The 115,343-nt window shown below is 59.9% G+C and carries 103 protein-coding genes and 2 pseudogenes (1 of these 105 running past the window's edge); 46 read left to right on the top strand and 59 right to left on the bottom strand.

Annotated features, from left to right (window positions below):
• The 7 genes from AAEZ05_RS15050 to puuE form a co-directional block, all read right to left on the bottom strand.
• Positions 1-674, bottom strand: partial view of an outer membrane protein OmpK gene (locus tag AAEZ05_RS15050; RefSeq protein WP_045060226.1) — the 5' portion only. 112 nt of this gene lie to the left of the window's left edge; the window shows 674 of its 786 coding nt (coding positions 1-674); its start codon is at positions 672-674; its stop codon lies off the left edge, out of view.
• Positions 675-834: 160 nt separating this feature from the next.
• A complete protein-coding gene (locus AAEZ05_RS15045; RefSeq protein ID WP_045060227.1) occupies positions 835-2,187 on the bottom strand; it encodes a nucleobase:cation symporter-2 family protein in 1,353 nt (450 codons plus the stop codon).
• 141 nt (positions 2,188-2,328) lie between these two features.
• Positions 2,329-3,627, bottom strand: coding sequence for a urate hydroxylase PuuD (locus AAEZ05_RS15040; protein ID WP_350599739.1), 1,299 nt, complete (start codon positions 3,625-3,627; stop codon positions 2,329-2,331).
• A 50-nt stretch (positions 3,628-3,677) separates the two neighbouring features.
• Positions 3,678-4,181 carry an ureidoglycolate lyase gene (locus AAEZ05_RS15035; RefSeq protein ID WP_016773758.1) on the bottom strand — a complete coding sequence of 168 codons (504 nt, stop codon included), beginning with the start codon at positions 4,179-4,181 and terminating at the stop codon, positions 3,678-3,680.
• A gap of 117 nt (positions 4,182-4,298) precedes the next feature.
• Positions 4,299-5,294, bottom strand: a complete 996-nt coding sequence (alc, locus tag AAEZ05_RS15030) for an allantoicase (protein WP_350599738.1) — start codon at positions 5,292-5,294, stop codon at positions 4,299-4,301.
• 89 nt (positions 5,295-5,383) lie between these two features.
• Positions 5,384-5,899 (bottom strand): 2-oxo-4-hydroxy-4-carboxy-5-ureidoimidazoline decarboxylase, encoded by a 516-nt coding sequence (uraD, locus tag AAEZ05_RS15025; protein ID WP_045060230.1) that lies wholly within the window; start codon positions 5,897-5,899, stop codon positions 5,384-5,386.
• The gene (puuE, locus tag AAEZ05_RS15020) at positions 5,896-6,822 is read right to left on the bottom strand and encodes an allantoinase PuuE (RefSeq protein WP_350647884.1); all 927 of its coding nucleotides are present in this window, start codon (positions 6,820-6,822) and stop codon (positions 5,896-5,898) included. Before puuE ends, uraD begins: the two co-directional genes overlap by 4 nt.
• Positions 6,823-7,240: 418 nt before the next feature.
• Between puuE and uraH the strand changes: the two genes are divergently transcribed.
• Positions 7,241-7,594, top strand: a complete 354-nt coding sequence (gene uraH, locus AAEZ05_RS15015) for a hydroxyisourate hydrolase (protein ID WP_008031462.1) — start codon at positions 7,241-7,243, stop codon at positions 7,592-7,594.
• A 224-nt stretch (positions 7,595-7,818) separates the two neighbouring features.
• Here the strand turns inward: uraH and AAEZ05_RS15010 are convergent, their stop codons facing one another.
• The 3 genes from AAEZ05_RS15010 to AAEZ05_RS15000 all read right to left on the bottom strand — a co-directional run bounded on the left by AAEZ05_RS15010 (position 7,819) and on the right by AAEZ05_RS15000 (position 10,783).
• Positions 7,819-8,445 carry a LysE family translocator gene (locus AAEZ05_RS15010; protein WP_045060232.1) on the bottom strand — a complete coding sequence of 209 codons (627 nt, stop codon included), beginning with the start codon at positions 8,443-8,445 and terminating at the stop codon, positions 7,819-7,821.
• A 72-nt stretch (positions 8,446-8,517) separates the two neighbouring features.
• Positions 8,518-9,867, bottom strand: coding sequence for an NCS2 family permease (locus AAEZ05_RS15005; RefSeq protein ID WP_045060233.1), 1,350 nt, complete (start codon positions 9,865-9,867; stop codon positions 8,518-8,520).
• Between the two features lie 472 nt (positions 9,868-10,339).
• Positions 10,340-10,783 (bottom strand): MarR family winged helix-turn-helix transcriptional regulator, encoded by a 444-nt coding sequence (locus AAEZ05_RS15000; protein ID WP_350647882.1) that lies wholly within the window; start codon positions 10,781-10,783, stop codon positions 10,340-10,342.
• Positions 10,784-10,864: 81 nt separating this feature from the next.
• On the opposite strand from AAEZ05_RS15000, the gene AAEZ05_RS14995 reads away from it, so the two are divergent.
• A complete protein-coding gene (locus AAEZ05_RS14995) occupies positions 10,865-12,031 on the top strand; it encodes an aminotransferase-like domain-containing protein (protein WP_350647880.1) in 1,167 nt (388 codons plus the stop codon).
• A gap of 77 nt (positions 12,032-12,108) precedes the next feature.
• On the opposite strand, the gene AAEZ05_RS14990 is transcribed toward AAEZ05_RS14995, so the two are convergent.
• The 5 genes from AAEZ05_RS14990 to AAEZ05_RS14970 form a co-directional block, all read right to left on the bottom strand.
• Complete coding sequence (locus AAEZ05_RS14990) at positions 12,109-12,480, bottom strand: glutathione S-transferase N-terminal domain-containing protein (RefSeq protein WP_350599735.1); 372 nt, start codon at positions 12,478-12,480, stop codon at positions 12,109-12,111.
• A 104-nt stretch (positions 12,481-12,584) separates the two neighbouring features.
• Positions 12,585-13,130, bottom strand: coding sequence for a GTP cyclohydrolase I FolE (gene folE, locus AAEZ05_RS14985; protein ID WP_045059149.1), 546 nt, complete (start codon positions 13,128-13,130; stop codon positions 12,585-12,587).
• Positions 13,131-13,207: 77 nt separating this feature from the next.
• Entirely contained in the window at positions 13,208-13,765 is a 558-nt protein-coding gene (locus AAEZ05_RS14980) for a Smr/MutS family protein (RefSeq protein WP_045059150.1), read from the bottom strand.
• Positions 13,766-13,851: 86 nt separating this feature from the next.
• Positions 13,852-14,172: a hypothetical protein gene (locus AAEZ05_RS14975; RefSeq protein WP_045059151.1), complete on the bottom strand. Its 321-nt coding sequence runs from the start codon at positions 14,170-14,172 to the stop codon at positions 13,852-13,854.
• Between the two features lie 131 nt (positions 14,173-14,303).
• The gene (locus AAEZ05_RS14970) at positions 14,304-14,894 is read right to left on the bottom strand and encodes a cysteine hydrolase family protein (RefSeq protein ID WP_045059152.1); all 591 of its coding nucleotides are present in this window, start codon (positions 14,892-14,894) and stop codon (positions 14,304-14,306) included.
• Positions 14,895-15,134: 240 nt separating this feature from the next.
• Here AAEZ05_RS14970 and prmB point away from each other — a divergent pair, with 240 nt between their 5' ends.
• The gene (prmB, locus tag AAEZ05_RS14965; protein WP_045059153.1) at positions 15,135-16,043 is read left to right on the top strand and encodes a 50S ribosomal protein L3 N(5)-glutamine methyltransferase; all 909 of its coding nucleotides are present in this window, start codon (positions 15,135-15,137) and stop codon (positions 16,041-16,043) included.
• Between the two features lie 127 nt (positions 16,044-16,170).
• Here the strand turns inward: prmB and AAEZ05_RS14960 are convergent, their stop codons facing one another.
• Positions 16,171-16,962, bottom strand: a complete 792-nt coding sequence (locus tag AAEZ05_RS14960) for a hypothetical protein (RefSeq protein WP_045059154.1) — start codon at positions 16,960-16,962, stop codon at positions 16,171-16,173.
• A 99-nt stretch (positions 16,963-17,061) separates the two neighbouring features.
• Complete coding sequence (locus AAEZ05_RS14955; RefSeq protein WP_122839281.1) at positions 17,062-18,015, bottom strand: alpha/beta hydrolase; 954 nt, start codon at positions 18,013-18,015, stop codon at positions 17,062-17,064.
• A 129-nt stretch (positions 18,016-18,144) separates the two neighbouring features.
• Between AAEZ05_RS14955 and aroC the strand changes: the two genes are divergently transcribed.
• The 5 genes from aroC to mtnC are packed head-to-tail and all read left to right on the top strand — an operon-like array spanning position 18,145 to position 22,293.
• The gene (gene aroC / locus AAEZ05_RS14950) at positions 18,145-19,236 is read left to right on the top strand and encodes a chorismate synthase (RefSeq protein ID WP_045059156.1); all 1,092 of its coding nucleotides are present in this window, start codon (positions 18,145-18,147) and stop codon (positions 19,234-19,236) included.
• A gap of 28 nt (positions 19,237-19,264) precedes the next feature.
• A complete protein-coding gene (locus AAEZ05_RS14945; protein ID WP_045059157.1) occupies positions 19,265-20,416 on the top strand; it encodes an MFS transporter in 1,152 nt (383 codons plus the stop codon).
• The gene (locus AAEZ05_RS14940) at positions 20,413-21,039 is read left to right on the top strand and encodes a methylthioribulose 1-phosphate dehydratase (RefSeq protein ID WP_205892387.1); all 627 of its coding nucleotides are present in this window, start codon (positions 20,413-20,415) and stop codon (positions 21,037-21,039) included. Before AAEZ05_RS14945 ends, AAEZ05_RS14940 begins: the two co-directional genes overlap by 4 nt.
• A gap of 20 nt (positions 21,040-21,059) precedes the next feature.
• On the top strand, positions 21,060-21,605 hold the full coding sequence (locus tag AAEZ05_RS14935; RefSeq protein WP_045059159.1) for a 1,2-dihydroxy-3-keto-5-methylthiopentene dioxygenase: 546 nt from the start codon (positions 21,060-21,062) through the stop codon (positions 21,603-21,605).
• 4 nt (positions 21,606-21,609) lie between these two features.
• Positions 21,610-22,293, top strand: coding sequence for an acireductone synthase (mtnC, locus tag AAEZ05_RS14930; RefSeq protein WP_045059160.1), 684 nt, complete (start codon positions 21,610-21,612; stop codon positions 22,291-22,293).
• Positions 22,294-22,531: 238 nt separating this feature from the next.
• On the opposite strand, the gene AAEZ05_RS14925 is transcribed toward mtnC, so the two are convergent.
• Positions 22,532-22,810 carry a DUF3509 domain-containing protein gene (locus AAEZ05_RS14925; RefSeq protein WP_350647877.1) on the bottom strand — a complete coding sequence of 93 codons (279 nt, stop codon included), beginning with the start codon at positions 22,808-22,810 and terminating at the stop codon, positions 22,532-22,534.
• A 335-nt stretch (positions 22,811-23,145) separates the two neighbouring features.
• On the opposite strand from AAEZ05_RS14925, the gene AAEZ05_RS14920 reads away from it, so the two are divergent.
• Both AAEZ05_RS14920 and AAEZ05_RS14915 read left to right on the top strand, forming a co-directional pair.
• The gene (locus tag AAEZ05_RS14920) at positions 23,146-24,984 is read left to right on the top strand and encodes a long-chain-acyl-CoA synthetase (protein WP_045059162.1); all 1,839 of its coding nucleotides are present in this window, start codon (positions 23,146-23,148) and stop codon (positions 24,982-24,984) included.
• Between the two features lie 97 nt (positions 24,985-25,081).
• Positions 25,082-25,600 (top strand): ankyrin repeat domain-containing protein, encoded by a 519-nt coding sequence (locus AAEZ05_RS14915; RefSeq protein ID WP_045059163.1) that lies wholly within the window; start codon positions 25,082-25,084, stop codon positions 25,598-25,600.
• 73 nt (positions 25,601-25,673) lie between these two features.
• Here AAEZ05_RS14915 and AAEZ05_RS14910 read toward each other — a convergent pair whose 3' ends face one another.
• Positions 25,674-27,014: a substrate-binding domain-containing protein gene (locus tag AAEZ05_RS14910; RefSeq protein ID WP_045059164.1), complete on the bottom strand. Its 1,341-nt coding sequence runs from the start codon at positions 27,012-27,014 to the stop codon at positions 25,674-25,676.
• Positions 27,015-27,155: 141 nt separating this feature from the next.
• On the bottom strand, positions 27,156-27,968 hold the full coding sequence (xthA, locus tag AAEZ05_RS14905; protein ID WP_045059165.1) for an exodeoxyribonuclease III: 813 nt from the start codon (positions 27,966-27,968) through the stop codon (positions 27,156-27,158).
• Between the two features lie 265 nt (positions 27,969-28,233).
• Here xthA and AAEZ05_RS14900 point away from each other — a divergent pair, with 265 nt between their 5' ends.
• The 7 genes from AAEZ05_RS14900 to AAEZ05_RS14870 all read left to right on the top strand — a co-directional run bounded on the left by AAEZ05_RS14900 (position 28,234) and on the right by AAEZ05_RS14870 (position 39,388).
• Positions 28,234-28,884 carry a GNAT family N-acetyltransferase gene (locus tag AAEZ05_RS14900; RefSeq protein WP_045059166.1) on the top strand — a complete coding sequence of 217 codons (651 nt, stop codon included), beginning with the start codon at positions 28,234-28,236 and terminating at the stop codon, positions 28,882-28,884.
• A gap of 65 nt (positions 28,885-28,949) precedes the next feature.
• Entirely contained in the window at positions 28,950-30,677 is a 1,728-nt protein-coding gene (locus AAEZ05_RS14895; RefSeq protein WP_045059167.1) for an autotransporter assembly complex protein TamA, read from the top strand.
• A complete protein-coding gene (locus AAEZ05_RS14890) occupies positions 30,674-34,348 on the top strand; it encodes a translocation/assembly module TamB domain-containing protein (RefSeq protein WP_350647874.1) in 3,675 nt (1,224 codons plus the stop codon). The genes AAEZ05_RS14895 and AAEZ05_RS14890 overlap by 4 nt, the downstream gene beginning before the upstream one ends.
• Positions 34,349-34,630: 282 nt before the next feature.
• The gene (locus AAEZ05_RS14885) at positions 34,631-35,104 is read left to right on the top strand and encodes a MarR family winged helix-turn-helix transcriptional regulator (protein ID WP_350647872.1); all 474 of its coding nucleotides are present in this window, start codon (positions 34,631-34,633) and stop codon (positions 35,102-35,104) included.
• Positions 35,101-36,564, top strand: a complete 1,464-nt coding sequence (locus AAEZ05_RS14880) for an efflux transporter outer membrane subunit (RefSeq protein ID WP_045059170.1) — start codon at positions 35,101-35,103, stop codon at positions 36,562-36,564. The genes AAEZ05_RS14885 and AAEZ05_RS14880 overlap by 4 nt, the downstream gene beginning before the upstream one ends.
• 15 nt (positions 36,565-36,579) lie before the next feature.
• Entirely contained in the window at positions 36,580-37,785 is a 1,206-nt protein-coding gene (locus tag AAEZ05_RS14875) for an HlyD family secretion protein (RefSeq protein ID WP_045059171.1), read from the top strand.
• Positions 37,786-37,858: 73 nt separating this feature from the next.
• Positions 37,859-39,388, top strand: coding sequence for a DHA2 family efflux MFS transporter permease subunit (locus AAEZ05_RS14870; RefSeq protein WP_350599722.1), 1,530 nt, complete (start codon positions 37,859-37,861; stop codon positions 39,386-39,388).
• Positions 39,389-39,482: 94 nt separating this feature from the next.
• On the opposite strand, the gene lpxH is transcribed toward AAEZ05_RS14870, so the two are convergent.
• On the bottom strand, positions 39,483-40,211 hold the full coding sequence (gene lpxH / locus AAEZ05_RS14865; RefSeq protein WP_045062339.1) for a UDP-2,3-diacylglucosamine diphosphatase: 729 nt from the start codon (positions 40,209-40,211) through the stop codon (positions 39,483-39,485).
• Positions 40,208-40,711, bottom strand: a complete 504-nt coding sequence (locus tag AAEZ05_RS14860; RefSeq protein WP_045062337.1) for a peptidylprolyl isomerase — start codon at positions 40,709-40,711, stop codon at positions 40,208-40,210. Before AAEZ05_RS14860 ends, lpxH begins: the two co-directional genes overlap by 4 nt.
• A 281-nt stretch (positions 40,712-40,992) precedes the next feature.
• Here AAEZ05_RS14860 and AAEZ05_RS14855 point away from each other — a divergent pair, with 281 nt between their 5' ends.
• The 3 genes from AAEZ05_RS14855 (at position 40,993) to AAEZ05_RS14845 (ending at position 45,883) form a co-directional block, all read left to right on the top strand.
• The gene (locus tag AAEZ05_RS14855; protein WP_045062335.1) at positions 40,993-42,690 is read left to right on the top strand and encodes a glutamine--tRNA ligase/YqeY domain fusion protein; all 1,698 of its coding nucleotides are present in this window, start codon (positions 40,993-40,995) and stop codon (positions 42,688-42,690) included.
• A gap of 18 nt (positions 42,691-42,708) precedes the next feature.
• Positions 42,709-44,091, top strand: a complete 1,383-nt coding sequence (gene cysS, locus AAEZ05_RS14850) for a cysteine--tRNA ligase (RefSeq protein WP_350599721.1) — start codon at positions 42,709-42,711, stop codon at positions 44,089-44,091.
• A gap of 583 nt (positions 44,092-44,674) precedes the next feature.
• Entirely contained in the window at positions 44,675-45,883 is a 1,209-nt protein-coding gene (locus AAEZ05_RS14845) for an MFS transporter (protein WP_350599720.1), read from the top strand.
• 99 nt (positions 45,884-45,982) lie between these two features.
• Here the strand turns inward: AAEZ05_RS14845 and AAEZ05_RS14840 are convergent, their stop codons facing one another.
• Entirely contained in the window at positions 45,983-47,815 is a 1,833-nt protein-coding gene (locus tag AAEZ05_RS14840; protein WP_045062328.1) for a sigma-54-dependent Fis family transcriptional regulator, read from the bottom strand.
• Between the two features lie 370 nt (positions 47,816-48,185).
• Here AAEZ05_RS14840 and AAEZ05_RS14835 point away from each other — a divergent pair, with 370 nt between their 5' ends.
• The 7 genes and pseudogenes from AAEZ05_RS14835 to AAEZ05_RS14805 form a co-directional block, all read left to right on the top strand.
• Positions 48,186-49,280, top strand: a complete 1,095-nt coding sequence (locus AAEZ05_RS14835; RefSeq protein ID WP_045062327.1) for an ABC transporter ATP-binding protein — start codon at positions 48,186-48,188, stop codon at positions 49,278-49,280.
• Complete coding sequence (locus AAEZ05_RS14830) at positions 49,280-50,377, top strand: ABC transporter ATP-binding protein (protein WP_045062326.1); 1,098 nt, start codon at positions 49,280-49,282, stop codon at positions 50,375-50,377. The genes AAEZ05_RS14835 and AAEZ05_RS14830 overlap by 1 nt, the downstream gene beginning before the upstream one ends.
• Entirely contained in the window at positions 50,374-51,240 is an 867-nt protein-coding gene (locus AAEZ05_RS14825; RefSeq protein ID WP_033057091.1) for a carbohydrate ABC transporter permease, read from the top strand. Before AAEZ05_RS14830 ends, AAEZ05_RS14825 begins: the two co-directional genes overlap by 4 nt.
• An 8-nt stretch (positions 51,241-51,248) precedes the next feature.
• Complete coding sequence (locus tag AAEZ05_RS14820) at positions 51,249-52,049, top strand: carbohydrate ABC transporter permease (RefSeq protein WP_045062323.1); 801 nt, start codon at positions 51,249-51,251, stop codon at positions 52,047-52,049.
• Positions 52,050-52,059: 10 nt separating this feature from the next.
• Positions 52,060-52,332: a DUF2160 domain-containing protein gene (locus AAEZ05_RS14815; RefSeq protein ID WP_045062321.1), complete on the top strand. Its 273-nt coding sequence runs from the start codon at positions 52,060-52,062 to the stop codon at positions 52,330-52,332.
• A gap of 48 nt (positions 52,333-52,380) precedes the next feature.
• Positions 52,381-54,123 carry an ABC transporter substrate-binding protein gene (locus tag AAEZ05_RS14810; protein WP_045062319.1) on the top strand — a complete coding sequence of 581 codons (1,743 nt, stop codon included), beginning with the start codon at positions 52,381-52,383 and terminating at the stop codon, positions 54,121-54,123.
• Positions 54,124-54,574: 451 nt separating this feature from the next.
• Positions 54,575-55,402, top strand: a pseudogene (locus tag AAEZ05_RS14805) (reverse transcriptase domain-containing protein); the annotation flags it as partial.
• A 540-nt stretch (positions 55,403-55,942) separates the two neighbouring features.
• Here AAEZ05_RS14805 and nuoN read toward each other — a convergent pair.
• From nuoN to AAEZ05_RS14740, 13 genes are all read right to left on the bottom strand, one after another.
• Positions 55,943-57,406, bottom strand: coding sequence for an NADH-quinone oxidoreductase subunit NuoN (nuoN, locus tag AAEZ05_RS14800; RefSeq protein WP_045062317.1), 1,464 nt, complete (start codon positions 57,404-57,406; stop codon positions 55,943-55,945).
• A gap of 7 nt (positions 57,407-57,413) precedes the next feature.
• A complete protein-coding gene (gene nuoM, locus AAEZ05_RS14795) occupies positions 57,414-58,946 on the bottom strand; it encodes an NADH-quinone oxidoreductase subunit M (protein WP_045062315.1) in 1,533 nt (510 codons plus the stop codon).
• A gap of 40 nt (positions 58,947-58,986) precedes the next feature.
• Positions 58,987-60,840 carry an NADH-quinone oxidoreductase subunit L gene (gene nuoL / locus AAEZ05_RS14790; protein WP_045062313.1) on the bottom strand — a complete coding sequence of 618 codons (1,854 nt, stop codon included), beginning with the start codon at positions 60,838-60,840 and terminating at the stop codon, positions 58,987-58,989.
• Positions 60,837-61,145, bottom strand: coding sequence for an NADH-quinone oxidoreductase subunit NuoK (gene nuoK / locus AAEZ05_RS14785; RefSeq protein WP_007905077.1), 309 nt, complete (start codon positions 61,143-61,145; stop codon positions 60,837-60,839). Before nuoK ends, nuoL begins: the two co-directional genes overlap by 4 nt.
• A 2-nt stretch (positions 61,146-61,147) precedes the next feature.
• Positions 61,148-61,651, bottom strand: coding sequence for an NADH-quinone oxidoreductase subunit J (gene nuoJ / locus AAEZ05_RS14780; protein WP_045062310.1), 504 nt, complete (start codon positions 61,649-61,651; stop codon positions 61,148-61,150).
• 9 nt (positions 61,652-61,660) lie between these two features.
• Entirely contained in the window at positions 61,661-62,206 is a 546-nt protein-coding gene (nuoI, locus tag AAEZ05_RS14775; protein ID WP_205892400.1) for an NADH-quinone oxidoreductase subunit NuoI, read from the bottom strand.
• 12 nt (positions 62,207-62,218) lie between these two features.
• Entirely contained in the window at positions 62,219-63,226 is a 1,008-nt protein-coding gene (gene nuoH / locus AAEZ05_RS14770) for an NADH-quinone oxidoreductase subunit NuoH (RefSeq protein ID WP_028623953.1), read from the bottom strand.
• Positions 63,223-65,937, bottom strand: coding sequence for an NADH-quinone oxidoreductase subunit NuoG (nuoG, locus tag AAEZ05_RS14765; RefSeq protein ID WP_350599708.1), 2,715 nt, complete (start codon positions 65,935-65,937; stop codon positions 63,223-63,225). The genes nuoH and nuoG overlap by 4 nt, the downstream gene beginning before the upstream one ends.
• A gap of 136 nt (positions 65,938-66,073) precedes the next feature.
• A complete protein-coding gene (gene nuoF / locus AAEZ05_RS14760; RefSeq protein WP_045062301.1) occupies positions 66,074-67,429 on the bottom strand; it encodes an NADH-quinone oxidoreductase subunit NuoF in 1,356 nt (451 codons plus the stop codon).
• Positions 67,426-67,923 carry an NADH-quinone oxidoreductase subunit NuoE gene (nuoE, locus tag AAEZ05_RS14755; RefSeq protein ID WP_007970445.1) on the bottom strand — a complete coding sequence of 166 codons (498 nt, stop codon included), beginning with the start codon at positions 67,921-67,923 and terminating at the stop codon, positions 67,426-67,428. Before nuoE ends, nuoF begins: the two co-directional genes overlap by 4 nt.
• A 2-nt stretch (positions 67,924-67,925) precedes the next feature.
• Positions 67,926-69,710 (bottom strand): NADH-quinone oxidoreductase subunit C/D, encoded by a 1,785-nt coding sequence (gene nuoC / locus AAEZ05_RS14750; RefSeq protein ID WP_045062298.1) that lies wholly within the window; start codon positions 69,708-69,710, stop codon positions 67,926-67,928.
• Between the two features lie 72 nt (positions 69,711-69,782).
• A complete protein-coding gene (locus AAEZ05_RS14745) occupies positions 69,783-70,457 on the bottom strand; it encodes a NuoB/complex I 20 kDa subunit family protein (protein ID WP_008146035.1) in 675 nt (224 codons plus the stop codon).
• Between the two features lie 10 nt (positions 70,458-70,467).
• Positions 70,468-70,881 carry an NADH-quinone oxidoreductase subunit A gene (locus tag AAEZ05_RS14740; RefSeq protein WP_003223812.1) on the bottom strand — a complete coding sequence of 138 codons (414 nt, stop codon included), beginning with the start codon at positions 70,879-70,881 and terminating at the stop codon, positions 70,468-70,470.
• A gap of 558 nt (positions 70,882-71,439) precedes the next feature.
• Here AAEZ05_RS14740 and AAEZ05_RS14735 point away from each other — a divergent pair.
• Positions 71,440-73,062 (top strand): metallophosphoesterase, encoded by a 1,623-nt coding sequence (locus AAEZ05_RS14735; RefSeq protein WP_350599705.1) that lies wholly within the window; start codon positions 71,440-71,442, stop codon positions 73,060-73,062.
• Between the two features lie 169 nt (positions 73,063-73,231).
• Here AAEZ05_RS14735 and aceA read toward each other — a convergent pair whose 3' ends face one another.
• From aceA to AAEZ05_RS14690, 9 genes are all read right to left on the bottom strand, one after another.
• Positions 73,232-74,557: an isocitrate lyase gene (gene aceA / locus AAEZ05_RS14730; protein WP_045062291.1), complete on the bottom strand. Its 1,326-nt coding sequence runs from the start codon at positions 74,555-74,557 to the stop codon at positions 73,232-73,234.
• Between the two features lie 475 nt (positions 74,558-75,032).
• On the bottom strand, positions 75,033-75,794 hold the full coding sequence (locus AAEZ05_RS14725) for a secretin N-terminal domain-containing protein (protein ID WP_350599704.1): 762 nt from the start codon (positions 75,792-75,794) through the stop codon (positions 75,033-75,035).
• Between the two features lie 259 nt (positions 75,795-76,053).
• Complete coding sequence (locus AAEZ05_RS14720; protein ID WP_045062288.1) at positions 76,054-76,476, bottom strand: GNAT family N-acetyltransferase; 423 nt, start codon at positions 76,474-76,476, stop codon at positions 76,054-76,056.
• The gene (locus AAEZ05_RS14715; protein WP_045062287.1) at positions 76,469-77,638 is read right to left on the bottom strand and encodes a ribosomal protein uL16 3-hydroxylase; all 1,170 of its coding nucleotides are present in this window, start codon (positions 77,636-77,638) and stop codon (positions 76,469-76,471) included. The genes AAEZ05_RS14720 and AAEZ05_RS14715 overlap by 8 nt, the downstream gene beginning before the upstream one ends.
• 86 nt (positions 77,639-77,724) lie before the next feature.
• A complete protein-coding gene (purB, locus tag AAEZ05_RS14710; protein ID WP_045062286.1) occupies positions 77,725-79,095 on the bottom strand; it encodes an adenylosuccinate lyase in 1,371 nt (456 codons plus the stop codon).
• A 126-nt stretch (positions 79,096-79,221) separates the two neighbouring features.
• A complete protein-coding gene (gene hflD / locus AAEZ05_RS14705; protein ID WP_045062285.1) occupies positions 79,222-79,845 on the bottom strand; it encodes a high frequency lysogenization protein HflD in 624 nt (207 codons plus the stop codon).
• A complete protein-coding gene (gene mnmA / locus AAEZ05_RS14700) occupies positions 79,842-80,987 on the bottom strand; it encodes a tRNA 2-thiouridine(34) synthase MnmA (protein WP_045062284.1) in 1,146 nt (381 codons plus the stop codon). Before mnmA ends, hflD begins: the two co-directional genes overlap by 4 nt.
• A 59-nt stretch (positions 80,988-81,046) precedes the next feature.
• Positions 81,047-81,493 (bottom strand): NUDIX hydrolase, encoded by a 447-nt coding sequence (locus tag AAEZ05_RS14695; RefSeq protein WP_045062347.1) that lies wholly within the window; start codon positions 81,491-81,493, stop codon positions 81,047-81,049.
• A gap of 205 nt (positions 81,494-81,698) precedes the next feature.
• Positions 81,699-83,924: an NADP-dependent isocitrate dehydrogenase gene (locus AAEZ05_RS14690; protein ID WP_350647868.1), complete on the bottom strand. Its 2,226-nt coding sequence runs from the start codon at positions 83,922-83,924 to the stop codon at positions 81,699-81,701.
• A gap of 494 nt (positions 83,925-84,418) precedes the next feature.
• On the opposite strand from AAEZ05_RS14690, the gene icd reads away from it, so the two are divergent.
• A complete protein-coding gene (icd, locus tag AAEZ05_RS14685) occupies positions 84,419-85,675 on the top strand; it encodes an NADP-dependent isocitrate dehydrogenase (protein ID WP_045062282.1) in 1,257 nt (418 codons plus the stop codon).
• Positions 85,676-85,756: 81 nt separating this feature from the next.
• On the opposite strand, the gene cspD is transcribed toward icd, so the two are convergent.
• Positions 85,757-86,023 (bottom strand): cold shock domain-containing protein CspD, encoded by a 267-nt coding sequence (gene cspD / locus AAEZ05_RS14680; protein WP_045062281.1) that lies wholly within the window; start codon positions 86,021-86,023, stop codon positions 85,757-85,759.
• Positions 86,024-86,248: 225 nt separating this feature from the next.
• On the opposite strand from cspD, the gene clpS reads away from it, so the two are divergent.
• Both clpS and clpA read left to right on the top strand, forming a co-directional pair.
• Positions 86,249-86,632, top strand: coding sequence for an ATP-dependent Clp protease adapter ClpS (gene clpS, locus AAEZ05_RS14675; protein WP_045062280.1), 384 nt, complete (start codon positions 86,249-86,251; stop codon positions 86,630-86,632).
• Positions 86,633-86,662: 30 nt separating this feature from the next.
• The gene (gene clpA / locus AAEZ05_RS14670) at positions 86,663-88,933 is read left to right on the top strand and encodes an ATP-dependent Clp protease ATP-binding subunit ClpA (protein WP_045062279.1); all 2,271 of its coding nucleotides are present in this window, start codon (positions 86,663-86,665) and stop codon (positions 88,931-88,933) included.
• A gap of 212 nt (positions 88,934-89,145) precedes the next feature.
• Here the strand turns inward: clpA and infA are convergent, their stop codons facing one another.
• From infA to aat, 3 genes are all read right to left on the bottom strand, one after another.
• On the bottom strand, positions 89,146-89,364 hold the full coding sequence (gene infA / locus AAEZ05_RS14665) for a translation initiation factor IF-1 (protein WP_002553999.1): 219 nt from the start codon (positions 89,362-89,364) through the stop codon (positions 89,146-89,148).
• A 111-nt stretch (positions 89,365-89,475) separates the two neighbouring features.
• Positions 89,476-90,183, bottom strand: a complete 708-nt coding sequence (locus tag AAEZ05_RS14660) for an arginyltransferase (protein ID WP_045062278.1) — start codon at positions 90,181-90,183, stop codon at positions 89,476-89,478.
• A gap of 56 nt (positions 90,184-90,239) precedes the next feature.
• Positions 90,240-90,920: a leucyl/phenylalanyl-tRNA--protein transferase gene (aat, locus tag AAEZ05_RS14655; RefSeq protein WP_350647866.1), complete on the bottom strand. Its 681-nt coding sequence runs from the start codon at positions 90,918-90,920 to the stop codon at positions 90,240-90,242.
• A 469-nt stretch (positions 90,921-91,389) separates the two neighbouring features.
• Between aat and AAEZ05_RS14650 the strand changes: the two genes are divergently transcribed.
• From AAEZ05_RS14650 to cysG, 6 genes are all read left to right on the top strand, one after another.
• On the top strand, positions 91,390-93,798 hold the full coding sequence (locus AAEZ05_RS14650; RefSeq protein WP_082069251.1) for a DNA translocase FtsK: 2,409 nt from the start codon (positions 91,390-91,392) through the stop codon (positions 93,796-93,798).
• A 65-nt stretch (positions 93,799-93,863) separates the two neighbouring features.
• The gene (gene lolA, locus AAEZ05_RS14645) at positions 93,864-94,487 is read left to right on the top strand and encodes an outer membrane lipoprotein periplasmic chaperone LolA (protein ID WP_045062272.1); all 624 of its coding nucleotides are present in this window, start codon (positions 93,864-93,866) and stop codon (positions 94,485-94,487) included.
• Positions 94,488-94,653: 166 nt separating this feature from the next.
• Positions 94,654-95,976 carry a replication-associated recombination protein A gene (locus AAEZ05_RS14640; protein ID WP_045062270.1) on the top strand — a complete coding sequence of 441 codons (1,323 nt, stop codon included), beginning with the start codon at positions 94,654-94,656 and terminating at the stop codon, positions 95,974-95,976.
• The gene (gene crcB, locus AAEZ05_RS14635) at positions 95,976-96,350 is read left to right on the top strand and encodes a fluoride efflux transporter CrcB (protein ID WP_045062268.1); all 375 of its coding nucleotides are present in this window, start codon (positions 95,976-95,978) and stop codon (positions 96,348-96,350) included. Before AAEZ05_RS14640 ends, crcB begins: the two co-directional genes overlap by 1 nt.
• Positions 96,351-96,365: 15 nt before the next feature.
• Positions 96,366-97,646, top strand: coding sequence for a serine--tRNA ligase (serS, locus tag AAEZ05_RS14630; RefSeq protein ID WP_045062266.1), 1,281 nt, complete (start codon positions 96,366-96,368; stop codon positions 97,644-97,646).
• Entirely contained in the window at positions 97,647-99,041 is a 1,395-nt protein-coding gene (cysG, locus tag AAEZ05_RS14625; RefSeq protein ID WP_045062264.1) for a siroheme synthase CysG, read from the top strand.
• A gap of 105 nt (positions 99,042-99,146) precedes the next feature.
• Here the strand turns inward: cysG and AAEZ05_RS14620 are convergent, their stop codons facing one another.
• The 9 genes from AAEZ05_RS14620 to AAEZ05_RS14580 form a co-directional block, all read right to left on the bottom strand.
• Positions 99,147-100,148: a glutathione S-transferase family protein gene (locus tag AAEZ05_RS14620; protein WP_045062262.1), complete on the bottom strand. Its 1,002-nt coding sequence runs from the start codon at positions 100,146-100,148 to the stop codon at positions 99,147-99,149.
• Between the two features lie 90 nt (positions 100,149-100,238).
• Positions 100,239-101,240 carry a glycosyl transferase family protein gene (locus AAEZ05_RS14615; protein ID WP_045062260.1) on the bottom strand — a complete coding sequence of 334 codons (1,002 nt, stop codon included), beginning with the start codon at positions 101,238-101,240 and terminating at the stop codon, positions 100,239-100,241.
• On the bottom strand, positions 101,237-101,572 hold the full coding sequence (locus AAEZ05_RS14610) for a TusE/DsrC/DsvC family sulfur relay protein (RefSeq protein ID WP_045062257.1): 336 nt from the start codon (positions 101,570-101,572) through the stop codon (positions 101,237-101,239). The genes AAEZ05_RS14615 and AAEZ05_RS14610 overlap by 4 nt, the downstream gene beginning before the upstream one ends.
• A complete protein-coding gene (gene tusB / locus AAEZ05_RS14605; RefSeq protein WP_045062255.1) occupies positions 101,569-101,862 on the bottom strand; it encodes a sulfurtransferase complex subunit TusB in 294 nt (97 codons plus the stop codon). The genes AAEZ05_RS14610 and tusB overlap by 4 nt, the downstream gene beginning before the upstream one ends.
• Positions 101,862-102,218, bottom strand: coding sequence for a sulfurtransferase complex subunit TusC (gene tusC, locus AAEZ05_RS14600; RefSeq protein WP_045062254.1), 357 nt, complete (start codon positions 102,216-102,218; stop codon positions 101,862-101,864). Before tusC ends, tusB begins: the two co-directional genes overlap by 1 nt.
• Position 102,219: 1 nt before the next feature.
• Positions 102,220-102,609, bottom strand: a complete 390-nt coding sequence (gene tusD / locus AAEZ05_RS14595; RefSeq protein ID WP_045062346.1) for a sulfurtransferase complex subunit TusD — start codon at positions 102,607-102,609, stop codon at positions 102,220-102,222.
• Positions 102,610-102,846: 237 nt separating this feature from the next.
• Positions 102,847-103,551 carry a YoaK family protein gene (locus tag AAEZ05_RS14590; RefSeq protein ID WP_350647863.1) on the bottom strand — a complete coding sequence of 235 codons (705 nt, stop codon included), beginning with the start codon at positions 103,549-103,551 and terminating at the stop codon, positions 102,847-102,849.
• A 26-nt stretch (positions 103,552-103,577) separates the two neighbouring features.
• Positions 103,578-103,907 carry a DUF6388 family protein gene (locus AAEZ05_RS14585; protein WP_350599695.1) on the bottom strand — a complete coding sequence of 110 codons (330 nt, stop codon included), beginning with the start codon at positions 103,905-103,907 and terminating at the stop codon, positions 103,578-103,580.
• 20 nt (positions 103,908-103,927) lie between these two features.
• Positions 103,928-104,176 carry a hypothetical protein gene (locus AAEZ05_RS14580; protein ID WP_350647861.1) on the bottom strand — a complete coding sequence of 83 codons (249 nt, stop codon included), beginning with the start codon at positions 104,174-104,176 and terminating at the stop codon, positions 103,928-103,930.
• A gap of 159 nt (positions 104,177-104,335) precedes the next feature.
• Between AAEZ05_RS14580 and AAEZ05_RS14575 the strand changes: the two genes are divergently transcribed.
• Entirely contained in the window at positions 104,336-104,686 is a 351-nt protein-coding gene (locus AAEZ05_RS14575) for a hypothetical protein (protein ID WP_350647859.1), read from the top strand.
• A gap of 78 nt (positions 104,687-104,764) precedes the next feature.
• Here the strand turns inward: AAEZ05_RS14575 and AAEZ05_RS14570 are convergent, their stop codons facing one another.
• On the bottom strand, positions 104,765-105,193 hold the full coding sequence (locus AAEZ05_RS14570; RefSeq protein WP_045062243.1) for a GNAT family N-acetyltransferase: 429 nt from the start codon (positions 105,191-105,193) through the stop codon (positions 104,765-104,767).
• 147 nt (positions 105,194-105,340) lie between these two features.
• Between AAEZ05_RS14570 and AAEZ05_RS14565 the strand changes: the two genes are divergently transcribed.
• The 8 genes and pseudogenes from AAEZ05_RS14565 to AAEZ05_RS14530 all read left to right on the top strand — a co-directional run bounded on the left by AAEZ05_RS14565 (position 105,341) and on the right by AAEZ05_RS14530 (position 115,173).
• Positions 105,341-105,787, top strand: coding sequence for a hemerythrin domain-containing protein (locus AAEZ05_RS14565; RefSeq protein ID WP_045062241.1), 447 nt, complete (start codon positions 105,341-105,343; stop codon positions 105,785-105,787).
• A 181-nt stretch (positions 105,788-105,968) separates the two neighbouring features.
• A complete protein-coding gene (ggt, locus tag AAEZ05_RS14560; protein ID WP_045062239.1) occupies positions 105,969-107,696 on the top strand; it encodes a gamma-glutamyltransferase in 1,728 nt (575 codons plus the stop codon).
• Positions 107,697-107,792: 96 nt separating this feature from the next.
• Positions 107,793-108,326, top strand: coding sequence for a cysteine hydrolase family protein (locus AAEZ05_RS14555; protein WP_350599693.1), 534 nt, complete (start codon positions 107,793-107,795; stop codon positions 108,324-108,326).
• Positions 108,327-108,398: 72 nt separating this feature from the next.
• Positions 108,399-109,391 (top strand): annotated as a pseudogene (locus tag AAEZ05_RS14550) (sterol desaturase family protein); the annotation flags it as partial.
• A 109-nt stretch (positions 109,392-109,500) separates the two neighbouring features.
• The gene (locus tag AAEZ05_RS14545; RefSeq protein ID WP_045062233.1) at positions 109,501-110,520 is read left to right on the top strand and encodes a helix-turn-helix transcriptional regulator; all 1,020 of its coding nucleotides are present in this window, start codon (positions 109,501-109,503) and stop codon (positions 110,518-110,520) included.
• A 164-nt stretch (positions 110,521-110,684) separates the two neighbouring features.
• On the top strand, positions 110,685-112,562 hold the full coding sequence (locus tag AAEZ05_RS14540; RefSeq protein WP_350647856.1) for an amidohydrolase: 1,878 nt from the start codon (positions 110,685-110,687) through the stop codon (positions 112,560-112,562).
• A 21-nt stretch (positions 112,563-112,583) separates the two neighbouring features.
• The gene (locus AAEZ05_RS14535; protein WP_350647854.1) at positions 112,584-114,326 is read left to right on the top strand and encodes an amidohydrolase; all 1,743 of its coding nucleotides are present in this window, start codon (positions 112,584-112,586) and stop codon (positions 114,324-114,326) included.
• Positions 114,327-114,432: 106 nt separating this feature from the next.
• Positions 114,433-115,173, top strand: a complete 741-nt coding sequence (locus AAEZ05_RS14530) for a TorF family putative porin (protein ID WP_350647852.1) — start codon at positions 114,433-114,435, stop codon at positions 115,171-115,173.
• Positions 115,174-115,343: the final 170 nt, after the last annotated feature.

The following is a 115,343-nucleotide window of genomic DNA, read 5'->3' as shown; positions in this document are numbered from 1 at the left end:
ACCTGTTTCTCCCGCCAACCCATGGACTTGCCCAGGTCGTACTTGATCTGCGGGTTGAAGTGCACGTTGGCGTGATAAGTGCCACGGGCGTTCTGGTCGTTATCCACCACCCAGTCCAGGTAGCCGTCGATCAGTACACTCGAATTGCCGAGTGGAAGGGTGTAGGACCAGGCCGGGCTGACTTGCCAGACATCGCTGCCGGGGCGCGAGCCTTCGGTCTGGCGATAATAAAAATTCAAGGTGAAGAAGTTGAAGCCCGGTATTGCGAGGTTAAAACCGGGGCCGATCAGGTAGGCCTCGCTGTCGTCTTCGCCATTCTCGTAGGTCATGGCCAGCAACACGTCCTTGATCGGGCCGAATTCGAAGCGTCGGTCAAGGATCTTGCCCAGGGACAGTCGCGGGCTGAACTCGCCGTAATAGGCGTGAACGCCTTTGTTGCGGTCTTGCTCGCCGTTGTAGTAGGTGCTGTCGATGAACATGAAGTTGTCGCCGTACTTCCAGCCATCGGCGTGCTCGAATGTCACCGTCTGCTGGATCGACGGGTTGACCGCAAAGTCCTTGCCATAGAGATAGCTCAGGCTGTTGGTCTGCCACAGCAACAAGTCGCCGGCCATGACCTGGCCAGTGGTCAGCAGGGCGGCGCCCAGCAGCAGGTTTTTCTGAGTCCGGATCATCTGGTGCTCCTTCTTGTTTTTATTGTTCAAGGCACGGGGGCTCCAACCCTGTGGGAGTGAGCCTGCTCGCGATGGCGGTGTATCAGTCAATGAAGTGTTGATTCCGATAACGTCATCGCGAGCAGGCTCGCTTCCACCTGGCGGGGCGTGTACTTATTTGTCAGTGCGCGTGGCAGTCGTTGATGGCGGCGCGTTCCTTGCCGCCGAGGATGTTGAACAGCAGGTTCAGCGACAGCGCGCTCAACGTCGCCATCGCGATTCCGCTGTGGGTGATCGGGCTCATCCACAAGGGCAGATGGGCGAAAAACTCCGGCCGCACCACCGGGATCAACCCCATGCCGATGCTCACCGCCACCAGCAACTGGTTGCGACGGTCACCGATGTCGGCTTCCTGCAGAATCTTGATCCCGGTGGCCGCAACCATGCCGAACATGGCAATGGCTGCACCGCCCAATACCGCCGGTGGAATCGACGCCACCAGAAACGCCGCTTTGGGCAGCAGGCTCAGCACGATCAGCAAGCCGCCGGCGACGATGGTGACCGAGCGGCAGCGTACGCCGGTCATCTGCACCAGGCCGATGTTCTGGGCGAACGAGGAGTGGGTGAAGGTGTTGAAGAAACCGGCGAAGAACGAAGCACCGGCGTCACATAACAGGCCGCGGCGCAGCATCCGCGGGCAAACTTCCTGCCCGGTGATCTTGCCCAGGGCGAGAAACATGCCGGTGGACTCGACGAAGATGATCACCACCACCAGGCACATGGACAGGATCGGTGCGAGCTCGAATTTCGGCATGCCGAAATGCAGCGGGGTGACGATCTGTACCCAGGGCGCCTGGGCCATGCCGCTGAGGTCGACCATGCCGATCAGGCCGCAGATCACATAACCCAGGCACATGCCGATCAGCACCGAGATATTGACCCAGAAGCCGCGCATGAAACGGTGCACCAGCAAAATGGTGCCCAGCACCAGGGCGGCGATGGCCAGGTAGATCGGTGAGCCGAATTGCGCCGCGCCGGCGCCACCGCCGGCCCAATTGACGGCCACGGGGAACAGCGACAAACCGATTGAGGTGATGACCGTGCCGGTCACCAGGGGCGGGAAAAAACGTACGACCCTGGACATGAACGGGGCGATGATCATGCCGAAGAAGCCCGCGGCAATGGTCGCGCCGAAAATGCCTTGCAGGCCGATGCCAGGCATTCCTGCCATGGCAACCATGCTGCCGACGGCGGCAAAGCTGGCGCCCATCATCACCGGCATGCGGATGCCCATCGGGCCGATGCCCAGGGACTGCACGATGGTTGCGATGCCGGCAACCAGCAGGTCGGCGTTGATCAGGAAAGCGATTTCTTCGCGACTCAGGCCTGCGGCCTGTCCGATGATCAGCGGCACCGCAATGGCGCCACCGTACATCAGCAGAACGTGCTGCAGTCCAACCAGGATCAGTTGCAACAGGGGCAAACGCTGAATAGCGGGTGCGTCGGGGATGCGCGCTTCGGATAGCTCGGACATGCAACACCTCGGATCTTTTTTATTCTTGTGATTATGTGCATCAGGTCGACCGTGCGGCGGCCGATCGCGGGCAAGCCTTGCTCCTACAGAATTCCTGGGAATCCAGTGGGAGCAAGGCTTGCTCGCGATGCTTTTCAGCGGTTAATTGGTCTGGGCTCCCTGCACGATCCAAGCACCAATCAGGTCACGTTCCTGCTGGGTCATCTGGGTGATGTTGCCCAGTGGCATGATCTGGCTGGCGACCGCTTGCGCCTGGATACGCGGGGCGTTCTGGCGGATCTGGTCGGGGGTGTCGAACATCACGCCAGCCGGTGCGGCACTGAACAGCGGGCTGGTCGGCTTGGCGGAATGGCAAACCGTGCAGCGTTCCTGGATCACGTTGTGCACCTTGTCAAAACCCGGGCGGGCATTCGCTGCCTGGGTCGGTGCCGTTGCAGGAGCCGTCGCGGGTGCAGCTTCAACCGGCTTCTTGTCACCGCCCAGGGCGGTTTCCGGCAGTGGCTGGTACTCGATGGTGGCCTTGGCGACTTCAGGCGCGCTGGACATCGGCTTCGGACCGGACACATAGGCCAGGCAAATCATGCCCACCGCTGCCACCGGCAGGGTCCAGGCAAATTTGTGGCTGTCGTGACGGGTGTTGAAGTAGTGACGCACCAGCACTGCCAGTACCGCGATCCCGGCCAGGATCAGCCAGTTGTACTGGCTGCCATAGGTGCTCGGGAAGTGGTTGCTGATCATGATGAACAGCACGGGCAAGGTGAAGTAGTTGTTGTGCCGTGAGCGCAGCAGGCCTTTGGCCGGCAGTGCCGGATCGGGCGTGCGGTTCTCGGCAATCGCCGCCACCAGCGCACGTTGTGCTGGCATGATGATGCGGAACACGTTGCCGACCATGATGGTGCCGATGATCGCACCGACGTGCAGGTAAGCACCACGACCGCTGAACACTTTACTGAAGCCGTAGGCGGCGCCAATGATCAGCACGAACAGAATGAAACCCAGCAGCGCAGGGCGCTTGCCCAGGGCCGAGTCGCAGAGGAAGGAGTAGACGAACCAGCCAACGAACAGCGAGCCGATGCCCAACAGAACGCCTTCAGGACCGGTCAGGCTGCTGCCGGGAGCCAGCAGGTAGAGCGTCGGGTTGGAGTAGAACACCACGCACAGCAGCGCGATCCCCGACATCCAGGTGAAGTAGGCTTCCCATTTGAACCAGTGCAGGTTGTCCGGCATGGTTGGTGGAGCCAGTTTGTATTTTTCCAGGTGGTAGATACCGCCGCCATGGATCGCCCACAAATCACCGGCCAGACCACTTTTCGGGTTGACCCGATTGAGGTTGTTCTCCAGCCAGACGAAATAGAACGACGCACCGATCCAGGCCACGCCAGTAATCATGTGAACCCAGCGCACGCTCAGGTTCAGCCATTCCAACAGATGTGCTTCCACAGTCTTTACCTCTCGCCTGTCACTCTGTATTCGAGTGATCAGACCTTCTCTTATTGGTGGGGGGCGAGGATCAAACGCTCATCCTCTTTGAAAAAATGCTCATCGCAGTTATTGCCTGTGCCACTGCGATCAACCACCAGGAAGTCATCCCGCTTTTCGATCGTCAGCACCGGATGGTGCCAAACGCCGCGATGGTAATTAATGCCCTGCCTGCCGTTGGTGACGAAGGCGCGGACCAAGCCTGATACAGGTTCATCGCCAACTGGCGCGACCACGATCAGAAAGGGGTTGCCGAGCAGAGGAATGAAAGCCTGGCTGCCCAGCGGATGGCGCTCCAGCATGCAAACGGTCAGTGGCATGTCCTGCGCGTCGGCGCGGAAGATGCTGATGATGGCGTTGTCCTCAGGCGTAGCGGTTTCAACCGTCGCCAGTTTATGGAAGCGCATGGTCGAACCGTTGTTGATCATGAAGTGATCGCTGCCGTCGGTTTCAATGACGTCACCGAAAGGGGCGAAGGCTTCTTTGGTCAGCGGTTCAATCGTCAGTGTGCGCATGCTGTTCTTTTCCGAATTCTGTGTTGTTGGTTCTGTTGCTATCGCCAGCAGGCTGGCTCCCACAGGGGAATGCATTGCCAATGTGGGAGCCAGCCTGCTGGCGATTGGGTTCAGCGCTTATTTAGCGACCTTGCCCAAAACGCGCAGGCGGCTCACACCACCGTCCGGGAACACGTTCAGGCGGATGTGGGTGATTGGCCCCAGTGCCTTGATCTGCTCGGAGAAGGTGTGCTCGGCGTGCATTTCCAGCTTCTGCGCCGGCAACAGCTCACGCCAGAACAGCGACTGGGTTTCGATCTGGCTGTCGGTACCGCCTTTCACGAACGCGCCCTGGATGGAGCAGGTGTCCGGGTAGTTGCCCTTGAAGTGCAGGGTGTCGACGATGATTTTTTCGATCTCGCCCGGATGACCCAGCGCGACGATGACCCAGTCATTGCCCGGGGTACGACGACGTGCGGTTTCCCAGCCGTCGCCCATGTTGATGCCACGGCCCGGGTTCAGGATGTTGCTCATGCGACCGAAGTGTTCGTCGGAGCAGGCGAGGGCGCGGCCGCCGTTCAGGGCTGCAGCCAGGTCAACTTGCTCGTTGTCGCCCACGGCCGACCAGTCGCGGAACGGAATGCCGTACACGCGCAGTCGAGCCACACCACCGTCCGGGTAGATGTTGAAACGCAGGTGGCTGAACGACTGGTCGTTGCTGATTTCGTGGTAGTGATGGCTGTTGCCCTGCAGCTCGACGGCCGACAGCACTTCAGTCCACTGGGTGTTGTCGTCTGGCTCGCCCGAGGCCAGGAAGCAGGCTTCCAGGGACGCCGATGGCGGGAAGTTGCCGGTGAAGAATGAAGTGTCGATGTCCACGCCCTTGATCGAACCTGGTACACCCAGGCGGATCACAGCGCTGTCGTAACCTTCGAAACGCTTGCGGCGCGACTCCCAGCCGTCCATCCACTTGCCGTTGTCATCGAACACGCCCTCCTTCCATACGGCCGGGGTCGGTTGGAACAGACGATTGGCGTCTGCGAACCAGTCATCGGTGACCGAGATGATCTTGGTGCCCAGGCGGGCATCTGCCAGGTTGACGAACTTCTCGAAAGGTACGGCGTAAGCTTTCATTCTTCTTGTCTGCCTTTAATAAGTTGGCTTGGGATGCTTGCAAGGCCCCGGGTGTCATTTGCGTTTGAGAACACCTGGGCCAGGCTCGCTTATAGGGTCAGTAATCGGAACAGGGCGATCTTGTTGATCTCCGCCAGCGCGCACTTGAATTCGGTGTCGACCGAGTTGTTGATGCGCGTTTCGAACGCCGCGAGGATCTGATGCCGGTTGCTGCCTTTTACCGCCATGATGAAGGGAAACTTGAACTTGGCTTTGTAGGCGTCGTTCAGCTCGGTGAAGCGAGAAAACTCTTCTGCCGTGCATTGGTGAATACCGGCGCCAGCCTGTTCATTGGTGCTGGCTTCGGTCAGCTGGCCCTGGACGGCAGCTTTGCCGGCCAGGTCCGGGTGAGCGTTGATCAATGCCAGCTGGCTGGCGTGATCGGCGCTCAACAGGATGTCGCTCATGCGCTGGTGCAGGGTTTCGATCTGGTCGATCGAGGCGTCCTGGCCCAGGTCAAAGGCCTTCTCGGCCACCCATGGCGAATGTTCGTAGATGTCGGCAAAGGCTTTGACGAAGGCGTCGCGGCTCAGGGTCGAGGGTTTGAGAGTTTGAAAAGTGCTCATTTTGCAGGCCCTTGGTACGGGTGGGTTTCGTGCCAGTGGCGAGCGATGTCGACGCGACGGCTGAACCACACCTGTTCATGACTTTTAGCGTATTCGATAAAGCGTTTGAGCGAAGCCAGACGCGCTGGACGGCCGATCAAGCGGCAGTGCAGGCCGATGGAGAGCATTTTCGGTGCTTCGGCGCCTTCGGTGTACAGCACATCGAACGCGTCTTTGAGGTATTCGAAGAAATCATCGCCCTTGTTGAAGCCCTGGACCTGGGTGAAGCGCATGTCGTTGGTGTCCAGGGTGTAAGGGATCACCAGGTGCGGCTTGCCGGTCGGATTGTTCGGTTCCCAGTAGGGCAGGTCATCGTCGTAGGTGTCACAGTCGTAAAGGAAACCACCTTCTTCCATGACCAGGCGCCGGGTGTTCGGGCCGGTGCGGCCGGTGTACCAGCCCAGTGGGCGTTTACCGGTGATCTCGGTGAGCACGCGGATCGCTTCGAGCATGTGCTCGCGTTCCTGGGCCTCATCCATGTACTGGTAGTCGATCCAGCGATAGCCGTGACTGCAGATTTCGTGGCCGGCATCGACCATGGCGCGGATCACGTCCGGGTGACGCTGGGCGGCCATGGCCACCGCGAAGATCGTCAGCGGAATGTCGAATTCCTTGAACAGTTTCAGGATCCGCCAGACGCCGGCGCGGCTGCCATACTCGTAAAGCGATTCCATGCTCATGTTGCGCTCGCCTTGCAGCGGCTGCGCCGAGACCATTTCCGAGAGGAACGCTTCAGACTCTTTATCGCCATGCAGAATGTTGCGCTCGCCACCTTCTTCGTAGTTGAGTACGAAGGACAAGGCGATGCGGGCATTGCCCGGCCAGTGTGGGTGCGGAGGGTTACTGCCGTAACCGACCAGGTCGCGTGGGTAGTCAGCGCTCACTGCAGTCTTCCTTCTTGTTCGTTGACAGGTTGTGTGGCGGCCTGGCGATGGAATCACAGGCTGGCGTCACAGCGATGGGATGATTGTATACAACTTTATATCCACATTGTAAGTCTGAATTTTCGCATTTTTCACTCGCTGTCATCTTGCAGTGGTAGTGCAAGAAACCTGCCTGAATGGTCAGCTAATGGATCGAAGGTCCTGAGGTGGCCTGCCGAGCAGGCAGATACAGCACTGATCGGCAGTGGGCAGGAGTGACACGAAAAATGTCGTTTTTATTGTGTACAATTTTTTTGAAAAGTGTCTTAATCAGTTCCTCGCCGCAGCGTTTCGTGCTCCGAATCGGTGCGGTCTCCTTTTTAACTGACTTCGGGAGGCGCGAGGCCTGACGGTTCGATACCGCAGGCGCGCAGAATCAATGGGACGTTTGACTACTCACGTTTTGGACGCAGCACACGGTTGCCCGGGCAGCTCGATCAAGGTCGAGCTCTACCGCGTTGAAGGCTCGCAGCTGGAATTGGTCGCCAGCGCGATAACCAACAGCGACGGGCGGGTCGATGCACCGCTGCTGCAAGGCGATGACTACCGTACCGGGGTTTATCAGGTGCAATTTCATGCAGGCGACTACTACCGCGCCCGTGGCGTGCAGTTGCCGGAGCCAGCGTTTCTGGACGTCGTGGTGTTGCGGTTTGGCATCTCTGCCGAGCAGGATCACTACCACGTACCGCTGCTGATCTCGCCGTACAGCTATTCCACGTATCGCGGCAGCTGATCCCCCAAGCAGCTGCCCCAACCGGGAAGCGACTGCGCATATAGCTTCTTTGGTCTTTCGCCCGCTCACACTGCGGGCTTTTTTTTGCCTGCTGGAAAGTCAAAAGAGCACCACAATCCACTGTGGGAGCGGGGTTGCCCGCGATGAGGCCCCAACAGGCAACATCACCTCCAGATCGTCCGAAGGCCCGGGCCGCGTTCGGACGATCTTTTGATTTTGCCTTGCTAACGGCTCAACAGCGACGCAGCACCCGCACCACTGAACAGGCCGGCACTGATCCGGTTAAACCAACTCTGCCCCTTGCCGCTTCGCAGATACCGCGCCGCGCCGTGCGCACCCAGCCCATAAGCCAACTTGCACAGCAGATCCAGCACCGTCCACGTCGCAATCATCACCAGTAATTGCGGCAGGAACGGTTGTTCGGCGCTCAAAAACTGTGGCAGAAACGCAGCGAAGAAAAGAATGTCCTTCGGATTACTTGCGCCCAATACAAATGCGCGCCCGAACAGTGCGCGAAAGCGCGGAACAGCGGCCGTCTGGGGCACTTCAGCGCCCACCGACGGTTGGCGCGATTGCTGCCAGCTCTGCCAGGCGAGGTAGAACAGGTACAGCGCACCGACGATCTTCAGCGCGCTGAACAGCTGTTCCGAAGCCAGCAGCAGGGCGCCCAGGCCCAGTGCAGAAGCGCTGAGCAGGCAGATCGAGGCAATCACTCCCCCGAGGAAGGCGGGGTAAGACCGTCGCAGACCGTAATTCAGGCTGTTGCTGATCATCAGCAACGACAGCGGTCCCGGGATCAGGATCACCACCAGTGCAGCGCCGCTGAACAGCAGCCAGGTTTCCAGACTCATCACTTTCCTCCATTTGCGCAAAAGCCCCACCCGACGGGGTGAGGCTGGTTCGTAACGCTTACTGCGTAACGCTTACAAGAAAACGAACTTGGCGATGAAGATCGCGCACAACACCCACAGGCTGACGGAAATTTCCTTGTACTTGCCCGTGCCGGCCTTCAGTGCCACGTAGGTGATGAAACCCAGGGCGATACCGTCGGCAACGGAGAACGTCAGGGGCATCATGATCGCGGTGACAATCGCCGGGATACTGTCGGTCGCTTCATCCCATTCGATGTGAGCCATGCCGCCCATCATCAACATGGCGACATAGATCAGCGCGCCGGCTGTGGCGTAAGCGGGAATCATCCCGGCCAGCGGTGCGAAGAACATCGCGGCAATAAATAGCACACCTACGGTGACTGCGGTAAGACCAGTCCGACCACCTGCGGCAACGCCAGCGGCACTTTCCACATAACTGGTGACGGGCGGCACACCCACTACCGCACCGAATACACTGGAAGCACTGTCGGCCTTAAGGGCACGGGAGAGGTTTTCGATCTTGCCGTCGGCATTTACCAGGCCGGCGCGCTGGGCCACGCCCATGAGGGTGCCGGCGGTGTCGAACATGTGCACGAAGAGAAAGGCGAGTACCACGCTGATCATGCTGACATTGAACACGCCGGCGACGTCCATGGCCATCCAGGTCGGGGCCAGGCTCGGCGGGGCCGACATGATGCCTTCATAATGCACAAGGCCCAGGCCCCAGCCTGCCAGTGTCACGGTGATGATGCTGATCAGAATCGCGCCAAATACCCTGTGGTAGCTGAGAACAGCAATCATCAGGAAGCAGATGGCTGCCAGCAGCGGGCCAGGTTCGCGCAGGGAGCCCAGTTTGATCAGGGTAGCCGGGCTATCGACGACGATGCCCGCGGTTTTCAGGCCAATCAGCCCCAGGAACAACCCAACGCCGGCGCCCATGGCGTAGCGCAAACTCACTGGAATGCTGTTGAGCAGCCATTCGCGGATCCGCGAGAAGGTCAGGAACATGAACAGCACGCCAGACACGAAGACCGCGCCAAGGGCCGTTTCCCAGTTGTAGCCCATGGTGCCGACCACGGTGTAGGTGAAGAACGCGTTAAGCCCCATGCCCGGCGCCAGGCCGACCGGCCAGTTGGCATAAAGGCCCATCAGCAGGCAGCCCAGCGCAGCGGCGATGCAGGTGGCGACAAAAGCCGCACCGTGATCAATCCCGGCATCGGCCATGATGTTGGGGTTGACGAAAATGATGTAAGCCATGGTGATGAAGGTTGTCAGACCGGCAATCAACTCGGTCTTCACCGTGGTGCCATGCAAGCTGAGTTTAAACAGACGCTCCAGCCAGCCGGTGGGGGCGGGCGGCGAGAGGTCCAGCGTCGATGCTTCGGATTTGCGGCTTTCCACAGCGAGTACTCCTCAAGAGTTTTATTGTTATTTCCAGGACCGGACCCATGAGGGCGGCAGCGGTCCTTTGAGGCACTTGCGAATTTGTTGACCGCTTGGTCAGGAACTCGCACGAGGTGGATTATGCTTTTGTGTACAAATAAAGCAAATATTGTTTTTGCTTTTGTAGACGAAAACTTTGCAGATCGGAGTATATCGCCTGGCATGCCGCCTTCGCGAGCAAGCCCGATCCCACAGTGATATCCGCCGAACGCAAATGCTGCGTCCATCACCAACACCCTGTGGGAGGGGGCTTGCGATGGCAATCTCCCTGCCACATCAATGTCGAATGTGCAGACGCCATCGCGGGCAAGCCCGGCTCCCACAGTGATATCCGTCGAACATAAATATGGCGTCCACCACCCAAACCCTGTGGGAGCGGGCGTGCTCGCGAAGAGGCGAGGTCGGGCAATACATGCCCATCACGCCAGACTTAGTCGGTTGCATGGCTCCCCCCCAAAGCCAGATTCACCGCCAGCCAGCCATTCACCGCCGCCTCCCCAGCCTCGGCGAACACCTTCTCCAGCAGCTTCACCTGCTCGCGGCGCAACGACTGCTCGAATCGCGCGCCATCGCCAGTCAGTTCCAGCAGCCGTTTGCGCTTGTCTGTCTCGGACGCCACGCTGGCCACCAGCTGCATTTCCACCAGCTGGCGCAGGGGCATGTTCAGGGCCTGCTTCGTGACGCCTAGCAACTCCAGCAGTTGCTTGACGCTCAGGTTCGGGTAGCGGGCAACGAAAAACACGATCCTCTGATGCACCCGGCTCAAGCCGCGACGCTCGAGCATTTCGTCAGCCTTGGCGGTGAACGCCTGATAGCCGAAGAAGAACGCTTCCATCGCCTGTTGTTGGGATCTTGGGTTTTTAAGGTCAAGCATGTTGACGTATCCGCTTAAGCTGTCGTAGTTTTGGTCAATCAGTTTGACTCATTTCCTTCAGGCCTCGCTACCGGTGATCCCATGGCATTTTCCGAACGTGTCTCACGCCTTAAAAGTTCGTTGATCCGAGAAATACTCGCCGCCGCTCAGCGCCCGCAAGTGATGTCGTTCGCTGGCGGCCTACCGGCCGAAGTCATGTTGCCGAAGATCGAATGGTCAGATATGCCCACTTCGATGGGCCAGTACGGCATGAGCGAAGGTGAGCCGGCCTTGCGCGAAGCGCTGGCAGCTGAAGCGCGGGCGTTAGGTGTGCCGTGTGAGGCGAGCCAGGTGCTGGTTGTCAGCGGTTCGCAGCAGACCCTGGATCTTGCGGCCAAGTTGTACATCGACAAAGGCACGCAAATTCTGCTCGAGGCCCCGACCTACCTGGCAGCGCTGCAGATTTTTCAGCTGTTCGGCGCCGACTGCATCACTGTGCCGCTGGAGGCCGATGGTCCTGACCTGAGCAAATTGCGCTCGCGCCTGGAACAGCACAGGCCCGCATTCATCTACCTGATACCAACTTTCCAGAACCCGTCGGCCGTGCGCTACAGCGAAGCCAAGCGTGATGCGGTGGCAGCGTTGCTCGATGAGTTCGGCGTGACGCTGATCGAAGACGAACCCTACCGCGAGCTGACCTTCGATGGCGGCAGCGCAACGCCAATCGTCAGTCGCTTGTGCAACAGTAGCTGGATCTATACCGGCACCGTGTCGAAGACCCTGTTACCCGGGTTGCGAGTGGGCTATCTGATTGCCAGCCCCGACCTGTTCCCGCATTTGCTTAAGCTCAAGCAATCGGCCGACCTGCACACCAATCGGGTCGGGCAGTGGCAGGCGCTGCAGTGGATCGGCAGCGAGAAGTATCAGCGGCACTTGAGTGAGTTGCGCGATTTCTATCGACTGCGCCGTGATGCCTTCGAGTCGGCGCTGCACACGCATTTCTCCGACCTGGCAGATTGGCAGGTGCCGCAAGGTGGTCTGTTTTTCTGGCTGAAGCTCAAGCAACCGCTGGATACTCGCACGTTGCTCCCGGCAGCACTGGCGGCGGATGTGGCGTTCATGCCGGGGGAGCCTTTTTTCCCCGAACCTGATAAGCATCATGGCCATCTGCGCTTGAACTTCAGTCACATTGACCCGGCGCGATTGGATGAAGGTCTTGGCCGGTTGGCAGCGGTAGTGCGTCAGGCCGGGGTGGCGGACGCTGCCTGACGCTGGAAAAAATAAACCGGCCCAGGGCCGGTTTATTTTTGTCTGGGGTTTGTGGCCATCAGCAGCACCAAAGAGTCTCAGGCCGCTGCAAACCGCTTATCCAGATAATCAATGATCACCTTGGACTCATACATCCAGGTGGTCTGCCCATTCTCTTCGATGCGCAGGCACGGCACCTTGATTTTGCCGCCTTGATCCAGCAGCGTCTGGCGATCCTGTTCGTTGTTCTTCGCATCGCGCAACGCAACCGGTACATTCAGGCGGCGCAGGGCGCGGCGGGTTTTGACACAGAACGGGCAGGCGTGGAATTGATACAGGGTCAGGTCCCTGGCGGCGGAGTTGACCTTGGCCTGAACCTCGGCCGGGCGCTGCTTCTTGCCCGGGCGGGTGATGAAGTCGATGAAGATGATCAGTTGGCCAAGGCCGACACGAAGCGCTTTTACGAACACGGTACAAGCCTCACGGTGGGAATTGATAAAGGCGCGCAGCTTACCTGATTTTTGCCGGACGAAAAAAAACCGGCGATGAATGCCGGTTTTCTCCGTGTTGCGAATTACTTGATGAGGCTGAGGAATTCGCTGCGGGTCGCGGCGTTCTCACGGAACTCACCGAGCATCACAGACGTGATCATCGACGAATTCTGCTTCTCCACACCGCGCATCATCATGCACATGTGCTTGGCCTCGATCACCACTGCAACGCCCAGGGCGCCGGTGACTTCCATCACCGCGTCGGCGATCTGGCGGCTGAGGTTTTCCTGGATCTGCAGGCGGCGGGCGTACATATCGACGATCCGCGCGACTTTCGACAGCCCCAGCACCTTGCCACTCGGAATATAGGCAACATGGGCCTTGCCGATGAACGGCAGCAGGTGATGCTCACACAACGAGTAGAGCTCGATGTCCTTCACCAGCACCATTTCGCTGTTGTCGGAGCTGAACAAGGCACCATTGGTGACTTCTTCCAGCGTCTGTTCATAGCCGCGGCAGAGATACTGCATGGCTTTGGCGGCACGCTTTGGCGTGTCGAGCAGGCCCTCGCGGGATACGTCCTCGCCCAATTGGCCGAGAATCGCGGTGTAATTCTGTTCCAGGGACATGAAACTACCTGTGGGATTCTACGCAAAGGGCAAGGGTACGGTGGCGGACACGGCGCTGCAAGCGTGAAGCGACAGGTTTAATCGTCGCGACCTTCCATCATGGTGCGCTTGAGCATCACATAAACCGCTCCGGCACCGCCGTGTCGGGCCTGGCACGAGGTGAAGCCGAGCACTTGGGAATGCTGGCGCAGCCAGGTGTTGACGTGGCTTTTGATCATCGGGCGCTTGCCGTCCAGGCGCACGGCTTTGCCATGGGTGACGCGCACGCAGCGGATTTCGAATTTGGTGGCTTCGGCGAGGAAGGCCCACAGGGTTTCCCGGGCTTTTTCCACGGTCATGCCGTGCAGGTCGAGGCTGCCTTCGAAAGGGATCTGGCCGACCTTGAGCTTGCGCATCTGGCTTTCCTGCACCCCGTCACGGGCCCACATCAGCTCGTCTTCGGGGCCGACGTCGATCACGAACTGGTCGGACAGGCCGTCAACGGTGGTGGCATCGGTGCGCACGGTGGCGGCCTGGCGCAGCTTGGCGATCTGCGCGCGGTCAGCCTTGGGTTTGCCGGTTTCGGCGCGATCGTGCTTGATCGGCTTGACGCCTTGGATCGCACTTTTGAACAGGGAAAAATCGTCGTCTTGCATGTCAGCCTCCGCGAAGGGCGGCCAGTTTACCCAAGTCGGGGCTTGAGCCATAACAATTGAGGCCCGTCAGCAGGCGGACCTTTGCATCAATCGTGTTTTTTCATCAGGTGCGGCGACATGTTCAGTTCCCGTGATTGCCGCGCGCGACGACGGCAGCGGCGCCACAACCATACGCCCAGGTACAAAACGAACAGCCCGACAGCCAGGATGATCGTCGAGCCCAATGGGCTTGCATTCAGTTCGCCGAGTGCGGGCGGGCGGCCGAGCAGGCTGGCAGCGCCGGCCATCGCGAGCAGCACGCCGCAGGTGGCCAGCAGCGCAGCGAACGCGGCACCAAAACGAAAACGCCAGTTGCTCTGGCCTTTGGGGCGCAGGCGCCGAGCGTCAAAACCATCGGATAACTTCATTCCGACCTTCCTCAATGGGTATCGGCCCTTCGACCGGGAGTTGACCGGGATGTTCCTGAGGCTAAGACAATTACAGCAAATGAGAGGCTTTTGCGGATGAGCGGCGATATGCACCGCTCGTCAGGCATCGGTCAAATCAGTTCGTGAGTCAGGGCGAGGGTGGCGAAGTTGTCCGCCATGATCGCCATTTCTGTCTGCTGCACGTGTTCGGCGCTGAGGACTGTGCCCTTGTAAGGCAGGTCGCGGGTGGCACAGGCGTCTTCGACGAGGGTGCAGCGAAAGCCCAGGTTTTTCGCCGCGCGTACGGTGGTGCTGACGCTGGAATGGCTCATGAAGCCGCATACGATCAGGTCCAGCGAGCCCAGATTCTGCAAGCGCTCCAGCAATTCGGTGCCGTGAAACGCGCTTGGCAGCAGTTTGCCGATGATGGTTTCGTCGGCCAGGGGCTCCAGGCCTGGAATGAATTCACCGCGTTCGCCCTGGGGGTCAAACAGACCACCCACGGTGCCAAGGTGACGCACATGCACGATCGGCCGGCCGGCGGCGCGGGCAGCGCTTACCAGTTGCTTGATGTTCGCGACGGCAGCATCCATGCCGTTCAGGGCCAGGGGACCACTGAGGTATTCCTTCTGGGCATCGATGATGACAAGGGTCGCATGACTCAGATTGGCTGCTGCATAACCGCGGCCGCTGAGTTGAAACATCGTTTTTGGAACGGACATTCTGGGGCTCCTTCGGGTGGGGCTTTTGCGACATTGTCCTCTGGCTGAGCGATTCTGTGAATCGCTACCATCGCAGATGCCGTCTTTACTGGCTTGCAGCCTTGTCAGTACTCACAATTTGTTCATCGGCCTGGCGAAAAAACAGAAAAGTCCTACATTTGCCGGGATGTTTTTACGGCGTCGTCGCAAGGCGTTTTGGCTGGTAGAATCGCTAGTCGTTTTTTCAGAGAGTTTGCCCCCGTGATCACTTCCCGACTTCGTACCCTGCGCGACCATATCCGTTGGGCCGTCAGCCGCTTCCATGGGGAGGATCTGTTCTTCGGCCATGGGACCGACAACGCCTGGGACGAAGCTCGTCAACTGGTGTTGGGTGCATTGCACCTGCCGTGGGAAATGGCGGACAGCTACCTCGACTGCAACCTGGAAGAGGACGAGTTGGTCAACCTCCAGCGATTGCTCAAGCGGCGCATCGAAGAACGTATTCCCACCGCCTATTTGCTCGGTGAGGCCTGGTTCTGCGGCATGTCGTTCATCGTGGACGAACGCGTGCTGATCCCGCGCTCGCCGATCGGCGAGCTGATCGAAAAACGTTTCGAGCCATGGCTGGGCAGCGAGCCTGCACGAATCCTTGACCTGTGCACCGGTTCCGGCTGCATCGGGATTGCCTGCGCCTACGAATTCCAGAACGCTGAGGTGGTGCTGGCCGACCTGTCCTTCGAAGCGCTGGAAGTGGCCAACCAGAACATCGAGCGCCATGGCGTCGATGAGCGCGTGTACACGGTGCAGGGCGATGGGTTCGATGGGTTGCCAGGGCAGCGCTTCGACCTGATCGTGTCGAACCCGCCTTATGTCGATGCCGAAGATTTTGCCGACATGCCGGACGAGTACCAGCATGAGCCGGAACTTGGCCTGGCGTGCGGCGACGATGGCTTGAACCTGGTGCGCCGCATGCTCGCACAAGCCGGCGAGCATTTGACCGAGAAGGGTTTGCTGATTGTCGAAGTAGGCAACAGCCAGGTGCACGTCGAGGGGTTGTACCCGGAAGTCGATTTCGCCTGGCTGGACTTAGAGCGCGGTGGACACGGGGTGTTCATGTTGACGGCGCAGCAGTGCCGGGAGCATCAGGCGCTATTCGCGTCCCGCGTCTGACCCGAGGAAGCCATCGCTGGCAAGCCAGGCTCCCACAGGTTTTTGTGTCGTTCAGCCATTATCGCAACGACAGTAATCCTGTGGGAGCCTGGCTTGCCAGCGATGGCGGCACCATAGCCCCCAAGCCCTACCTGTGCGTAGCAATCCAGATCAACAACCCCGCCTGAAACACCGCAAATGCCACCAGGCATGAGATGGTAAAGCGCAGCGCCGTGTCCTCGCGCCGGTACTTGCTGACCTTTTCCTCGTGTTGCTTGAGTTTGACCTCCTGCTCGGCCAGGTTCTGCTCGGCCTGCTGGAGCATCTGCGCCGCCTCGAGAATCTCCACCACCTGCACCTTCTCGCTGTTCCACTGCGCCTTCAGGTCGCCGACCGGCACGTCCTTGACGCTGCCCTTGAGATGCTGGGCATCGGCATAGACCACTTCAAAACCGTGCCCCTTGAGGAACTCATCACGACGCAGGCGGGTGTCTTCGTTCAGCGCGTCCTTGTTATTGAGATCGCGGCCGTTGACCCTGTACCCGGGCCAGCGTTGCTTCAGCCAGGTGATGCCGTGGGTCGCCATGAAGCGACCGACGCCACGATTCATCGGTTCGATCTGCAAGCCGCTGTCGGGGCCGAAGTGCACGCTTTTGTCCTGGTGATCGACCCACACATCCAGCAGGTTCTGTTCCTTGCGCACTCGCTGGCCGGGCAGGGTGATGCTCATGCGCATCAGGCTGCGTTCCTTGTCATGACGTTCGGCGTAGCCGAATTCGACAAAGCGCAGCGGTCGCCCACCGGTGTTGCGATCAGTCTGCAGGGGAGCCAGGCGCAGCATCTGGCGATGCTCGGCGTGCACGTCCGCCCACGGCAGCTCGACCGCTGGGGGCGCGTCCTGTTCAGCTGCGGTGGCGGGTGAAGTCGGGGTGTCAGTCATAACGGCAAGGTCCTGTCCAAGCTCGGCGTGTCGCCAGGCTTATTGCTGGCGACACCGGCTTATCGGCCGTTTTCTGCAGGACTGGAGGGTCAATAGCGCTTAACTGGCACGAAGTCCGTCAATAAACCCGATGATGCGTGAGCCCAGCTCGGCGGCTAGCGGCAAATTCGGATCCTTGTACGACGCCAACTGGCGCTTCACGTCGTTGGGCACGATGCGCATCACGTGGTTCATGCCTTCAATCAGTGCCAGTTCGGCGTCCGGCTTGGCCGCCTTGAGCAGCTTGGCGTCACCGACGCCGACCTGGATGTCGTTACTGCCCTGGATGATCAGCGCCGGCATCGCAAGCTTGGCGAACGCCGCTGCCGGATCCTGGCGAAACAGTGAGATCAGGTACGGCTGCACGCTCGGGCGGAAAATCACCTGCAGTTGCGGCGGCACGTTGTCGTCGGTGTGGCCGGCCTTGAGGCTGTCGAGCAATTCGTTGGCGCGCAACATCAAGGGCGCAGGCAGACGGTTGCTCAACTGCTGGCGCAGTACCTGGTCAATTGGGCGAGCGCTGCCGGACATGGAAATCACGGCTGCGGCATCGACATCGGGCGCGGCGAGGCTGGCGATCAAGGCACCTTCGCTGTGCCCCAGCAGAATCAACTGGCCGAATCGCGGGTCAGCCTTGAGCTTGCGCCCCCACGCCTGGGCGTCGGACACGTAGCCCTCCACTGATAGATTGCGCTCGTCCGGGGTGGCGGGCAGGCTCGCGGCAACGCCGCGCTTGTCGTAGCGCACGCTGGCGATGTTGTGTTTGGCCAGCACCCAGGCCAGGCGCTTGAGGCTGTCATTTCGCCCGCCGTCGGGGTTGTTGCCGTCGCGGTCGGTCGGGCCGGAGCCGGAAATGATCAGCACCACGGGCACGGGGGTGTCGGACTTAGGCAACAACAACGAACCAAACAGTTCGCCGCTGCCGGTGTCCAGCGAGATGGGACGTTGCAGGACAGTGGCCTGCACAAATCCGGTAAACAAGGTAAGGCTCAAGGCTAGAACTCGCAGCATCATCACGCCATCATTCACAAAGGTGCCGGTTGGACTCGCGGGCACCCATAAGGTTCGAGGATGAACTACTTGGGTAGCCTGCGTATACTGGCGCGCATTACGTATTCACGTTCAATTCACGGAGCGTCCTGCATGTCCGGCAATACCTACGGCAAGCTGTTCACTGTCACCACCGCTGGCGAAAGCCATGGTCCGGCGTTGGTCGCCATTGTCGACGGCTGCCCGCCGGGCCTGGAAATTTCCCTGGAGGATTTGCAGCGCGACCTCGATCGCCGCAAACCCGGCACCAGCCGTCACACCACGCAACGTCAGGAAGCCGATGAGGTGGAAATCCTTGCTGGCGTGTTCGAAGGCCGCACCACCGGTTGTGCCATCGGCTTGTTGATTCGCAACACTGACCAGAAGTCCAAGGACTACTCGGCGATCAAGGATCTGTTCCGTCCGGCCCACGCCGACTACACCTATCACCACAAATACGGCGAGCGCGATTACCGCGGTGGCGGCCGCAGTTCGGCTCGTGAAACCGCGATGCGCGTAGCGGCCGGCGCGATCGCAAAAAAATACCTGGCGACCCAGGGCATCGTCATTCGGGGCTACATGAGCCAGCTGGGCCCGATCGAGATTCCGTTCAAGACCTGGGATTCGGTGGAAGACAACGCCTTCTTCAGCCCCGACCCGGACAAGGTGCCCGAGCTTGAGGCCTACATGGACCAGTTGCGCCGCGATCAGGATTCGGTCGGCGCGAAGATCACCGTGGTCGCTGAAGGTGTGATGCCAGGCCTGGGCGAGCCGATTTTCGACCGTCTTGACGCCGAGCTGGCCCATGCGCTGATGAGCATCAACGCAGTCAAGGGCGTGGAAATCGGCGCCGGTTTCGCCAGCGTCGCCCAGCGAGGCACCGAACACCGCGACGAAATGACCCCCGAAGGTTTCCTCAGCAATAACGCCGGGGGCATTTTGGGCGGCATTTCCTCCGGACAGCCGATCGTTGCGCACCTGGCGTTGAAGCCGACATCCAGCATTACCACGCCAGGCCGTTCGATCGACGTCCACGGCAACCCGGCGGATGTGATCACCAAGGGCCGTCACGACCCGTGCGTGGGCATCCGCGCCACGCCGATTGCCGAAGCGATGATGGCCATCGTGCTCATGGATCACCTGCTGCGCCACCGTGGGCAGAACGCCGATGTGCAAGTAAGCACGCCGGTGCTGGGTCAGCTTTAATGGCTGGCCTCAAGGCCGCTGCTGTCTGATGACGACAGCGGCACTCCCGTACTGGCGGCTTTCCAGTTTTTATCTGTTCTATTTCGCCTTGCTCGGTTCGACGGCGCCGTTTCTGGCGCTGTACTTCGATCACCTGGGGTTTTCCAGCGCGCGCATCGGCGAGCTGGTGGCCATCCCGATGCTGATGCGGTGCGTGGCGCCCAATATCTGGGGCTGGCTGGGTGACTACAGCGGCCGACGCCTGGCGATCGTGCGCTTCGGTGCGGTCTGCACGCTGCTTTCGTTCTCGCTTATTTTCGTCAGCAAGACCTACGCCTGGCTGGCCATGGTCATGGCCTTGCACGCGTTCTTCTGGCACGCGGTGCTGCCGCAGTTCGAAGTCATCACCTTGGCGCACTTGAAAGGCCAGACCTCGCGCTACAGCCAGGTCCGTTTGTGGGGCTCCATCGGTTTTATCATCACCGTCGTCGCGCTGGGGCGCTTGTTCGAGTGGTTGAGCCTGGATATTTATCCGTTGGCGCTGGTGCTGATCATGGCCGGGATCGTGATCAGCAGCCTGTGGGTGCCCAATGCCGAGCCGGTGCAAAGTGAACGCATCGCCGGCGACGGTTTTCTGCAACAGCTGCGCAGCCCGGGCGTCCTGGCGTTTTACGCCTGCGTGGGCCTGATGCAACTGAGCCATGGCCCTTATTACACCTTCCTCACCCTGCACCTTGAGCAGTTGGGCTACAGTCGTGGACTGATCGGCATGCTCTGGGCATTGGGGGTGGTGGCCGAAGTCCTGATGTTCCTGGGCATGAGCAAGATTCTTGCGCGGTTCTCCGTGCGCCGGGTGCTGCTGGCGAGTTTCCTGCTGGCGGCGCTGCGATGGGTGCTGCTGGGCTCGTTCGCCGAATATGTGTGGGTGCTGCTGTTTGCCCAGGTGCTGCACGCGGCTACCTTCGGCAGTTTTCATGCCGCTGCCATCCAATTCGTGCAACGTAGTTTCGGTGCGCGCCAGCAAGGGCAGGGCCAGGCGTTGTACGCAGCCCTGGCTGGCACTGGCGGCGCATTGGGTGCGCTGTACTCCGGCTACAGCTGGAATGCCCTCGGGGCCACGTTCACCTTTAGTATCGCCAGTCTCGCAGCCTTCGCCGCTGCCGTTATCATAGCCACACGCATGCAAGAGGACCGGCCATGAGCCTTACCCGTGAACACCTCGCCCAGGAAATCATTGATGCCGGGCGTTTTCTGTATGGCCGCGGCTGGTCGCCGGCCACCAGCAGCAACTATTCGACCCGTCTGTCGCCCACCGAGGCGCTGCTGACCGTGTCCGGCAAGCACAAAGGCCAGTTGAGCCTGAACGATGTACTGGCAACCGACCTGTCGGGCAACAGCCTGGAACCGGGCAAGAAACCCTCCGCCGAAACCCTGCTGCACACCCAGCTTTATAGCTGGCGCGGGGACATCGGCGCGGTGCTGCACACCCATTCGGTGAACGCCACGGTGCTGTCGCGCCTGACGCCGCAAGCCTTCATCGAGTTCGAAGATTACGAACTGCAAAAAGCCTTCAGTGGCGTATCGACCCACGAATCCCGGGTGCGCGTGCCTGTCTTCGACAATGACCAGGACATTGCGCGCCTCGCCGCCAAGGTTCAGCCTTGGCTGGAGGCGCACCCTGATTGCGTGGGTTACCTGATTCGCGGCCACGGCCTGTACACCTGGGGCGCGCGCATGAGCGACGCGTTGCGGCAGATCGAGGCCTTCGAATTTTTGTTTGAGTGCGAGTTGAAGATGCGCTCGCTCTCCAACCGTAACGCATGAACCGTTAAGGAGTTGCCCTGATGAGCAGCCTGTCCGTTTACCACGTCTCAAGCCCTGACATTCCGAACAAGGTGCTGACCCATTTCGAAGACATCGCCTCGACCCTGGCCGAGCAGGGCGTGCGCTTCGACCGCTGGCAAGCGGCGGCGAAGATCCAGCCCGGCGCCAGCCAGGAAGAAGTGATCGCGGCGTACCAGGAGCAGATCGACAAGCTGATGACCGAACGAGGCTACGTGACGGTCGACGTTATCAGCCTCAACAGCGATCACCCGCAGAAGGCCGAATTGCGCGCCAAGTTCCTCGACGAACACCGGCATGGCGAAGACGAAGTAAGATTTTTCGTCGCCGGCCGTGGATTGTTTACCCTGCACATCGACGATTACGTCTACGCCGTGCTGTGCGAGAAGAACGACCTGATCTCGGTGCCGGCCGGTACCCCGCATTGGTTCGACATGGGCGAACATCCGCACTTCGTGGCAATCCGCCTGTTCAATAACCCTGAAGGCTGGGTGGCCAACTTCACCGGCGAAGACATCGCCAATCGCTTCCCGCGACTCGAGGACTGAGCCGATGCCGATCAAAGCAATCCTCACCGACATCGAAGGCACCACCAGCGCCGTGAGCTTTGTGTTCGACGTACTGTTTCCCTATGCGGCCAGGCACCTGCCGGATTTCGTACGGCAACAGGCCGGGCGCGCCGATGTGGCCGAGCAATTGGACGCAGTGCGCCAGGACAGCCATGAGCCGCAGGCGGATGTCGAGCGTGTCATCGAGATACTCCTGGGCTGGATTGCCGAAGACCGCAAGGCCACGCCGTTGAAGGCGTTGCAAGGGATGGTCTGGGAGCAGGGGTACAAGGCAGGGCAGTTGCAGGGGCATGTGTACCCGGATGCTGTTGAAGCGCTCAAGGCGTGGCATCAGGCGGGTTTTCAACTTTTTGTTTATTCGTCAGGCTCGATTCAGGCGCAGAAGCTGATTTTCGGTTGCTCGGAGGCAGGGGATTTGTCGCCGTTATTCAGCGGTTACTTCGATACGACCTCGGGGCCAAAGCGTGAGGCGCAGTCTTACCAGCGCATCACTCAGGCGATTGGCCTTGAAGCGGCGCAAATTCTGTTTCTGTCGGATATCGTCGAAGAACTGGACGCGGCGCGGGAAGCCGGTATGGCCACCTGCGGCCTGGCACGTGAAGGCGGGACGCTGACTGGTCACCAGACTGTCGACAGCTTCGCGAGCATCGATCCGACCAGATACTAAACAGTCTCCGAATAGACTATGGACTGTAGGAGCGAGCTTGCTCGCGATGGTCGTCAACGATGACGCGGGAAGCCTGAGTGGCCAAGGCGCCTGGTAGTTTTTCGCGAGCAAGCTCGCTCCTACAGGGGCGCGTCTCAGGAATCAGGCAGGGGCGTGTTAAGCCTTACAAACTTCAGAAACAACTCAGGCCGTGAAGCGAAAGCTCTCACGGCCTGACTGTTTGCAGCCCTGCGACAATTTACGCCGAATGATAAGTCGGCAGAGCGAACCGTTGCTGGCTTTGCAGCATCGAAATCTGTGGCAACTCGCTGGCTTGCTCAGCCAGGTCACGACGGATCGCGCTGATCACCCAGGACAACTGGTCGCCAGCATGCAGTTGCTGGTAGGAAATCGAGCGTTTGAAGACTTTGCCTTCCTGACTGAGCAGTGTCAGCAGGATGCCGCCGTCGGGGCGTGGCTGAGTGTTCACTTCGAAGTTGGAGAACAGGGAGGTAAATTTTTCTTGGATCAGGCTCATGTCTATCAGCTCCGTTAGCACTTGATTGGCAAGCATGGAGAGGTAGTTGCACCCTTTGTGCCAGCATTTGAAAATAATAAAAACCCTTACAAATCAATAAGATAAAAAATAAGCCAATTTTTGCTTTCGTGCAATCTGCATGAAAGGCCATCGTGCATCCTGCATTTTGCGAGATTCGTTCGGTTTCAATGGAACCAATCGCAAAAACCGGGCTCACGTTGTCGCCGGTCTGTTGTGCGGATACAAAACATTGCAAAAACTGCGTGTACAGCCCCTGAATCACTCACGTACTTTCGGCCACCACCCGACAATAAAAAGATCGAACGGGAGCAACGATGAGCCGCGCGCTGAACGACACGATTACCTGGGGCATGATGCTGCGCAAACTGCCCACCATCGCCAAGGCCCTGCCACGAGTGGTCCGGGGCATGAAGGCTGCCAACGTCAAGGATCCAACCCAGTCCTGTGGCCTGGGCTGGAGCTTCGAGCAAGCGACGTTGCGCAATCCCGACGGCCCGGCATTGCTTCAGGGCGATGTGCTCCTGACCTACGCCCAGGTGAACGAGTGGGCCAATCGCATGGCTCACCATTTGAGCGCGCAGGGCATCCGCAAGGGTGATGTGGTGGCGGTGTTCATCGAGAATCGTCCGGAACTGCTGGTGACTATCCTGGCGGTGGCCAAGACGGGTGCGATCAGCGCGCTGCTCAATACCTCGCAAACCCGTGACACCCTGGTGCACAGCCTGAACCTGGTAGCGCCTGCGGCGATCATTGTCGGCGAAGAACTGGTGCCGGCGTTCTCCGCTGTTCGCGAGCGCGTGGCGCTGGAGCCTGCCCGCACCTGGTTCGTAGCCGATCAGGACACCTGCCGGCACCCGGGCATTGCGCCCGATGGTTTCATCAACATGATGGCGGCCATCGCCGACAGCCCAAGCGCAAACCCGGTGACCAGCCAGCAGGTATTCTGCGACGATCCCTGCTTCTACATCTACACCTCAGGCACCACCGGGTTACCCAAGGCCGGGGTGTTCAAGCACGGTCGCTGGATGCGCAGTTCCGCCAGTTTTGGCACGATCGCGCTGAACATGAGCCCGGACGATATCGTCTACTGCACCCTGCCGCTGTACCACGCCACCGGGCTGTGTGTGTGCTGGGGCTCGGCCATCAGTGGCGCCTCAGGTTTCGCCATTCGCCGCAAGTTCAGCGCCAGCCAGTTCTGGGATGATGTGCGCAAATACCGTGCGACCACCCTCGGCTATGTCGGTGAACTGTGTCGCTACCTGGTCGATCAGCCGCCCACTGCCCAAGACAGCCGGCACCGGGTCACCAAGATGATCGGCAACGGCCTGCGCCCCGGCGCCTGGGCTGAATTCAAGACCCGCTTTGCGGTGCAGCACATCTGCGAGCTGTACGCTGCCAGTGACGGCAATATCGGTTTCACCAACGTTCTCAACTTCGACAACACCGTAGGTTTTTCCCTGATGTCCTGGGAGCTGGCTGCCTACGACCACGACAGTGGCCAGCCTCTGCGTGACGCCAAGGGGTTCATGCGCAAGGTTGCCAAAGGCGAGCAAGGGTTGCTGCTGGCGAAAATCGACGACAAGGCGCCACTGGATGGCTACACCGACGCGCAGAAGACCGCAAAGGTGGTGCTGCACGACGTGTTTGAAAAGGGCGACCGTTACTTCAATACCGGCGACCTGTTGCGCAACATCGGCTTCGGTCACGCCCAGTTTGTCGATCGACTGGGCGATACCTATCGCTGGAAAGGCGAGAACGTCTCGACCACCGAGGTGGAAAACATCCTGCTGCAGCATCCGAATATTTCCGAGGCGGTGGCCTACGGGGTGGAAGTACACAACACCAATGGCCGTGCCGGCATGGCCGCGATCACCCCGGCCGAATCCCTGGCGACCCTGGATTTCAGTGAGCTGCTGGCATTCGCTCGCGAACAGATGCCCGCGTATGCCGTACCGTTGTTCCTGCGGGTGAAGGTGAAAATGGAAACCACCGGCACCTTCAAGTACCAGAAGACCCGCCTCAAGGACGAAGGGTTTGACCCCGGTAAAACCGGTGACGATCCCATCTATGCCTGGTTGCCGGGAACTCACACCTATGTGCAGGTGACTGAACAGGTGCTGGCCGAGATTCATGATGGCAAACACCGTTATTGAATCTGGCTATGACCCTTGATCAGAAAAAAGAAGTGACAGTCTCCAGGCTGCTCGGGAAACTGTCGCCCTTTGCACCTACACAGAAAGTGGAGCCACCATGTCAGACCAAAGCCGCCAGATGACCCCCGAAGAAGCCGCTGAATTCGCCGAACAGGTATTCAACAAGGCGCGCGAGGGCGATGCGGCCATGATGGCCGCATTGCTGTCCAAAGGCCTGCCGCCGAACTTGCGCAACCACAAGGGTGACACCCTGTTGATGCTTGCGGCCTACCATGGCCATGTCGACACGGTGAAAGTGCTGCTCGAGCACAAGGCCGACCCGGAAATCCGCAACGACAATGGCCAGAGCCCGATCGCCGGCGCTGCGTTCAAGGGCGATCTGGCGGTGGTCAGCGCGTTGGTCGACGGTGGCGCGCAAGTCGAAGGCTCATCCTTCGACGGCCGTACCGCGCTGATGATGGCGGCCATGTTCAACCGAGTTGCCATCGTCGACTATCTGATCAGCAAAGGCGCTGATCCGAAAGCCAAGGATGCCAACGGCGTATCGGCGCTGGATGCTGCGAAGACGATGGGCGCAGTGGACACCACGGCGCAGCTGGAGAAGTTGCTGAGCTAATGGCTCAAGCCGGTTGAAAAACCCGTGGCGAGCGAGCCAGCTCGCCACGGGGCTGTGACAGATTCCAGTTTATTCAGTAAACCCAGACCTCAACCCGCCGATTCCTGATCCGTCCCTCATCCGCGCTGTTCGCCGCCACCGGCATCTGCGCGCCAAAACCGCGGATTTCGCGCAGCACCACACCGCGCTTGGCCAGCTCGCGCCGCACGGCCATGGCCCGCAGCTTCGACAACAGGTCGGCGCGTGCAGGGTCAGTCTTGGCATCGCCAAATCCCACCAGCGTCACCTGCCGATCGGCCTTGTCGCGCTGGTTTATATAGTCCAGCACTCGCGACAGGTCCTGGCGCGCCTTGTTGTCCAGGGTGGCACTGCCTTCTTCAAAGCGAAAATTCACGGTCAGGCGCTGCGCATGTCGGCTGAGGGTTTGATACTCCTCTGGCATCAACGCATTGGGGCTTACCGACATGGCCTGGACGGTCTGCGCGATAAACCCGTTGGCTGCGACAATCTCCTGGCCCTGACTGCCCTGGGCGAATTTCACCAACGCCTGTGCCCAGGGATTATTGCCTCTGGGCGGCAGGTAAAGGAACAGTCGACGTGACAGCGGATAGTCTTCGGTGGCGATCAGATTGTTCAGTGGCAGCATCGCCTGGGAAGCACCGTCGGCAATCGCCACGGCTTTGGCCTGGCGCACGTACGGCAAACCGATAAAGCCGATGCCCTGAGGGTCCTGGCTGACGGCGTCCGACAATTGCTCGCTGGACTCGAAGCGTTGTGCGCTGGCGCTCAGGGTTTTCCCACGACCGTTGAGGACCAGTTCCTTCAAGGTGTCGTAAGTGCCGGAGTGATCATCGCGCGCATAAAGATGGATCGTCCCGCCGCTGCCACCGACTTCTTCCCACGTCCTGATGTCACCACTGAAGATGCGCGCCAGTTGATCGGTGGTCAGTTGTTTCAGCGGGTTATCCGGATGCAGGATGATCGCCAGGCCGTCGATCGCAATGACCTGCTCGGCACCGGCACTCTTCAGGTCGCCCAGGGATTGCAGGCTGGCGAGTTCGCTGTCCTTGATCGGGCGCGAGGCGGCGGCGAGGTCGGCAGAGGCGCTTTGCAGCGCAGTGAAGCCGGTGCTGGAGCCGTGCGCGGCGATCTCGACCTCCACCCGACGCCCCTCGACGGTTTCGCCGACGACGCGCACTTCGTTGGTCTTGCCTGGCGCTTCGCGATGAACCTTGAGCACACCTTGTTCGCGCAGCAGCCCTTCGACCAGCGCCGGGCCCAAGGCTGCGCCGATGGTGTTGGAACCCTGGATGCGTAACACCGGGCCGTGCTCGGGCAGGGGTAACGCAACCGCCAACGCCGATACGGGCGTGACAACGCCCAGCAGCAACAGGAACAAAACGCGCAGCAGCATGCTGGCACCCTACAAGAGCAAAGGAAGTGCCCGCAGATTAAGTCAGTAGGGTTTCATAAAGATGACAGCTCAAAAGATCGCAGCGTGCGCAGGAGATGTGTAGGAGCTGTCGAGTGAAACGAGGCTGCGATCTTTTAAATATCAACTCAACTCAAGCCAGATCGGCGCATGATCCGACGGTTTTTCCATCCCGCGCAATTCATAGTCCACACCCGCATCCTTCACCCGTGGCAACAAGCCATGGGACGCCATGATCAGGTCGATCCGCAGCCCACGCTTGGGTTCATCCTCAAAGCCACGGCTACGGTAATCGAACCAGCTGAAGCGATCAGTCACGTGCGGGTTCAGGTGCCGGAAGCTGTCCACCAGCCCCCAGTTCTTCAACCGCGCCATCCACTCACGCTCTTCCGGCAGGAAGCTGCACTTGCCGGTCTTCAACCAGCGCTTCATGTTGTCCGGCCCGATGCCGATGTCGCAGTCTTCCGGGGAGATGTTGACGTCACCCATGACTACAACCGGCTGCTCATTGCTGAACTGACTTTCCAGCAGTTGCTGCAAGTCATTGTAGAAGCGTTCCTTGGCCGGGAACTTGGTCGGGTGATCGCGGCTTTCACCTTGTGGGAAGTAGCCGTTCATGATCGTCACCGGCACGCCGTTGGCATCAGCGAACTTGCCCCAGATGAATCGGCGCTGGGCGTCTTCGTCATCGGTGGCGAAACCTTTGTGCAGCTCCAGGGGTTCCTGGCGAGAGAGCAGGGCCACACCGTAGTGGCCTTTTTGCCCATGGAAATACACGTGGTAGCCCAGCGCTTGCACGTCGGCTAGCGGGAACTGGTCATCGTGGACCTTGGTTTCCTGCAGCCCGATCACGTCGGGCTGATGCTTCTCAATCAGCGCCGCCAGCTGATGCGGGCGAGCACGCAGCCCGTTGATGTTGAAGGAGACGATCTTCATGGTCGGCAGTCCTGGCGCAAAAGGGCGATGCTAACTGACATGCCTTCGAGGGGCCAGCCGTTGGTGTGTTTTCGGCTGTACTTGTCCATCCCGCGGCTCGCAGGTCGGCGAGCCCCGCGCACACCTGCGATTCACTTGGTCTATACCTTGTTAGACCCTGCGCACCTGCTGTTTTCAAACCAGCAAGGAACTGTGCCGGCACCCAGAGGCTCGTACCAACAAGAGCGCCGCCATTTTGAGCGGTGCCCCGGGGAGATTTGCCGTTATGCCCGAAACCTCGACCGCCATTGCCGATATCCACATGCTCGACAGTGGCTATTCCCGCGAAGCCCGCTCGTTGCTTTACCAGGCCTACCGCCACGAGCCGACGTTCAGCTATCTGTTCGAAGCCGAACGTCCCGGCTACGAGCAGCGAGTGCGCGCCACCGTGCGCGAGCTGGTCAAGCAGCATTTCCTCCAGGACTTGCCCGCCATCGGCCTGCTGGTCAACGACCGCCTGATTGGCATCGCCCTGATCGCGCCGCCGCAACGTCGCCTGGGGATCACCGAAAGTTGGGCATGGCGTTTGCGCATGGTCCTGAGTACCGGGTTTCGCTGCACCCGCCGCTACCTGGAATACCACGATGCGGTCATGGCGTGCGTGCCGTCCGACTCGGTGCACCTGCTGCCCTTGCTGGGTATTCATCCGCAATTTCAGGGCAAGCACTTCGGCGAACAATTGTTACAGGCTGTGCACAACTGGTGCGCCGTCGATGAGCACTCCCAGGGCGTTGTGCTGGACACCGGCAACCCGCGTTACCTGGAATTTTACAAGCGCCAGGGCTATGAGGAGATCGGTGAAGTGGCTATTGGCCCGGTACGTGAGCACGTATTTTTTCACGCCAACCCCCAGGTCCTGCAAACCGCCACCGCATAAAGGACGAACTTTGCGCGCAAACCAGGCTCTATCACGCTCCCAAGCTCGTGATAGCATCCGCGCCTATGAAGTTTCCAGGAAGAATTACCAGTAGCGTGCTGATGCTGATAACCAGCTGCACAGCGCTGGCGCAAAGTGAATTGGATGTGCGGGTCAAACCGTCCAACGATGAACTCAAGGCCAATATAGAGGGCTATATCGGCAGCCTCGGCGATCGTGACGAAGAAGCCTTGTTGCGCTTCAGCCGCGGTGCCGAGGAGCAGGCGCGCAAGGCTGCCCAGGCCCTGGGTTATTACCAGCCGCAGATCGAGACGGACGTGAAGGGCGGCAAGAGTCCACGGCTGATTCTCAACGTCGATCCCGGTGAGCCGATTCACCTGCGCAATGTCACTATTCGAGTCGAAGGACCGGCGGCGTCGCTGAGATCCTTTCGTGTTCCCAAAAGTGCGGCGCTGAAAACCGGCGCAGTGCTCAACCATGGCAATTACGAAGACGCCAAGCGCCTGATCCAGAACCAGGCGTCGCGTTTCGGTTTTTTCAGTGGGCATTTTTCCCGCCAGACTCTGTCGGTCGACCCGAGGGCGGGCGTAGCCGATATCGATCTGGTCTACCAGAGCGGCCCGCGTTACTCCCTGGGCAAGGTCAATTTCGAGGGCGACACGCCATTCGACGAAGATTTGCTCAGGCGCATGGTGCCCTTCAAGGAAGGCGCTCCGTACGACTCCGAGCTGATCGCCGAACTCAATCAGGCGATGCAGTCCAGTGGCTATTTTGAAAGTGTGCGGGTCGATGCAGCCCCCACCGCTTCGACAAACAATGTGATCCCGGTCGACGTCAAGCTCGACACCCGCAAGCCGCGCACCATGGGGCTGGGCCTGGGTTATTCGACCGACGTCGGCCCGCGGGTCAAGGCCAACTGGACGCGTCACTGGGTCAATCCCCAGGGCCACAGCTACGGCTGGGAAACCGAAATATCGGCACCCCGGCAGAACGTCGGGATTTTCTACGACATCCCCCTGGACCCGCCCCTGACGGACAAGCTGCGTTTCGCTGGCGGCTACCAGAGCGAAGAAATCGCCGACAAGGACTCACTCAGCAAGCTGCTGACCATAGGTCCCGAGTGGCACAGCAAGTTGCCCAGCGGTTGGCAGCGCGTGGTGTCGCTGAAGTGGCAGCGCGAGGAATATCGACTCGGCGACGACTCGGGCCTCAGTACCCTGTTGATGCCCGGGGTCAGTTATTCCTATTTGAAAAGCGACAACCGCATCGACCCGCACAACGGCTATCGCCTGCAATTCGAGACCAAGGTGGCCAAGGAGGGATTGGGCTCGGACAACAACCTGCTGTACGGCACGGCGCTGGTCAAAGGCCTGACCACGGTATTCGACAAACACCGCTTCCTTGGCCGGGTCCAGGTTGGCGGTAGCGCCACCAACGGCTATAAGTCGATACCACCGTCGCTGCGGTTCTTCGCCGGTGGTGATCAGAGCGTACGTGGTTACGACTATCAGAGCCTGTCCCCGGAAAACTCCGAGGGCGACCGGATTGGTGGCCGGTACATGGTCACCGCCAGTGCCGAGTACCAATACTCGGTCGCCGAAAAATGGCGGGTGGCGACCTTTGTGGATCAGGGCAACTCCTTTAATAAGCTCGAATTGCCGAACCTCAAGACCGGCGTGGGTATCGGCGTGCGCTGGATCTCGCCAGTGGGGCCGATCCGCCTTGACCTGGCCCACGCGCTGGATGACGAGGGTGGCGTTCGACTGCACTTTTCCATGGGGCCCGAGTTGTGAATCGTGGTTTGAAGATAACGCTGCTGGCCATGCTCGGCCTGTTGCTGCTGATTATTCTGGCTGTCTCCACCGTGCTTGGGACGGCGGCGGGCAGTCGCTGGGCGCTGGGTTTCGTGCCGGGCTTGAGTGTGGACAATTTCCAGGGTCGCCTGGGCGGTCAATGGAGCGCCGATCATCTGGTATGGCAGCAGGACAGCAGCCGGGTTGAGTTGAACAAGGCGATCTTCGCCTGGTCACCCGGTTGCCTGGCCCGCCGGACCCTGTGCATCGAGCAGTTGCAGGCCGAGCAGGTCAGCCTGCAGTTTCCACCGGGCACCGACCAAGACAGCAGCGGGCCAATCAGCCTGCCTGACCTGGACCTGCCGCTGGCCATCGAGCTGGGTGATGTCAAGGTCGGGAGCCTGCTGTTCAACGGCAGCGAAGAGCTCAGGGGCTTGCAACTGGCCGCACACTGGACCGCCCAGGGCTTGAAGATTGACTCGGTCAAGCTGCAGCGCGACGAACTGAGCCTGAATCTGTCCGGCCTGCTGCAACCCAGCGGCAACTGGCCACTGACCGCTGAAGGCCACCTGACGTTGCCCGCGCCTGGCACCGGTCCTTGGGCCCTGGCCCTGAAAATCGACGGAGACCTGCTCAAAACCCTCAACCTCAAGGCCGACAGCAGCGGCTATCTGAACGGGCAGTTGACGGGTGAACTGCAGCCGCTGGTGGAGAACCTGCCGGCCAAGGTGCGCATTACGGCGGACGGCTTCAAGGCCAGCGCCGATCTTCCGGATACCCTGCAACTCAATCAGCTTGAACTCTCGGGCGCCGGTGACCTGAAAAACGGCTACCAGCTCCTCGGCACGGCTACGCTGCCGGCGGAACAAGGCCCGGTCGCCCTGGCGCTGCAAGGCAAGGTCGACGCTCAGGGCGCGCAGATTGCCGGTCTGGACCTGAGCGCAAACGACAAACAGTACCTCGAACTCACCGGCCAGCTGGACTGGAGCAAAGGCCTGAGCGCCGATGCCAAGATCGACTGGCTGGACTTCCCCTGGCACCGCGTCTATCCGCTGATCGATGAGCCACAAGTGGCATTGCGCAGCTTCAACGGCGAAGTCTCCTACACGGACGGCAAATACCTGGGAAACTTCAAGGCTGCGCTGGATGGCCCGGCCGGTGCCTTCAGCCTGCAGAGCCCGTTCGCAGGCGACCTGACTAAAATCTACTTGCAGCAAATCCAGCTGGAAGCCGGGCAGGGCAAGGCCCAGGGCCACCTGAACCTGCAATTTGCCGATGGCATCGCCTGGGATACCGCGCTGGATCTGTCGGCAATCGATCCGGCGTACTGGGTCGCGGAGCTGCCGGGCACGTTGGCCGGCCCGCTGCGCAGTACTGGCGAGATGAAAAATGACAAGCTCAGCCTCAACGCCGACCTCGACCTCAAGGGCAAGCTGCGTGGTCAACCTGCGGTCATCCAGGCCAAGGCCGATGGCGCCGGCGAGCAATGGAACCTCAGTGCCTTGCAGATTCGCCTGGGCGACAACAGCATCAATGGCAAGGGCAGCCTGCAGCAGAAACTCGCCGGCCAGATCGATATCAAGATGCCGCGTCTGGCGCAGCTGTGGCCACAACTGCGCGGCCAGCTCAATGGCCGGATGGACGTCGCCGGTACACTCAAGGCGCCACAAGGCAAACTCGGCCTGCAAGGCACTCAGCTGGCTTTCCAGGACAATCGTTTGCAAAGCCTGAACCTGGACGCGACCTTGGACAGTGCGCAGCGGGCGAAAATCGATCTCAAGGGCAGCGGCATCCGGGCCGGTGATACCGCGCTGGGCACGCTCACTGCCAGCGGTCAGGGTGACATCAAGAATCAGAAACTCAGCCTTGCCCTGCAAGGGCCGCAGCTCAAGCTCGCCCTCGATCTGGACGGCGCGCTGGACCAAGGCAACTGGCGCGGACGCCTGGCCACTGGTGATATCCAGGCCGGCGGCCAGGACTGGAGGTTGCAGGGCCCGGCGAAGCTTGAACGCCTGGCCGACGGTAAAATCAACTTCGGCGCCCATTGCTGGCGGTCCGGCCCGGCCAGCCTGTGCGGTGAAGACCAGCGCCTGATACCCGAGCCCAAGCTGCGCTATCACCTGAAACAATTCCCGATCGAGAGCCTGGCGCAGTGGTTGCCCAAGGACTTCGCCTGGAAAGGCGCGCTTAACGCCGACCTGCAGCTGGATCTGCCCGCCAGCGGTCCGAATGGCCAGATCAGCATCGATGCCAGTGGCGGCACGCTGCGAGTGCGCGACAAGGATCAGTGGCTGGACTTCCCGTACCAGGCCTTGCTGCTCACCAGCAAAATGACCCCCAAGCGCATCGACGCCGACCTGAACTTCGTCGGCGGCAAGCTGGGGGAGCTGCGGGTTCAGGCCCAGATCAACCCGCTGCCGGCAAACAAACCCATGAGTGGCACGTTCCGCCTCAATGGCCTGGACTTGTCCGTGGCCCGGCCGTTTGTGCCGATGGTCGAAAAAATCACCGGGCGCCTGAATGGCAGCGGCACGATCGGCGGCACCCTGATGGCGCCTTTGGTTAACGGCAATCTGCTGTTGAGCGATGGCGAAGTGTCCGGACCGCAATTGCCGATCGAACTGCAAGCCCTGCAGCTGCAGGCAGTGATCGCCGGGGAAACCGTGCAGTTGAACGGCGGCTGGAAAAGCGGCAAGACCGGGCAGGGCACGCTCAATGGCAACATCGCCTGGGGCCAGGCACTGGTGGTGGACCTGGCACTCAAGGGCTCGCAGCTTCCGGTGTCCGTCGAACCCTATGCAAAGCTTGAGGTGGCCCCGGACCTGAAAATCTCGATGAAAGGCGATGAGCTGGCGGTCGCCGGCAAAGTGCTGGTGCCCAGAGGGGAAATCACCGTGCGCGAGTTGCCGCCATCGACGGTCAAGGTCTCCGATGACACGGTCATCGTGGGTCAGCAGACCGAGCAAGGCAAGCCGCCACTGGCGATGAAAATGGACATTGATGTGGAGGTGGGCGCCGACAAACTCAGCTTCGCCGGTTTTGGCCTGACGGCCAACCTACAGGGCCACGTGCACATCGGCGACAACATGGACACCCGCGGCGAGCTCTGGCTCAACGACGGTCGTTACCGCGCCTACGGCCAGCGCCTGACCGTGCGCCGGGCCCGTTTGTTGTTTGCCGGGCCGTTGGATCAGCCGTTCCTGGACATCGAGGCCATCCGCCAGACCGATGACGTTATCGCCGGCATTCGCCTGAGTGGCAGCGCCGAACAGCCCACCACGCAGATCTTCTCCGAACCAGCATTGAGCCAGGAGCAGGCCCTGTCCTACCTGGTGCTGGGGCGGCCGCTGAGTACGGATGGCGGCGATAACAACATGCTTGCCCAGGCGGCACTGGGCCTGGGTTTGATGGGCAGTGCCGGGGTGACCAGCGGGTTGGCCAAGAACCTGGGCATTCAGGACTTCCAGCTCGACACCCAGGGCAGTGGCGACCAGACCGCCGTGGTCGCCAGCGGCAATATCTCGGAAAAACTCAGCCTGCGGTATGGGGTTGGGGTGTTCGAGCCGGCCAATACCATTGCGTTGCGTTACAAGCTGAGCAAGAAGGTTTACCTGGAAGCGGCGGGTGGCGTGGCGAGTTCGCTGGATATCTTCTACAAGCGCGATTTCTAAGCCGCGTTCCCTCTAAAACCGAGTCGCTGCCTTCGCGGGCAAGCCCGCTCCCACAGGGATCGGATGTCCTGCAGGGATCTCACTTCAAGAGTCACCAATCCCACAGGTGTAACACTGGACCTGTGGGAGCGGGCTTGCCCGCGAAGGCGTCGGTACGGCCACCAATGCCTCCTCCATTTATCACTCAAATACAAAGCATCCTAACTATTACGTTGACATTCGCTGCCTAGGCAGTAACATCTTGTCATACATTCTCTGCCTAGGCAGCTAATCGGTGGCCAGATGAAACACTTCACCCCGGACGACTTCAAGAACTGCCACCTCGGGCTCCTGCTCGGGCGAGCTGCGCTGCTCAAGGACCGGATCATCGACACCCACATGGAACCTCACGGCATTACCGCCGCGCAGTTCAAAGTGTTGATCATCATGGCCCAGTTCGGCGTCGACACCCCGGCCGAACTTTGCCGTCACCTGTCGCTGGACAGCGGTTCCATGACGCGAATGCTCGATCGCCTGGAGCACAAAGGTTTCCTCGCCCGCCAGCGCTCGGAAGCCGACCGTCGTCAAGTGCAGCTGGTACTCACTGAACAAGGCCAGCAGCTGGCTGACCGCCTGCCAGACATCGGCGCGGCAGCCATGAACGAATTGGCTGGCGCCATCACTGAGCAAGAGCTGGCGACCCTGGAACAGATCCTGAAGAAAATTTTAGTCGCGGCGGGTGACTCCATCACCTTGCTGCGGGTAGGTGATAAATGAGCAGTAAACTCTCGCGCACCCGCTTGAGCCTGGTGCTGGTGGCCATGACCCTGGCGGGTTGTGCCAATTACAGTGGCTTGAAAACCGAAGGCGTCAGTCTGGATGCAAAAAGTCTCAAGGCCGGGCAGTCGCTGACCGGCGTCACCTTGTCGCCTGCCGCCTGGCCGAAAAGCGCCTGGTGGACGAGCCTCGGCGACCCGCAACTTGACGGGCTGATCCGCGAAGCCCTGCAAGACAGCCCCGACATGCAGATTGCCGAGGCTCGCGCGCATCAGGCCAGCGCCGCAGCCTACGCCGCCGATGCCGAGCGCATGCCGACGCTCGATGCCAGTGCCGGGGTCAGTCGGTCCCGCCTGGCTCGGGATCAGGACCCGCAGGGGCAGGGCGGGGCGTATTCCACCCTGCGTAACCTCGGTGCCAGTTTCAATTACAACTTCGACCTTTGGGGTGGGCAGCGGGACGCCTGGGAAGCTGCACTGGGCGAGGCCCGTGCCGCCGAAGTCGACCAACAGGCCGCGCAGTTGACCCTGGCCGCCGACGTCGCCCGGGCCTACAGCGATCTGGGCCAGGCCCACATCATCCATGACCTGGCCAGCGAAGACCTCAAGCGTACCCGGCAGATGCTCGACCTGAGCAAGCGCCGCCTGAGTTCGGGTATCGACAGCCAGTATCAGTTCCAGCAGACCGAAAGCCTGGAAGCCAGCTCGCAGGCCAGCCTGATCGATGCTGAAAAACGCCTGAACAGCGCGAAGATCGCCCTGGCGGTGCTGCTCGGCAAGGGCCCGGATCGCGGCAATGAAATCCCCCGGCCCAAAGTCCTCCAGGCCAGCGCCGTGGCACTGCCATCGGTGCTGCCGGCCGAACTGCTCGGTCGCCGGCCGGACCTGATCGCCGCGCGCTGGCGAGTCGAAGCCGCGAGCAAGAACATTGCCGCCGGCAAGACCCGCTTCTACCCCAACCTCAACCTGAGCGCCGCGGCTGGCTTCGAATCGCTGCTGGGGGATGCAATGTTTGGCTCGGCCAGTCGTTTCTTCAACGTCGGGCCGACGATTTCGCTGCCGATTTTCGACGGCGGCCGCCTGCGTGCCGACCTCGATTCCCGCGACGCCGACTATGACCTCGCGGTGGCGCAGTACAACAAAAGCCTGGTCAAGGCACTCGGCGATGTCAGCGACTCGATCAATCAGCTGCGAGATATCGGCCGGCAGATCGGCGCGCAGCAGCACGCCACCGAGATCGCCCGGCAATCCTACGACACCGTGGTCCAGCGCTACGGTTCCGGCATCGGTAACTACCTGGACGTGCTCAGCATCGAGCAGCAATTGCTCCAGGCCCAGCGTCAGCTGGCCAACCTGAATGCCGAGCAGATCGACCTGTCGATCCAACTGATGCAGGCGCTGGGCGGAGGCTTCCAGGGTGACACCCTGGCGGCCGCCACTTCAGCCACGCAGCACAACTAATTCAAGGTAACTGTCATGGCCACTGCCGAAAACACTCAAAAAGCCGCCGATGCTCATCAGGACACCGGCAATCCGCGCAAGCGCAAGATCATGCTGGTGCTTCTGGCCATTGTCGTGATCCTCGCCGGTGCTGGCGTCTGGGCCTATCACGAACTCTACGGGCGCTGGAACGAGAGCACCGACGATGCCTATGTGAACGGCAACGTGGTGGAGATCACTCCGCTGGTTACCGGCACCGTGGTCAGCATCGGTGCCGACGATGGCGACCTGGTGCATGAAGGTCAGGTGCTGATCAATTTCGACCCGAATGACGCCGAAGTCGGGCTGCAAAGTGCCCAGGCCAACCTGGCCCGCACCGTGCGTCAGGTTCGCGGCTTGTACAGCAATGTCGACGGCATGAAAGCCCAGGTCAACGCCCAGCAGGCGGAAGTGCAGAAGGCCCAGGACAACTTCAATCGACGCAAGAACCTGGCAGCCGGCGGGGCGATCTCCCAGGAAGAACTGTCCCACGCCCGCGATGACCTGACCTCGGCGCAAAACGCCCTGGCCAATGCCCGCCAGCAACTCAAAACCACCAGCGCGCTGGTGGATGACACTGTGGTTTCGTCGCACCCGGACGTCATGTCCGCCGCCGCGCAACTACGCCAGGCCTACCTGACCAACGCCCGCAGCACCTTGATCGCTCCGGTTACCGGTTATGTCGCCAAGCGCACGGTGCAATTGGGCCAGCGGGTTCAACCGGGCACCGCGCTGATGGCGGTGATTCCCCTGGATCAACTGTGGATCGACGCCAACTTCAAGGAAACCCAGCTGCGCGACATGCGCATCGGGCAGCCGGTGGACATCGAAGCCGACCTCTATGGCAGTGACGTGAAGTACAGCGGCACCATCGACAGCCTTGGCGCCGGAACCGGCAGCGCGTTCGCCCTGCTGCCGGCGCAGAACGCTACCGGTAACTGGATCAAGATCGTCCAGCGGGTGCCGGTGCGGATTCATATCAACGCCGAAGAGCTGGCCAGGCATCCATTGCGCGTCGGGCTGTCGACCCAGGTCGATGTGAACCTGCATGACCAGAGCGGTCCGGTGCTGGCGCAACAGCCGCCGCAAAAGGCCTCGTTCAGCACCAACGTCTACGACCGTCAGTTGGCCGAAGCCGATGCAATGATCGCCCAACTGATCCACGACAACAGCGCCGCGGCGAGCAAGACCGCGCAACGCTGATTCGCAACCACACAAACCCTGTGGCAGCGGGCTTGCCCGCGCCCACAGGGTCTGAAGCTCCAAAGGATTTGCGATGAGCAATAACGCCTCTTTCACGCCTCCCAGCCTGCTGCTCAGCACCATCGGCCTGTCGCTGGCGACTTTCATGCAGGTGCTCGATACCACCATTGCCAACGTGGCGCTGCCGACGATCTCCGGCAACCTGGGGGTCAGTTCGGAGCAGGGCACCTGGGTCATCACCTCGTTTGCCGTGAGCAATGCGATCGCCCTGCCGCTGACTGGCTGGCTCAGCAGGCGCTTCGGTGAGGTGAAGCTGTTTCTCTGGGCGACCATCCTGTTCGTGGTTGCCTCGTTCCTGTGCGGCATTTCCACCTCGATGCCGGAGCTGATCCTGTTCCGGGTGGTCCAGGGCCTGGTCGCAGGGCCGTTGTACCCGATGACGCAGACGTTACTGATTGCGGTCTATCCACCTGCGAGGCGCGGCATGGCCCTGGCGTTGCTGGCGATGGTCACGGTGGTGGCGCCGATTGCAGGCCCGATCCTCGGCGGCTGGATTACCGACAGCTACAGCTGGCCGTGGATCTTCTTCATCAACGTACCGATCGGTATCTTCGCGGTGATGGTCGTGCGTCAGCAACTGAAGGCGCGCCCGGTGGAAACCAGTCGCCAGCCGATGGATTACGTCGGCCTGATCACCCTGATCATCGGGGTCGGCGCCTTGCAGGTGATCCTCGACAAAGGTAATGACCTGGACTGGTTCGAATCCAACTTCATCATCATCGGCGCGGCCATTTCGGTGATTGCCCTGGCGGTGTTCATCATCTGGGAAATGACCGACCAGCATCCGGTGGTCAACCTGCGCCTGTTTGCCCACCGCAACTTCCGTATCGGCACAATAGTGCTGGTGCTGGGGTATGCCGGGTTCTTCGGGATCAACCTGATCCTGCCGCAGTGGCTGCAAACCCAGATGGGCTATACCGCGACCTGGGCCGGGCTGGCGGTGGCGCCGATCGGTATCCTGCCGGTGATCCTGTCGCCGTTTGTCGGTAAGTACGCGCACAAATTCGACCTGCGCCTGCTGGCCGGCCTGGCGTTCCTGGCGATTGGCCTGAGCTGCTTCATGCGCGCCGGTTTCACCAACGAAGTGGACTTCCAGCACATCGCGCTGGTGCAGTTATTCATGGGCATTGGCGTGGCACTGTTCTTCATGCCAACGCTGAGCATCCTGATGTCAGACCTGCCACCGAGCCAGATCGCCGACGGCGCCGGGCTGGCGACTTTCCTGCGCACCCTGGGCGGCAGCTTTGCGGCATCGCTGACCACCTGGATCTGGATTCGCCGGGCGGATCAACACCACGCCTACATGAGTGAAAGCATCAGCACCTACGAGCCCGCCACCCGTGACGCGCTCAATGCCCTGGGCGGCCCTGGCAACCCGGCCTATGCGCAACTCGATCATGTGCTGACCAGCCAGGCGTACATGCTCTCCACCGTGGATTATTTCACGCTGCTGGGGTGGGGGTTCATGGGGTTGATACTGATCGTGTGGCTGGCCAAACCGCCATTTGCCGCCAAGGCCGGGCCTGCGTCGGCAGGGCATTAATGGTTGTGGCTGTAAAAAGATCGCAGCCTGCGGCAGCTCCTACAGGTGTACACATGACCCTGCAGGAGCTGCCGCAGGCTGCGATCTTTTGAACTTAAGAGGCTGTAAAATCAAACGGGGCCAACGCAAACCCGTTCTCATCGACCTGCAACGCCCACCCCTGGCGATCCCAGTCCCCCAGCACAATGCGCCTGGCCGCCTGCTCGCCAATCTGCAATTTGTGAATGGCTGGGCGGTGAGTGTGGCCATGGATCAGGGTTTTCACCCCGTATTGCTGCATCACCCGCGGCACTTCCTCGGGGGTCACATCGACAATGTCATTGGCCTTCATTCGGGTCTGGGCCCGGCTTTCGCTGCGCAGTTTGCGCGCCAGCTTGTGCCGCGTGCCCAAGGGCAGGTGGCGCAGGATGAACAGGGTGACGGGATTGCGCAGGTAGCGACGCAGCTTCATATAGGCTTCGTCGCGGGTGCACAGGCTGTCACCGTGCATCAATAGCACCGGTTCGCCTGCGAGTTGCACGATGCTCGGGTCTTTCAACAGCGTGCAGCCGGCCTGTTTGCAGAAGGCCTGGCCGAGCATGAAGTCGCGATTACCGTGCATCAGAAAAATGGCCGTGCCGCTGTCGCTGAGATCGCGCAGGGCCTGGCAGATGGAACGCTGGAAGGCGGTCATGGCATCGTCGCCAATCCACGCTTCGAAAAAGTCGCCGAGGATGTACAACGCACTCGCCGAGCGGGCGCGCCCGGTGAGCAAATCCAGAAACGCCCGGGTAATGTCCGGGCGCTCCTCTTCCAGATGTAAGTCTGAAATCAGCAGTATCACTCAATGATCTCGGCTTTCTCGATGATCACGTCTTCTGCGGGAACGTCCTGGTGGCCGGACTTCATGGTGGTGGAAACACCTTTGATCTTGTCGACTACTTCTTCACCGGCCACCACTTTGGCGAACACGGCGTAGCCCCAGCCCTGGGTGGTCTTGGCGCTGTGGTTGAGGAAGCTGTTGTCGGCCACGTTGATGAAGAACTGCGCGGAAGCCGAATGCGGCTCCATGGTGCGGGCCATGGCTACGCTGTACTTGACGTTCGGCAGGCCGTTGTCGGCTTCGTTCTGGATGCTTGGGCGCTTGTCTTTCTTTTCTTTCATGCCTGGCTCGAAACCGCCGCCCTGGATCATGAAGTTACCAATGACGCGGTGGAACACGGTGTTTTCGTAGTGGCCTGCCTTGACGTATTCGATGAAGTTGGCAACGGTCAGCGGTGCCTTTTCAGCGTTCAGTTCCAGGACGATGTCGCCATGGTTGGTGGTCAGTTTGACTTGGGTCATGATCGGTACTCTTGATGAATTAAAGCTTCATGAGATAAAGCGTTTTCAATGAATTCGTGGTTTTGGGCATTGGCGCCTGCAACCGGTTCAGCCTGTATTGGGCCAAGAAACGCAGTTTAGCGCGACAGACGCGAATTTCGAGGCTGTTTTTCATTTGCAGGCGATTAAATGCAGCCGTTTTCGGGCCTGCTCTGTCAGCAGCTTGACGGCATCGGCTATGATAGCGGCTTTGATTTGTCAGGCCCCGTCTGCGGCCGCGCACTTGTACGTTCAAGGATCCTATGAGCAAGCCCACTGTCGAACCTACCTCGAATTCCAAGACCGGCCCAGCCGTGCCGGCCAATTTCCTGCGCCCGATCATCCAGGCGGACCTGGACTCGGGTAAGCACACGCAGATCGTCACCCGTTTCCCGCCCGAGCCCAACGGCTACCTGCACATCGGTCACGCCAAGTCGATCTGTGTGAACTTCGGCCTGGCCCAGGAATTCGGCGGCGTCACGCACCTGCGCTTCGACGACACCAACCCGGCCAAGGAAGACCAGGAATACATCGACGCGATCGAAAGCGACATCAAGTGGCTGGGCTTTGAATGGTCCGGCGAAGTGCGCTACGCCTCGCAATACTTCGACCAGTTGCACGACTGGGCAGTCGAGCTGATCAAGGCCGGCAAGGCCTACGTCGATGACTTGAGCCCCGAGCAGGCCAAGGAATACCGCGGCACCCTGACCGAGCCGGGCAAGAACAGCCCGTTTCGTGATCGCTCCGTGGAAGAGAACCTCGACTGGTTCGCGCGCATGAAAGCCGGTGAGTTCCAGGACGGCGCGCGGGTACTGCGGGCCAAGATCGACATGGCCTCGCCGAACATGAACCTGCGCGACCCGATCATGTATCGCATCCGTCACGCCCACCACCACCAGACCGGTGACAAGTGGTGCATCTACCCCAACTACGACTTCACCCACGGTCAGTCGGACGCCATCGAAGGCATCACCCACTCGATCTGCACCCTGGAATTCGAAAGCCACCGGCCGCTGTATGAGTGGTTCCTCGAGCACCTGCCGGTACCGGCCCACCCGCGCCAGTACGAGTTCAGCCGCCTGAACCTGAACTACACGATCACCAGCAAGCGCAAGCTCAAGCAACTGGTGGACGAGAAGCACGTGCATGGCTGGGACGACCCGCGCATGTCCACGCTGTCGGGCTTTCGCCGCCGTGGCTACACGCCCAAATCGATCCGCAACTTCTGCGACATGGTCGGTACCAACCGTTCCGATGGCGTGGTCGACTTCGGCATGCTGGAATTCAGCATTCGTGATGACCTCGACCACAGCGCACCGCGCGCCATGTGCGTCCTGCGTCCATTAAAAGTGGTCATCACCAACTACCCGGAAGGCCAGGTCGAGAACCTCGAACTGCCGTGCCACCCGAAGGAAGACATGGGCGTGCGCGTCCTGCCATTCGCTCGGGAAATCTACATCGACCGTGAAGACTTCATGGAAGAGCCGCCAAAAGGCTACAAGCGCCTGGAACCCAACGGCGAAGTACGCCTGCGCGGCAGCTACGTCATTCGTGCCGACGAAGCGATCAAGGACGCCGACGGCAACATCGTCGAACTGCGTTGCTCCTACGACCCCGAAACCCTGGGCAAGAACCCTGAAGGCCGCAAGGTCAAAGGCGTGGTGCACTGGGTGCCGGCCGCGGCCAGCGTCGAGTGCGAAGTGCGTCTGTACGATCGCCTGTTCCGCTCGCCGAATCCTGAGAAGGCCGAAGACAGCGCCAGTTTCCTGGACAACATCAACCCTCAATCGCTGCAAGTTCTCACCGGTTGTCGTGCCGAGCCTTCGCTGGGCAACGCACAGCCGGAAGACCGTTTCCAGTTCGAGCGCGAAGGTTACTTCTGCGCGGATATCAAGGACTCGAAACCAGGTCATCCGGTATTCAACCGCACCGTGACCTTGCGTGATTCGTGGGGCCAGTGATTCAAGGAAACAACTAAAGTGCTATCGATCTACAACACGCTCACCAAGAGCAAAGAAGTTTTCAAGCCGCTGGATGGCAACAATGTGCGCATGTACGTCTGCGGGATGACCGTGTATGACTACTGCCACATTGGCCACGGCCGCAGCATGGTCGCGTTCGACCTGGTGACCCGCTGGTTGCGGTTCAGCGGTTACAACCTGACCTACGTGCGCAACATCACCGATATCGAAGACAAGATCATCAACAGGGCGCGGGAGAACGGCGAGCCGTTCGACGCGTTGACCGAGCGCATGATCACCGCCATGCACGAGGACGAGGCGCGCCTCAACATCCTCAAGCCGGACATGGAGCCGCGTGCCACGGATCACATTCCGGGCATGCTGAGCATGATCCAGACCCTGATCGACAAGGGTTACGCTTACGCACCGGGCAATGGCGACGTGTACTACCGCGTGGCCAAGTTCATGGGTTACGGCAAGCTGTCGCGCAAGAAGATCGAAGACCTGCGCATCGGCGCCCGTATCGAAGTCGACGAGTCGAAACAGGACCCGCTGGACTTCGTACTGTGGAAGGCCACCAAGCCGGGCGAGCCAAGCTGGCCATCGCCTTGGGGCGACGGTCGTCCGGGCTGGCACATCGAGTGCTCGGTGATGTCCACCTGCTGCCTGGGTGAGACCTTCGATATCCATGGCGGCGGCAGTGACCTCGAGTTCCCGCACCATGAAAACGAAATCGCCCAGAGCGAAGCGGCCACCGGCAAGACCTACGCTAACGCGTGGATGCATTGCGGCATGATTCGCATCAATGGCGAGAAGATGTCCAAGTCCTTGAACAACTTCTTCACCATTCGCGACGTGCTGGAAAAGTACCACCCGGAAGTGGTGCGTTACCTGCTGGTATCGAGCCACTATCGCAGCGCGATCAACTACTCCGAAGACAACCTCAAGGACGCCAAGGGCGCACTCGAGCGTTTCTATCACGCCTTGAAAGGCCTGCCGAGTGTTGCTCCGGCCGGCGGCGAAGCCTTTGTCGAGCGTTTCACCCAGGTGATGAACGACGACTTCGGTACACCGGAAGCCTGTGCGGTGCTGTTCGAGATGGTCCGCGAGATTAACCGCTTGCGGGATACAGATATCGACGCGGCGGCGGGTCTGGCGGCGCGCCTGAAGGAACTGGCCAGTGTGCTGGGTGTGTTGCAGCTTGAGGCCGATGACTTCCTGCAGGCTGGTGCTGAAGGGCGGGTTGATGCGGCTGAAGTCGATGCGCTGATTGCTGCGCGTCTGGCCGCTAGGGCTGGTAAAGACTGGGCCGAATCGGACCGCATCCGCGACCAGCTCACCGCCATGGGCGTGGTGCTGGAAGATGGCAAGGGCGCGACTACCTGGCGTTTGGCTGACTGATAGCGATCGTCGTTGAAAACAAAACCCGCCTTGTGCGGGTTTTTGTTTTTTGGGTGCGTGTGGTCGAGGGGTAAACGCATTTTAGTGGTAAGAAGTGTTGGCGTTGTTCAACGTGTGCAGCGGTTAGTCTTCAGTGGTTGACTTTGTGTGTCGTTTCGGCGTTTCGAACTGGCAATAAGTTCGTTAGTTTTTTTGTGAGGTTTTTCCGAAGAGCGAGTAGGAAGTTTCCTTTTTGGTTTTTTAGTAAAGACAGGCGTGGTTAAGTAAGAGAAGTGTGTGATCCAATGGATGATATTTCTTGAGCTAGCACTTGTCCGCGATTCAGGTGCAATTAACTTTAGAAATGCCGTTTTCGCTTCTGGGAGGTTAATGTGCAAGACCTGATTACTTCTGAGTATCCCGATCATGTGTGCATCCACAATTTCTTCGAAGAGCAGGTTGCGCGCGGTCCGGGGTCAACGGCGCTTATCTTTGAGGGCCAAGTGCTCAGCTGAATAATAACATCCGGTCACCGATACCTTCCCATTAGTTGCGTCAAATACTGTGGGCTACTTATCAGTGTTAAATTCAGAAAGGACAAATCATGGCTAATCCTTATCGCGAACTTCTCACCACCCCGGGCGTCATGGGGTTAGTGATCGCGAGTTCCATTGCCCGTCTGCCCCAGGCAATGATCGGCATCGGCGTCATTACCATGTTGGTGCAGCAGACGGGTCTTTATTGGCTGGCGGGCTCGGTTGCCGGTACTTTTACCTTGGCGAATGCGCTAATCGGCCCGCACGTATCAAAACTCGTTGATCAACGGGGCCAGAGTCGGGTTCTGCCGTTTGTGACGGCCTTCAGCATTGGCATGTTGCTGGCGCTAATCATTGCTGTCTCTCTGAGGGCTCCGGCCCCACTGCTTTTTATTCTTGCGGGATTGGCGGGCACGATGCCGAGCATGCCCGCGATGATAAGAGCGCGCTGGACGCAACTTTTCCGCGGCAAGCCGCAATTACACACTGCCTTCTCTTTGGACACGGTTCTAACTGAACTCGCCTTTATCATCGGCCCACCACTCGCCATTGGTTTGAGCGTCAGCTTTTTCGCCGAAGCCGGGCCGCTTGTAGCCGTCTTGTTGCTGGTTGTCGGCGTGACGGCTTTTCTTATGCAACGGCAGACAGAACCGAAGGTGGTCGTTGGCGTTAAAAGGAACGCTAGCTCGATCCTGCTTATCCCCGGCGTTCGTACCATCGTGCTGGCGCTCTTGGCCATGGGTGTGATTGGCGGATCAATCGACGTTGCGGTTGTTGCCTTCGCCAACGCTCAAGGCTGGCCAGCGTCCGCCAGTTTCACCCTGGCAGCCTATGCGCTCGGTTCAATGATTGCGGGCCTGACGTTCGGCGCGATAAGGATTTCCTTACCGATTGAAAAGCAGTTCTTTATCGGAGTTCTGATAACAGCAGTCACAGCCGTGTTGCCCATTTTCTCACCGGACGTCTACATCCTTTCGGGGATGCTGTTTGTGGCAGGTGTGTCATTTGCGCCAACTATGGTCGTCGTCATGAACCTCGGTACTATCATTGTTCCGCCGTCTAGGATCACCGAAGGACTGACATGGATGACAACGGGTATCAGCATAGGCGTAGCGCTCGGTGGAGTACTATCGGGCTTGATCATCGATACTTATGGTGCACGAGCAGGGTTCGGTGTAGCCATTGCCGCAGGGCTAATAATGGTGGTCATCGTGCTGCTTGGCCTGCGCACCCTTCAAGCCGCGTCAGCGACGTATGCCGAGCCGATCTTTCAATAATTGGCAATGTCCAGGCTGGACAAATGGACGCAGCACTGCAAGAGGTGATTCAACTCAGCTAAGGCAATGAGTTTGCTACGCCCATCGTGAATTGATTCATCACTCGGCCTGACGCAACCGCTTGTAAAGCGTATTACGACTAACCCCCAACCGCCGGGCCAGGTGCGAAATATTCCCGCCCACTGCCTGCAACTGCCGATTTAAATCCTCGGCATCATCCAGATCCACTGCCAGCGGCTCCGGTCCATCCACCGGCTCCATCTGCATATCGACAAAAAAATCATCGGGCAAATGCTCCGGGCGCACCGGTTGCTCCTCGGCCATGGCCAGCGCCACCTGCATCACGCTGCTGACCTGGCGCAAATTCCCCGGCCACGGGTGGCGAGCAAACAACTCCAGCACCTCACGACTCAAACCCGCCCACTGCGACGGTTCGCGATGCTGTTCCCACAATCGTTTGAACAGCTCCTGCTTGTCACTGCGTTCCCTTAACGGCGGCAACTCCAGGGTCAACCCGCCGATGCGGTAATACAAATCTTCGCGAAACCGGCCCAATTGAACCTGTTCGCGCAGGGATCGATTGGTCGCCGAAATAATTCGAATATCCACCGGAAACAATTCACTGCTGCCCACCGGTTGCACGCAACGCTCCTGTAACACCCGCAACAGACGTGCTTGAGTCGGCAGCGGCATGTCGCCGATTTCATCGAGGAACAGGGTGCCTTTGTCGGCCTTGCGAATCAGCCCGATGCTGCCTTTCTGGTTGGCGCCAGTGAACGCGCCTTTTTCGTAGCCGAACAGTTCAGACTCCACCAACTCGGCGGGGATCGCTGCACAGTTCACCGCGATAAACGCCTGTTTGCTGCGCGAGCTGGCCTGGTGCAGAGCCTTGACGAAAACTTCCTTGCCCACACCGGTCTCACCGTGGATGAGCAGCGGAATGTCCTTCTCCAGCAACCGCTCGGCCTGGCGCACGGCTTTTTCCACCCGGCTGTCGCCAAAGTGCAAGGTATTGAGACTGATCCCAGCCGATGGTACTGCTGGTTGCTCGACGAACACTCGAGCCTTGACCGGCACTTGCTTGGGCCGTTTCAACAGGCACTGGAAGCGATTGCGTCCCGAGGTCTGCAGCGCGAAGGGCAGATCATCCGGCTGATTCAACAGTTCCAGCAATGAGACCTTGAACAGACTCTCGACGCTCACTCGCGACAGACTGATGCCGAGCAGATTGTCCGCCCGTCGATTGGCCGACAGCACCTGGCCGCTCTCATCAAAAATCAGCAAGCCGGCCCACTGGCTGTCGAGGTTGTTCAAACCGGTGTTGAAGGTCAGTTGGAAGTGTTGGCCGTGGAACAGGTTGAGAATCAGCCGGTTCTCCACGGTCTGACTCATCATCTTGACCATGCCCAGCGTGTGTGACGGCGGCAGGTAGCTGTCGCTTGACACATCCAGCACGGCGATCACTTTGCGCTCGGCATCGAAAATCGGCGCGGCGGAGCCGGTCATGAAGCGGTTGGCCTTGAGGAAATGTTCATCGTGTTCGATATGCACCGCCTGCTCACAGGCCAGCGCGGTGCCGATCGCGTTGGTTCCGCTGCAGCGCTCCATCCAGCTGGCCCCGGCGCTGAAGCCTCGGGTCAGTGTCGGCTCGATGAATCGCTGGGTCCCCCAAGATGTCAGCACCTGGCCCTGATTGTCGGCGAGCATGATCAGGCAGTTGGAGTTACTGAGGATGTTCTCGTAGTAGGGCAGGACCTCCTGATGGGTGGTCTGTACCAGTGAATGCTGGCTCTCCAGCAGTTGCGCTATGTCAGCGGCCGGCAGCTGATCGAAGGCCGGGGCGCTTTGATGGTCCAGGCCAAACGCGCGGCAACGGGACCAGGAGTCCTGAATGATGGCGTCATGGGAGAGCGGCGAGGCAGGTACGGCCATGGCAGGCGATCTCTGAGCTGACTTTTATTGTTGTTTTAGGTCAACGCTATCCCCGTAGGAGCTGCCGAAGGCTGCGATCTTTTGATCTTCCAGCTCATTTGAAGACTCACAATCAAGATCAAAAGATCGCAGCCTTCGGCAGCTCCTACAGGGACCGTGAACGGTGCATAGAGTGTTGTTCACTATTGTTCATTGTCAACCGACCATCTGTTCAATTGTTCATTGGCGGTTGTTCATTTCTGTTCAGCATTGAACCGCGGCTGCTCGCCAGTTTGGCGTTTTTCCCAGTGGTTCAACGACTTGCATTTCCTGGCATGAAACTCGCTCTACAGCCTGTGTCGCTTGACTCCAATAATAAAAAGGCCGAGCCATGTCGTTAACCCTGGAGCACGTCAGCCGCACCGTCGAAGGCCAGACCTGGATCGACGATGCGTGCCTGAATTTTGAAGCCGGTTCTTTCAACGTTCTGCTCGGTCGCACGCTGTCCGGCAAAACCAGCCTGATGCGCCTGATGGCCGGCCTGGACAAGCCCGACAGCGGGCGCATCCTGATGAACGGCGTCGACGTCACCCAACGCCCGGTGCGTCTGCGTAACGTCTCGATGGTGTATCAGCAGTTCATCAACTACCCGACCATGACCGTGTTCGAGAATATCGCCTCGCCTTTGCGCCAGGCAGGGGTGTCCAGGGACCTGATCGAGAGCAAGGTTCAGGAAACGGCGAAGATGCTGCGCATCGAGAAGTTCCTCCAGCGCCATCCGCTCGAACTGTCTGGTGGCCAGCAACAGCGCACTGCCATGGCTCGTGCCCTGGTCAAGGATGCCGAACTGATCCTGTTCGACGAACCGTTGGTCAACCTCGACTACAAGTTGCGCGAAGAGCTGCGCCAGGAAATGCGCGAGCTGTTCAAGGCCCGGCACACCATCGCGATCTACGCCACCACCGAACCCAATGAAGCATTGGCGTTGGGCGGCACCACGACCATTCTTCACGAAGGACGGGTGATCCAGAGTGGCAAGTCGTCCGAGGTCTATCACCAGCCGCAGAGTGTGCTGGCGGCAGAACTGTTCTCCGAGCCGCCGATCAACCTGATGCCCGGGCGCATTGCCGGCAATGAAGTCAGCTTCGCCAATTTCGTGCACTTCCCGCTGAACGTCGACCTGCGACCGGTCGGTGAGGGTGAATACCGCTTTGGCGTGCGGCCCAGTCATATTTCCCTGGTGCCGAGCAACGACGATGACCTGGAGCTGGCAGTAACGGTCGAGGTGGCGGAAATCAGCGGATCGGAAACCTTCCTGCACGTGCGCAACGAACATTTCCTGCTGGTGCTGCACTTGCCCGGGGTTCACGAATACGACGTCGACGCGCCGATTCGCATCTATATCCCGACCCACAAACTGTTTGTGTTCGATGCCCAGGGCCGCTTGGTCCAGGCACCCGGGCGCCGTATCGCGAGGGCTGCCTGATGGCCGAGATCCGCTTGCAGAACCTCGCCCACAGCTATACGCGCACGCCGAGCGGTCCGGAGGACTACGCGATCCGCGAGATGGATCACATCTGGGAGCAGGGGGGCGCCTACGCCTTGCTCGGCCCTTCGGGCTGCGGCAAGTCGACCTTGCTCAACATCATTTCCGGCCTGCTCAGCCCGTCCCAGGGCCAGGTGCTGTTTGACAGCAAAGTCGTCAACGACCTGACTCCGGAGAAGCGCAACATAGCCCAGGTGTTCCAGTTCCCGGTGGTCTACGACACCATGACGGTGTTCGACAACCTGGCCTTTCCATTGCGCAACCAGGGCATGGCCGAAGCGAAAATCCACAGCAAGGTCCAGGAGATTGCCGAGGTCCTCGACCTGCAGGCGCTGCTGGGCAAGAAGGCGCGCAACCTGACCGCTGACGAAAAACAGAAAGTCTCCATGGGCCGCGGGCTGGTCCGCGATGACGTCTCCGCGATCCTGTTCGATGAGCCGCTGACCGTGATCGATCCGCACTTGAAGTGGAAGTTGCGGCGCAAGCTCAAGCAGATCCACGAGCAGTTCAACATCACCATGGTCTACGTCACCCACGATCAGCTGGAGGCCTCGACCTTTGCCGACAAGATCGCCGTGATGTACGGCGGCCAGATCGTGCAGTTCGGTACTCCGCGGGAGCTGTTCGAACGGCCGAGCCATACTTTCGTGGGCTATTTCATCGGCAGCCCCGGGATGAACCTGATCGACGTGCAGCCCCAGCCTGGGGGCGTCGGGTTTGCTTCGACCCACTTGCCGTTGTCCGAAGCGCAACAGCAGCGTATCGCTGAATCCGAATGGCAGACCCTGAAGGTTGGCATTCGTCCGGAGTTCGTCCATGTGTGGGACGAGCCATTCGATGACGCGATGCAGGCAAAAGTCGTACACGTCGAAGACCTCGGTACCTACAAGATCATGACCTTGAACCTCGATGGCGCCCCGCTGAAAGTACGCCTGGCCGAAGACAAGCCGGTGCCGCAAGGCACTGCCTACATCAGTTTCCCGGCCCAGTGGTTGATGGTCTATGCCGATGATTACCTGCTGGAGACGCAGCCATGAACAAGGTGCAGAACAACAAGGCCTGGTGGCTGGTGTTGCCGGTGTTCCTGCTGGTGGCATTCAGCGCAGTGATCCCGATGATGACCGTGGTCAACTATTCGGTGCAGGACATCTTCGATCAATCCAGTCGGTACTTCGTCGGCGCCGACTGGTACAAGCAGGTGCTGCTTGACCCGCGGCTGCATGACTCGTTGCTGCGCCAGTTCATTTACTCCGGCTGTGTGCTGCTGATCGAGATCCCCCTGGGCATTGCGATCGCGCTGACAATGCCGACCAAGGGCCGCTGGTCGTCGCTGGTGCTGATCATTCTGGCGATACCGCTGTTGATCCCGTGGAACGTGGTGGGCACCATCTGGCAGATCTTCGGCAGAGCCGACATCGGCCTGCTGGGTTCGAGCCTCAATGCCATGGGCATCAGCTACAACTATGCGGCGAACACCATGGACGCCTGGGTCACGGTGCTGGTGATGGACGTCTGGCACTGGACTTCGCTGGTGGCGCTGCTGTGCTTTTCCGGCCTGCGGGCGATCCCGGACGTGTACTACCAGGCGGCACGGATCGATCGGGCCTCGGCCTGGGCAGTGTTCCGCCATATCCAGCTGCCCAAGCTGAAAAGCGTACTGCTGATCGCGGTAATGCTGCGCTTCATGGACAGCTTCATGATCTACACCGAGCCGTTCGTGCTGACCGGCGGCGGCCCGGGCAACGCCACCACCTTCCTCAGCCAGACCCTGACCCAGATGGCGATCGGCCAGTTCGACCTTGGCCCGGCTGCGGCTTTCTCGCTGGTGTACTTCCTGATCATCCTGTTGGTGTCCTGGCTGTTCTACACCGCCATGACTCACTCTGACGCCAACCGCTGAGGTCTGCCATGAGCAAAAGAAAGCTGATCCCGTTGCTGATCTACATCCTGTTCCTGCTGGTGCCGATCTACTGGCTGCTGAACATGTCCTTCAAGAGCAACACCGAAATCCTCAGCGGCCTGACCCTGTTTCCGCAGGACTTTACCTTGGCCAACTACAAGGTCATCTTCACTGATCCAGCCTGGTACACCGGCTACCTCAACTCGCTGTATTACGTGAGCCTGAACACGGTGATTTCCCTGAGCGTGGCGTTGCCGGCCGCCTATGCGTTCTCGCGTTATCGCTTCCTGGGCGACAAGCACCTGTTCTTCTGGCTGCTGACCAACCGCATGGCGCCCCCGGCCGTGTTCCTGTTGCCGTTTTTTCAGCTGTACTCCTCGATCGGTCTGTTCGATACGCACATCGCCGTGGCCCTGGCGCACTGCCTGTTCAACGTGCCGCTGGCCGTGTGGATCCTCGAAGGCTTCATGTCCGGGGTGCCCAAGGAAATCGACGAAACGGCCTACATCGACGGCTACAGTTTCCCCAAGTTCTTCGTGAAGATCTTCATCCCGCTGATCGGCTCCGGGATCGGTGTCACGGCATTTTTCTGCTTCATGTTTTCCTGGGTCGAATTGCTGCTGGCGCGCACCCTCACTTCGGTGAACGCCAAGCCGATCGCGGCGGTGATGACTCGCACGGTCTCGGCGTCCGGTATCGACTGGGGTGTGCTGGCGGCGGCAGGGGTACTGACCATCTTGCCCGGCATGCTGGTGATCTGGTTTGTGCGCAACCACGTGGCCAAGGGTTTTGCCCTGGGCCGGGTATGAGGAGCTGATGATGGAATGGATGAGCTGGACTGTCCCCACCGCGGTGTTTTTCATCGTCATTGGCCTGATCCTGGTGGGCATGACGACGTGGGAGCTGCGTTCTCCGAGCGTCCTTCGCCGGGGTTTTTTACCGATTGCCACCACCCGTGGCGATCGGCTGTTTATCGGTCTTCTCGGTAGCGCCTACCTGCATTTGCTGGTGATTGGCGCCACCGACTGGAGCATCTGGGTAGCGTCCGCGTTGTCCCTGGTGTGGCTGTTGGCTGTGATGCGCTGGGGCTAGTCGACATCGCTCGGCAAAGTTGCTCCAAAACTCAAACAGGAGGTCTCTATGTTCGACAAAAACAATAAGCTGCGACATAGCGTTTCATTGGCAGCCATGCTGGCACTCAGCGGGTTGAGCGCTGCGGCCTGGGCCGATGCCTATGAAGACGCCGCCAAGAAATGGATTGGCAGCGAGTTCAAGCCGTCCACGCTGACGCCAGAGCAGCAGCTCGAAGAGCTGAAGTGGTTTATCAAGGCTGCCGAGCCCTTTCGCGGGATGAACATCAAAGTGGTCTCGGAAACCCTGACCACCCACGAATACGAGTCCAAGGTGTTGGCCAAGGCCTTTACCGAGATCACCGGGATCAAGCTGACCCACGACCTGCTGCAGGAAGGCGATGTGGTGGAGAAGCTGCAAACCGTGATGCAGTCAGACAAGAGCATCTATGACGGTTGGGTCAACGACTCGGATTTGATCGGTACGCATTTCCGCTACGGCAAGACTGAATCAATCACCGACCTGATGGCCAACGAAGGCAAGAACTTCACCTCGCCGACGCTGGACATCAAGGATTTCATCGGCATCTCATTCACTACCGCGCCGGACGGCAAGATCTATCAACTGCCGGACCAGCAGTTCGCCAACCTCTACTGGTTCCGCGCCGACTGGTTTGAACGTCCGGACCTGAAGGCCAAGTTTAAGGAAAAGTACGGCTACGAATTGGGTGTGCCGGTGAACTGGTCGGCTTATGAAGACATTGCCAAGTTCTTCAGCGAGGACGTCAAGGAAATCGACGGCAAGCGTATCTACGGGCACATGGACTACGGCAAGAAAGACCCGTCGCTAGGCTGGCGATTCACCGATGCCTGGTTTTCCATGGCCGGTGGCGGTGACAAGGGTATCCCCAATGGCTTGCCGGTGGACGAGTGGGGCATCCGCGTCGAGGACTGCCATCCGGTCGGCTCCAGCGTAACCCGTGGCGGTGATACCAATGGCCCGGCAGCGGTTTATGCGACGCAGAAGTACGTCGACTGGATGAAGGCCTACGCTCCACCGGAAGCCGCAGGCATGACGTTCTCCGAATCCGGCCCGGTGCCGTCCCAGGGCAACATCGCCCAACAAATCTTCTGGTACACCGCCTTTACCGCCGACATGACCAAACCGGGCTTGCCGGTGGTGAACGCCGACGGCACGCCGAAATGGCGCATGGCACCGTCGCCACGTGGGCCTTATTGGGAAGAGGGCATGAAGCTTGGTTATCAGGACGTGGGGTCCTGGACGTTCATGAAGTCGACGCCTGAAAAACAAAAACTGGCGGCCTGGCTGTACGCGCAGTTCGTGACCTCGAAAACCGTTTCGCTGAAGAAAACCATCGTCGGCCTGACGCCTATTCGCGAGTCGGACATCAACTCGCAAGCCATGACCGACCTCGCGCCTAAACTCGGCGGCCTGGTGGAGTTCTATCGCAGCCCGGCCCGTGTGCAATGGACCCCGACCGGGACCAACGTGCCCGACTATCCGCGCCTGGCACAACTGTGGTGGAGCCACATCGCCGAAGCCGCCAGCGGCGAGAAAACCCCGCAACAGGCACTCGATGGCCTGGCCAAGGATCAGGACGCGATCATGACCCGCCTGGAACGCTCCAAGGCACAGCCGGTATGCGGGCCGAAGATGAACCCGGAACGGGATGCGCAATACTGGTTCGACCAGCCCGGTGCTCCGAAGCCGAAACTGGCGAACGAGAAGCCAAAAGGTGAAACCGTGAACTACAACGAACTGCTGAAATCCTGGGCGGATGCGCGTAAGTAAAAGCTGACCGCGAATGGCGAATGGCGAACGGCACCGGAAGGTGCCGGAAGGTGCCGTTTTTATTGTGCGCCCAGCATGGGCGCAATCTTGTGGGTGAAAGTCCCGCCGTGAGCTGACCACAGCGAACGAAGTGAAGCGCAACTGCATGAGGGTGACCGAGTGTGGGGAGGAAGCGTGAATCGAAACCGTGAGCCGATGGACAAGAACCGGATATAAGGCGATGCCGACCAGGGCGAGCGGGCAATAAATCGCAAAGCTCTTGTGGTCAAAGGGCGGCAACGTAAATCCGGCGGTTGTGCGGGGAAGGATTGCGTTCTTACCTGGGGAGATCTCGCCTCGTGCCTGAAAGGGCGACGGCGTAAGCCGGAGCGAGAAGTCAGCAGAGGCCGTAGTAGTCTTTTTTTTGACGAAGGGCCGAACGAGAGAAAGCGTTATAGGCCATGTTGATGCGAATGTTGATCTGGAGAAGTTCTTTGACCGGGTCGATCACGACATTTTGATTGATCGTCTAGGCAAGCGGATTGCGGACCGGGCGGTTGTTCGCTTGATCCGGGCTTATCTGGATGCGGGAACGCTGATCAATGACGTGGTCGAGAAAAGCCGCTGCGGGGCGCCGCAAGGCGGTCCGCTGTCGCCGTTGCTGGCGAATGTGCTGCTGGACGAAGTGGATCGGGAGCTTGAACGTCGAGGTCATTGCTTCGTGCGCTATGCCGACGATGCGAATGTGTATGTCCGCAGTCATAAGGCGGGGCAACGGGTGATGGACTTGCTGAAGCGTCTGTATGAAAGGCTGCACTTGAGCGTCAACGAGAGCAAGAGTGCGGTGGCGAGCGCGTTTGGCCGCAAGTTTCTGGGATACGCCTTCTGGGCTTCTCCACAAGGAGTCAAAAGAGCAGTGGCGGTCAAGGCGCGCAAGCAGTTCAAACAACGGATACGCGAACTCACCCGTCGCTCAGGCGGTCGCAGTCTGCGACAAGTTGTCGAGAACCTACGCCCTTATCTTATGGGCTGGAAAACTTACTTCGGGTTGTCACAAACGCCGAAAATCTGGCGAGAGCTGGACGAGTGGATGCGACACCGATTGCGAGCGATCCAGCTTAAACAATGGAGGCGTGGTCCGACGATTTACCGCGAACTGCGGGGGTTGGGAGCCAGCAGCCAAACGGCTCGGAAAGTGGCGGCCAACTCTCATAGCTGGTGGCGTAACAGCCGCTTTGAGCTCAATCGAGTGTTGAATGTGGCGTGGTTCGACAGACTGGGTCTGGTGCGACTCTCATAACCTCAATCTCTCGAACCGCCCGGTGCGGACCCGCATGCCGGGTGGTGTGGCAGGGGAGCGGCCTATGAAGGCCGCCCCCTATGCCGATTGTGCCTGTACGACCGCAATCGCGGGCAAGCCCGCTCCCACAATTAACCGCAGGCGTTCACACATTTTGTGTTCACCGGAGATCCACTGTGGGAGCGGGCTTGCCCGCGATGACAGAGTGTCAGGCACCACAGGTTTCGACTGACCTGACGCTTTCGCGAGCAGGCTCGCTCCTACAATTAACCGCAGGCGTTCAAACATTTTGTGTTCACCGGAGATCCACTGTGGGAGCGGGCTTGCCCGCGATGACAGAGCGTCAGGCACCGCAGTTTTCGACTGACCTGACGCCTTCGCGGGCAAGCCCGCTCCCACAGGTTTCAGCGCGTCAGGCATTCTGCGGCCACCGGCGGTAAAGAGCCGGGCTGGCGTCCGGAGCCTGAAATCTCAGCGCGCCAAAAGCAAAAACGGCACCCGAAGGCGCCGTTTTGTTTTCTACCGATTACCGCCAAGCGATCAACCCGCCAATACCGCCTGCTGAACCAGGGTCAGCAACGGCTGTGGGTACACGCCGAGGAAGAAGGCGACCACAGCGATGGCCAGCAGCATCACGCCGCCTGCACGTTGTTCCCAGTGCAGTTGCGCATCGTGGCGACGCAGGTTCGGCTCGATCAGGTACAGGGTGACCATCACGCGCAGGTAGTAGAAGACGCCGATGGCGCTGCCCAGTACCAGGGAACCGACCAGCCACCATTGATGCGACTCGACGCCGGTGGCGATGATGTAGAACTTGCCGATGAAGCCCGCAGTCAGCGGGATACCCGCTAGGGACAGCATCATCACGGTCAGTACCGCAGTCAGGTACGGACGGCGCCAGAACAGGCCGCGGTATTCGTACAGGGCATCGGCGTCACGGCCGTTGTACGGCGAGGACATCAGCGTGATCACGCCGAAAGCGCCGAGGCTGGTGATGACGTAGGTGACCAGGTACACGCCGATGGCTTCCACGGCCAGGCCCTTGCTCGCCACCAGGGCGATCAGCAGGTAACCGAAGTGCGCGATGGACGAGTAACCCAGCAGACGCTTGAGATTGCTCTGGGTCAGGGCCAGCAGGTTACCGAACAAAATCGACGCGATGGCGATAATGGTCAGCACGTCACTCAGCACACCGCTGCTTGCGGCTGGGGAGATCTGGAACAGACGCACCATCACGGCGAACACAGCGACTTTCGATGCGGTGGCCAGGAAGGCCGCGACCGGAGCCGGCGCACCTTCATAAACGTCCGGGGTCCAGAGGTGGAACGGTACCAGCGACAGCTTGAATGCCAGACCGACCAGCATCATGCCCAGGCCCAGTTGTGCCAGCGAGCTCGGCAGGCCGGTGGCCGCGAGGGCCTGGCCAATACCGACGAAGCTCAGGCTGCCGGAGTCGGCGTAGAGCAGGGCCATGCCGAACAACAGGAAGGCGGAACCGGCGGCCGACAGCACCATGTACTTGATGCCGGCTTCCAGTGAACGCTTGTTGAAGAAGGCATAGGCCACCAGACCGTAGACCGGTACCGAGAGCAGTTCCAGACCGATGAACAACCCGGCCAGGTGCTGCGCGCTGACCAGGACCAGGCCGCCGAGGGCGGACATCAGGATCAGCAGGTAAAGTTCTTCACGGTTGCCCGGGTAACCCGAACCCCCATCGCCAAGGTAGGCGTGGGCGAGAGTTACGCAGGCCAGGGTGGCGACCAGGATCAGCGCCATGTACAGGCAGGCGAAGCTATCGATCTGCAGCAATGGGGTCACGGCCAGAGGCGCAACTTTCAGGGCTGGCAGGATCGACAGCAGCGCCAGGTTCAGACCTGCCACGGAAATCAGGAAGGTCTGCGAGTGGTTACGGCGCCAGGCAATCGCCAGCATCACCACGATGATCGTGATGGTGGTGATCAACAGCGGCGCCAGCGCGATAAAGTGTTGAGTCGTGAATTCCATAGCGCTCTTACCGGGCCGAAGCGAGTTGAGTGAAGGCGGTACTGAGCCATTGCTGCACGCCATGCATCGTGGCGGCAGAGGTATCGAGGAACGGTTGCGGGTATACGCCGAGGTAAATCAGCAGTACCGCAAGGCCCAGCACCATGATCAGTTCGCGAGCATCCATGCCATGCAGCACCGCGTCCGATTTGGACGGGCCGAAGTAGGCACGGTGAATCATGATCAGCGAGTACACCGAACCGAACACCAGGCCGGTCGTGGCAATCGATGTGATCCATGGAGCGCTGGCGAACGTGCCGAGCAGGATCAGGAACTCGCCCACAAAGTTACCCGTACCCGGCAAGCCCAGGGACGCGGCAGCAAAGAACAGGCTGATGGCGGGCAGGTAGGCGATCTTCGACCACAGGCCACCCATCTGGCGCATGTCGCGGGTATGGGTGCGCTCGTACAACTGGCCGCTGAGGATAAAGAGCGCGGCTGCCGAGACACCGTGCGCCAGCATCTGCATCACTGCGCCCTGCAGCGCGAGCTGGCTGCCGGAATAGATGCCGATCAGCACGAAGCCCATGTGGGAAACGGACGAGAAGGCAATCAGACGCTTGATGTCGGTTTGCGCGAACGCCAGGAATGCGCCGTAGAAAATCCCGATCAGACCCAGGGTCATGGCGATCGGCGCGAACTCGGCCGAGGCATTCGGGAACAGCGGCAAGGCGAAACGCAGCAGGCCGTAGGCGGCCGTTTTCAACAGGATACCGGCCAGGTCGACCGAACCTGCGGTTGGCGCCTGGGCGTGAGCATCAGGCAACCAGGAGTGGAACGGCACGACTGGCAGCTTCACCGCGAAGGCAATGAAGAAGCCCAGCATCAGGATGTACTCGGTGGTGAGCGACATCTTGGTTTTCAACAGGTCGGCGTAGTTGAACGTGATCACGCCGGTGTTGTTGAAGTTGACCAGTACCAGACCGAGGATCGCCACCAACATGATCAGGCCGGAAGCCTGGGTGAAGATGAAGAACTTGGTCGCCGCGTAGATCCGGGTTTTCTTGCCGTCCGAAGAACTGTGACCCCAGAGCGCGATGAGGAAGTACATCGGCACCAGCATCATTTCCCAGAAGAAGAAGAACATGAACAGGTCGAGGGCGAGGAACACGCCGACGACACCGCCCAGGATCCACATCAGGTTCAGGTGGAAGAAGCCAACGTGTCGCTGGATCTCTTTCCACGAGCACAGTACCGAGAGGATACCCAGCAGGCCGGTCAGCAGGATCATCAACAGCGACAGGCCGTCGAGGGCCAGGTGCACGCTGATGCCGAAACGCTGGATCCAGGTGTGCTTGAACTCAAGCGCCCAGGTTGGATCGGCGCCAGGCGCCGGGGCAAATGAATAGTTGCCGGTTGCCCACAGCCAGAGGCCAAGAGCGAGCAACAGGGACATGGTGATCAGCGCAATCCAGCGCGGGAGGGTAGCGCCGAAGCGCTCAGCCATCCAGCACAGCAGGCCGCCGATGAAGGGGATCAGGATTAGCCAAGGCAGAATCATGACGGGCTCAATTCCTTTCGCAAGTTCGCAAGGTTCATATTCAGACCGCTACCAGCACAATGGCGCCGATGACCAGCACGGAGCCGGCTGCCATCGAGGCCGCGTACCAACGCAGTTGACCGGTTTCGGTACGGCTCAAGGCGGTGTGACCGCCCTTGGCCATACGCGGGATCAGGCCTATGGTCTGGTCCAGCGGGTCTTTGCGCAGCACGTGGCTGATCGCCAGGTATGGCTTGACGAACAGTTTGTCGTAGATCCAGTCGAAGCCCCAGGCAGCGAACCACCAGGCCGAAAGGAAGCGGCCAATGCCGCTGTTGGCGATTGCAGTAACGAAACGACGCTTGCCGAGGAACAGCAGCGCGGCCAGCAGGATACCGGCCAGGGCGATGGCGCCCGAGGCGATTTCCAGACTGTGCTTGGCTTCGCCGCCGGCATGGCCGACGCTTTGCGGCAACACACCGTGCAGTGGCGGAACGATCATCGCGCCGATGGCGGTGGACAATACGATCAACACCGACAGGGGCAGCCAGTGGGCGATGCCATGACCGGCGTGGGCTTCAGTCTTCGCTTCACCGTGGAACGCGATGAAGATCAGGCGGAAGGTGTACAGCGAGGTCATGAACGCGCCGACCAGACCTGCATACAGCAGACCGTGGTTGCCGCTGGCAAACGCTTCCCAGAGGATTTCGTCCTTGGAGTAGAAGCCTGCGGTCACCAGTGGCAGGGCCGACAAGGCCGCGCCGCCGACGATGAAGCTGGCATAGGCCAGTGGCAGTTTTTTCCACAGGCCGCCCATCTTGAAGATGTTCTGCTCGTGGTGGCAGGCAACAATCACCGCACCGGAAGCGAGGAACAGCAGCGCCTTGAAGAAGGCGTGGGTCATCAGGTGGAAGATCGCGCCATCCCAGGCACCAACGCCCAACGCCAGGAACATGTAGCCGATCTGGCTCATGGTCGAGTAGGCGAGGATGCGTTTGATGTCGGTTTGCACCAGTGCGGCAAAACCGGCCAGCACCAGGGTCACACCGCCGACGATGCCGACCAGTTGCAGGATGTCCGGGGCCAGTGCAAACAGGCCGTGGGTACGGGCAATCAGGTAGACACCGGCGGTGACCATGGTCGCGGCGTGGATCAGTGCCGAAACCGGAGTCGGACCGGCCATCGCGTCCGCCAGCCAGGTTTGCAGTGGCAGTTGCGCGGATTTACCCACGGCGCCACCCAGCAGCATCAGGGTCGCCAGGACGATCCAGAAATCACCGACCTGGAACTTCTGCGGTGCCAGTACCAGCAGCTCCTGGACATTGAGCGTGCCCAGTTGCACGAACAGGATGAACAGGCCGATGGCCATGAACACGTCGCCGATGCGGGTCACGATAAAGGCCTTGAGTGCCGCGTTTCCGTTGTTGCGGTTGCTGTAGTAGAAACCGATCAACAGGTACGAGCACAGGCCCACGCCTTCCCAGCCGAAGTACAGGAACAACAGGTTATCGCCCAGGATCAGGAACAGCATGCTGGCGATAAACAGGTTGGTGTAGGCGAAGAAGCGCGAGTAACCGTCTTCACCGCGCATGTACCAGGAGGCGAACAGGTGAATCAGGAAACCGACGCCCACTACCACGCCGAGCATGGTTACGGACAGGCCATCCAGGTACAGGGCGAAGTTCGGCGTGAAGCCTTCAACCGCCATCCACTGCCACAACACCTGGGTGTAGTGGCCGCCTTCCGGCGGGGCGACGTTGAATTGCCAGATCACGTAGGCCGTGACGATGGCAGACAGGCCGATGGAGCCGACGCCGATCAGCGCCGAAAGGTTTTCCGAAAAGCGTCCCCGGGAGAACGACAGCAGCAGGAAACCGATGAGAGGGAATACGAAAGTCAGATAGAGAAGATTCATCCGCGCATCTCGCTGGCAGCGTCGATATCGAGAGTGTGGAAGCGGCGATACAGCTGCAACAGAATCGCCAGGCCAATACTGGCCTCGGCGGCTGCCAGGCTGATCACCAGGATGAACATGATCTGTCCATCCGGCTGGCCCCAGCGGCTACCGGCGACGATGAACGCCAACGCGGAGGCATTCATCATGACCTCCAGGCTCATCAGCACGAAGAGTATGTTGCGGCGGACCATCAGGCCGACCAGACCGAGGCAGAACAGGATGCCGGCAACCGCCAGACCATGCTCCAAAGGGATAGCAGGCATCGTCATTGCTCCTTGGCTTCGTTACGGCCCAAGTGGAACGCCGTGACGGCTGCAGCGAGCAGCAGCATCGAGGCGAGTTCAACCACCAGCAGGTAAGGACCGAACAGGCTGATGCCTACGGCCTTGGCGTCTACGGTGGTGTGGCCGATGGCCTGGCCGCTCTGGTGGGCGAACAGCACATACAGCAGCTCAGCCAGCAGCAGGGCGCCGAGGATGGTCGGGCCGAGCCAGATGCCAGGCTTGAGCCAGACGCGCTCCTGCTGAACCGAGGCCGGGCCAAGGTTGAGCATCATCACCACGAACACGAACAGCACCATGATGGCGCCAGCGTAGGCGATCACTTCCAGGACACCGGCAAACGGTGCGCCGAGGGCGAAGAACGTCATGGCCACGGCGATCAGCGAAATGATCAGGTAGAGCAGGGCGTGCACGGGGTTGGTGTGAGTGATCACGCGAAGCGTGGACACCACAGCGATACCCGATGCGAAATAGAAAGCGAATTCCATCTTTCTTCCTTAAGGCAGCAAGCTCTTCACGTTGATCGGTTCGGCTTCATTTTGCGCGGCGCCCTTGGGCTTACCGGCAATGGCCATACCTGCAACACGATAGAAGTTGTAATCAGGGTTTTTGCCGGGGCCGGAGATCAGCAGATCTTCTTTCTCGTAAACCAGGTCCTGACGTTTGAACTCGGCCATCTCGAAATCCGGTGTCAGCTGGATCGCGGTGGTCGGGCAGGCTTCCTCGCAGAGGCCGCAGAAAATGCAGCGCGAGAAGTTGATGCGGAAGAACTCCGGGTACCAGCGACCGTCATCGGTTTCAGCTTTCTGCAGCGAGATGCAACCGACCGGGCACGCCACGGCGCACAGGTTGCAGGCTACGCAACGCTCTTCGCCATCTGGGTCACGAGTCAGGACGATACGGCCACGGTAGCGCGGCGGCAGGTAGACCTGCTCTTCCGGGTACTGCAGCGTGTCACGCTTGCGGAAGGCATGGCCGAAGATCATCACCAGGCTGCGAAGCTGGGTGAAGAAGCCATGCACGATGTCAAAAATGTACTTCATGATTCTCTATCCTCACTGAGCCGCGACGGCGGGCGTGTTGAGCAACACGATCGCAGCGGTCACCAGCATGTTGACGAGGGTCAGCGGCAGGCAGAACTTCCAGCTGAAATCCATCACTTGGTCATACCGTGGGCGCGGAATCGAGGCGCGCAGCAGGATGAAGATCATGATGAAGAACGCGGTTTTCAGCGCGAACCAGATGAACGGGATCTGCGGCAGAATACCGAACGGGCCATGCCAGCCACCGAAGAACAAGGTCACCAGCAGCGCCGAAATCAACACGATGCCGATGTACTCGCCAACGAAGAACATGCCCCATTTCATGCCGGCGTATTCAATGTGGTAACCGTCGGCCAGTTCCTGCTCCGCTTCGGGCTGGTCGAACGGGTGACGGTGAGTCACGGCGACGCCGGCGATGAAGAAGGTCAGGAAGCCGAAGATCTGCGGAATGATGAACCACAGGTTCTGCGCTTGATATTCGACGATGTCGCGCATATTGAACGAGCCGACCTGGATCACGATGCCCATTAGCGACAGGCCCATGAACACTTCGTACGACACGGTCTGCGCCGAGGCCCGCAAGCTGCCCAGCAGGGCGAACTTGTTGTTACTCGACCAGCCGGCGAACAACACCGCGTAAACCGACAGGCCAGCCATGGCGAAGAAGAACAGGATGCCGATGTTGATGTCCGCCACGCCCCAGGTCGGGGTGATCGGGATGATCGCGAAGGCAATCAGCAGGGCGCTCATGGCCACGACCGGTGCCAGGGTGAAGATCATCTTGTCGGCGAACGGCGGAGTCCAGTCTTCCTTGAAGAACATCTTGATCATGTCGGCCGCGATCTGGAACGCGCCGAACGGGCCGACGCGGTTCGGACCATAACGGTCCTGCCAGAGGGCGAGCAAACGACGCTCGACCCAGCTCAGCAGCGCGCCGCACACCACCACGGCGAGCAGAATCACGATGGCCTTGAGGACCGCGATGATCACGTCAATCACTTCAGGCGTGAACCAGGTCATTGAGCTGCCTCCTGCAGACCGTCAACGGATTTGCCGAAGATCGCCGGAGGGATCCCGGCTATACCTGCTGGCAATGCAACCAGACCGGCACCCAGTTCTTCGTTGATTCGCAGTGGCAGACGCAGGGTCTGGCCGGCTACGTTCAAGCTGAGCAAGGCGCCCTCGTTGACACCCAGGCGATCGGCTTCGGATTTGGCCAAAGCGACATAAGCAGCCGGAATCCGCTCTTGAACCGGCGCGGCCTTGGAAGAGTTTTCTTCGCTGCCGAACAGGTGGAAGAACGGCACGACCTGCCAGGTACCCGGAGCCGGGTTGAATGCACGCGGTACAGCGGCGAACCAGTTCAACGCATCACCGGTGCTTTCGATCAGGCGGGTGCCCGGGTCGCCAGCGCGGATGTGACCACCAACTTCGTCCTGGAACTTGTTCCAGGCTTGCGGCGAGTTCCAGCCCGGGGACCAGGCGAATGGCACTTGCTGACGCGGTTCGACCGAGCCCGAGTATCCTTCCATCGAGAAGTTGAACGCGGTGTCGTTGTCTTGCGGCGTACGCGGTTCGTGCACGCTGATGTCGGCGCGCATGGCGGTACGACCGGAGTAACGCAGCGGTTCACGAGCCAGTTTCATGCCCTTGATGCGGAACGCGGCGGACGGTGCGGCATCGACGATACGGTTCAGTTGCGGCGTGCTCGCAGCAACGGCAGCGGTAACGTGGTCCAGCTGGGTCCAGTCGATCGGCTGGTTCAGCAGGGTGGCACGCAGGGCATGCAGCCAGCGCCAGCCTTCGTGGACCAGGATGCTCGCGTCCATATACTTCGGATCGAACACCTGGAAGAAGCGCTGGGCGCGGCCTTCCTGGCTGACCAGGGTGCCGTCGCCTTCAGCAAAGCTGGCAGCGGGCAGCACCAGGTGTGCACGATCGCTGGTGGCGGTCTTCTGGTGGTCGGCGACGATCAGCACTTTCGCCGCGTTCAGGGCAGCATCGACCAGCGCCTTGTCGGTACGGGTGTACAGATCGTTTTCCAGCACGACCAGTGCGTCGGCCTGGCCATCGATCACGGCCTGCAGCGCTTCGTCGACCGAGTTGCCACCCAGCATGGCCAGGCCGAGGCTGTTGGCCTCTGGCACGATCAGGCTGATGGAACCGTTCTTTTCGCGCAGCTTCAGCGCTTTGGCGATGTTGGCAGCAGCTTGGATCAGTGCCTTGGAACCCAGGGAGGTGCCGGCGATGATCAGTGGACGCTTGGCCGCAAGCAGGGCGTCGGCAATGCGTTGGGCCAGTTCGAGGGCTTCGGTGTCGAGGCCTTCAACTGCTGGAGCGCTGGCGTCGAGGGCATGAGCCACGGCGAAACCGATGCGCGCCAGATCGTCTGGAGCGGCGTGGACGCACTCTTCGGCGATATCGTCGAGCTTGGTTTCAGCCAGGCTGGCGATGAACAGCGGGTTCAGCGCGTGCTGGCCGATGTTCTTCACGGCGGCGTCGAGCCAGGGCTGGACGCGCATGGCGTCGGCCATGTCTTCAGCCTTGCCCTTGACTGACTGACGCAGGGACAGTGCCATACGGGCAGCGGTCTGGGTCAGGTCTTCACCGAGGACGAAGATCGCATCGTGGTCTTCGATGTCGCGCATGTTCGGGATCGGCAGCGGGCTGTCTTTAAGCACCTGCATGACCAGGCGAATGCGTTCCAGCTCGGCGGCTTCGATACCGGAGTAGAAGTGCTCGGCGCCGACCAGTTCGCGCAACGCGTAGTTGCTCTCGAGGCTGGCACGGGGCGAACCGATACCGACGATGTTGCGACCGCGCAGCAGGTCAGCGGCTTTATCCAGCGCTTCGTCGAGGCTCAGCTTGGCGCCATTGGCCAGCAAAGGCTGACGCGGGCGGTCTTCGCGGTTGACGTAGCCATAGCCGAAACGGCCACGGTCGCACAGGAAGTACTGGTTGACCGAACCGTTGAAGCGGTTTTCGATGCGACGCAGTTCACCGTAGCGCTCGCCCGGGGAGATGTTGCAACCGCTGGAGCAACCATGGCAGATGCTCGGCGAGAACTGCATGTCCCACTTGCGGTTGTAGCGCTCGGAGTGAGTCTTGTCGGTGAACACACCGGTCGGGCAGACCTCGGTGAGGTTACCGGAGAACTCGCTTTCCAGGGTGCCGTCTTCAACGCGACCGAAGTACACGTTGTCGTGGGCGCCGAATACGCCGAGGTCGGTGCCGCCGGCGTAATCCTTATAGAAGCGCACGCAGCGGTAGCAAGCGATGCAGCGGTTCATTTCGTGGGAAATGAACGGGCCCAGTTGCTGGTTCTGGTGGGTACGCTTGGTGAAGCGGTAGCGGCGCTCATTGTGGCCGGTCATCACCGTCATGTCTTGCAGGTGGCAGTGACCGCCTTCCTCACAGACCGGGCAGTCGTGAGGGTGGTTGGTCATCAGCCATTCGACGACGCTGGCGCGAAACACTTTCGCTTCTTCGTCTTCGATGGAGATCCAGCTGCCGTCGGTGGCCGGCGTCATGCAGGACATGACGATCCGACCACGGGTATCGTTGGCGTCGGTGTACTGCTTGACCGCGCACTGGCGGCAAGCGCCAACGCTGCCTAGGGCGGGGTGCCAGCAGAAATACGGAATATCGAGGCCTAGCGACAGACATGCCTGTAACAGGTTGTCTGCCCCGTCGACTTCGAGCTCTTTGCCGTCTACGTGGATAGTGGCCATGGTTCAAAGTTCTTCGTTGGCCCGGTGTCAGCGGGCGTGGCTAATGGAATCTTGTTATTCGCGTGAATCAACACAGCCGTTCAAGGCGTCATCACACGAAAAGCTGCGGGCACGGGCCCTTCGCCTTTTTAAGCGTTTACGCGCCGATTACGATCGGCCGTGCCAGAGGCGGGACGACGGCGCTGACAGGCGCGATGCCGGCTTCGAACTCATGGCGGAAATATTTGATTGCGCTGCCCAACGGCTCCACGGCGCCCGGTGCGTGAGCACAGAAGGTCTTGCCCGGGCCGAGGAAACCGACCAGACCCAGCAGGGTCTCGATGTCGCCGGCTTGCCCTTCACCGTTCTCGATCGCGCGCAGCAGCTTGACGCTCCACGGCAAACCGTCACGGCACGGGGTGCAGAAACCGCACGACTCACGGGAGAAGAACTCTTCCATGTTGCGCAGCAGGGACACCATGTTGACGCTGTCGTCCACCGCCATGGCCAGGCCGGTACCCATGCGGGTGCCCACTTTGGCGATGCCGCCGGCGTACATTTGTGCGTCCAGATGTTCCGGCAACAGGAAACCGGTACCGGCACCGCCCGGCTGCCAGGCTTTGAGCTTGAAGCCGTCGCGCATGCCACCGGCGTAGTCTTCGAACAACTCGCGCCCGGTGACGCCGAACGGCAATTCCCACAGGCCCGGGTTCTTGACCTTGCCGGAGAAGCCCATGAGCTTGGTGCCCATGTCTTCACTGCCCGCGCGAGCCAACGATTTGTACCAGTCCACGCCGTCGCCGATGATCGCCGGCACGTTGCACAGGGTTTCAACGTTGTTCACGCAAGTCGGCTTGCCCCACACGCCCACGGCGGCAGGGAAGGGCGGCTTGGAGCGCGGGTTGGCGCGGCGGCCTTCGAGGGAGTTGATCAGTGCGGTTTCTTCACCGCAGATGTAACGCCCGGCACCGGTGTGGACGAACAGCTCGAAATCAAAACCCGAACCCAGGATGTTCTTGCCCAGAAGGCCTGCAGCCTTGGCTTCTTCCACGGCACGGTTGAGGTGCTTGGCGGCGGTGGTGTATTCGCCACGCAGGAAGATGTAGCCACGGTAGGTTTTCAGCGCGCGAGCACTGATCAGCATGCCTTCGATCAGCAGATGGGGCAGCTGCTCCATCAGCATGCGGTCTTTCCAGGTGTTCGGCTCCATTTCATCCGCGTTGCACAGCAGGTAGCGGATGTTGATGGATTCGTCTTTGGGCATCAGGCCCCACTTCACGCCCGTGGGGAAGCCTGCACCGCCGCGACCCTTCAGGCCGGCGTCTTTCACGGTCTGGACGATGTCGTCCTGGGCCATGTCGGCGAAGGCCTTGCGCGCAGCGGCATAACCGTTCTTGGCCTGGTACTCGTCGAGCCAGACGGCTTCGCCGTCGTCACGCAGGCGCCAGGTCAGCGGGTGAGTCTCGGCCGACCGCTTGATGCGGTTGGCAGGACCAAAGGAAGTCAGGGTCATACGTAGCCCTCGAGCAATTTGGCAACGCCTGCTGGCTGCACATCACCGAAAGTGTCGTCGTCGATCATCAACGCCGGCGCCTTGTCGCAGTTGCCGAGGCAGCAGACCGGCAGCAGGGTGAAACGACCGTCGGCGGTGGTCTGACCCAGGCCGATGCCGAGCTTGCTCTGGATTTCGCTGACCACAGACTCGTGGCCGCCGATGTAGCAGACCATGCTGTCGCAGACGCGGATGATGTGGCGGCCCACCGGCTGACGGAAGATCTGGCTATAGAACGTCGCCACGCCTTCTACGTCGCTGGCCGGGATGCCGAGGATTTCGCCGATGGCGTACAGGGCGCCATCGGGCACCCAGCCACGTTCCTTCTGGACGATCTTCAGGGCTTCGATCGACGCCGCGCGCGGGTCTTCGTAGTGATGCAGCTCGTGCTCGATGGCCGAGCGCTCGGTTTCGCTCAGGGCGAAACGGTCTGTCTGGATAAGCGTGCTGTTCATGCTTAGCGGTCCACGTCGGCCATAACGAAATCGATACTACCCAGGTACGCAATCAAGTCCGCGACCATCTCGCCTTTGATCACCGAAGGGATCTGTTGCAAGTGCGGGAAGCTTGGGGTGCGAATCCGGGTGCGGTAGCTCATGGTGCCGCCATCGCTCGTCAGGTAATAACTGTTGATGCCCTTGGTCGCTTCGATCATCTGGAAGGATTCGTTGGCCGGCATGACCGGGCCCCACGAAACCTGCAGGAAGTGCGTGATCAGGGTCTCGATGTGCTGCAGGGTGCGCTCTTTCGGTGGCGGCGTCGTCAGCGGGTGATCCGCCTTGTACGGGCCTTCCGGCATGTTGCGCATGCACTGCTCGATGATCTTGATGCTCTGGCGCATTTCTTCGACGCGCACGATGCAACGGTCGTAGGCATCGCCATTGGCGGCCAGCGGCACTTCGAATTCGAAGTTCTCGTAGCCGGAGTACGGACGTGCTTTACGCAGGTCGAAGTCGCAACCGGTCGAACGCAAGCCTGCACCGGTGACGCCCCATTCAAAGGCTTCCTTGGTGTTGTAGGCGGCGACGCCGATGGTCCGGCCTTTGAGGATGCTGTTGTCGAGTGCGGCTTTCTGGTATTCGTCCAGGCGCTTTGGCATCCATTCGACGAAGTCTTTCACCAGTTTTTCCCAGCCGCGTGGCAGGTCGTGAGCGACACCACCGATGCGGTACCAGGCCGGGTGCAGACGGAAACCGGTAATGGCTTCGATCACCGTGTACGCCTTCTGACGGTCGGTGAACGTGAAGAACACCGGGGTCATGGCGCCGACGTCCTGGATGTAGGTGCCCAGGAACAGCAGGTGGCTGGTGATCCGGAAGAACTCGGCCATCATGATGCGGATGACGTCGACCTTCTCGGGCACCTTGATGCCGGCCAGCTTCTCGACCGAGAGCACGTACGGCAGGTTGTTCATCACGCCGCCGAGGTAGTCGATACGGTCGGTGTACGGAATGAAGCTGTGCCAGGACTGACGCTCGGCCATCTTCTCGGCACCACGGTGGTGGTAACCGACGTCCGGCACGCAGTCGACGATCTCTTCACCGTCCAGCTGCAGGATGATGCGGAAGGCACCGTGAGCAGAAGGGTGGTTCGGGCCGAGGTTGAGGAACATGTAGTCCTCGTTCGCACCTGAACGCTTCATGCCCCAGTCTTCAGGCTTGAAGCGCGCAGCTTCTTCCTCAAGCTGTTGCTTGGCCAGGGTCAGGGTGAACGGGTCGAACTCGGTGGCGCGCGCCGGGAAGTCCTTGCGCAGCGGGTGACCTTCCCAGGTCGGCGGCATCATGATGCGGGTCAGGTGCGGGTGGCCGGGGAAGTCGATGCCGAACATGTCCCAGACTTCGCGCTCGTACCAGTTGGCGTTCGGCCAGATGCCGGTGACGGTCGGTACGCTGAGGTCGCTCTCGGACAAGGCCACCTTGATCATCACGTCACTGTTACGTTCGATCGACATCAGGTGATAGAACACGGTGAAGTCGACGCCGCTTGGCAGCCCTTGACGCTTGGTGCGCAGACGCTCGTCCACGCCGTGCAGGTCATAGAGCATGACGTACGGCTTGGGCAGGTTGCGCAGGAAGCTCAGGACTTCGACAAGTTTGGCGCGGGCAACCCAAAGCACCGGCATGCCGGTGCGGGTCGGCTGGGCGGTGAACGCCTCGGGGCCAAAACGGTTGTTCAGTTCGACGACCACATCCTGGTCGTCTGCCTTGTAAGGCGGGATGTACAGAGCACTGCCTGTAGTCATGGTTATTTATCGCTTTCGGTCAACGTAAAGAATGAAGCCAGTGTCTCGTTCTATTAAAGAAGCAGATCTGGATCAGACTTCGTCGGGGCTGCGCAGGTTGGTGACTGCGATTCGCTGTTCGCGGCGCTGTTCCTTTTGCGAAGGCATCTCGGCGCGGTACACGCCTTGATCACCGACGACCCAGGAAAGCGGACGACGCTCCTGTCCAATCGACTCCTGCAACAGCATCAAGCCTTGCAGGAAAGCTTCAGGGCGGGGCGGGCAGCCAGGCACGTAGACGTCCACGGGCAGGAACTTGTCCACCCCTTGAACGACGGAGTAGATGTCGTACATGCCACCGGAGTTGGCGCACGAACCCATGGAGATAACCCATTTAGGCTCGAGCATTTGCTCGTAGAGACGCTGAATGATCGGCGCCATCTTGATGAAGCAGGTACCGGCGATAACCATGAAATCCGCCTGGCGCGGTGATGCCCGGATAACCTCGGCGCCAAAGCGCGCGATGTCGTGGGGCGCCGTGAAGGCGGTGGTCATTTCCACGTAGCAGCACGAAAGACCGAAGTTGTACGGCCACAGGGAGTTCTTGCGCCCCCAGTTGATCGTGCCGTTAAGCACGTCTTCGAGCTTGCCCATGAAGATGTTTTTGTGGACTTGATCTTCTAACGGATCGGAAACGGTTTCCCGCTCGCCAATCGGATACTGCTCGTTAGGAGCATCGGGGTCGATCCTGGTGAGATTGTATTGCATTGCCAAAGCCTCATTGTTTCAGCTTCGCCTGCCGCTTGCGACGAGCTTCCGGAGCCCAGTCAAGGGCGCCCACTCGGAACAGGTAGACAAGACCTGCCAACAGAATTGCTATGAAAACGAGAGCTTCGACGAATCCGGTCCAGCCGCTTTCGCGGACGGACACAGACCAGGCAAAGAGAAAGAGGGCTTCGATATCGAAGATCACGAAGAGCATCGCGACCAGATAGAATTTGGCTGAGAGCCGCAAGCGGGCGCCACCTGTAGGTAGCATGCCCGACTCGAACGGTTCGTTTTTGCTGCGGCCCCAGGCTTTTGACCCAAGGAGGCTGGAGACACCGAGCATGAAGGCGCAGAGGCCGACAACGCCCAGAAGGAAAATGGCAAAGCCCCAGTTGTGGGCCATGAGTCCTGTCGCTTCGGGCATGCTGGAAATCCTTAACAGAGAGCAAAGGTCTCTGAGCTTGAAAAAGAAACAACGCAGTGACGATATGTCGCAGCAATCAATCCCGCTGATTTTATGGCACAACACCGTGCAAGTAAAATTCAGATAGCGAAATTATTGATAGGAATAAGGACATAGCGTGCCTTAAAGGCCTCGCAGCCCATGCATAGCGGGCATTAGGCGACTTTCAATCAATTATGTTTTACAGGTGATGCAATGAATTCAACAGCTTGTAAATGATAATCACTATTGTTTGCCGGCGGTTATACGATTTCAATGAGCGGTTTCTGTGTTCAAGGTGCCATTTTGGGCGGGTCCATTGACCTCTTCATGGTGCTGCTCTTTTTTGTCGCCTGATCCTCCTTCTGGCTTCGATGAGAACGAGGGAAAGCCCTTCCGTGGGGTGCCGTTGGCGCGTGTACTTATCAGGCGATAACAGTCTTGTGGTGTGGGGGGTTGTAGGAAATCTCGTACTTTTCGTATGTTTTTGCTTTTACTGCAGCGGCATTCTGGGTTTTTTCAATCCAACGAAGACGTCCAGTGCTTATCACCTTGCAGCGAACTACCCTTTCCTTGTTGATTGCCAGTCAGTTGACGTTCGGCGTCATGAACGTGTCGGCGAACGAAAGCTCTGCCTTGGCACCGTCCACTGCCGAGCTCGTGCCGCCCTCTGCAGCGACGGCCATGAGCGCCATCGCCGCTTCTGGCACTTATGAGCATCCTAAACTATGGGAAGAAGCCACAACGATCGGCGCCATTCACAAATACACATATGAGGGAAAAAACTTTTTCTTCGCGGCGAAATTCGATGGCAATGCGAGTGATCATAATTGGTTTTTTCCGACGGGGCCCTACAGTAACGATTACTGGGAGTTCAAAGGGGCTCATGCCGGCACCGCTGCTGACCCGAAAGAATCGAATGAGTTGACCTACGTTGGGGCCATTCATAAGAGAGTTATCAATGGCGGTAATTTATACTTTTCGTCAAGGTTTAATGGTATTGCAGGCGAGGTATCATATCCGACAGGCCCCTTCAGCAATATTCTTTGGGATTTCAAAGGGACCCTTGCCGGTTCCTACGCTGAGCCCAAAGACTTGACCGATCAGACCTATGTCGGTGCGATACATCAACATTCCAAAGGTGACAGTTCTTATTTTATCTCAAAATTTGACGGCGTTCCAAAGGATGGTTATCGCAATTATCCGACAGGTAAAAAATCCAATGATCACTGGACCTATGCTGGCACACCTTCTTATATCGTGATGACCTCGGACCCGCAGTATCCTTGGACCGATAAAAAGGAAGACGAGAAGGGTAACGAAAAGGAGCTTTCAGCAGCGTATATCCATGCACAGTATCGTGACGTTAACTCGTTCAGGAGCAGTCATCCCGCACTCGATATTCCAGTATATGTCAATGGTGATATCACAGCTTTCGGTCATGGGGACCAGCTAAGCTTTATGAAGAAAAGGTTTAAAGAGTACTTCAATAACAAGGTCTATTTGGGGTTGGGTAATCACGACTATGAAAATAATGTTAACGACTGTGCTAATAATGGGTGTGCCAGAGACAGTGTTCTGACTTACCTGAGAATGACAAAAAATTTAATAGCGAGAGGCAATATTGATTATAGGTCCAGTACTGGCGCCGGAAAGTTCAGGGAAAGCTACGCTGGCAGTTTTGCCCATTCAGAGTGGCATAATAATTTACACGTAGTACAGGCCAATAATTATCCAGTCTATGCAACCAAATTTGAGACGGGGGTGTCACATGTTAATAAGAAACAATTTAACATTAACTCATCCTGGAATTTTATCGATAACAAGATGGCGTTCGCCAGCAACTGGGGCAAGGTCAATATCCTCGTTACCCATAAGCCTAATGGTTGGAAGAACTTTAGCGCCGCCGACGCCGAAGCATTCAGGGCGATGATGAAAAAACATAAGGTGGCTGCTGTCTTTGCCGGTCACTTCCATGAGGACCACGGTATTTACGATAATGCTAATTACTTCGGCGATACCCCGGTGTTCCTTAGCGGTTCGGCGTCCTACGAAACTTACCTGATTGTTGAAAGCGTTCGCGAACAGAAGAAATTGCGAGTCTTCTCGGTACGTAACAATAATCACAAAGCCAAGACCCTGCTCCAGGAAATTGATTACTGAGTCTGGCTCTGGCGCAGCCTTGCGCGTCTGTATCTGTGTGCGCAACGCTGCCATGGTTTGTTGAATTGCGGGCAAAAAAACGCCCCGAGCAAGTCGGGGCGTCAGAGGTGCAGCGCTGCGGTTAGCTTTCCATTCGGCCCGCAGCGGCTGTTATTTCAGGCGAAGCAGATCAGTGGAACTGTTCTTCTTCGGTCGAGCCGGTCAGCGCGGTAACCGAAGACGAACCACCCTGGATTACGGTGGTCATGTCGTCGAAGTAGCCGGTGCCCACTTCCTGCTGGTGAGCCACGAAGGTGTAACCCTTGGCGGCGTCAGCGAACTCTTGCTCTTGCAGTTTCACGTAGGCAGTCATGTCGTTGCGGGCGTAGTCGTGCGCCAGGTTGAACATGCTGTGCCACATGTTGTGAATGCCGGCCAGGGTAATGAACTGGTGCTTGTAGCCCATGGCGGACAGTTCACGCTGGAACTTGGCGATGGTCGCGTCGTCCAGGTTTTTCTTCCAGTTGAAGGAAGGCGAGCAGTTGTACGACAGCAGTTGGTCCGGGTATTCCTTCTTGATCGCTTCGGCGAAGCGGCGAGCCTCGTCCAGGTCCGGCTTGGCGGTTTCGCACCAGATCAGGTCGGCGTACGGCGCGTAAGCCAGGCCGCGAGCGATGGCCTGGTCGAGGCCGGCGCGCACTTTGTAGAAGCCTTCCTGGGTACGTTCGCCAGTCACGAATGGCTGGTCGTACGGGTCGCAGTCGGAAGTCAGCAGGTCAGCGGCGTTCGCATCGGTACGGGCCAGGATGATGGTCGGTGTACCGGCCACGTCAGCAGCCAGACGAGCAGCGGTCAGCTTCTGTACGGCTTCCTGTGTAGGCACCAGTACCTTGCCGCCCATGTGGCCGCATTTTTTCACGGAAGCCAGCTGGTCTTCGAAGTGAACGCCGGCGGCGCCAGCTTCGATCATGCTCTTCATCAGCTCGTAAGCGTTCAGCACGCCACCGAAACCGGCTTCGGCGTCAGCTACGATTGGTGCGAAGTAGTCGATGTAGCCTTCGTCGCCCGGGCCTTTGCCGGCTTTCCACTGAATCTGGTCAGCACGACGGAACGAGTTGTTGATGCGTTTGACCACGGTTGGAACCGAGTCCACCGGGTACAGCGACTGGTCCGGGTACATCGATTCGGCGGAGTTGTTGTCCGCAGCTACTTGCCAGCCGGACAGGTAGATCGCCTGGATACCGGCCTTGACTTGTTGCACAGCCTGGCCGCCGGTCAGGGCGCCCATGCAGTTGACGAAATCTTTCTCAGGGCGGAAGGACGGCTTGGCACCCTGGGTCACCAGGTTCCACAGCTTCTCGGCGCCGAGTCTTGCGAAGGTGTGCTCAGGTTGAACCGAGCCACGCAGGCGGACGACGTCAGCAGCGGAGTAGGCGCGTGTCACACCTTTCCAGCGTGGGTTTTCAGCCCAGTCTTTTTCGAGGGCTGCAATTTGCTGTTCGCGTGTCAGTGCCATGGAGATAAACCTCGTCGCGTCTTTTACGGAAAGTTGTTCTGCGGTGGAAAATACGTGCGCTCGCAGACCAGAAGCTTAGGTGGTCAAGTCGGATTCGGCGGGATTGGCGACGGGATGAACGATGGGCTCGAGGGGAAGTGAGCAGGTAAGGGCGAACTGGCGAACGCATTCGGGCATCGTGGGCCCTGGTGCAGACTTCAGTGTGGAGCCGGGTTACCTAATTACGCTTCCGTCCCTCGGGACAACTTCGTTCCAGTCGGCAACCTCGTCAAACACACCTTGTGGGCGGTACAGACACGAAGCGGTTCGCGGGGTAGGTGCGAACATCGCTTCGAAGGCCCTTGCCAGGGCCCCTGATTAGCGGGAGCGAGGCCATCATGCCTTTGCTTTTTTCGATCGTCAAACGTTTTGTAGTGTTTTTTTTCAAGCACTACATCTTTGGTCTAATACGACTAATCAGTCAGTTTTCGGTGATTTAGTCCAAAGTATCGACTTTGACCCGCAGGGTCATGTCGTCCCGGCCTTGAGTCGAGTAGCTGCGGGTCAGGCCCTGTTTGTCGGCCTGGGTCTGGCGATTCACCCCGGCCAGGGTGATCCACTCGCCCAGGCGCCCCGTGACAGTTGTGTCGGTGCTTTGCACATTCACTACATCGGGACGTTCCTGGCTCATGCGGTCACGGTTGGTGCTGATATCCAGGTGAACGATATCACCGGTGACGCTGGCGGTGACGTAGAAACCCTGGGTGACATTGCGGTATTCGGTCTGGCTGCGCAAATCGCCGTAGGAGTCGCTTTGACTGCTGGTCAGCGGCACGCTTTGGCCGATCTGGATCAGCGCAGGCGCACCTTCGCTGGCCTGGATCTGCTGGATGCCACCATCACGGCTGTCGGTGCTGCGGTTGATGATGCGAGTCTGGCTCGGCCTGGCGCCGTTTACCGAGTAGCCCTGGTCAGCCTGGAAGTTGTTTTCGCTGGTGTCGACGGTGATCAGCAGGCGCTTCGGCGCGGTATCCAGCTGGCTGATCAGTGCCTTAAGTTCGTCGATCTTGCGTTGATCGGCGTTGACAATCAGCTGGTTGCCATAGGCGCTCACTTGGCCGTCCTTGCCGATGAAGTCTTGTGCCATCGGCAGCATGTCGGCGCTGGTGTGGTAGTTCAGCGGCACAATCTCGGTGGCTGCGCTGAGCGAAAAACTGCAGCTCAGCAGCAGCGTGGTGAGCAGGGTGCGTAGGGACATGTCCGTTATCTCCGCCAAATAAACAAAGCCCGTAGGAGCTGCCGAAGGCTGCGATCTTTTGATCCTGCCTTTGATTGATATTGCCAGTTTGTCGGCCTCGATAGGAGCAAGTTGAATCGCAGACAGCAAAACGCCCCGGCATCCGAGGATGGCGGGGCGTTTTGTGGTGTTGCTTCAGAAAAGATCGCAGCCTTCGGCAGCTCCTACGGATGTTCGCACAACTCTGTAGGAGCTGCCGAAGGCTGCGATCTTTTGATCTTCAGGAATGCCGAACCATGTCCACATGCGGAATCCCGGCTTCCAGGAACTCCTCACTGACCAGGCTGAAACCCAGGCGCTCATAGAACGCCGTGGCCTGCACCTGCGCGCTGAGCATCTGCCGCTTCAGTCCACGTTCCTCGGCCTCGCCGATCACCGCCTGCATCAGCGCATCACCGACCTTCAAGCCGCGCCAGTCCTTGAGCACCGACACCCGGCCGACGTGACCGTCAGGCAGGAGGCGCGCAGTGCCAATCGGAAAGTCACCCTCGAAGGCCAGGAAATGCACCGCTGTCGCGTCATCCGCATCCCATTCCAGCTCGGGCGGTACGGATTGCTCGGCGATGAACACCGTCTCACGAATGCGCCGGATCTCGGCGTTGTCCTTCTGCCAGTCTGCGACACTTACGTGAATTTTATTCATCGGCAAACCCCAGGCTTCCTTGCTTGATCAGCTCGCACAGGAGGCCGCGACCGTCGTCATCGCCCAGCCATTCGCCGAGGTTATCGATGTGCAGCGCATCGGCGGCGCAGATCAGCTTCAACAGCTCGCGCAGCTTGCCCGGCAGATAACGGCTCTGGCCGCTGGCGAACAGCAGCAGGTCGTCATCGACTTCGGACCAGGCCAGGCGCGCGCTCGGGTTGCGAATCAGTACGGCGCCCTGTTCCAGGCTGGCAAGCAGGTCGTCTTCTTCGATCTCTTCCGGGCCGACCACCAGCTCCGGGTAGCGCGGCTCGGTCATGAACTGGCCAAACCAGGTCAGCAACAGGCGCTCGTCGCTCATGTGTTCGGCCAGCAGGCCTTTAAGGCGGCCGAGGGCGTCGTGCTGGATCTGGTGCGGATCGGCGACTGGCTGGGCATCGGCGTCGGTGTAGCGCTCTTCGTCCGACAGGAACTGGCTGAGGAAGTCGGTGAAGTGGGTCAGCACTTCAGCGGCGCTTGGCGCGCGAAAGCCGACCGAGTAGGTGAGGCAATCGTCGACGGCCACGCCGCAGTGGGCCAGGCGCGGCGGCAGGTAAAGCATGTCGCCCGGTTCCAGGACCCATTCATCGGTGGCTTCGAATTCAGCCAGGATGCGCAAGTCGGCGTGCTGCAGCAGCGGGCTTTCAGAGTCGCACATCTGGCCGATTTTCCAGTTGCGCTTGCCATGGCCTTGCAGCAGGAACACGTCGTAGTTGTCGAAGTGCGGACCGACGCTGCCGCCTGGTGCGGCGAAGCTGATCATCACGTCATCGACGCGCCAGCTTGGCAGAAAGCGGAAGTTTTCCAGCAGTTCAGCGACTTCCGGGACAAACTGGTCAACGGCTTGAACCAGCAGGGTCCAGTCCTGTTCCGGCAGTTTGCTGAATTCGTCTTCGGCGAATGGGCCGCGGCGCAATTCCCAAGGGCGCTCGCCGTTTTCGATCACCAGGCGCGACTCAACTTCTTCCTCCAGCGCCAGGCCGGCCAGTTCGTCGGCGTCGATCGGGCTTTCGAAATCTGGAATCGCCTGACGGATCAGCAGCGGTTTTTTCTGCCAGTAGTCGCGCATGAACTCGCGCGCCGTGATGCCGCCCAGGAGTTGAAGAGGAATATCAGGATTCATGTGTAACCTATTGAAAAAAAGTACTTTTCAGACGGGAATAAAAACGCCCGGCGCTGCCGGGCGTTTTAAACGGGTGCAGCGGTCGATCAGATGCGCCTGGCTTGCTCTACAGCGTTGCCGATGTAGTTCGCCGGGGTAAGCAGTTTCAGCTCGGCCTTGGCGGCGGCCGGCATGTCCAGGCCATCGATGAAAGTTTGCAGCGCTTCGGGGCTGATGCCCTTGCCGCGGGTCAATTCTTTCAACTTTTCGTACGGGTTTTCGATGTTGTAGCGACGCATGACGGTCTGAATCGGCTCGGCCAATACTTCCCAGCAAGCGTCCAGGTCGGCAGCGATCTTCTGGGCGTTGAGCTCCAGTTTGCTGATGCCTTTGAGGCTGGCTTCGTACGCGATGACGCTGTGGGCGAAGCCGACACCGAGGTTGCGCAGCACGGTGGAGTCGGTCAGGTCGCGCTGCCAGCGGGAGATCGGCAGCTTGCTCGCCAGGTGCTGGAACAGTGCGTTGGCGATACCCAGGTTGCCTTCGGAGTTTTCGAAGTCGATCGGGTTGACCTTGTGCGGCATGGTCGATGAACCGATTTCGCCCGCGATGGTGCGCTGCTTGAAGTAACCCAGGGAGATGTAGCCCCAGATGTCACGGTCGAAGTCGATCAGGATGGTGTTGAAGCGCGCGATCGCGTCGAACAGCTCGGCGATGTAGTCGTGCGGTTCGATCTGCGTGGTGTACGGGTTGAAGCCCAGGCCCAGCTCGTCTTCGATGAAGGCGCGGGCGTTTTCTTCCCAGTCTATCTCGGGGTAGGCCGACAGGTGGGCGTTGTAGTTGCCCACAGCGCCGTTGATCTTGCCCAGCAATGGCACGGCGGCGACCTGGGCGATCTGGCGCTCCAGGCGGTAAACCACGTTCGCCAGCTCTTTGCCCAGAGTGGTCGGCGAGGCCGGTTGACCGTGGGTGCGCGACAGCATTGGCACGTCAGCGAAACGGATCGCCAGTTCGCGGATGGCGTCGGCGGTCTGGCGCATCAGCGGCAGCATCACGTCATCACGGCCTTCGCGCAGCATCAGGGCGTGGGACAGGTTGTTGATGTCCTCGCTGGTGCAGGCAAAGTGGATGAATTCGCTGACGGCCGCCAGTTCAGGCAGCTTGGCCGCTTGCTCTTTGAGCAGGTATTCGATGGCCTTGACGTCGTGGTTGGTGGTGCGCTCGATCTCTTTGACGCGCTCGGCGTGCTCCAGAGAGAAGTTTTCCGCCAGGGTGTTCAAGACAGCGTTGGCTTCGGCGGAGAACGCCGGTACTTCGCTGATGGCAGAGTGAGCGGCCAGGCGCTGGAGCCAGCGCACTTCGACCAGGACGCGAGCACGGATCAGGCCGTATTCGCTGAAAATAGGGCGCAGGGCCTGGGTTTTGCCGGCGTAGCGGCCGTCAACAGGGGAAACCGCAGTGAGCGAAGAAAGCTGCATGGGGTGTTCTCGGACAGTCGGGCAACGAAATGGGGCGCGTATCATACATGAAAAAATCCGCCGGTCCGTTGCCAACTGACCGGCGTATTACGCGTTACAGATCAAAATCGGTGTTGCGAGCGCTGTTCAGCTACTGCGCATCAGCGGGTAAAGCTCTTTGAGCAATTTGCGCCGGCTGATCACCAGCTGCCAGCGATGACCGCCCAACTGGCGCCACAGGCGCGCCGAACGAATTCCGGCCAGCAGCAGGGCACGGATCTTCGAAGCGTTGCTTGGCTGCTGCAGGTTGCGCATGTCGCCGTGCACCTGAATGCGCTGGCGCAAGGTGCTCAAGGTGTCCTGGTACAACGCGCCACAGGCGGCGATCACGTTTTCGTGGGCCGGGCCGAAGTGCTCGACCTGGGACTGGATCTGCGGCAGGCGCTTGCCAATCACGTCCATCAAGTCTTCGCGCTTGGCCAGCTGACGCTCCAGGCCGAGCATGGCCAGCGCGTAGCGCAGCGGTTCGCGCTGCAGTGTGCTGGGATCGCGTTCCAGGGCGCCGATCAGGGCGCGATAGCCCTCGCGAAGGTTGATGTCGTCTCCGCCGTACACTTCCAGCGTGTCCTTGGGATCACGAATCAGCAGGCTGCCCAGCATGCAGGTCAGGCCCGCTTCGGTGGTCTGGCCGGTCTTGGCGATCTTGTCCACCAGGACCGCGGCGAGGAATACCCCACCCAGCGCTGTCAGTTGCTCCTGGGTCGGGCTCATTGGACTTGGCCCTTGCTCGCGTTCTTGCTCGTCCAGGGCTCGGCTATTTCGATCACGCCGCCACCCAGGCAGATCTCACCGTCGTAGAACACCACGGACTGGCCCGGGGTGACCGCCCGTTGCGGGTCATCGAAGGTGGCGCGATAGCCGGTAGCGGTTTTTTCCAGCGTGCACGGCTGGTCGCCCTGGCGGTAACGCACCTTGGCGGTCAACTTGAGTGGCTCGCTGAGGTCGATGGGGTTGACCCAATAGATGTCCGAGGCGAGCAGGGCGCGGGAGAACAGGTATGGATGGTCATTGCCCTGGCCGACGATCAGCTCGTTATGCTCCAGGTCCTTGATCAGCACGTACCACGGCTCGTCACCGGCGTCCTTGAGGCCGCCGATGCCCAGGCCCTGGCGTTGGCCGATGGTGTGGTACATCAAGCCGTGGTGGCGCCCGATGACTTCACCTTCGGTGGTCTTGATCTCGCCGGGTTGTGCCGGCAGGTACTGCTTGAGGAAGTCGCTGAAGCGGCGCTCGCCGATAAAGCAGATCCCGGTGGAGTCTTTTTTCTTCGCGGTGGCCAGGTCGTGCTTCTCGGCGATTGCGCGCACTTCGGGTTTTTCCAGCTCGCCCACCGGGAACAGGGTCTTGGCGATCTGTTCTCCGCCCACGGCGTGCAGGAAGTAACTCTGGTCCTTGTTCGGGTCCAGGCCCTTGAGCAGCTCGGTGCGTCCATCGATGTCGCGGCGGCGCACGTAGTGACCGGTGGCGATCAGGTCGGCGCCGAGCATCATCGCGTAGTCGAGGAAGGCTTTGAATTTGATCTCGCGGTTGCACAGGATGTCCGGGTTCGGCGTGCGTCCGGCCTTGTATTCGGCCAGGAAGTGCTCGAACACGTTGTCCCAGTACTCGGCGGCGAAGTTGGCGGTGTGCAGCTTGATGCCAATCTTGTCGCAGACAGCCTGGGCGTCTGCGAGGTCGTCCATCGCGGTGCAGTATTCCGTTCCATCGTCTTCTTCCCAGTTCTTCATGAACAGGCCTTCCACCTCGTAACCCTGCTCGATCAGCAGGAGAGCGGAAACGGAAGAGTCCACGCCGCCGGACATGCCGACAATGACGCGCTTCTTTTGTATGTCAGAAGGGGCTGGATCACGCATAGGGATTCAATGAGTGTCTTGAAAAAGGACGCGATTCTAGCAGGCCCAAGGCCACAAGGCTAAAGAGAAGGACGGATCAATTCCAGGTCGAAGCGCTGACCGCCCAGATAGTCGTCGATGCAGCGGATGATCAGTTCGCTGCGCCAGTTGTCGCGCTGTCCGATTAATTCCTCGCGGGTCAACCACTTGGCGCCGATGATGCCGTCGTCCAGTTGATACTCGGGGTGGTGTTTCAGCGGCTTGGCGATGAAGCAGACTCGCTGGTAGGTCACGCCGTTGCTCGGGGCGGTGTACAGATAAATGCCCAATACCCCCGTGGGTTCGACGTCCCAGCCGGTTTCCTCGAGGGTTTCACGGATGGCAGCTTCGGTCAGGGTTTCATTCGGGTCGAGGTGACCGGCGGGCTGGTTGAGTACCGCTCGTCCGCCTTTGAGTTCTTCGACCATGAGGAAGCGACCGTTGTCTTCGACGATGGTGGCGACGGTGATGTGGGGTTTCCAGTCCATAACGCTTCCTCAGATATTGAATAATGAAACACAAACCCTGTGGGAGCTGGCTTGCCAGCGATAGCGGTGGGTCAGTCACCGTCATTGGTGAATCATAAACCGCCATCGCTGGCAAGCCAGCTCCCACAGGGGTTTGTGCCAATCATTAAGTACCGAAAACAAAAACCCCGGCACAAGGCCGGGGCTTCTTTGCATCCTTACAACCTTACACCAGCGCAGCAATCGCCGCGTTGAAGGTGTTGCTCGGGCGCATGGCCTTGCTGATCAGCTCTGCATCAGCGTGGTAGTAACCGCCGATGGCCACTGGTTGGCCCTGTACGGCGTTGAGCTCGGCAACGATGGTTGCCTCGTTCTCCGTCAGGGTCTTGGCCAGCTGGCCGAATTGCGCCTGCAGTGCTGCATCTTCAGTCTGGGCCGCCAGGGCTTGTGCCCAGTACAGCGCCAGGTAGAAGTGGCTGCCGCGGTTGTCGATGTTGCCGACTTTGCGCGATGGCGACTTGTTGTTGTCGAGGAACTGGCCAGTGGCCTGATCCAGGGTCTTGGCCAGCACCAGGGCTTTCGGGTTGTTATAAGTAACACCCAAATGCTCCAGGGAAGCAGCCAGGGCCAGGAACTCGCCCAGGGAATCCCAGCGCAGGAAGTTCTCTTCCAGCAACTGCTGAACGTGCTTCGGTGCCGAACCGCCAGCGCCGGTTTCGAACAGGCCGCCGCCATTCATCAGCGGTACGATCGACAGCATCTTGGCGCTGGTTCCCAGTTCCATGATCGGGAACAGGTCGGTCAGGTAGTCGCGCAGTACGTTACCGGTCACCGAGATGGTGTCCTTGCCTGCACGGGTACGCTCCAGGGTGAACTTCATGGCGTCGACTGGCGCCATGATCTGGATGTCCAGGCCGGACGTGTCGTGATCCTTCAGGTAAGCCTGAACTTTCTCGATCACCACGCCATCGTGGGCGCGCATCGGGTCCAGCCAGAAGATCGCTGGCGTGCTGCTGGCGCGGGCACGGTTGACGGCCAGTTTGACCCAGTCCTGGATCGGCGCGTCTTTGGTCTGGCACATGCGGAAGATGTCGCCGGCTTCAACCGCTTGCTCCAGCAGCAGGCTGCCTTTGCTGTCGGTAACGCGAACCACGCCGCTGGCCTTGACCTGGAAAGTCTTGTCGTGCGAGCCGTACTCTTCGGCTTTTTTCGCCATCAGGCCCACGTTTGGCACGCTGCCCATGGTGGTCGGATCGAAGGCACCGTTTACCTTGCAGTCTTCGATGACGGCCTGGTAGATGGTCGCGTAGCAACGATCCGGAATCACTGCCTTGGTGTCGTGCAACTGGCCATCAGTGCCCCACATCTTGCCGGAGTCACGGATCATCGCCGGCATCGAGGCGTCGACGATGACGTCGCTCGGCACGTGCAGGTTGGTGATGCCTTTGTCGGAGTTGACCATCGCCAGCGACGGACGAACGGCGTAGACCGCCTGGATGTCCGCTTCGATCGCAGCTTGCTGATCGCTAGGCAAAGCCTTGATGCGAGCGTACAGGTCACCGATGCCGTTGTTCAGGTTGAAGCCGATCTGTGCCAGCACGTCGGCGTGCTTGGCCAGTGCGTCTTTATAGAACTCGGCAACGATCTGGCCGAACATGATCGGGTCGGAGACCTTCATCATGGTGGCTTTGAGGTGAACCGACAGCAGCACGCCTTTGGCTTTGGCGTCTTCGATCTCGGCAGCAATGAAGCTGCGCAGGGCGTTCTTGCTCATGACCGCGCAATCGAGGATCTCACCGGCTTGTACGGTGGTTTTTTCCTTTAGGACGGTGGTGGTGCCGTCTTGAGCGATCAATTCGATTTTGACGGCGTCAGCGGCGTCGATCAGGGCAGCTTTTTCGCTGCCGTAGAAATCACCGGTGCTCATGTGGGCTACGTGGGACTTGGAGTCCGCAGCCCAGGCGCCCATTTTGTGCGGGTGCTTGCGCGCGTAGTTCTTGACTGACAGCGGTGCACGACGATCGGAGTTGCCTTCGCGCAGAACCGGGTTCACGGCGCTGCCCTTGATCTTGTCGTAACGCGACTTGGCGAGCTTGTCGGCGTCGCTGGTCACGGTTTCCGGGTAGTCCGGCAGTGCGAAGCCCTGGGCTTGCAGCTCTTTGATCGCGGCTTGCAGTTGCGGAACGGAAGCACTGATGTTCGGCAGCTTGATGATGTTGGCTTCAGGCGTAACGGCCAAGTCGCCCAGTTCGGCGAGGTGGTCGGCTACGGCTTTGTCACCCAATTGCTCGGGGAAGCTGGCCAGAATGCGCCCTGCAAGAGAGATATCGCGGGTTTCCACGGCGATATCAGCGGAGGCAGTGAAAGCCTCTACGATAGGCAGCAGTGAATAGGTGGCGAGGGCGGGAGCTTCGTCGGTGAAGGTATAGATGATCTTCGAGCGGGTGGGCATATTCGGATTAACTCTCTCTTCTTTGCTAAAGCGTGCGCAGAAACTCGAGGGGCGCCGGGTAAGCGCGTTCGTTCAAAGTCGTCCATGAGCCGAATGTCGAGGTTTGTGCGCGGTGATGTTGGGTGCATCAGTCGAGCGGCAAGCGGGTGGACTGCTGTAGCGGTCCTGCTTTTTCGGGCCGAAGCTCTCGCAATAGAGGGGTCGGCCGTCGTGACTCTGTGGTCAGCGGGCGGCATTATACATAGGTAGCTGGCAATCTGCCGATGGTTCATACACAACGTGTGTCGTCCATTGGTCTAAAGGTCGCAGGGGGGTGGGGGGCGTAGAGTCTTGCACCGTGCTTGAGTTTGGCGCTTTTCCCTTTGCATTCAGGCTTGTAGAACCCCAGCCGCACAGGTTTGCGGCAGATGGGTGGAACATGGGGTTTGCGCGCTGAATTAACTGGGGTACGCTCGAACCAAGCCAGATGTTCAATCCAAACAATGGAGTTCAGCATGGGATACAAGAAGATTCAGGTTCCGGCAGTCGGCGACAAAATCACCGTCAACGCGGACCATTCTCTCAATGTTCCTAACAACCCGATCATCCCCTTCATCGAAGGCGATGGTATCGGCGTTGATATCAGCCCGGTCATGATCAAGGTTGTCGATGCTGCTGTTAAGAAGGCTTACGGCGGCGATCGCAAAATTTCCTGGATGGAAGTCTACGCCGGGGAGAAAGCGACTCAGGTTTACGATCAGGACACCTGGCTACCTCAGGAAACCCTGGACGCAGTCAAGGATTACGTGGTTTCCATCAAGGGCCCCCTGACCACGCCGGTCGGCGGCGGCATTCGTTCGCTGAACGTGGCCCTGCGCCAGCAGCTGGACCTTTATGTGTGCCTGCGCCCGGTTCGCTGGTTCGAAGGCGTGCCTAGCCCGGTCAAGAAGCCAGGCGACGTCGACATGACGATCTTCCGCGAGAACTCCGAGGACATCTACGCCGGTATCGAGTGGAAAGCCGGTTCGCCGGAAGCGACCAAGGTCATCAAGTTCCTGAAAGAGGAAATGGGTGTCACCAAGATCCGTTTCGACGAAAACTGCGGTATCGGCATCAAGCCAGTCTCGCTGCAGGGCACCAAGCGCCTGGCGCGCAAGGCGCTGCAGTACGTGGTCGACAACGATCGCGACTCGCTGACCATCGTGCATAAAGGCAACATCATGAAGTTCACCGAAGGTGCCTTCAAGGAATGGGCTTACGAAGTGGCGGCTGAAGAGTTCGGCGCGACCCTGCTCGACGGCGGTCCATGGATGCAGTTCAAGAACCCGAAAACCGGCAAGAACGTCATCGTCAAGGACGCCATCGCCGATGCCATGCTCCAGCAGATCCTGCTGCGCCCGGCCGAATACGATGTGATTGCGACCCTGAACCTGAACGGTGACTACCTCTCCGACGCCCTGGCGGCCGAAGTGGGCGGCATCGGTATCGCGCCGGGTGCCAACCTGTCCGACACCATTGCCATGTTCGAAGCCACCCACGGTACTGCGCCGAAATACGCCGGCAAGGACCAGGTCAACCCGGGTTCGCTGATCCTGTCTGCAGAGATGATGCTGCGCCACATGGGCTGGACCGAAGCGGCCGACTTGATCATCAAGGGCACCAATGGCGCGATTTCCGCCAAGACCGTGACCTATGACTTCGAGCGTCTGATGGACGGCGCCACGCTGTTGTCGTCCTCGGCGTTCGGCGATGCGCTGATTTCGCACATGTAAGAAGCAACTCGTAACGAAAAACCGCCCCGCTCAAATCATGAGTTGGGCGGTTTTTTTATAACAGAAGGGTGGGTGCAAAAATCATGCAATAACGGTTTGTTGCTCGCTGGCTGCGACAACTTTCGCGCTATCCTCAGGCGCGCCGATGCTCACGGCGTGCAGGCCCTTGGGGCCCTGGATAATCTCGAACACCACAGCCTGGCCGGCCTTCAGGGTCTTGTACCCCTCCATCTGGATGGCCGAATAGTGGGCGAACAGGTCTTCGCTCTTGCCGTCTTCATTGATGAAGCCGTATCCCTTGGCGTTGTTGAACCATTTCACCTTGCCACTGACCTTGACACCTGACATACCCATATCCCTCTGCAACTGACTCCATCACTGGAGTATCATCCAGATAATCCGCAGTCGAATCTCATAAATAAGATTGACTCCGCGGACCTTTTTTACCCACTGTGGGCTCTATTGGTTGTAACACCGTTTTGCCGATAGTCAAGGTGACCGGGCAGTCGCAGTTGAAATCGTCCATAGCCGCCCCCACCACTGTATTCGCACAACTGACGAACCTTTCTTTCCATGCATGCAATCAGCCAGATTCGACTAACATTCAATCAGGATCATCCGGTTCTCCAGCAAGACAGTCCGGGGACCCACGACGACGATTCCGCAGGCATTGCTGTTCAGGAGGCAAAGCCTGCTTTACAGGCGCCACCGATGTACAAGGTGGTTTTGTTCAATGATGACTACACACCGATGGATTTCGTCGTCGAAGTGCTCGAGGTGTTTTTTAACCTGAATCGGGAGCTGGCGACCAAGGTCATGTTGGCCGTCCATACAGAAGGACGGGCAGTATGTGGAGTGTTTACCCGCGACATCGCCGAGACCAAGGCCATGCAGGTCAACCAGTACGCCAGGGAAAGCCAGCATCCGCTACTCTGTGAAATCGAGAAGGACGGTTAATCGCCGACCACTTGGGTATGAGGTGAAGCTATGTTAAACCGCGAGCTCGAAGTCACCCTCAATCTTGCCTTCAAGGAGGCTCGTTCGAAACGTCATGAATTCATGACCGTCGAACACCTCCTGCTGGCCCTATTGGATAATGAGGCTGCCGCCACCGTATTGCGTGCGTGCGGCGCCAACCTCGACAAACTCAAACATGACCTGCAGGAGTTCATTGACTCCACCACGCCACTGATCCCCGTGCATGACGAGGATCGTGAGACCCAGCCAACCCTGGGCTTCCAGCGTGTGCTGCAGCGCGCCGTGTTTCACGTACAGAGCTCGGGCAAACGCGAAGTGACCGGTGCCAACGTGCTGGTCGCCATCTTCAGTGAGCAAGAGAGTCAGGCAGTGTTCCTGCTGAAACAGCAGAGCGTTGCGCGCATCGATGTCGTCAACTACATCGCCCACGGCATCTCCAAGGTGCCCGGGCATGGCGATCACTCTGAAGGTGAGCAAGATATGCAGGACGACGAGGGCGGCGAGTCTTCTTCTTCTGGCAATCCCCTGGATGCTTATGCCAGCAACCTCAACGAGCTGGCACGCCAGGGTCGTATTGACCCGCTGGTAGGCCGCGAAATGGAAGTCGAGCGTGTCGCGCAGATCCTGGCGCGTCGTCGCAAGAACAATCCGCTGCTGGTGGGCGAGGCAGGCGTGGGTAAAACCGCGATTGCCGAAGGCCTGGCCAAGCGTATTGTCGATAACCAGGTGCCTGATCTGCTGGCCAACAGCGTGGTGTATTCGCTTGATCTGGGCGCACTGCTGGCCGGGACCAAATATCGCGGTGATTTCGAGAAGCGCTTCAAGGCGTTGCTTAATGAGCTGAAAAAACGTCCGCAGGCGATCCTGTTCATCGACGAAATCCACACCATCATTGGTGCGGGTGCCGCGTCCGGTGGCGTCATGGATGCCTCGAACCTGCTCAAGCCGCTGCTGTCTTCCGGTGATATCCGCTGCATCGGTTCGACCACGTTCCAGGAGTTCCGCGGGATCTTCGAGAAGGACCGTGCTTTGGCCCGGCGCTTCCAGAAAGTCGATGTGTCGGAGCCTTCGGTGGAAGACACCATCGGTATCCTGCGCGGCTTGAAGGGGCGTTTCGAAGCGCACCACAGCATCGAGTACAGCGATGAGGCCCTGCGTGCGGCTGCCGAACTGGCATCGCGCTACATCAATGACCGGCACATGCCGGACAAGGCCATCGACGTGATTGACGAGGCGGGTGCCTACCAGCGCCTGCAGCCGGTCGAGAAGCGCGTGAAACGCATCGAAGTGCCTCAGGTCGAGGACATCGTGGCGAAGATTGCGCGGATTCCGCCAAAGCACGTCACCAGCTCGGACAAAGAGCTGCTGCGTAACCTTGAGCGTGACCTCAAGCTGACGGTGTTTGGCCAGGACGCTGCAATCGACTCGCTGTCGACTGCGATCAAGCTGTCCCGCGCCGGCCTCAAGTCGCCTGACAAGCCAGTCGGTTCGTTCCTGTTCGCAGGCCCGACCGGTGTAGGTAAAACCGAAGCGGCGCGGCAGCTGGCCAAGGCGCTGGGTATCGAACTGGTTCGCTTCGACATGTCCGAGTACATGGAGCGCCACACCGTATCGCGTCTGATCGGTGCACCTCCAGGCTATGTCGGGTTCGATCAGGGCGGCCTGCTGACCGAAGCCATCACCAAGCAGCCACACTGCGTGCTGTTGCTCGATGAGATCGAGAAGGCGCATCCGGAAGTCTTCAACCTGCTGTTGCAGGTGATGGACCACGGTACGCTCACCGATAACAACGGGCGCAAGGCGGACTTCCGTAACGTGATCGTCATCATGACGACCAACGCCGGTGCCGAAACCGCAGCGCGCGCTTCGATCGGTTTCACTCATCAGGACCACTCGTCTGATGCGATGGAAGTGATCAAGAAGAGCTTCACGCCAGAGTTCCGCAACCGCCTGGACACTATCATCCAGTTTGGTCGCCTCAGTCATGAGGTCATCAAGAGCGTGGTGGACAAGTTCCTTACCGAGCTTCAGGCGCAGCTGGAAGACAAGCGCGTGCAGCTGGAAGTGACCGACGCCGCACGCAGCTGGCTGGCGGCAGGTGGCTACGACTCGGCAATGGGCGCTCGACCAATGGCACGCCTGATCCAGGACAAGATCAAGCGTCCGCTGGCGGAAGAGATCCTGTTTGGCGAACTGGCCGACCATGGTGGCGTGGTTCACATCGATTTGAAGGACGGCGAGCTGACCTTCGAGTTCGAAACCACGGCAGAAATGGCCTGACGTTTAGAAGCAAAACAAAAAGGCGCCTACTGGCGCCTTTTTGCTGTCTGCGCGCGAATCCCCCGTAGGAGCTGCCGCAGGCTGCGATCTTTTGACCTTAAAAAATCCAAGATCAAAAGATCGCAGCCTGCGGCAGCTCCTACGGGGATGTTCGTCGAATTGCAGACAAACAAAAACGCCCGGCATCAGCCGGGCGTCTTGTATTGACCTGATTAGCGAGCGCGGTAAGTAATGCGCCCTTTGCTCAAGTCATAGGGCGTCAGCTCGACGCGCACTTTGTCACCGGTAAGAATACGGATGTAGTTCTTGCGCATCTTGCCGGAAATATGCGCGGTTACGACGTGCCCATTTTCCAACTCCACACGAAACATGGTGTTGGGCAGGGTGTCGACGACAGTGCCTTCCATTTCGAAGCTGTCTTCTTTCGACATGCAGTAAAGCCCTCGGTGTCCAATGAATGGCCCGGTGCAACTGCGCCAGGCAAAAGCGGCGTGCATTGTGCCCGAAAAATGGTGTTTACGCCAAGGGGTTTAGGGATTGCTCTAACTTAGAAGAACCCAGCGCTGATTGATCAGCAGTTCGATGGGTCGATATTGCGTCTTGTAACTCATCTTTTTGCAGTTCTTGATCCAGTACCCCAGGTACACCGCGTCCAGCCCCAGGCGCTGTGCCTCGGCGATTTGCCACAGGATTGCGTACCGGCCCAGGCTGCGGCGTTCTTCGGCGGGTTCGTAGAAGGTATAGACCGCCGAGAGGCCATTGGGCAGCAAGTCCGTCACGGCCACAGCCAGCAGCCGGCCGTCGCGGCGGAATTCATAGAAGCGCGAAAATGGCAGGTCGCGCACCAGGAAGGTGGAAAACTGATCGCGGCTGGGTGGGTACATGTCGCCATCGGCATGCCGCTGTTCGATGTAGCGCTGGTACAGGTCGAAGTATTCTTCGCTGAACTGTGGTTTGGCCGGGCGCACCTGCAGATCGAGGTTGCGCCTGAAAATGCGTTTCTGCTGGCGATTGGGTGCGAACTGCGCGACGGGGATACGCGCGGGCACGCAGGCATTGCAGTTCTGGCAATGCGGCCGGTACAGGTGATCACCACTGCGACGAAAACCCATTTCAGACAGATCTGCGTAGACATGCACATCCATGGGCTGGCTAGGGTCGAGGAACAGGGTGGTGGCCTGCTCTTCGGGCAGATAACTGCAAGAGTGGGGTTGAGTGGCATAGAACTTCAAACGCGCCAACTCGGTCATGATCAACCCTCGGGGATAAACTTTAAATAAGTGTAAGCCAAGCGCGCGAAAGTCGCTCAGCAAACCCAGCTGGCGCGGCTGGGTTGATCCAGGTGCAGGGCCAGAGAGCGGGCGAATTCGCTACGGGGAATCGCCCGGGCGCCGAGGCTGTGCAAATGGTCGGTCGGCATCTGGCAGTCGATCAGTATGAACCCTGAGTCTTTCAGATGTCGCGCCAGTGTGGCAAAGCCATATTTGGAGGCATTGTCGGCGCGGCTGAACATCGACTCGCCGAAAAACAGCTGCCCCATCGCCAGGCCATAGAGGCCGCCCACCAGCTCACCCTGGTCCCACACCTCCACCGAGTGGGCGAAGCCACGCGTGTGCAGTTCAAGGTAGGCGTCCTGCATCGCGGCGGTGATCCAGGTGCCGTCGGCATAATCACGCGGGGCCGCGCAAGCCTGGATGACTGCAGCGAAATCCTGGTCGAAGGTCACTTCATAGCGCTGTTGCCGGAGCAATTTGCCCAGGCTGCGCGAGACATGCAATTCGTCGGGAAACAACACCGTGCGAGGGTCGGGTGACCACCAGAGAATCGGCTGGCCTTCGGAGAACCACGGGAAACACCCATGGCGATAGGCCTGGATCAGGCGGTCGGCCGACAAGTCGCCACCCGCAGCCAGAAGGCCGTTGGGATCGCGCATCGCTCGTTCCAGCGGCGGGAAGGTCAGTGAGTTGCGTTGTAACCAGGTCAGCATGGCATCCAGGCTTGCAGAAGGGGAGGGCGGTATCGAGCCGGTTGGCCCGTGATCAAGTTTGCCGTCAAACGGTGAAAATGTCGTCGATGTATTTTTTTGCGGTTGTGCCGTCTTGTAACCACTCCTGCAACAAAGGCCCGGCACTGCAACTTGGCGTTGTGAATGTGGTCGTAGATGAATCCCTCATAAGCCTTTGTCACGAAAGACAATGCATGCTCAAATTGGACTGCAGGTCGCACGCCCTTGGCTATGCTTGAAACTGAAGTTGCCAGCATGGCATCGGCCGTACAAACCCGTACAATGCGGGGCTGTTACAGATTATTGAGCTTGCGCCGTGTTTATAAAATGCGCGATGCAGTGGTAAAAAGTAGTTCCGGTTGCGCCTGTCAATTTTTTTGCCTGCCCGGATTGGGCAGTTTTATAGTCATTCAACAGATGGACGCGCCACAGGCGCAGGAAAAGTAGCGTTTTGAAGAAATCCACCGCAGCACCAAAAACAGTCGTCGTTCCGCTCTGGCGGCAACAATTGCACTACCGACTCAAGGAAGGTGCATTGATCGCCATCGGCGCCTTGTGCCTGTTCCTGATGATGGCCTTGCTCACCTATGGCAAGGACGATCCGGGCTGGAGCCACAACAGCAAGATCGACGACGTACAGAATTTCGGCGGTCCTGCCGGCTCCTACAGCGCCGATATCCTGTTCATGGTGCTGGGTTACTTCGCCTACATCTTCCCGCTGCTGCTGGCGGTCAAGGCCTACCAGATCTTCCGCCAACGCCACCAGCCTTGGGAATGGAGCGGCTGGCTGTTCTCCTGGCGCCTGATCGGCCTGGTGTTCCTGGTGCTGTCGGGTGCGGCCCTGGCCCATATCCACTTCCACGCGGCCACCGGTCTGCCGGCGGGCGCGGGTGGCGCGCTGGGCGAGAGCCTGGGCGACCTGGCCCGCAACGCGCTGAATATCCAGGGCAGCACCTTGCTGTTCATTGCCTTGTTCCTGTTCGGCCTGACGGTGTTCACCGACCTGTCGTGGTTCAAGGTAATGGACGTCACCGGCAAGATTACCCTCGACCTGTTCGAACTGTTCCAGGGCGCTGCCAATCGCTGGTGGGCCGCTCGGGTGGAGCGCAAGCAACTGGTCGCGCAATTGCGTGAAGTCGATGACCGCGTGCACGACGTGGTGGCGCCAACCGTTACCGACAAGCGCGAGCAGGCCAAGGTCAAGGAACGCCTGATCGAGCGCGAGCAGGCCTTGAGCAAGCACATGTCGGACCGCGAGAAGCAGGTGCCGCCGGTTATCGCCCCTGCGCCACCGAAGCCTGCTGCACCCAGCAAGCGAGTGGAAAAAGAGAAACAGGCGCCGTTGTTCGTCGACAGCGCCGTGGAAGGCACCCTGCCGCCCATCTCGATCCTCGACCCGGCGGAAAAGAAACAGCTCAATTACTCGCCCGAATCCCTGGCTGCGGTTGGCCACCTGCTGGAAATCAAGCTCAAGGAATTCGGCGTTGAAGTGTCGGTGGATTCCATTCACCCGGGACCGGTCATTACCCGCTACGAAATCCAGCCGGCAGCCGGCGTCAAGGTCAGCCGCATCTCCAACCTGGCGAAGGACCTTGCCCGCTCCCTGGCGGTCACCAGCGTCCGGGTCGTGGAAGTGATTCCGGGCAAGACCACTGTGGGTATCGAGATTCCGAACGAGGACCGCCAGATCGTGCGCTTCTCCGAAGTGCTCTCGACCCCGGAATACGACAACTTCAAGTCGCCGGTGACCCTGGCCCTGGGCCACGACATCGGTGGCAAGCCGGTCATCACCGACCTGGCTAAAATGCCGCACTTGCTGGTGGCCGGTACCACCGGTTCGGGTAAGTCCGTGGGCGTGAACGCGATGATCCTGTCGATCCTGTTCAAGTCCGGCCCGGAAGACGCCAAGCTGATCATGATCGACCCGAAGATGCTGGAATTGTCGATCTACGAAGGCATTCCGCACCTGCTGTGCCCGGTGGTGACCGATATGAAAGACGCCGCCAACGCCCTGCGCTGGAGCGTGGCGGAGATGGAGCGTCGTTACAAGCTGATGGCGAAGATGGGCGTGCGTAACCTGTCGGGCTTCAACGCCAAGGTCAAGGAAGCCCAGGACGCGGGCGAGCCGTTGACCGATCCGCTGTACAAGCGCGAAAACATTCACGATGAAGCGCCGCTGTTGACCAAGCTGCCGACCATCGTCGTGGTGGTCGACGAATTTGCCGACATGATGATGATCGTCGGCAAGAAGGTTGAAGAACTGATCGCCCGTATCGCCCAGAAAGCCCGTGCTGCCGGCATCCACCTGATCCTCGCGACCCAGCGGCCTTCGGTTGATGTCATCACCGGTCTGATCAAGGCCAACATTCCGACGCGGATGGCGTTCCAGGTGTCGAGCAAGATCGACTCGCGGACCATCATCGACCAGGGTGGCGCCGAGCAACTGCTGGGCCACGGTGACATGTTGTACATGCCGCCCGGCACCAGCCTGCCGATCCGGGTCCACGGTGCGTTCGTATCCGATGACGAAGTTCACCGGGTGGTCGAAGCCTGGAAACTGCGGGGTGCACCGGAATACAACGATGAGATCCTCGCCGGTGTCGAAGAGGCAGGTAGCGGTTTTGAAAACGGCGGTGGTGGCGGTGATGACGATGCCGAAACCGATGCGCTGTACGACGAAGCAGTGCAATTCGTGCTGGAAAGCCGTCGCGCGTCCATTTCTGCGGTCCAGCGCAAGCTGAAGATCGGCTACAACCGCGCCGCGCGCATGATCGAAGCCATGGAAATGGCCGGGGTCGTGACGTCCATGAACACCAACGGTTCCCGCGAAGTCCTGGCACCTGGCCCGGTTCGCGACTGATCTGATTTTGCAAGGGCGGCGCCCCGCGCTCCGCCCGCACTCCCACGAATATCAAGAGGACTCCCATGCGTCTTATCCGCATGCTGTTGCTGCCGGTACTGGCTTTGACCACGCTTTCGGCCCACGCCGATGACAAGGACGTGGCGCGCCTGACCCAACTCCTGGAAAAATCCCAGACCCTGAGCGCACGCTTCTCCCAGCTGACCCTGGATGGCGGTGGCACCCAATTGCAGGAAACCGCAGGGCAGATGTCGCTGCAACGCCCGGGCTTGTTCTACTGGCACACGGATGCGCCGCAGGAACAGTTGATGGTGTCCGATGGCAAGAAGGTCTCGCTGTGGGACCCGGACCTGGAGCAGGTCACCATCAAGAACCTCGACCAGCGCCTGACCCAGACCCCGGCGCTGCTGCTGTCCGGTGACGTGTCCAAGATCAGCCAGAGCTTCGACATCAGCGCCAAGGAAGCCGGTGGTGTGATCGACTTCACCCTGAAGCCAAAAACCAAGGACACCCTGTTCGACAGCCTGCGCCTGTCGTTCCGCAATGGCCTGGTCAATGACATGCAACTGATCGACAGCGTCGGCCAGCGCACCAATATCCTGTTCACCGGGGTGAAGGCCAACGAGCCGATCCCGGCGTCCAGGTTCAAGTTCGACATTCCGAAGGGCGCGGACGTCATTCAAGAGTAAGACGCAGAACCTGTGGGAGCGGGCTTGCCCGCGATGGCGTCGGGTCAGAAAACCATGATCTTGAATTTAATGTCGTCATCGCGGGCAAGCCCGCTCCCACAGGGATCGCAGCGTTCAAATAATAGAGTGATCGGCATCAGGACCCAGTGAGGTTTCATAAGCAGTGATGGACCTGTTCAGCAGCGCCCCGATAGCTCAACCCCTGGCCGCCCGCCTGCGTGCGGCCAATCTGGATGAGTACGTCGGCCAGGAACACCTGCTGGCTCGCGGCAAGCCCCTGCGCGAAGCCCTCGAGCAGGGTGCGCTGCATTCGATGATCTTCTGGGGCCCGCCGGGTGTGGGCAAGACCACCCTGGCGCGACTCCTGGCTGAAGTCTCGGACGCGCATTTCGAAACGGTGTCGGCGGTACTGGCCGGGGTGAAGGAAATCCGCCAGGCGGTGGAAATCGCCAAGCAGCAGGCCGGGCAGTACGGCAAACGCACCATTTTGTTCGTCGATGAAGTGCACCGCTTCAACAAGTCCCAGCAGGATGCGTTCCTGCCCTACGTTGAAGACGGCACCCTGATTTTCATCGGCGCGACCACCGAAAACCCCTCGTTCGAACTCAACAACGCCTTGCTGTCCCGTGCCCGCGTCTACGTGCTCAAAAGCCTCGACGAAGCGGCCCTGCGCAAGCTGGTGCAGCGCGCCCTCACCGAAGAGCGCGGCCTGGGCAAACGGCAGCTGACCCTCAGCGATGAAGGCTTCCAGATGCTGCTGAACGCCGCCGATGGCGATGGCCGGCGCCTGCTCAATCTGCTGGAAAACGCCTCGGACCTCGCCGAAGACCACAGCGAAATCGGCGTCGACCTGCTGCAGAGCCTGCTCGGCGATACCCGTCGGCGCTTCGACAAGGGTGGCGAAGCGTTTTACGACCAGATCTCCGCGCTGCATAAGTCGGTGCGCGGCTCCAATCCCGACGGTGCGCTGTACTGGTTCGCGCGAATGATCGACGGCGGTTGCGACCCCCTTTACCTGGCCCGGCGCGTGGTGCGCATGGCCAGCGAAGATATTGGCAACGCCGACCCCCGCGCCCTGAGCCTGTGCCTGGCGGCGTGGGAAGTGCAGGAGCGCCTGGGCAGCCCGGAAGGCGAGCTGGCCGTGGCGCAGGCCATCACCTACCTGGCCTGCGCGCCGAAGAGCAATGCGGTGTACATGGGCTTCAAGGCCGCCATGCGCAGTGCTACCGAACATGGCTCCCTCGAAGTGCCGCTGCACTTGCGCAACGCACCCACCAAGCTGATGAAACAACTGGGCTATGGCGACGAGTACCGTTATGCCCACGATGAGCCGGACGCTTACGCGGCCGGCGAAGATTATTTTCCTGAAGAACTCGAGCCACAACCGTTCTATCAACCCGTGCCTCGGGGACTGGAGTTGAAGATCGGCGAGAAGCTCAACCACCTTGCCCAACTTGATCGTCTGAGCCCCAGGCAGCGGAGAAAATAGTGATTCCACTGGTTATCGCCGTTTCGATCGGCGGCGTCGCCGGCACGCTGTTACGCTTCGCCACCGGCAATTGGGTCAACGCAAATTGGCCGCGGCACTTCTATACCGCTACGCTGGCCGTTAATATCGTGGGCTGTCTGCTGATCGGCGTGTTGTACGGCCTGTTTCTGATACGCCCGGAAGTGCCGATAGAGGTGCGCGCCGGGTTGATGGTTGGCTTCCTTGGGGGGCTGACGACTTTTTCATCTTTTTCACTGGATACGGTGCGCCTGCTGGAAAGCGGGCAAGTCCTGCTAGCCTTGGGCTATGCAGCCATCAGCGTATTCGGCGGGCTGCTCGCCACCTGGGCCGGCCTGTCCCTGACCAAACTTTGATAACGAGAGACCGACATGCTCGATTCCAAACTGTTACGTAGCAACCTTCAGGACGTAGCGGACCGCCTGGCATCCCGTGGCTACACTCTGGATGTTGCGCGCATCGAAGCGCTGGAAGAACAGCGCAAGACCGTCCAGACCCGCACCGAAGCACTGCAGGCTGAACGTAATGCGCGTTCCAAGTCCATCGGTCAGGCCAAGCAGCGCGGCGAAGACATCGCGCCGCTGATGGCGGACGTCGAGCGCATGGGCAACGAACTGGGCGCCGGCAAAGTCGAGCTGGACGCCATTCAGACCGAGCTGGACTCGATCCTGCTTGGTATTCCGAACCTGCCGCACGAGTCCGTGCCGGTCGGCAAGGATGAAGACGACAACGTCGAAGTGCGCCGCTGGGGTACGCCGACCGCTTTCGATTTCCCGGTTCAGGATCACGTGGCCCTGGGCGAAAAATTCGGCTGGCTGGATTTCGAAACCGCCGCCAAGCTGTCCGGTGCACGCTTTGCCCTGTTGCGCGGGCCGATCGCTCGTCTGCACCGAGCCCTGGCGCAATTCATGATCAACCTGCACACCAGCGAGCATGGCTATGAAGAGGCGTACACGCCTTACCTGGTCCAGGCGCCTGCGCTGCAAGGCACCGGCCAGTTGCCGAAGTTCGAGGAAGACCTGTTCAAGATCGCTCGCGAAGGCGAAGCCGATCTGTACCTGATCCCGACGGCCGAAGTGTCGCTGACCAACATCGTAGCCGGCGAAATCGTCGACTCGAAACTGCTGCCCATCAAGTTCGTCGCCCACACGCCATGCTTCCGCAGTGAAGCTGGCGCGTCGGGTCGTGACACCCGTGGCATGATCCGCCAGCACCAGTTCGACAAGGTCGAGATGGTCCAGATCGTCGAGCCATCGACTTCCATGCAAGCCCTGGAAGGCCTGACCGCCAACGCCGAGAAAGTCCTGCAACTGCTGGAGCTGCCTTACCGCACCCTGGCGCTGTGCACGGGCGACATGGGTTTCAGCGCGGTCAAGACCTACGACCTGGAAGTGTGGATTCCGAGCCAGGACAAGTACCGCGAGATTTCGTCGTGCTCCAACTGTGGCGATTTCCAGGCCCGGCGCATGCAGGCGCGTTTCCGCAACCCGGAAACCGGCAAGCCTGAGCTGGTTCACACCCTCAACGGTTCTGGCCTGGCGGTCGGTCGTACCCTGGTTGCCGTGCTCGAAAACTACCAGCAGGCCGACGGTTCGATCCGCGTGCCGCAGGTGCTGAAGCCGTACATGGGTGGCCTCGAGGTCATCGGCTAAATGGACTATCTGCCGCTGTTTCACAACCTTCGCGGCAGTCGTGTGTTGGTCGTCGGTGGGGGGGAGATTGCCTTGCGCAAATCCCGCCTGCTGGCCGAAGCCGGTGCCCTGCTGCGAGTGGTTGCACCTGAAATCGAATCGCAATTGCGTGAGCTTGTGGCTGGCAGCGGGGGCGAGTGCGTGCTGCGCGGTTACGTCGAGTCGGATTTGCACGGTTGCGGGCTGATCATTGCCGCCACCGACGACGAACCGTTGAACGCACAAGTCTCCGCCGATGCCCATCGGCGCTGTGTGCCGGTCAACGTGGTGGATGCACCGGCGCTGTGCAGCGTGATCTTCCCGGCGATCGTCGACCGTTCGCCGTTGATCATCGCGGTCTCCAGCGGCGGTGATGCACCGGTGCTGGCGCGCTTGATCCGCGCCAAACTGGAAACCTGGATTCCCTCCACTTACGGTCAGTTGGCCGGTCTGGCGGCGCGTTTTCGCAGCCAGGTCAAAGGGCTGTTCCCGGATGTGCAGCAGCGCCGGGCGTTCTGGGAAGACGTGTTCCAGGGCCCCATCGCCGATCGGCAACTGGCCGGGCAGGGCAGCGAGGCCGAGCGCCTGCTGCAGGCGAAAATCGACGGTGAAGCCACGGTGGCGACCGGCGAGGTGTATCTGGTGGGCGCAGGCCCGGGTGATCCGGACCTGCTGACGTTTCGTGCACTGCGCCTGATGCAGCAAGCCGACGTGGTGCTGTATGACCGCCTGGTGGCGCCGGCGATTCTCGACTTGTGCCGTCGCGATGCCGAGCGGATCTATGTTGGCAAGCGTCGGGCCGATCATGCGGTGCCCCAGGATCAGATCAACCAGCAGTTGGTGGATCTGGCCAAACAGGGCAAGCGCGTGGTGCGGTTGAAGGGCGGTGATCCGTTCATCTTCGGCCGTGGCGGTGAAGAGATCGAGGAACTGGCAGCCCATGGCATCCCGTTCCAGGTGGTGCCCGGCATCACTGCCGCCAGTGGCTGCGCCGCTTATGCGGGCATCCCGCTGACGCACCGCGATTACGCGCAGTCCGTACGCTTTGTCACCGGTCACCTCAAGGATGGCTCCACCGACCTGCCGTGGGCCGACCTCGTCGCGCCGGCGCAGACGCTGGTGTTTTATATGGGGCTGGTGGGCTTGCCGATCATCTGCGAAGAACTGATCAGGCATGGCCGCGCGTCAGATACCCCGGCGGCATTGATCCAGCAGGGCACCACGGTCAATCAACGGGTGTTCACCGGGACCCTGGCCGATCTTCCACGGCTGGTGGCGGAGCATGAAGTGCATGCCCCGACCCTGGTGATTGTTGGGGAAGTGGTGCAACTGCGCGAGAAACTGGCGTGGTTTGAAGGGGCTCAAGCGCAGGTCTGAATCTACAATTGCGGAGTCAGGGGGGAAAAGATCGCAGCCTTCGGCAGCTCCTACAGGATGATGCGATCCCCTGTAGGAGCTGCCGAAGGCTGCGATCTTTTGATCTTAATGCTGCTGCCAAACCCCTTTCCCACTCAACCGCGCCCGATCATGCCCGCCAGTAAAATCCTGCTGCGGCCCCTTGGGCACAACCCCAGTCGGGTTGATGGTCTTGTGGCTGCCGTAGTAGTGATGCTTGATGTGGGTGAAATCCACCGTCTCGGCAATCCCCGGCCACTGATACATCTCCCGCAACCAGTTCGACAGGTTCGGGTAATCGGCGATCCGTCGCAGGTTGCACTTGAAATGCCCGTGGTACACCGCATCGAACCGAATCAACGTAGTAAACAGCCGAACATCAGCCTCGGTCAGGTACTCACCCACCAGGTAGCGATTGGCGCCCAATAGCGCTTCCAGCCGGTCCAGCTCCGCAAACACTTCGTCGAATGCCTGTTCGTAGGCCTGCTGCGACGTGGCAAAGCCCGCGCGATACACGCCATTGTTCACTGCCGGATAAATTCGCTCGTTCAGCCCATCGATCTCACTGCGCAGCGCCGCTGGGTAGAAGTCCAGGTCGTTGCCGGTCAGGTCATCGAACGCACTGTTGAACATGCGAATAATTTCCGCCGATTCGTTGCTGACGATCCGTTGCTGCTGCTTGTCCCAGAGGACCGGCACCGTGACGCGACCGGTGTAGTTGGCGGTATCGGCGGTGTAACGCTGGTGCATGAAATCAAAGTGATCGAGCTTGTCACCGGTGGAGCCGAGATTCTCGTCGAAGGTCCAGCCGTTTTCCAACATCAGCCAACTGACCACCGACACGTCGATGAGCCCTTCGAGGCCTTTGAGTTTGCGCAGGATCAATGTGCGATGGGCCCAGGGACAGGCAAGGGAAACGTACAGATGATAGCGCCCGGCCTCGGCGGCAAAGCCACCGACACCGCTGGGGCCGGGTTGGCCGTCGGCGGTCACCCAGTTGCGGCGCTGGGCCTGCTCGCGCTGGAATGCGCCGTCTTTGCTGCTTTCGTACCACTGGTCATGCCAGCGACCTTCAACTAACAAACCCATGTTCAAGACTCCTCAACCAATAAGCATTGGAGAGGAGTCTATTCCGATAGGTTCGAACAAAAAGCGCAAAGGTTGGGCGGTTATGATCGGTTAAATCGATCTGTCCCGGGCTTCCCAATACTGCCGGGCCGTTTCGAACGCCTGCTCCCGGGGTTGGCCGAGGCCGCGCAAGGCCAAGGCCATGGTCGAGATCAGGGCCATTTGCGGGTAGCTGTCGACCACGTCGCCGCGCCACACCGCCTTCAAGTGTTCAGGGTCCAGTGCAGACGGTTTGACGTGCCGCTGGCTGGACATCTGTGGCCATTCCTCATCCCAGCTGACACCGCCGGTAGTGCCATAGAGGTGGCTGTCGGCGTCCGGGTTGATCTCGATTTCGCCACCATCGCCCTTGACCACGATCGCGGTGTCGCCGAGCAGGCCGCTGGCATCGCGGTGCACCGCCTGGTAACCGGGATGGAAGATGCTTTGCAGGCCGCAGCGCGCGCCCAGCGGGTTGAGAATGCGGGTCAGGGAATGGATCGGCGAACGCAGGCCCAGTGTGTTGCGCAAGTCGATCATGCGCTGAAGTTGCGGCGCCCAGTCCACCAGCGGCATGAACGCCAGGCCGCCATCCTCCAGCGCGGCACCGACCTGCTGCCAAGTGCGGCACAGCGGGATCTGCAAGTGTTGCAGCAACTGCTCGCTGTACAGCCGGCCGGCCGTGTGCGCGCCGCCACCATGCATGAAAATTCGCACGCCGTTCTGCGCCAGGCACTTGGCCGCCAGCAGGTACCACGGCAGGTGGCGCTTTTTGCCGGCGTAGGTCGGCCAGTCCAGGTCAACATTCAACGCTGGCGCCTGCAAACGCTCACGCAAGGCTTCGGTAAAGCCGGCCATTTCCTCGGCGCTTTCTTCCTTGTGGCGCAACAGCATCAGAAATGCGCCCAGCTGGGTGTCCTCGACCTGATCGTCGAGCACCATGCCCATGGCGACCCGTGCTTCGACCCGGGTCAGGTCGCGGGCACCACGCTTGCCCTTGCCGAGAATTCGCACGAACTGGGCGAACGGGTGTTCAGCGGGGGTTTCGAGGGTCAGCGCTGGGTAGTCGGTCATAAGCAATTCGTCGGTTTGGGCAGGCCCGCCAGTTTTGCGGCGAGTTTGGCAGGGGTGCCTTTGAACAGTCGGTTGAGGTGCAGGCTGTTGCCTTTTTCCGGGCCGAGCTTCAATGCGGTGTACTTGATCAGCGGTCGCGTAGCCGGTGACAACTGGAACTCGGCATAGAAGCTGCGCAACAGTTCGAGGATCTCCCAATGTTCGGGGCCCAGCTCGATGTCTTCGGCGGCGGCCAGGGCGCTGGCCACTTCGGCGGACCAGTCGCTGAGTTCAACCAGGAAACCGTCCTTGTCCAGTTCGATGGCGCGGGCGCCGACTGTCAGCGCATTCATAACCAGCTGTTGACCTTGTCGTAATGGACAGACAGTTCAACGAAGGCCGGGTAGTCGATGCTGGCGGCGCAGTCCGGAACGTTCACCGCCCGGGCCTGGGCGTCTTCGGCCAGCACGAACAGTTTCAGGGCGCGAGTGCTTAGTGCGTTGAAGGGGGCAGTGCCCGGTTGCAAGGCATGGACCGCATCGCCACAGAGCAGTAGCCCATCGTCAGTACCGATGATGCGCAGGCAACTGGTCAGGCGGTCATCGCCGAAGGGGGAATGAGACAATACGTGCAAGGTCGACATCAGAGGGTAATCACCTGATCGTAACGGTCAATAAGTGCAGTGACTTCGTGGGCGGCCAGCCCCTGGGCCTCTTCCAGCGCAAAATTGCTCAGGCCCCGGGCGCAGGCACTGTCGGCACAGACGAACAACTCTTCGACACCGAACATCGGCAGCGCTTGCAGATTGGCACTGAGGTCTTTCTGCTGCAGGGCCCTGGCGTCCTGTCCGGTGGCGAGCTGGAACACTCCGTCATCGAGAAACAGCAGGCCGATGGGCAGGTCGAAGGCGCCACCGGCGAGCACGATGTCCAGCGCCTCCCGTGCGCTCGGCCCGGACCAGGGCGACTGGCGGCTGATGATCAACAAGGATTTGGCCATTTTACGCGCCTCCGAAGCAGATCAGGCGGTCGGCGTTCTGGACCGCGTCGTGCAGCTGGCCAAGGCCGGACAGCTCCCACGGTGCACCGACCGCGACCGAACGCTGGTAACGACTGGCTTCTTCCTCATTCAACACACCGCGGCGCAGGGCGGCGGCGATGCACACCACGCCGTCGAGTTGATGGTCGGCGACGAATTCGCGCCATTGCCGGGGCAGGTCCAGCTCATCCTGAGCAGTCACTACACTGGTCGATGCGTTATAGACGCCGTCCTGGTAGAAAAACAGCCGGACAATCTCATGCCCCCCGGCCAGCGCGGCCTGGGCGAACAACAGGGCGCGGCGCGAGGAGGGCGCATGGGCGGCGGAAAACAGCGCGATGGCGAACTTCATGACGGACTCGATCAGCGGAACTGCGAGCATGATAAAGCTTTATCGGCTGTGCGGCGAAGTAGGTTTCTGCAGAGGCCGAGGCGCTGTGCAGACGCCATCGCGGGCAAGCCTTGCTCACACAGAGGTGTCGGCCATCCACAAATACTGCGCACACCACCAATACCCTGTGGGAGCGGCGGTGCGACGATTCTACTTGCACCGCGAAAGCGGCCGGCGCCTCAACAACGACATTTGGATCTACCGCGGCATATACCCCAATTGCCAACGCCGTGGAATCCTCCGCGACAGCACCCCGATCACCCCCGCCAGCAGCCCGCTGACAAACAGCGCCTTGAGCCCCAGATGATGCTCCAGCAGCGCCCCCAGCACCGCACCGGCGAACATCCCGGTCCACGGGATCAACTGCACCCGCCAGCCGTTGCGCCGTTCGCCCAGCATCCATCGGCCCAATCCACGACCAAACCGCGAGAGGGCGCCAGTCACGTAGGTGAGCCCGACCGGCAGGCCATTGACCTCTTCCACGGCTGCATTGAGCATGCCCATGGCGATGATCGCCGCCAGCAGGGCGGGCAGCTGATCTGCATAAGGCCAGGCCGCCGCGCCGCACAGCAGCATGGCGATGCACAGCAACAACGGCAGCGCCCGGCGGCCGCCGAGGCGACTGACAACAATTCCCAGGGCATTGCCGACGACGAAGGTGGCCACCAGGATCACCAGGCGCAAGGTCAGGCCCACATCGCCGTCACTGATGGCCACGGCGAGGCGGGTGGTGTTGCCGCTCATGAACGAGACGAAATCGCCACTGGCCATGAAGCCAATGGCATCGGTCATGCCGGCGAGCACCGAGAGGCTGGCGACCAGCGACAGGCCGATGCGACCACGCCATTTGCGAGCGTGCAGATGGCCGTCGCTGGCTCGGTTACTGGAGGACGATGGCAACATCGGTGCGGGCATCCTTGTGTGATGGGTTAGTGGGCCAACCCATATAACTCGCAATACTCCAACCAGTCCATGCCCGCCATCTCGGCCACTTCGCGGTGAACTTCCAGGCGCTGCGCCTGATAGTCCGCTTCAGTCGCTGCGGTCAATTGCAGCGTCAACTCCCAGGCAAACAAACCCAGGTGCTCGGCCTCGGCTTCGAAGGCTTCGTGCAGCCGCTCTTCGCGGTACTGCGCGGCGGTCTCGCCCTTGGCCTGGGCCAGCAGAGGGTTGAGGGTGTCGAGTTCGACGCGCAGTTCAGGGCGCTCGTCGAGAAACTTCTTCAGTGCCTGATCATGTTGCTGTTCGGTTGCTGCCATGGTCGCTCCTTGGCAAGGGCTTACGAAGTCTGCTTTTTGCTGGCCTTGGCCGCTGCCGCCAGACACTCCAGGGCAAATTGCTCAGGGTAGGTCATCTGGATTGGCGTGGTCTCGCCCTTGACGGTGCGTTCGCCTTCAAGGATGTAGCGGATGCGCTTGTCGGTCACACCGATGCGCTTGGCGATCCAGGACGGGGTCTGGCCAATCTGGCTGATCAGCTTGTCGGCGTATTCGGCGGTAGGTTTGTAGTATTGGGCGTTGGGTGTCATGACCTTTCCAGAAAATGGCCCGCAAATCGGGCAATCGGACGTTTATGGCGCGACAGGGTGCGCGAATCGTCTCGCGGTGTCGCGGTATAAATGAAGTAAAGCAGAATGAAACGTCCTGCCTGGATGATACAGTCGGCTTTTTCCTGATGAGTGAACGCAATGCGAATTCTGCTGCTGGCCCTGGCCGCTACCCTGCTGGCGGGCTGCGCCGGCTCGGTGATGAACGATGCTAGGACCAAAACCCCGTACCAGACCCTGAAGTCGGACAAACCGGAAAAAGTCGTCGCCCAGTGCGTGCAGTTTTCCTGGCAGGACGAGGCGGTGTTCGGCGTCGATGCGGGTGCCTACCTGCAACCGGGCGAGAAGGGCGGGTCGACCGTCTACACCCGTGCCGCGGAATCGTTCGTGGACGTGACCACGGATGCGTCGGGGACCGTGCTGAGCTATTACGCCCGGCAGGACGATTTCGTGGCCAAGCGCCGCTTGGCTGCGTTGGCAACCTGCCTCTGATTCAACGAAATTACACATTTCAACCTGTGGGAGTGAGCCTGCTCGCCCCCACACGGTTGTTGTGTAACGCCTGGAGGGTCAGGCGATGGTCAGGCGCTTCTGGAAAAAGAAGCGCTTGTGCCCCGGCGGGTAATCGGCGATATGCCCGAACTCGCTATAACCCATCTTGCGGTAGAACCCCGGCGCCTGGAACTCGAAGGTGTCGAGCCAGATCCCCAGGCATTCCTTCTCCCTGGCGTGATCCTCGGCCATTTGCATCAGCCGTGAGCCCAATCCCTGTCCCCGGGCATTTTCCGGCACCGACAGCAATTCGATATACAACCACTGGTAAAACACCTTGCCGTACAAACCGCCGAGAACCTGGTCGTGCTCGTCGCGCACCAGCAAGGCGATGGGCTGCGCTTTCGTGACACCTGCCTTGGAGGCGTTATAGGCACGCAACGGCAGGAGAATCGCCTGGTGCTGCTCTTCAGTGGGGTCTTGCGTGATTTCTATGCGCAGCGTCATCAGCTACATCCTTATGGCCATGAGTGAATCGGCAGCAGCGTAGCGCGACGCGTGCGGTTTGATCCAGCCTGGCGTGGAACTGTCGTGCAAGCGCAAATGTCTAGCCTTAACAGCGTCATTCGAGAACGCAGCCGATGAGGAACCACCGTGAATATTTTTGAAGCTTTGCGCGAAAGCCATGACCGTCAACGTACCTATGCCGATGCGCTGATCCAGACCAGCGGCGATACCCCGGAGCGTGCCGAGGCCTACAAGCGCCTGAAGTCCGAGCTGCAGGCGCACGAAACCGCCGAGGAGCGGCATTTCTACATCCCGTTGATGGAGTTCGACAATGGCGTTGACCTCAGCCGTCACGCCATTTCCGAGCACCACGAGATGGACGAGATGATGGAAACCCTCGACGAGACCGAGATGTCCAGCCCGTCCTGGCTGGCCACTGCGAAGAAATTGTCCGAGAAGGTCCATCACCACTTGAAAGAGGAGGAGCAGAAGTTCTTCCAGATGGCCGGCAAATTACTGAGCGACAAGCAAAAGGAGACGCTGGCAGGGCAGTACTTGAAGGAGTTCGACGAGCAGCTCGATCAGGCATCCTGAAGGGCTTCTTCGCCTCGAATTTCGCATGCAGCTCCTACGGGGGAGCGCCGGGGATTGCGGACCGGTGTAGGACAATACGGCGCCGGGGAGGCGCAATACGCAATCGCGACCATACTTCGTACTGCTCTTGAAGCGTTCACTCTGTTTGTCCCCGAACCTGAAAACAAAAAGAGACGGAATCATGAAGTTCGAACCTTTTGCCAAATCGCTGATAGCGACCTCCCTGGCGCTCAGTTGCCTGTCTGCTTACGCGGCCTCAGTGGCCCCGGTTGCCGCCGAAAACGGCATGGTCGTCACCGCCCAACACCTGGCCAGCCATGTGGGTGTCGATGTGCTCAAGAACGGTGGCAACGCCGTCGATGCTGCAGTCGCGGTCGGCTATGCGCTGGCGGTGGTCTATCCCGCAGCGGGCAACCTTGGCGGTGGTGGTTTCATGACCATCCAGCTGGCCGACGGACGCAAGACCTTCCTCGACTTCCGTGAAAAAGCCCCGTTGGCCGCCACTGCCGACATGTATCTGGATAAAGAAGGCAATGTCGTTCCGGACCTCAGTACCCGAGGCCACCTGGCAGTTGGCGTTCCGGGCACCGTCTCGGGCATGGAGCTGGCCCTGTCGAAATACGGCACCAAGCCGCGCAAGGAAGTGATCGCCCCGGCGATCAAGCTCGCTGAAGACGGTTTTGAGCTGCAGCAGGGCGATGTCGAGCTGTTGGAATACGCCACAGACGTCTTCAAAAAAGACATCAAGGATTCCGGCTCGATCTTCCTGAGCAACGGCGAGCCGATGCAGGTCGGGCAGAAACTGGTGCAAAAAGACCTGGGCAAAACCCTGCGGGAAATTTCCGAGAAGGGCGCCGACGGTTTTTACAAAGGTTGGGTTGCCGACGCCATCGTCACCTCCAGCCAGGCCAACAAGGGCATCATTACCCAGGCCGACCTAGACAAATACAAAACCCGCGAACTGGCACCTGTGGAGTGCGACTACCGGGGTTATCACGTGGTCTCGGCGCCACCGCCAAGCTCCGGCGGCGTGGTGATCTGCGAGATCATGAACATCCTCGACGGCTATCCGATGAAAGACCTGGGCTACCGTTCGGCCCAGGGCATGCACTACCAGATCGAAGCCATGCGCCACGCCTATGTCGACCGCAACAGCTACCTCGGCGACCCGGATTTCGTTAAAAATCCTATCGAACACCTGCTGGACAAGAACTACGCGACCAAAATCCGCGCCGCCATCGACCCGAAAAAGGCCGGCGTGTCCCGCGAGATCAAGCCCGGCGTTGCGCCCCATGAAGGCAGCAACACCACCCATTACTCGATCGTCGATAAATGGGGCAATGCGGTGTCGGTGACCTACACCCTCAACGACTGGTTTGGCGCCGGCGTCATGGCCAGCAAGACCGGGGTCATCCTCAACGACGAAATGGACGACTTCACCTCGAAGATCGGCGTACCGAACATGTATGGCCTGGTGCAGGGCGAGGCCAATGTCATCGCTCCCGGCAAGGCGCCGCTGTCGTCGATGAGCCCGACCATCGTGACCAAAGACGGCAAGGTGGTGATGGTCGTCGGCACCCCGGGGGGCAGCCGCATCATTACCGCGACACTGCTGACCATCCTCAACGTGATCGACTACGGGATGAACATCCAGGAAGCGGTGGATGCCCCGCGTTTCCATCAGCAATGGCTGCCGGAAGAAACCAACCTGGAGACCTTCACCACCAGTCCCGACACGGTGAAGATGCTCGAAAGCATGGGCCATAAATTCGCCGGGCCCCAGGATGCCAATCACGTCGCGGCGATTCTGGTCGGGGCGCCTTCGCTTGAGGGCAAGCCGGTTGGCAAGAACCGCTTCTACGGAGCCAACGACCCGCGGCGCAATACCGGTCTGTCGCTCGGTTATTGAAGGTTGTATTTACAGGGGGACAGATCTATTTTCTGTTCCCCCCGCTCTGTATTCACAAAGCGCTTCACCAGCACACCCACTCAAGGAAGGACAATCATGACCACCGCACTGCTGATCGTCGACGTACAGCACGCCTTGTGCACCGGCCAGTACCAATGCTTCGATATTCAACGGGTGATTGCCAACATCAACACGCTCAGCGGCAGGGCAAGGGCCGCCAGCATCCCGGTCGTGCTCATCCAGCACCAGGAAAAGGGCGACTTGCTGCAACATGGCTCCGAGGGCTGGCAACTCGCCAAGGAACTGGACACTTCGCCCGAGGACCTGCGAATAGGCAAGACCACCGGGGACTCCTTCTACCAGACCCCACTTGAAGCGTTGCTGCTGGAGCGAGAGGTTGATCGCCTGATCATCTGCGGCCTGCAAACCGACTATTGCGTAAACGCCACCGTCCGCCAGGCGCATGCCCTGGGCTACGACGTGGTACTCGCCGGCGACGCGCATTCCACGGTCGATAACGGCAATACCACCGCCGAAGACATTATTGCCGAACACAACAAAATCCTGGCCCACCTGACCGGCCCGGTAGGCCGGATCGACATAACAGCGGCCAACGAAATCAAACTTTAAAGCCGAACCACGGCTACACTTATCGCCTGTTCCTCCAACCCACGTCCTTCCCTGGCATGAGGCGAATCTGTCGTGGAAGTTTTCGCGCTTCTCTCTGGCTACCTGATGGCGTGGGTGATCGAGCCGGTCGCCCACGAGTTCGTTGGCATCTTCGACCTCAATGGCCGCTTTGGCCTGTTGTTCCTTGGCGTGTCCTACTCGGTCGCCTACAGCCTTTTTCGTTACCGCAGGCGTCGCGGTTTGACTGATGCTTCATCGTTCTGGCAATTCATCGGCGCCGGCAAGGTGCATTTTCACCCCTCTGCGTTACTGGATTACCGCTACTACTTTGTGCGCGCCATCCTTAAGGTCGCGCTGGTGCTGCCCATCGTCGGCATCGTTGACCCGCACATCCTGCGCTCGGCCGACTACGTTGGTTTTTTCACCAACCTGTGGGGGGCTCGCGTGCAAGTGCAGCAACACCTCGGCCTTTCATTGCTGTACGGACTGGGGGTTTTCCTGGCGCGAGACTTCACCCATTACTGGACCCACCGCGCCTTTCATACGCGCTGGCTCTGGGCGTTCCACAAGGTCCACCATTCGGCACAGGTATTGGTACCGGCGACAGCCAGCCGCGTGCATTTCCTGGAGAAGGTGGTGGAAAAGCTCTCCATCAGCGTGATCGTCGGTGCCTATGCCGGTGTGTTCTGGTATGCCTGTGGCGGCGAGATCAGCCGCTACACCCTGTTCGGCGTGACCTACCTGGTGTTCATCCTCAACGGGCTGGCGGCGAACCTGCGCCACAGCCACGTGTGGTTATCGTTCGGCCCGGCCATCGAGCATGTGCTCAACAGCCCGGCCCAGCACCAGATCCATCACAGCGATGCGCCGCGCCACTTCGACAGGAATTTTGGCGTCAACCTGTCCCTGTGGGACTGGATGTTTGGCACGCTCTACGTCACCACGTCCAAGCCTGAGTCGCTGCAGTTCGGCCTCGCCGGCCAGGGCGTTGAGCGTTACCACACGCTCGGCGACCTGATCGTGATGCCTTTGCGCGAAACCGCCAGCAAGATCGGCACGCTCAGGCCGTGGGCGCAAGCCCTTAGCCTACGTCAGCGGGTCATGAACTGGACGCACCGGCACGCCTATGGCATCGTCAAATTAATACGTCGTGTAATGATCAGGATAAGAACCAATGGAGGAGGGGGACCAGGTCGGCACCAAGGTATCGATGGCAACGCTAAAGGCGTTCAATCTTTGCGTGCTGGAACTGGGTCGGCTGGCCCGGGATCATCGCTCAACCCGCTTCATCGAAGATGGCCTGCAGGCGTTTCGTTCACTGGTGCCCTTTGCGTCGGCCTGGTGGGGGGAGATGTCAGTGTCGGGCGTCAATATTCCTCCGAAAAGCTGGATGCACGGGCGGATCGACCTGCCTGAATCCTTTGCCGTGGAATGGCACAAGGGCGCCGATGCGGACAGTTTTTCCCATGACACTTTAAGCAAGCCCGGCACCGTGGTGCGCGACAGCGGTTATGACGATCTGGACGAAGGCGTGAGTGCCTTTGCCCGGCGCCACGATCTGTTCCATGCGATGTGCATCACCTTTGAGCTGCCCGAAAGCGGACTAATGTTCTTCGTGTGCCTGTATCGCGGCCAGCATGAGTGCGCGTTCGAACAAGACGCGGCCGGTTTGTTCAGCGCCTTCTGCGATCATCTGCTGCAGTTGTGGCGGTTCCAGGTGCAGGACATGATTCGCGTCGACACGGGGAATGGGGCAAGCGACTTCGGCGTGGCCCGCATGGATGGCAGCCTGCTGTATATCGGCGCTGCCCTGGGTGTGGCCATCCAGCGCGAATTGCCGCAGTGGGACGGTTCGACGCTGCCGCCCGAGGTGATTGTCCAGTTAGCCAAAGCGCCGTGCGTGATGCGCCTGGGACGCTGTGCCCTGACACTCTCGCCTAACGGCGAGCATGTGATCCTGTCCCTGGAAACCCTGTCACGCGGGGTGATGCTCGCACCCCGGGAGCGCACCGCAGCGATGCTGTTTGCCGCCGGCCATTCCTACAAGGAAATCGCCAAAATCCTCGCCTTGAGCCCGGCCACCGTGCGCACTTACCTGCGCAACTGCTATGTGCAGCTTGGGGTGAAAAGCAAGGTCGAACTGGGGTCGGCACTGCGCTCCCCCTCTGCGAACCCTCTGGCCAAATCCGGATAACAGATTCTTCTGCGGCGCGCTGCATCCACAAGTATTTTCCTCACCCTCCTCATTTGTAGAGGTCCATTCAAACGCCGCGCCCTATAGGGTAGCTCCTGCACTACGGGGCGAGCACGGCAGTCTGATCGGGCGCTTTAAAAACTATAAAAACAGAGGTGAGACACGTGAAATTCTCCAGGCTGGGTATCGCAGTGACGACGGCGACGGCATTTTCCTTCATGTCGCTGGTGGGGTGTCAGACCCAAGGTTCCAACGCCGCCGACATGGTCATGCGCAACGGTTATGTCTATACCGTCGATGGCCAGAATTCCGTGCAGCAGGCAATTGCGGTAACGGCCGGCAAGATCGTCTACGTCGGCAGCGAGGCTGGGGTGGCCGCCTTTGTCGGTCCGCAGACCCGGCAGCTCGACCTGGGCGGGCGCATGCTGATGCCCGGTTTCATCGACGCGCACATGCACCCGGGTGACGGTGGTCGGGCGATGACTTTGTGCGATCTGAAATACCAGACCATGACCCGCAAAGTATTCCAGGAACGGATTCAGGCGTGCCTGGATGCCGAGCCGGACAAAGGGCCGGATGTCTGGCTGGAAGTCGGTAGCTGGGACCGCATGGGCATGGACGGGCTCGATGGCGACCCGGACAAGTCGACGCTGGACGCCCTCAGGACCAAACGTCCCATCCAGGTACGCTCCAGCGATTTCCATACCGTGCTGGTGAATTCACGCGGCCTGGCGCTCGCCGGCATCGATAAGCACACCGTTGATCCCGGCGACGGCAAGTTCGCCCGTGACAGCGCGGGCAATCCCACTGGCATCTGCGAAGACGGCGCCGCCGAATCGATGGCCGCCGTAGTGCCTCCCGCCAGCGATGCACAGAAGTTGATTCAGACTCGCGCCGCACTCGACGCCATGCGCCAGCAAGGCATCACCAGTTTCTTCGATGCCTTGTCCGGTGCTGAAAGCGCCAAGGCATTCACTCAGCTGCAGCAGTCGGGCGAGCTGACTTCCCGAGCACTGTTGGCCATCAAACTGGACCCGGCCGCCGCAGCAGCGGACCCGGCAAAGACCATCGCCGAAGCGAAGGCCCTGGCCGCCACCTATGACCAGGGCGACGCGCAACCGGCTCCTGGTGTGAGCATGCGTCACGTCAAATTGTTCATGGACGGGATCATCAATGCGCCTGCGGACACCGGCGCGATGCTGACGCCCTATCTGCAAAACAGCGGGACCGAGAAGGCCCCCAAGTGGACGCCCGGCAAGAATCTCGGCGAGTTATATTTCCCGCCTCAGACGCTCAACCCGCTGTTGCTCAGGGCTGTCCAGGCCGGACTTGATCCACATCTGCATGCTACCGGCGAACGGGCAGTGCGCGCCTCGCTCGACAGTGTCGAATACGTGCGCCGTCAGCTGCCTGGCAGCGACTTTCGGCCTGCCATCGCCCACGCAGAATCGGTGGACCCCGCCGACTACCCGCGCTTCAAGGCGCTCGATGTGACGGCAACCATGTCCTTTCAGTGGGCCCAGCAGGCGCCGTCCACCATTGACGGCACCCACGAACATTTGGGGTCGGCACGTTTTGCCCGCATGGAACCGTCGGGCAGCATTGCCAACGCCGGTGGGCGCATTGCCTATGGTAGCGACTGGCCGGTCGATCCGCTCGACGAGTTCCTCGCGCTGAAAATTGGCGTGACCCGCGCCGGCGATCCGCTGAACCCCCACAGCTATGGGCCCGAGTATGCCGGCAAACTCAATGGCGACCCGGCGCTGTCGCGCAGCGAAGTGCTGCGGGCCATCACCTTGAATGCCGCCCAACAGCTGAAGCTGGAGGCCGTCACCGGCTCGCTTGAAGTCGGCAAGTTCGCCGACCTGATCGTCCTGAAGAGAAACTTCATGCAGGTGCCGGAAGCAGAACTGGGCCGCAATGAAGTGCTGTTGACTGTCGTCGGCGGCAAGGTGGTGTGGGCCAAGGCGCCGTTTGTGGGCCTTGACCCGCAAGCGTTGCCCCAGGCTTCACAGGCTTCAGTCACTCCGACCGCTCAATAAAAAAAACTAGAGAGCATTCCCATGCAACGATTTCTCCCCAACCTGTTGGCCGCCTCGCTGGCTATGACCTCGCTGCAAGCGATGGCTGCCGCCGACCTGGTGTTGTTTAACGGCAAAGTATTCACCGCCGAACCAGGTCAGGGCCTGGTGCAGGCCGTGGCCGTGCAAGACGGCAAGATTCTTCAGGTGGGCACCGATGCCCAGATCAATGCCCTGGCCGATGAGCGCACCCGGCGCATCGACCTGGGGGGCAAGGTGTTGATGCCCGGCATGATCGACAGCCACAGCCACCCGGTGGTGGCTGCGTTCGACAGCATGGGCGCCACGTTGCTGGACGAGGTCAAACCGTTGCCGGAGCTTGAGCAATGGATCATCGAGCAGGACCGGGCCGGACGCGCCCGGGCCGGTGATGTGATCAGCATCGCCGGGGTGAGTTCGGCCTATTGGGAGAACAGCCGGCAGCTCGGCCAGCGCTTCAATCAGGGCCGCTGGGCTGATCAGCCATTGGTGCTTAGTGGGATCGACGGGCATACCGGCTGGGCCAACAACGCCATGCTCAAGCGCCTGAAGATCGACGCCGCACTCGTGAAGAGCCTGTCGGAATCCGAGCGCAGCTACGTGGGACACGAGAAGGATTTCACCCCCACCGGTTACTTTGCCGAATCGCGCTGGGACCTGGTCCGCAGCCAGATTCCGCCACCCAGCCAGCAGGTCATGCTGAAGGCGGCGCGGGAAGCTGTCAGGGTCAATAATCAATACGGCGTTACCGCCTGGATGGACGCTGCGGCGAACGCCGGCAGCGGTGACTCGCTCTTCGATTTCAATGCCACCGAGCAGAGCTACGGCGTGCTGCCGCTGTACCGCGAACTGGCGCAACAAGGCGAACTCACGGCGCATGTAGCGGCGTTACTGCTGACCAATCCCAGGAGCAAACCGGCCGACCTGGCAGTGCTGGACAAGGTCGTGCAGAAATTCGCCGGCGTGCCCAACCTGACATTTCCGGGCCTCAAGGTCTTTGCCGATGGCGTGCTGGAGTTCCCTGGCCAGACGGCTGCAGTGATCGTGCCGTTCAAGAACAGTGGCAAAGACGGTCAACTGCTGATTGATCCCGCCCACTTCGGCGAGTTGGTGGTGGCCGCAGAGCAGCGCGACTGGATCGTGCACATGCATGCCGTCGGGGACCGCGCGGTGCGCGAATCGCTTAATGCGTTTGAATATGCGCGTAAGCTCAACCCGACCCCCATGCCGCACAGCATCAGCCACCTGCAACTGGTCAACCCCAAGGAATTTACGCGCTTCAAGCAACTGGGAGTGATCGCTTCCATGCAATTACTGTGGGCCACGGGTGAGAGCTATACCGTGGAACTGGTCAAGCCGTACATCAGCGCTTTTGCCTACGGCTACCAGTATCCGGCGAGGTCGTTGCATAACGCAGGGGCGCTGATCGCCGGCGGCAGTGACTGGCCGGTATCCAGCCCTAATCCGTGGAATGCCATCGCCCAGGCCAGTACCCGAAAAGGTCCGCTGGGCGTGTTGAATGCCAATGAAAGCATCGATCGGCAAAGCATGTTTTATGCCTACACGATCAACGCCGCCAAAGCCTTGCGTCTGGAGAAACAGATCGGCTCGCTGTTACCCGGCAAACAGGCTGACCTGATCATTCTCGACCGCGACGTATTCAAGGTCTGCGACGAAGAATTGTTCGACACCCAGGTGTTGAAAACCTTCTTCGCCGGCAAAGAAGTCTACACCCCGGCGTCCTGACCGCTCCTTCACCACCCCTGAAAAAACCGTCTGGCCCCTCGCACCGCGAGGGGCTCGGCAGCCGCACGCCCGATATTCCTGCCACTCATAAAAACAAGAGATTCGTATGAACCCGCGCGCATTGCTCACCCTTGCCAGCCTGGCTCTGGCACCCTTGACCTCCCAGGCCATGGCCCTTGACGACAATTTCAGCCTGGACATGAGCCTGGCCGCGCTCAGCGACTACCGTACCCGGGGGATTTCTCAGACATTGGGTGATCCGGCGATCCAGGCCGGCGCCACGCTGGTGCATAGCAGCGGCCTGTATGTCGGCGCCTGGACTTCCAACGTGGATTTCGGCGGCCCGTTCAAGACCCGCCAGGAGCTCGAGTACTACGCCGGTTACTACTGGCAGGCGAGCGACGCCATCAGCCTGGACTTCGGTTATCTCAAGTACAGTTACCCGAAGGAGGGGCAGTTCAATTTCAGTGAGGTGTACGGGATTCTCGACGTCTATGGGGTGAAACTCGGCGTTTACTACTCCAACGACACGCCCAACGGGTTTGGCGAAGACCAGGACACGCTCTACACCTACCTCGCCTACAAGATCGAGTTGCCGGCTGACGCGGGGCTGGACCTGCGCGTGGGTCGCGGCGACGTCAAGGACCCGGCCTACTGGTCCGGCAGCGGTGACAACCGCGACGCCTACTACGAATGGGAAGCCAAGCTCACCCGGGAGTTCGTCGGCGTTACCTGGGGCCTGAGCTACATCGACACCGACCTGTCGCAAAGCGAGTGCGCGAGCTGGTACGGCTATGGTGACCTGTGCACCGCCACGGTGGTCGCGAGCGTCAGCAAGACATTCTGAGTTGCGGGACGCTTCGCAGGACCTGCCTTGAAACGAGGCTGCGATCTTTTGACCCTGAAAGGCCAGATCAAAAGATCGCAGCCTCGTTTCACTCGGCAGCTCCTTGTATGTTGACCCAGCACCCAGCGAGAGAGGTCTAAGCTCGTTGGTGCTGACATACAAAGATGTGT

The organism is Pseudomonas sp. HY13-MNA-CIBAN-0226, assembly GCF_040310305.1.
Classification (GTDB): domain Bacteria; phylum Pseudomonadota; class Gammaproteobacteria; order Pseudomonadales; family Pseudomonadaceae; genus Aquipseudomonas; species Aquipseudomonas gregormendelii.
The sequence above is the reverse complement of the archived record's forward strand: the minus strand, read 5'-3'. Positions and strand labels throughout refer to the sequence as shown.

Coding starts and splice junctions, on each gene's coding strand:
- AAEZ05_RS14840 (WP_045062328.1), bottom strand. CDS start 47,815: ATGGCCGTACCTGCCTCGCCGCTCTCCCATGACGCCATCATTCAGGAC.
- AAEZ05_RS14590 (WP_350647863.1), bottom strand. CDS start 103,551: ATGTTGCCATCGTCCTCCAGTAACCGAGCCAGCGACGGCCATCTGCAC.
- AAEZ05_RS14720 (WP_045062288.1), bottom strand. CDS start 76,476: ATGAATAAAATTCACGTAAGTGTCGCAGACTGGCAGAAGGACAACGCC.
- AAEZ05_RS14870 (WP_350599722.1), top strand. CDS start 37,859: ATGAGCAATAACGCCTCTTTCACGCCTCCCAGCCTGCTGCTCAGCACC.
- ggt (WP_045062239.1), top strand. CDS start 105,969: ATGAAGTTCGAACCTTTTGCCAAATCGCTGATAGCGACCTCCCTGGCG.
- AAEZ05_RS14855 (WP_045062335.1), top strand. CDS start 40,993: ATGAGCAAGCCCACTGTCGAACCTACCTCGAATTCCAAGACCGGCCCA.
- AAEZ05_RS15045 (WP_045060227.1), bottom strand. CDS start 2,187: ATGTCCGAGCTATCCGAAGCGCGCATCCCCGACGCACCCGCTATTCAG.
- AAEZ05_RS14810 (WP_045062319.1), top strand. CDS start 52,381: ATGTTCGACAAAAACAATAAGCTGCGACATAGCGTTTCATTGGCAGCC.
- AAEZ05_RS14970 (WP_045059152.1), bottom strand. CDS start 14,894: ATGTCCGTTCCAAAAACGATGTTTCAACTCAGCGGCCGCGGTTATGCA.
- AAEZ05_RS15000 (WP_350647882.1), bottom strand. CDS start 10,783: ATGCTTGACCTTAAAAACCCAAGATCCCAACAACAGGCGATGGAAGCG.
- nuoH (WP_028623953.1), bottom strand. CDS start 63,226: ATGACCTGGTTCACGCCTGAAGTGATTGACGTGATCATCGCGGTCCTC.
- AAEZ05_RS14885 (WP_350647872.1), top strand. CDS start 34,631: ATGAAACACTTCACCCCGGACGACTTCAAGAACTGCCACCTCGGGCTC.
- AAEZ05_RS14745 (WP_008146035.1), bottom strand. CDS start 70,457: ATGCAATACAATCTCACCAGGATCGACCCCGATGCTCCTAACGAGCAG.
- AAEZ05_RS14895 (WP_045059167.1), top strand. CDS start 28,950: ATGAAGTTTCCAGGAAGAATTACCAGTAGCGTGCTGATGCTGATAACC.
- AAEZ05_RS14815 (WP_045062321.1), top strand. CDS start 52,060: ATGGAATGGATGAGCTGGACTGTCCCCACCGCGGTGTTTTTCATCGTC.
- nuoI (WP_205892400.1), bottom strand. CDS start 62,206: ATGAAGTACATTTTTGACATCGTGCATGGCTTCTTCACCCAGCTTCGC.
- nuoK (WP_007905077.1), bottom strand. CDS start 61,145: ATGCCTGCTATCCCTTTGGAGCATGGTCTGGCGGTTGCCGGCATCCTG.
- AAEZ05_RS14575 (WP_350647859.1), top strand. CDS start 104,336: ATGCGAATTCTGCTGCTGGCCCTGGCCGCTACCCTGCTGGCGGGCTGC.
- AAEZ05_RS14715 (WP_045062287.1), bottom strand. CDS start 77,638: ATGAATCCTGATATTCCTCTTCAACTCCTGGGCGGCATCACGGCGCGC.
- nuoG (WP_350599708.1), bottom strand. CDS start 65,937: ATGGCCACTATCCACGTAGACGGCAAAGAGCTCGAAGTCGACGGGGCA.
- AAEZ05_RS14535 (WP_350647854.1), top strand. CDS start 112,584: ATGCAACGATTTCTCCCCAACCTGTTGGCCGCCTCGCTGGCTATGACC.
- AAEZ05_RS14920 (WP_045059162.1), top strand. CDS start 23,146: ATGAGCCGCGCGCTGAACGACACGATTACCTGGGGCATGATGCTGCGC.
- clpS (WP_045062280.1), top strand. CDS start 86,249: ATGCATGCAATCAGCCAGATTCGACTAACATTCAATCAGGATCATCCG.
- mtnC (WP_045059160.1), top strand. CDS start 21,610: ATGCCGATCAAAGCAATCCTCACCGACATCGAAGGCACCACCAGCGCC.
- AAEZ05_RS14995 (WP_350647880.1), top strand. CDS start 10,865: ATGGCATTTTCCGAACGTGTCTCACGCCTTAAAAGTTCGTTGATCCGA.
- cysG (WP_045062264.1), top strand. CDS start 97,647: ATGGACTATCTGCCGCTGTTTCACAACCTTCGCGGCAGTCGTGTGTTG.
- nuoM (WP_045062315.1), bottom strand. CDS start 58,946: ATGATTCTGCCTTGGCTAATCCTGATCCCCTTCATCGGCGGCCTGCTG.
- AAEZ05_RS14910 (WP_045059164.1), bottom strand. CDS start 27,014: ATGCTGCTGCGCGTTTTGTTCCTGTTGCTGCTGGGCGTTGTCACGCCC.
- AAEZ05_RS14580 (WP_350647861.1), bottom strand. CDS start 104,176: ATGACACCCAACGCCCAATACTACAAACCTACCGCCGAATACGCCGAC.
- nuoJ (WP_045062310.1), bottom strand. CDS start 61,651: ATGGAATTCGCTTTCTATTTCGCATCGGGTATCGCTGTGGTGTCCACG.
- xthA (WP_045059165.1), bottom strand. CDS start 27,968: ATGAAGATCGTCTCCTTCAACATCAACGGGCTGCGTGCTCGCCCGCAT.
- AAEZ05_RS14825 (WP_033057091.1), top strand. CDS start 50,374: ATGAACAAGGTGCAGAACAACAAGGCCTGGTGGCTGGTGTTGCCGGTG.
- AAEZ05_RS14830 (WP_045062326.1), top strand. CDS start 49,280: ATGGCCGAGATCCGCTTGCAGAACCTCGCCCACAGCTATACGCGCACG.
- AAEZ05_RS14845 (WP_350599720.1), top strand. CDS start 44,675: ATGGCTAATCCTTATCGCGAACTTCTCACCACCCCGGGCGTCATGGGG.
- AAEZ05_RS14940 (WP_205892387.1), top strand. CDS start 20,413: ATGAGCCTTACCCGTGAACACCTCGCCCAGGAAATCATTGATGCCGGG.
- AAEZ05_RS14695 (WP_045062347.1), bottom strand. CDS start 81,493: ATGGACTGGAAACCCCACATCACCGTCGCCACCATCGTCGAAGACAAC.
- nuoN (WP_045062317.1), bottom strand. CDS start 57,406: ATGGAATTCACGACTCAACACTTTATCGCGCTGGCGCCGCTGTTGATC.
- AAEZ05_RS14570 (WP_045062243.1), bottom strand. CDS start 105,193: ATGACGCTGCGCATAGAAATCACGCAAGACCCCACTGAAGAGCAGCAC.
- tusB (WP_045062255.1), bottom strand. CDS start 101,862: ATGTCGACCTTGCACGTATTGTCTCATTCCCCCTTCGGCGATGACCGC.
- AAEZ05_RS14835 (WP_045062327.1), top strand. CDS start 48,186: ATGTCGTTAACCCTGGAGCACGTCAGCCGCACCGTCGAAGGCCAGACC.
- cspD (WP_045062281.1), bottom strand. CDS start 86,023: ATGTCAGGTGTCAAGGTCAGTGGCAAGGTGAAATGGTTCAACAACGCC.
- aat (WP_350647866.1), bottom strand. CDS start 90,920: ATGCTGACCTGGTTACAACGCAACTCACTGACCTTCCCGCCGCTGGAA.
- AAEZ05_RS14640 (WP_045062270.1), top strand. CDS start 94,654: ATGGACCTGTTCAGCAGCGCCCCGATAGCTCAACCCCTGGCCGCCCGC.
- AAEZ05_RS14880 (WP_045059170.1), top strand. CDS start 35,101: ATGAGCAGTAAACTCTCGCGCACCCGCTTGAGCCTGGTGCTGGTGGCC.
- AAEZ05_RS14615 (WP_045062260.1), bottom strand. CDS start 101,240: ATGACCGACTACCCAGCGCTGACCCTCGAAACCCCCGCTGAACACCCG.
- clpA (WP_045062279.1), top strand. CDS start 86,663: ATGTTAAACCGCGAGCTCGAAGTCACCCTCAATCTTGCCTTCAAGGAG.
- AAEZ05_RS14945 (WP_045059157.1), top strand. CDS start 19,265: ATGACGACAGCGGCACTCCCGTACTGGCGGCTTTCCAGTTTTTATCTG.
- uraD (WP_045060230.1), bottom strand. CDS start 5,899: ATGAGCACTTTTCAAACTCTCAAACCCTCGACCCTGAGCCGCGACGCC.
- AAEZ05_RS14620 (WP_045062262.1), bottom strand. CDS start 100,148: ATGGGTTTGTTAGTTGAAGGTCGCTGGCATGACCAGTGGTACGAAAGC.
- AAEZ05_RS14585 (WP_350599695.1), bottom strand. CDS start 103,907: ATGGCAGCAACCGAACAGCAACATGATCAGGCACTGAAGAAGTTTCTC.
- AAEZ05_RS14900 (WP_045059166.1), top strand. CDS start 28,234: ATGCCCGAAACCTCGACCGCCATTGCCGATATCCACATGCTCGACAGT.
- AAEZ05_RS14530 (WP_350647852.1), top strand. CDS start 114,433: ATGAACCCGCGCGCATTGCTCACCCTTGCCAGCCTGGCTCTGGCACCC.
- AAEZ05_RS14980 (WP_045059150.1), bottom strand. CDS start 13,765: ATGCAAGACGACGATTTTTCCCTGTTCAAAAGTGCGATCCAAGGCGTC.
- tusC (WP_045062254.1), bottom strand. CDS start 102,218: ATGGCCAAATCCTTGTTGATCATCAGCCGCCAGTCGCCCTGGTCCGGG.
- AAEZ05_RS14860 (WP_045062337.1), bottom strand. CDS start 40,711: ATGACCCAAGTCAAACTGACCACCAACCATGGCGACATCGTCCTGGAA.
- AAEZ05_RS14610 (WP_045062257.1), bottom strand. CDS start 101,572: ATGAATGCGCTGACAGTCGGCGCCCGCGCCATCGAACTGGACAAGGAC.
- AAEZ05_RS14975 (WP_045059151.1), bottom strand. CDS start 14,172: ATGAAGTTATCCGATGGTTTTGACGCTCGGCGCCTGCGCCCCAAAGGC.
- AAEZ05_RS15010 (WP_045060232.1), bottom strand. CDS start 8,445: ATGAGTCTGGAAACCTGGCTGCTGTTCAGCGGCGCTGCACTGGTGGTG.
- nuoF (WP_045062301.1), bottom strand. CDS start 67,429: ATGACCCTGACTTCCTTTGGTCCTGCCAACCGCATCAAGCGGTCGGCC.
- AAEZ05_RS14725 (WP_350599704.1), bottom strand. CDS start 75,794: ATGTCCCTACGCACCCTGCTCACCACGCTGCTGCTGAGCTGCAGTTTT.
- AAEZ05_RS14875 (WP_045059171.1), top strand. CDS start 36,580: ATGGCCACTGCCGAAAACACTCAAAAAGCCGCCGATGCTCATCAGGAC.
- aroC (WP_045059156.1), top strand. CDS start 18,145: ATGTCCGGCAATACCTACGGCAAGCTGTTCACTGTCACCACCGCTGGC.
- hflD (WP_045062285.1), bottom strand. CDS start 79,845: ATGAGCCCGACCCAGGAGCAACTGACAGCGCTGGGTGGGGTATTCCTC.
- lolA (WP_045062272.1), top strand. CDS start 93,864: ATGCGTCTTATCCGCATGCTGTTGCTGCCGGTACTGGCTTTGACCACG.
- infA (WP_002553999.1), bottom strand. CDS start 89,364: ATGTCGAAAGAAGACAGCTTCGAAATGGAAGGCACTGTCGTCGACACC.
- aceA (WP_045062291.1), bottom strand. CDS start 74,557: ATGGCACTGACACGCGAACAGCAAATTGCAGCCCTCGAAAAAGACTGG.
- AAEZ05_RS15035 (WP_016773758.1), bottom strand. CDS start 4,181: ATGCGCACACTGACGATTGAACCGCTGACCAAAGAAGCCTTCGCCCCT.
- AAEZ05_RS14545 (WP_045062233.1), top strand. CDS start 109,501: ATGGAGGAGGGGGACCAGGTCGGCACCAAGGTATCGATGGCAACGCTA.
- AAEZ05_RS14740 (WP_003223812.1), bottom strand. CDS start 70,881: ATGCCCGAAGCGACAGGACTCATGGCCCACAACTGGGGCTTTGCCATT.
- nuoC (WP_045062298.1), bottom strand. CDS start 69,710: ATGACTACAGGCAGTGCTCTGTACATCCCGCCTTACAAGGCAGACGAC.
- AAEZ05_RS14935 (WP_045059159.1), top strand. CDS start 21,060: ATGAGCAGCCTGTCCGTTTACCACGTCTCAAGCCCTGACATTCCGAAC.
- nuoL (WP_045062313.1), bottom strand. CDS start 60,840: ATGAATCTTCTCTATCTGACTTTCGTATTCCCTCTCATCGGTTTCCTG.
- alc (WP_350599738.1), bottom strand. CDS start 5,294: ATGAAAGCTTACGCCGTACCTTTCGAGAAGTTCGTCAACCTGGCAGAT.
- serS (WP_045062266.1), top strand. CDS start 96,366: ATGCTCGATTCCAAACTGTTACGTAGCAACCTTCAGGACGTAGCGGAC.
- uraH (WP_008031462.1), top strand. CDS start 7,241: ATGGGACGTTTGACTACTCACGTTTTGGACGCAGCACACGGTTGCCCG.
- purB (WP_045062286.1), bottom strand. CDS start 79,095: ATGCAGCTTTCTTCGCTCACTGCGGTTTCCCCTGTTGACGGCCGCTAC.
- icd (WP_045062282.1), top strand. CDS start 84,419: ATGGGATACAAGAAGATTCAGGTTCCGGCAGTCGGCGACAAAATCACC.
- AAEZ05_RS14690 (WP_350647868.1), bottom strand. CDS start 83,924: ATGCCCACCCGCTCGAAGATCATCTATACCTTCACCGACGAAGCTCCC.
- folE (WP_045059149.1), bottom strand. CDS start 13,130: ATGTCCCTGGAACAGAATTACACCGCGATTCTCGGCCAATTGGGCGAG.
- AAEZ05_RS14660 (WP_045062278.1), bottom strand. CDS start 90,183: ATGACCGAGTTGGCGCGTTTGAAGTTCTATGCCACTCAACCCCACTCT.
- AAEZ05_RS14955 (WP_122839281.1), bottom strand. CDS start 18,015: ATGATGCTGCGAGTTCTAGCCTTGAGCCTTACCTTGTTTACCGGATTT.
- AAEZ05_RS14960 (WP_045059154.1), bottom strand. CDS start 16,962: ATGACTGACACCCCGACTTCACCCGCCACCGCAGCTGAACAGGACGCG.
- AAEZ05_RS14925 (WP_350647877.1), bottom strand. CDS start 22,810: ATGAGCCTGATCCAAGAAAAATTTACCTCCCTGTTCTCCAACTTCGAA.
- AAEZ05_RS14555 (WP_350599693.1), top strand. CDS start 107,793: ATGACCACCGCACTGCTGATCGTCGACGTACAGCACGCCTTGTGCACC.
- tusD (WP_045062346.1), bottom strand. CDS start 102,609: ATGAAGTTCGCCATCGCGCTGTTTTCCGCCGCCCATGCGCCCTCCTCG.
- mnmA (WP_045062284.1), bottom strand. CDS start 80,987: ATGCGTGATCCAGCCCCTTCTGACATACAAAAGAAGCGCGTCATTGTC.
- AAEZ05_RS14915 (WP_045059163.1), top strand. CDS start 25,082: ATGTCAGACCAAAGCCGCCAGATGACCCCCGAAGAAGCCGCTGAATTC.
- nuoE (WP_007970445.1), bottom strand. CDS start 67,923: ATGAACAGCACGCTTATCCAGACAGACCGTTTCGCCCTGAGCGAAACC.
- AAEZ05_RS14820 (WP_045062323.1), top strand. CDS start 51,249: ATGAGCAAAAGAAAGCTGATCCCGTTGCTGATCTACATCCTGTTCCTG.